Below are 85,133 nucleotides of genomic sequence, written 5' to 3' on the forward strand. Positions count from 1 at the left end.
CTTATCTTGAATGGAATCAAAATCAACCTTTATTGGATTTACCTTAAGATCCTGAAATGATAACTCAATGGAAAAGGCGTCTCCTAAACGCTCAGCTGCCCGAATTAATGTTGGTTGAACCTGTTGATCAATTTCCTTTTGGAGGGACCCTTCCATATCTTGTACCGACTGATTCACCAATCGTTGTAGTTCATTTGAGATATGGTTACAGTCCTCCTTAATAACGGCATATAATTGATCGAGGAATTTTTTCGCCTCGGACTTCTTGGAAAATTTATTTGGTCCATTTAGGTTAATCTTGAAATCTTGGTCATTTTGTTTATTACCAAGAAATGAGCCAACTATCGCTCCAATTCGCCGCTGTGGGCGATTTTGCAGAGCAGCCTCTCTTTGCTTTTCCTGCGCCTCTTTAATTTCAATTCTTTTTCCTTCTCTGAAAAGAGTTGTAATACTCTTTACTAGCGCATCGTTCCCCTGGTTAAAGGCAAAAGTGATTTTCCCACTCAATTGTTCCATAGCTCTCTTGGAAGAGGTGGTAGCAGATTGTGAAGATGTTTTAATTAATTGAATATCTCGTTCAATTGCCGTGATATGATGTTTTATATCTTCAATGTTTTTACTAATGCCGCCGCTTCGCATTTTCAAATAGGTGCTCATATCACTATCATAATTCTTCATTTTATTGACAGCCGATTCAATGCTGATCAATGCAGCTCGACTATGGGCTTTCCCTATCACCTTCTCTAACGGCTCATCAAAAAGACTATCCTCCCAAAGCACGTCTGCACTGGCCTTCACTTCATCAATATCATGGATTTTTCTTTCCCATCTTCGTCCTAGTGCCTCTTCAGCAAAATCTTCAACCCATTCACTTTCTTCGGGATTTGGAAGCTTGTTATGTAAAGAAATCTCACTAAGTGCGCGATTTGCCAAATAGCCATATTTACTAGAAACGGGAAAGACCCTATCGGAATCAATTTCACCTTTAAAAAGCTCTTTGGATACGAAGTGGCGCACTTCCTGCTCGCCCATTGAATTTTTATCCTTTTGATCGAATTTATTAACCAATAAAAATAAACGATCCCCGCTATGTTCTAAAATTTCCTCTATTGCCTCACGCACCTCAGCGTCAGCTTCAGAGTTTAACTGGGTATAGTCAAGGACAGCTAGCACAGCAGAAGCTTTTTCAAGCTGCTCTTCCAGGATTTTCTTCAAATAGGTTTGTCCTGCTTCATTTGGACCTGGTGTGTCAATTAATGCAAAGCTTCCTTTTGTTTCAGCAGATTGATTGCGGAGGTGGAAAAACTCAACTTCAATCACCGGAAATTCATCAATACTATTGTACTGTTCAAGAGGTGATGCTAGATTAATATTTTTGTAATCACATAAACGAGAAATATCATTAATTGATTTTAAAAATTCAAAGATTTGATCGGTTCCTTTATATACATTGTCAATGCTTGAAAACTTTCTGGAAATAATATCTTGAATAAGCTCCCTTCCATCTTCAGAGGCATAAACAGGGAGATTCTCTATTTCCTTTACTCCCATTTCTTCGAGTGCCAGACGGATCCTTTCAATTGTTTCATTAAATGGCTGTGGTTTTGGAAAATGTAACGTTGGTGTTTCAAAACCAGCCTTATGTCTGATTAGGGTCGGAAGTGTAGTCATAGGCCTGTTTCGGTTAGGCAGGACTTCTTTACCGACAATAGCATTAATTGTTGTGGATTTCCCTGCTTTTACAGTCCCTACAACAGCTAACGTCATTTCCAATCTTTCCACCTTGGAATTTTCATCGTACAATGTTTTAGCCCATAGTTCGGCTTCTTTCCTATCTACCGTACGATCATGGTTATCTTCCTGTTTATCCTTTAATAGATTCGGTGTTTCAATTAAATCCTTTACAAGACCTTGTTGTTTTTCTATTAATCTAAGAACTTCCTTTCGTATGTACTCTATGTTTTTTTCATGCATGCTGCTTCTCTCCTTCTATTTTTAGGATGTTTGGAAGTTAATGTATATAATTCTATTATAATGAAATATTTTTTCAAAACAATGCAAATATAGGTATTTGTTACTATTATCTCAAACAAAATACCTATACTCTATGAAACGTTTTAAAAATAGTCGGGCGGTGCCAGGCACCATAGCCAACTTTTGTATTTAAGACTAACATCCCTATATTCATTTCTTTAAAAATTTAATTAACAATCAAATGTAAACACATTGATTACCAATTTATAATAAGCTTTAATCATTTTTTGTTGCTATCGCTGTTAATAGGTTATAATATAATTAGTAATTTCATAAATTAAAAAAGACCGAACATGCAGCAACATGTCCGGTCCAGCAATAGACGGTATCCTCAAAGGGAAACGGCTATGGGACGAAATAATCCGCCAAGAGCCGGTTAACTCAAGGGCGGATTATTTTTTATGGTTATGAAATGACAGAATCGCAATAATTAGACTAGTAAAAGATATTGCGAGCATCAATGCTTGAAAAACTGTCATTCAGCATCACCCCCTTTCTGTTTGGGAGTGTGCCGACCACCCTTGAGAAATCCTATTCTATTGCCATTATATTATACCATTTACCTCACTATAAGAACATGCGTTCCTAAAATATGCATATAATTTTTTTCGCAAATTACCTAATCTCTTTTAAAAAAACCAAACGATTGCTCCAACAGCTTTATCAATAATCTTTTTGCTTAATCCTGGGATCCATTAATATAGCATAAAGATAGGATGGGGCTCTAAGATGTTGAATGACTGTAGTCTTTTGCAAAGGTACGTATTCTAAAGCCTTTTCAAACTGACTTTTTGGCACAATCTGATTGGTTGTCGTTAGCTCGATTGAATTTCCATTTACACCGTATGAAAATGGCTTGCCCTTTTTTTGAGTAAAAGTTTCTCCTTCATTAAGCAAAATTCTTTCCCATATTTTATTTATCATTCTTCCTCACCTTTGATTGAAAGTAGCGTTTAGTACATCCTTCAACTACCGTAATTCTTCATCCTACAAGGTTTTCAAATAATTAATAATAGCAATGAATTGGCCCATAAACGCGGGCAAATCTGATACAAAACCTTGGACTCTTCCTCTGCTTTCATTAATTAATAAACACTCATAGAGCAGCTTGCAGTTATCGAGGAGGAATCCATAATGCTTATTGCTCAAAAATTTCAGGTATCACTCCTGCAGGTTTAATTGTTTTAGCAGAATATTATCAATTTTAAAATCTCCACATTTAACCATATTATTATCCTTTATAATGAAAAATCTCTTTTTATTTGCTCAATACTCTTATTCGTTTGCACTGAAATAAAGCTAACTAAGTCTACATAATTCCCGCTATTTACCAGCTGTTTAAATTTCTTCACATGATTCTCGAACCCTCTAAAATAATCGCTTTGATAATTTGGGGAGTTATATATTTTTAATAATTCAAGATAGTCCTTTGAAATTTTTTTGTCCTGGATCTGGATAAGAATATCCTTCCAATTATTTATTCGATGTGAATGAATTGGTTTTTTTACTCTTAATTCCTTATTTTGCTCATCTTCTATTTGTTTAATAAATTGTTCAATCTCCAATATATATTGATAAAGTTCATTTCTATTTTTGTTATCCACTTCTCTTAATACTGTTGCCTTGTAATGATCAAACCGATCTTTTCTATGATGGATTTTCCCTTGTCTTTGTTTTGTATCTTTTTTCTTTTCAATAGATTCTTTTATTGCCTTACCCCCATTACCAAAAGCTCCGGCTACTCCCGCAACCTCTTTCCAGTTTTCTTTTAGGAACTTACCAGCTTTTGGTCCATGTTTTTTAACACCTTCTATTATTGGTCCAAATGGTATCCTCGCCATAGTTATGCTCCTTTTCTTCTGTATTAAAGAGAATGATAGGTTTTCTTTATATTTCTATAGTATAAAATATCCAATTATTACCTATCAGTTTTGCATACTTACCTTCTAACTATGCTTCCTCATTTTCTACCAAATCTGTAACTAAATCAATTTCTTTTGATGGGTTAGATTCCGCTAAGAAATTTAGCTTTGATTAATATGTAAAAAGTAATACCGAAGCTGTTAGTTTCCTAACTCATTTTAGATAAGGCATAACTTCCTTTATCTTTTCATTTGCTAATTCCTTTGCTTTTTCGATATCTTAAAACCGCCCATAATACCTACCCTATATCACAACTACCCAATCCTGATTCTTTTTATCCCATGATACCCCTCTTACCCCGCTTTTACTTCCTTTTCTTGCTCCTTTTCGGTTCTGCTGGTTTTCACTTTTAGTTGCATTGAATAAGTTTTGATTGCGGTTATCTAATGTATTATGGAACCTATGGTCTGTCACTATTTCTTCAGGTGTGTTCATAATAACCGATGCAAGTAAATTCTGCCTTCTGGTATATTGGCAATTGAAGAAGTGCCAAGCACCTTCCATTTTACTGAAAGGCCTGGCACTTCTTATTCCCCAATCGCATTAAAGCTTTGGAGGCCCGCTGGCAAAACCCATAGTATCCTTCGTACTGCTTCTTCAATATTTAGGATTATGTTAGCTTTAGGTATTTGCCACCTGATGTTTATTTACCGCTAAAAATCCCTCCAATAATTGTATCCCACCAGCTTTATCAAGCGGCTCATTGTTTTTCTCACAGATGGTCAAATGTGTACAGTTTGGACATCCGTTCGAACATGGACAAGCCTTCAGAATTCCCAATCCTTTTTTAAAAATATGAAGCAGTCGTTCTTCGATCGCTTCCATGATACCGGCACCGCCACCTCCTGTTTCGTAACAAACGATGGTAGGCTTGTTGTCAAATTCCTTTAAGTTTGTTGACGACATCAAGGAGAAATCACTGTGCGAGCATTTGACAACCGTTGGAATTGCTGAGGCAATCGCATGTTCAACGACATGCAGCGCACCTTCCGAGACTCCTCCCGGAAACTGCCCCCATAAACCTTCCGTTGTATACCGAACCGGATACACCGGATACATATTTCTCTCTTGAATGAGTTCCGAAGTTCCCCCGCCAAATAACTGAACTTTTTTATAACCAAACAAATGTCTGGTAATTTCCACTTGGCCTCGGCCAAGCTTGACCAAATCATGAATGGTGTTTTCCTTTACGACATCCAGCACATGAAAGGAATCAAAGATTTGCGATCTGGTGGTATAGTCAGCTTTAACGGGAAGTGCACAAATTTCATTTTTGCTGTGTAAAATTCTGGTCACCTTATACGTCTTCTGATTATAGAGGAATACCGCACCCAAATGATAATCCCGCAGCAACGACCGCTCATCGACCCCTTCATAAAGGGTTTCATTCGTTAGCCCTTGATTGTGAATCACATTATACAATTTGCTGCTGCTTAATAGGAAATTATACTTGATCTCCGGGTCCACTAATTTCCATGTACCTTTTGACACTTCCTTCATCTTTTCGAGAAAACCGTCCGCTTTTCGGGCAGCGGAAACTTTAAAAAAGTTATGCGGTGATGAGATGGTCCCGTTCAGTTCATGTGTGGCGTATTGCAAATGTTCTGCAACAATATTTGGGTTGGACACATCAATGGTGACATGTTCCGCTTCTCGTTCCATGAATTCCTTCGGATTGGATGGAGCAGCATTGTATACCCAGATACTGTATTTCCCTCATACCATGAACCACTTTATTTTGCCAGATAACTATTTCTATTAGTCTTACTTATTTATTACTACTTTTTCGAAGTAATTTGCGAAGCCAAATCAGCTAATTGTTTTAATATTTCAAGATTTCCATTATTGATTTCAGGATTGGGTTGTGGTGTATTTAGCTGAACAAGATCTACGTTCGCCTTTCCAAAAAACTGCTCTGACATTTTGGCAAGGATTTCCTGCCTTTTACCATCTTCAAGTTCTACAAGGTATGGACTTAAGGAAGTAAGTTCTAATTCCATTCTGCGATATACACGTTCAGCATCTAAATGCACTTTTGCTTGTCGGGACGCATAACCCGCTACAGTTGCGAAAGTAGCAGCGATTGATACTCTTTTTGCTATTTCCCCCCATACGGACGCATTATCTAACGGGAGTAAGAAACTCCAAATAGATGCCCCAATGAGTAACACCATTGCTATCATTGTTATTGTGCGCCAATTTTTACGCGCTTTTTGCTCCTGATCCGCTACTTGCTTATACCCACCTGCCATACTGGTATTTGATATGATATTTAATGTCTTTGCTGCCTTGTTTTTATATTCTTCAAGTTTATCAAGTATTTCCGAAGCACTTGTAGAAAAATTATCTTGTAAATCCTTTTCCTTTTGGTTTGAATCTGCTAAAAATTGGTCATATGCTTTTTCTGTATCTACAGCTAAAGAATTAAACTTTTCAATCCAATCAGCCTCACGCTTATCATACGTCCTTTTCCTTTCTTCTTCGGCACTAGAAAATCTTTCTCTTCTAGACTCTTCAGCTTGTGAAAACTGCTGTTGAAATTCAGCAATAGCTGAATCTAGTCGGCTTTTTTGAGCCTCAATAGTTGTTGCTACTTGATTAAATCCTTGGTCAATTTCATTTTTAGCCTCCAGCACTTTTTTTAAGTCTTCTTCTGCATGGCGCATATGCTGTGCTGTTGACCTGCGAATAGATACAATAGAATCCCTGATACCCTCCGCTTCAAAAGGAAAGTTTGGTATTATTAAACTAGCAATTGTGGGAAGGTAGTTATCAAATTGATTGTTTGCATTTTGTAAATATCCTACATTTCGATCATTTTTATAACTGTTCAAGTAAGATAGCACATTGTTAAGACAATTATTTTGAATTGTATCAAGATGTCCTATGTACACAAGATTAGGATCACAATTTTCTATTGCACCCCTTAATAGCATGCTCAATTGCTTGATTCGGTCCAATTCAATAACAGCATCGGATTTGATATTTTCAATATTTTGTAGCTCATCAATTACATTAATAATGTTTTCTAAATTTTTGTGAAGAGCGTGGTTTTCAAATCTTTGAATAAATCTCGTCATTTTTATCCTCCGGGTTTATATGAGACAAATTAAACGCCCAGGAAAAATCCCTGGAAAATACTTTTGTTTGTTTTACTTTGAAAACGACAATTTCTTGTAGTAAAACACCCTATTACCATTGATCATTTCTTTTGATCTTTTCCTTTGCTTTCTCAGTAAGAATATAATTATTATCTATTTGATTTTTCCCTTCCCCTTTATTTAGGTTTCCACTCCTTCAATAAATTTCTTTTGGCATTTTTAGACTTTTGCTTTACTTTCCATAAAAAGGCACCCTTCGCTATGACACTTGCTCCCTCACAAACAGCAATATATTTATTGTCAGTAGTATCAAATGCAATCAATTCAAACAAGAATTTTTCATCGGCTATACCATATTCATCTATACCAAGTCTTAAACAATCAGTAGAAGTGAATCCTAAACACAAATGACCATTAATTTCCCTTTTAGGAGGTATCTCTAGAGTAAAATCTGCACCTATAACCTTATCTAAACCATACATTATGTGCTGTGAGATAATATTACCTTCCTTTTTAATAAATAAGGCTCCCTTAAGGAGAGTAATTGGATTGTTGGACAAGTTTCTAAAAGAAACATGTAAGGTTCCCACACCTTCGCGATCATTAGTTGCATAAAAGCAATGATCTAATAATCTTATTTCTAATCTATTACCAGCTAAATAAAATCGGTCAAAATCACTTCTTTTGGCCACTGATTGTTGTGAGCCTTTCCTTACAATACAGTATCCTTCATTAAAAAGACCGTTTTTTTTGATCATATATGGTCTGTCTGGTGAATTTTGAATTTCAATAACCCCAATAATTTTATCTTGGTAGTTAAAATAGTTCACATTTAAATTAATGTCAGGTTCAATATTATTAAGGATGAATTCCTGATATGTAGAAGAATCCACTTGGTCATTTTTGCTTATCCCATCAATTCTTCTCCCTTCTCTAGGATTATCTTTAACTCCCATGATAATAAATCTACTTCCTTGATGTTCGGCATTTGCCATTGCCATGATATCTTTTAGTAAATCTGGTGTACCTTTAGAATGATAATGCTTTGCTTTAAAATCCAAATACTCACATTCATGTCCGTTTTCAATTAGTTGAATAATATTGTTTATATTTATCACCTTAAAATCTCCTAAACCTAATATTAGTATAATTTTACCAATACTTTTGTAATATTGTCGATTATATTTTTATTTTGGATTATTTAGCAAAGTTTTTCTAAAAATTGAAAACCGGCGCCAAATAAATGGCCGCCGGATCCCAATTATCTTAATAAGTATTTAATAGTACATCTCAACATAACTATATGCTTTATCAAACAACTCTTTATCTTTAATCTTCTATTTTACCCATATCACACTTCGCAATGCCTTTTTAACTTCTTGCTTACCGGTTGTTGTAATTTGCCAGTCTGGGAAGCGAACTATTTTCACTATATTGTCGATATCATTTACAATTCGTTCAACGATGATAGGAGTATTCTTATTTCTCACGCTATTAAATAGTTCTGTAAGAGCTGCTTTACCTTTATCAATTTCTTCCTCAGGCACTGTTTCCCTTTCAGCTTCAGCCGCATCCTTAGCAAGTTCAAGAAGTCTTTTTAAGAACACAACACTTGTAATCAGGTCTTGTTCATGCCTTCCTCTTAATTCTTCGAGTCTTTCCCCTAATTTTATGAATTTAGGGTCTTTATCATGTTCTGTATTCGTACAACAAGATTTATTTCAATTTTTTTCGCAGCTTTATTTGGATCTTTTCGTCCTTCAAGATAATCATCAATAATATCTACGTCAAGACGCAAAATGTCCAAATCATCGTGAACCTCATAAACACTTACATTTTCTTGGACCAATTCAATTGTTTTTGGTCCAAGAGCAGCCCAAATGAGTGCCCCTCTACCATCTGTAGGTCTTAACGACTCATAAACTTTTGTTAGCCACAGATAGTCAAATTCAGGTAAAAAGGGTCAGACCCCCTGTCGCAGGTAGACAGGACGGCTTGATAACCGAATTTGACGAACGGCTCTGGGTTACCCTCGTGGACTTCGCCACAGTCTACAGCGCAACCCCGATGTACGGTTCACTTTCAAGACCGGCAAAGAGATAATGGCTTAATCAAATAGTGAAAAATGCTTTGTCTGCATCCGTTTTGCGGTTTGTAGATTATACTTTTTAGAGAGCATCTTCCAACTCTTCTTCAGAGTAGCCGAAAGTGTAATCTTCATCTTTTCCATTTGAAGCCCAGATTTGAGCGGCATCATAAACGCTTAAAGATTCGCTGTCGTCTAAATAGTGGTCATCATCTAAACCATATCTACAATTTGAGCAGTACATGTCACTAAAAACGTTTTTCTTAGTTAGAGGTTCTCCGCATTGTGGACAAGGTGGAGTCTCACCAGTATATGCGTTTTCTTCTTCCCAACTTTTCCTTTTTGAAATATCTAATAATCCCAAGTGGATACCTTCCCTCTTAAATTAGCCTTAATCGGTTTCGCCATCGGATTCTTGCATTACCTCATTTTCAGTAGCTGCTTGGGTAGCATCGTAATTCTTTATGCTTTGTATAAGTTTCTTTTTGGCTGATTCAACTTCGGAGGTTGAGATGGCTTTTTTCTGAGCCAAGGAGTCAATTATTTTTCGCACACCGACTGTAAGGGCAATGCCTCCGGCAAAAGCAACACCAACCCAAGGAAGAATCTTTTTTTCTCCGGACTTAACCAGTAGTTCGACAAGTTTTTCGGGACCACCGCTATCCTTTGCCATTTTAGATAGTTCTGCGTAATTCCATGCCATAGTTTTCCGCTCCTTTGATAATTTTATAGTGGATGTTTATGTCCGCATTCGCTATAATCATTATAGACATTAATGTCCGCACCATCAATAAGACAGACTGCGGTATTTTTGGAAAAAATGTCCGCAAATCGGGAGGAGAAGGTAATGGGGAACAAAACGGCTCGGAAAGTACCCGTTAACAAAGAGCGTTTTATTGAAGTGCTAAAACATAGAAACTGTAGTATTAGGAAACTCGGCGAAGCCTATGAGGAAATCGAACGTACAGAAAAAACAATACGTCGATGTTTAGATGATGGGGAAATGCCGCCGGATTTACTGGATAGAATTGCGAAATATCTTGATGTTCATCCAGACTATCTGTCAGGTGCATATGATGAAAAAGCTGACAGAATTGAAAATGAGTATTTACTCGCTCTTACTCGTTCTTTCATAAAACCAGAAAAATATCCGTACCTCTTAAAAGCCAAAAGCGATATAGGTTATAAAACATATTTTGAGAATATTCTTACCATGAACGATATCACAATGGAGCTATTCCAAACGCTTCCACCGGGGGAGCGTATAGTGTTCCGTCAAGAAATGGTTGTAGCGATTTTACGAGTCATTGGTAAACATTTTTCACATGATTCGTTAGGCAATAATTTAGCGGAAGAACTATCTTATTGTGAATCTTTTGTTGGAGATTTCGACCCATGCTCATATTTTGCAGGGTTAGAAGGCATCAGATTATCAGAGGAAGAACTTGACGGATTAATTGATAATGAAAACTCCATGACTGATTCTGAGCGACGTTTGCATGGAAAATATACAAGATTAGAGCAAGGGTAAGATCAACAGGCGAACGAAAATCCCACGGTAGCGGTTTCAATCGCTCTCGTGGGACTTTTGCGTTTCCAGCGGTTTTCGGTATGCACACCCCTGACGGTTTTGCACCCCCCTTGACCGCTGAAAAAGGTAATCGTTAAATTGTATCAATCTCGACGTGATTATTTCAAAGACTTTTCCACTAATCGGCTCAAGCATGGCCACTAATAATTGAACAATACTGAATGAAAAATTCTCCACCTCTGTTCCCTTCCGATAAAGCTAAAGAGCCAATAGAATATTCATACGTTCTACCTAAAATATCAACACTTCTTTTATCCCTGGCACCCCTACAATCAGTATCAATTGTCACTTGAGCCATACGAATTTGGTGGTTCAGCCACCTTCGACAGATTGCTCTGTGTATCAATGTTATCCGTCACAGAGTCATGTTTTTTCTCCGTAAACGAACTTGAACCACCAATGCCGAAGTACTTCTCAAAGAATTCCTTTAGCTTATCAATGACACCCTGCTTTTTCTTAGCTCTGCCGCCACCACCAAATCGAGAAACAGGAGGCATTAGCTTATCAATATCGGTTCCTGCGGTCTTAATTTCACCATCACGAAACGCATTTTCAAGGTATTTCCGAGTATCCTCTGGTTTTAACTTTTCTTCCGTGATGATTGTTTTGAGTTCTTCTTCACGCTGTTTCACAACATAATCGTGCCATTCACTCATAACATCATCCGCATCGTTGACTCCTGCGATAAAGGATTCTATCAGCTGTTTCTTGCTGCGAAGTTCAGGACTGGCATCAATTGCCTTCTTAATAGTAATGAGCACTTCCTTATCTTCACAATGGGTATCGTGATACTTTTTCACAAGCATCAGAATATAATCAATATTAATTTCTATCTGTTTAATCAGCTCTACTTCAAACACAATATCATCGATAATATCTGTACTTTCTCCTGCCTCACGCTTGCGTTTCCATTCATCACGCAAATCCTGATACCTGCCTAGGTAATCCTGCAAATCCCTTTCAGTAATCAATTCGTTATCTTTGAATTCATCAAAGGAGGAAAGGAGATTTCTCATACGAAGGATTGCCCCAAACAGTGCAATAAAATCTTTCTGATTCTGCTCTCCAATAATCTGTGGATCAGTAAGTGGGAACTTCCCGGTCAGTTCCCCCATCATATCCATATATCCCGGCATAGGTTTTCCATCTACGGATTCATAGCCATAATAATAATCCTTAAAACTCTTCATCAGAACAATTCCGCCTGCATTCTTATCACCAAAAAGGGATATGGCACTGTCCACACGCTTTTGCAAGTTTCTGAAGCATACGATATTTCCAAAGGTCTTGATGGAATTTAGAATTCGGTTTGTTCTAGAAAATGCTTGAATCAATCCGTGCATTTTCAGATTCTTGTCTACCCATAAGGTATTTAGTGTGGTGGCATCAAAACCTGTGAGAAACATATTCACTACAATCAACAAATCCAGTTCCTTGTTTTTCATACGCAGGGAAACATCCTTGTAGTAATTCTGGAATTTGTCACTGGATGTATCATAATTGGTATGGAACATTTCATTGTAGTTTTTGATTGCTACCTCAAGGAAATCACGAGAGTTCTGGTCAAGAGCAGATGTGTCCTCTGAATTTTCCTCGTCTAAGATGCCATCCGTTTCTTCTTCATTTGCTCCATAACTGAAAATAGTAGCCACACGCAGTTTTCGTGATGGGTCAGCTTTCATCTGTTTTTGGAACTCTTCATAATACAGCTTCGCCATTGGCACAGATGCTACAGCAAAAATGGAATTAAACCCACTGACCCGCTGTTTCTGCTTGATTTCCTCCACTGCACCTCTTTGTGCAGAGGCAACTTCTGCAATATTCGTGAGGGAATTGAATATGTATGTCTTATCCCCACGGTAAGTTTTCTGGTCAAAATGCTCTAGAATATATTTGGTTACAAGAGCAATACGCTGTGGTGCCATCATTGCTTTTTCACGGTTGATGTCCCACACCATTTCATCGCTGATTTCTTCATTTGTACCCATCGTCTTGATGTAGTCCACACGGAACGGCAGGACATTCTTATCATTAATGGCATCTACAATGGTGTAGGTGTGAAGCTGGTCACCAAATGTCTGCCCTGTTGTAAGGTACTCCATATTCTTTCTTGTAGAACTGGAATTAGCAGGGAAAATAGGTGTCCCGGTAAATCCAAATAAATGATATTTCTTAAAGTTCCTTACGATTGCCTTATGCATATCTCCGAACTGACTACGGTGGCATTCATCAAAGATAATGACTACGTGCTTGCCAAACACTTGATGTCCCGCATATTTTTTGATAAAAGTTGCAAGTTTCTGAATGGTAGTAATAATGATATGGGCATTAGGGTCTTCTAACTGCTTCTTCAAAATAGATGTAGAAGTATTGCTATTGGCAGCACCTTTCTCAAATCGGTCATACTCCTTCATTGTCTGATAGTCTAAATCCTTACGGTCTACTACAAACATTACTTTATCAACATAAGGAAGCTGAGAAGCTAGTCTTGCAGTCTTAAAGGATGTCAAGGTTTTACCAGAACCAGTGGTATGCCAGATATATCCTCCTCCTGCAATACTGCCATATTTCTTATAATTGTTGGCTATTTCTATTCTGTTTAAGATTCTCTCAGTAGCAGTAATCTGATATGGTCGCATAACCATCAGCATATTTTCTGATGTAAAAATGCAGTACTTGGTCAGAATATTTAAGAGGGTATGCTTGGCAAAAAAGGTCTTAGTAAAGTCAATAAGGTCTGGAATCACACGATTATTGGCATCTGCCCAAAAGCTCGTGAACTCAAAGCTATTGCTCGTTTTTCCCTTCTTCGTCTTGCCGGAATTAGCATCCTTAATAGCATTGAAACGAGTACTGTTAGAATAATACTTGGTGTTTGTACCATTGGAGATAACGAACATCTGCACATATTCAAACAGACCACAGCCTGCCCAAAAGGAATCACGTTGGTAACGGTTAATCTGATTGAAAGCCTCCCTAATTGCAACTCCTCTACGTTTGAGTTCAATATGCACCAGGGGCAGACCATTCACAAGCACCGTCACATCATAGCGGTTGTCATACTTCGCACCGTCTGCTTTGCCTATGACATACTGGTTGATGACTTGCAGATAGTTGTTGTGTATGTTCTTTTTATCGATAAGGGCGATGTTCTTGGAAGTGCCATCATCCCGCTTTAGCACCTGAACAAAGTCTTCTTGTATCTTGCGTGTTTTCTCCACAATATGCTCATTGGGATTAGCCACAGCACTCTTAAAAAACTGATCCCACTCCGTATTAGAGAACTGATAGTGGTTCAGCTTTTCCAATTTGTTACGGAGATTTGCGATCAAATCTTTTTCTGTATGGATTTGCAAATATTCATACCCCTGCTCACAAAGCAAGCGAATAAATTCCTTTTCAAGTAGCGCCTCGTTCTGGTAGCTGTCTGAACGTGCCTTCACAGGCTCATATTCTGTGACTACTGTGTTTTCACTTGTGGCTGCAACGATATTAAAATATGACATAGTATCTGCCCCCCTTTCCTAAGAGATTTCTTTGAATGTCAATAATTTGTCACGATAGTATTCATATTGCTTTTTTCTTGCCACGATTTCTGCAGGAAGTCCATTTGAAATGTCATTTAATAGGTTATCAAATCTCTCTAGTATAGAAACAATTCTATTCTGTTCCTCTATTGAAGGGATTGGGATTAGTGCTTTTCCCAGACCGCTTGCTGATATAGAGCAAATTTTACCTTCAGATACATATTTCTTAATCTGATTATGGTAAATATTTGTTCTCAAATAGTATGAAATATATTTTGGATTTTGATTATGTGTGAATGTATAGCACGCATCATGTACAGCTATATCTTCATCACCAAACCACGCAACACCTACACCAATATCAATATTGTTCTCACCAGCACCTACTATTACAACATCACCTTTTGTTGCAAATCTAAGCTTAGTTGCCAATTCTGACTTAACAAATGATTTTGGTTTTTCAGCAGAAACGCCATAATAAGTGTAAAGTTCACCATAATGTAAACATGGAACACCAGACATTAAACCTTCCGAGTCCGCTTTTACAAATCTCTTTCCTCGTGTCAAAGTCCCGACTTCAGATAATGGTAATATTTTAACAGATTGATTATTTGCCATCTTTAGCATGCCTTCATAATTATGCCCATAAAACTCATCTAGATAATATTCATACTGTTTCTTTCTCGCTGTAAGCTCCGATGTTAGCTCCGATGTTAGCTCCGATGTTAGCTTCGTGAATTTATCCAGAATACGGACAATTTCACGTTGGACTTCGAGAGGGGGGATGGGGATTTGGAAATTGCTAATCACAGAATTACTTAAATTGTTTATTGTTGTTGTATTTAATGCCATACTTAAATAGTTATAGAACATTGTACTTGTTAAGATATGAAACAGATAACGACTATTAAGACTTTTACAGCATCGTATTACTGCCATAAATCCCCCAAATGTAAAATCTATGTCTTCAGTAATGTAAGCAACTTTTCCTATATGTTCTCTACTTCCACTACCAGCACAAATCAATATATCACCTTTTTTTAACATTTGTTCTGTTTTAACTCTTACTTCTTTGGAAATAAATTTAATCTCATCAAAATTCAAAGCATTTGCTGATACAGTTATATTATTTGCTCTTAAGACTTTCCATGCATCGGGTTCATCCGCTTCTGCCTCTTTACTTTTATTATAAGTAATTCCTCTAATGTAATTACACACTGCGTTAAAACTTTTATACTCAACCCCATCCGGGCAAAGTTCTGCAATCAATTCCTCCAACTTACTCATTTGCCCACCTCAATTTCTTCGATGATGTTACGAATGGCTTCACGCAGTTCATCCTCGCGTTTAACGATTTCTTCAATTTCTGCATTTAGCTTCACTATATCCACCTTTTCACGGGTGTCCTCTACCTCTACATAGGTAGAAACAGAAAGGTTATAATCATTTTCTGCGATTTCTTCATAGCTTGCCAGATGTGAGAAATGCTTTACTTCTTCACGGTTTGCAAAAATGTCTACTATGCGTTCAATATTCTTAGGTGTCAGCTTATTGTTATTGGTTACCTTGATGCACTCAGTAGAAGCATCGATAAATAGCGTCTTGTTGTCATTCTTGCTTTTCTTCATCACCATAATACAAGTTGCAATGCTTGTGCCAAAGAATAGGTTACTAGGAAGCTGAATAATACAATCCACATAGTTGTTATCTACTAAATATTTACGAATTTTTTTCTCTGCTCCTCCTCGGTACATGATACCCGGAAAGCATACAATTGCAGCTGTTCCATTAGATGCAAGCCATGAAAGGCTGTGCATAATAAAAGCAAGGTCAGCTTTGCTCTTTGGTGCAAGCACTCCCGCAGGAGCAAAACGTGGGTCATTGATGAGCAATGGGTTTTCATCACCTGCCCACTTGATAGAGTAAGGCGGATTAGAAACAATCAATTCAAATGGCTCATCATCCCAGTGCTGTGGTGCTGTTAGAGTATCCTCACAAGCAACATTAAATTTGTCAAAACCAATGTCATGCAAAAACATATTGATGCGGCAAAGGTTGTAGGTGGTGATATTGATTTCCTGTCCATAAAAACCGTTGCGAATAGCATCTTTTCCAAGAATTTTTTCAGCCTTTAGAAGTAGTGAACCAGAACCACAGGCAGGATCATACACTTTATTGATTTCTGTCTTTCCAACAGTGCCAAGGCGTGTCAACAGTTCTGAAACATCAGCAGGAGTGAAGAACTCACCGCCGGACTTTCCTGCATTAGAGGCATACATAGTCATAAGATATTCGTAGGCATCACCAAAAGCGTCAATGGAATGGTCTTTGACTTCACCAAGATTCATTTCCCCAACACCATTTATTAACTTCACCAGTTTTTCATTTCTTTTGGCAACCGTAGAACCAAGTTTATTGCTGTTTACATCGAAATCATCAAACAAGCCTGCAAAATCGTTCTCGGCTTCACTACCCTTGGCAGATTCCTCAATATGGCGGAATACCCTTTCCAGTGTTTCGTTCAGATTTTCATCAGTTGCAGCCTTTGCCCTGACATTGCAGAATAACTCGCTGGGCAGTATAAAGAATCCCTTTTCTTCCACCAAACTTTCTCTTGCCTCTTCAGCCTCTTCATCAGACATTTTTGCAAAATCAAAATCTATGTTTCCAGCTTCAATTTCACCGCTGTTAATATAGTTGCACAGGTTTTCTGAAATATATCTGTAAAACATTGTGCCAAGAACATAGTTTTTAAAGTCCCAGCCGTCTACTGCTCCTCTTAATTCATCTGCAATCGCCCATATGGCACGATGAAGCTCATCACGCTCTTGTTCTTTCTTTGTATCAATCATTCTCTTTTCCTCCGTCTTCTGGTATAAATTCCAAGATGTCATCCACACCGCAATCAAGAACACCACATATTTTCTCGATGCTTTCAAGGGAAACATAACTATCCCTTTTAAGGCGTGTGATAATATTTGCACTAAATCCTGATCTTTCAGCAAGATCAGCATTAGATATCTTCTTATCTATTAATAGCTTAAACAGCTTATTATAGCGCACTGCCATCTATGGCAACCCCCTATAGTGTCTATTTTAATTAAAATTATATCACGTTTTCGTGAATAGTCCTTCGTTTTAATGATTTATTTTTATAATAAAAACATTCATGAGCTTTCACTCCCAACCCTGGCATGAAAATTAATTTCTCTTATCCATAATGTTAGTGACACAAACAGTATTTAAGGATGTGGCTTTTTATGGTGGCATAGACCCTGTAATAAAAACTGTTTGAGTGAATTTGGTGTTCAACCCTTTGTTAGCTCCTTCCTTACGGAAGGATGACTACGGACAGAAAAATGCTTATTTTCAAATTCACTCACTGTTTGTGATCTTAATAGACAGGAGTATTTTTATGGAGGTATTTATTGAACGATGTGCTGGTTTAGACGTCCATGCGGAGACGATCGTAGCTTGTTTAATTTCCGGGAGTAGAGAGGACGACTTATTTAAAGTAACGGAAACTTTCCCTACTCTCACAAAAGATCTTTATCGTTTATTAAAGTGGCTTGAAGAGCATGGGGTAACTCATATCGCGATGGAAAGTACAGGCGTTTATTGGAAACCTGTATTTAATATCTTGGAAGATTACTTTGATATTACACTCGCTAATGCACAACGAATTAAAAATGTGCCTGGTCGGAAAACCGATGTTTCAGATGCAGAGTGGATTGCAAAATTATTACGACATGGGCTAATCGAAAAAAGCTTTGTTCCACCTGTTGATATTCGTGAACTTCGTGATTTAACACGACTTCGTAAGAAGTGGATAGGTCATTTAACATCTGAGAAGAATCGTATTCAAAAGGTATTGGAATGTTCGAATGTTAAGCTCAGTTCAGTTATTTCCGATGTTTTTGGTGTATCAGGGAGGAAACTTCTAAAAAAATTGATTGAACAAGGATATGTGGATGAATCTGATGTTGAAAATAGTATCCACGGGAAAATGGCAGGAAAGAAGCAGAAAATTACCGATTCTCTTTTTGGCACTTTAAATGAACACCAAATCTTTCTTATCAGGCAGTCATGGCAACATATTATATATTTGGAATCGCTCATTTCAGAAATAGAGGACCGAATAGATGGTTTATTAATTAACTATAAGGAAGAAATGGAATTACTTCTTACTATTCCTGGGATTAAAAAGGATACGGCAGCAATTATCATTGCAGAAATCGGGGTCGATATGGGGCAATTTCCTACTTCACAACATTTAGCTTCCTGGGCAGGTGTATCACCAGGTAATAATGAAAGTGCTGGAAAAAGAAAAAGTACAAAGACCACCAAAGGAAATCCTCATATAAAGTCAGCAATGTGTGAAGCAGCTTGGGCAGTTTCAAGATGTCGAAATCGTTGGTTAGCAGCAAAATATTGGTCGATAGCAGCAAGAAGAGGAAAGAAAAAAGCACTCGTTGCCATAGCACATCGAATGCTTCGAATTATTTACTCCATGCTTTTAAACAAGGAGCCGTTTAAAGAAATGCAAATTAGTTAGTATAACCAAAACCAAATAGATTTATACAAAGTTACCCTCCCACAGGTACCTCTGCTTTCTTTTTGGCTCTTTTAGGTTATTTACAGGATTTCCTACCTTGATCAATAGTATACAGGAGACTCGGGGGTTTTTTATTTTCACAGAAAAAAGGCAACTATGCTAAACCCCGACAATCCTTGATGTAGAGCCGTTTCGTTTAATATAGTTGCATATCGTATTATAAATTTAAACACCAAACAAACACAAATTTTCCTTACACTCCCCCCTAAACCCAGTGTTTTCGCCGTGCCATATTGATGTTTTTCTTCTCAATAAAAACGTGTAACACTCCGTCAAATTTAATATCGCAATTCAACCTTAGCATAACCACTATGATTATATAAGCAATTACTTTATGTAAGTAGGGGGTGGGGCACCGAACTACATTAGCCGAATAGCAGTTTACACTTACTACTCCTCAAAGCTGCAAAATGCATTTTTATCAATTCTATTAATAGGTGTACCAGTTAATCCAAAGAAAAATGCATATGGTAGAGCTACGCATTTTTTCACGAAGATCGCCCTCTTGCGTTCTATGGGCCTATACACCATTAAAATAATATTTTCTCGCTGGTCCAGCACACCATCAACTTCTTAAAATTTAAAAATTGTAGTGATGAGGATTTTTCTCATATCACCCTTAAAAAGTTCACAAGGTTGTCTTTACTGCTAGCACTAGCCAGATTAGGTATATCTGATACATTAAATGTTGCTGTATTCTGTGTTTCACGGTTTATGAAGAACCCTTTTTAAAAACTCAGTCACAAATGAAGGCTATTACCATAGAAAAAAGCCCTCTAAGTAGAGAGCTTTAATAGTAACCTTTGTGAACTTATTGCTTATACAAATCCAATAGCACCTTCAAAAGATTTTTTATCGTTTCACGACCTTTTAGAGCGACATTGGGTTCAATTACGTTCGGGTGTGCAGCTTTATTTCTTAATTCTCTTGTGATGGTAAAAATCTTTTCATAGTAATCCCTGTTAATAAATCTCTCGTCAAAGGAATTCAGCAAGAAGTTTTTAAAGTCTTGGAACAAAGGACTACTATCAGCACGACTTCCTGTTAATTTAATTAAAATTCCTCGATTTTTTTAAATTTGACTAAATTGAATTATGAACAAAGTTTACAAGTAGCACAAATGGCTAAAGAATTAACAAAAGAATTCGCAGGGAGATTAAAGCATACTAATACATCAACAAAACAGGCTATGAATGACGACCTTGCGGATTTTGTACTAATTATTATTCTACTGTTTACACTTCAATTATTAATAAAATTTAAGAAGTATAATTATTAAAGGCCGTCTTCCCCATACTTGGCCGGGCCCCGATAATCACCAAATCGGACGCTTGAAATCCACCGGTCAGCCTGTCCAAATCATGAAAACCGGAGGGGATTCCTGCCATTTCGCCCTGATCCTGCTCGCACTCTACAAATAACTCCACCAATGATGTGGTGATCTTACCCGTGTCATCGTCCGTCTGATCTTCTTCAATACTAATCAGTTCATCGATTCCGTCCCTTACTGTTGTGTCACTATCCTCACTGGCGGCCTGGACCATTATTTTTTTGCCTGCTGCGATCAGCTTTCATTTTTTGTCGTACTCCTTGACCAGTTTTTCATAGGTATGAAAATTGGCAATATTTGGCACACTACCTGTCAATTGGGCGATGTAGGTCATTCCACCCGCATTTTGAATGCCCTCGATCCCGAGTTCATTCAGTATTGTCACCAAATCTACCGGCATTCCTTTTACAACTAGGCTGCGAATGCTTGTATAGAGTAGTCGAATCTCTGGAAAGTATAGCTGTTCCGGGAGAATAGCACACTCTTTTACTAATTCACTGTCGAGGAAAAAGGACCCAACAAATGCTTCTTCCGCTTCTTGATTACAAGGTTCAAATGGTCTCATCCTGCTACTCCCTTTCGATGACCAATAGCTTTCTGATATTGGCCAGTTCTTTTTGCATGACATCGCTATTTGCAGGCACATAATGACGGGTAAGGATGACCATAGTTTCATCGGGATTCGGAACAATTCCAGGAACACTGGACTTTATGTAAAGCTCGGACACTTTGGGTGGAAAAGGCGATTGCCGCACGTACTTTAACAGATTCTCCTTCATGTCGACAAACGTAAGGTCCTTTATCGCGTCGTGCCAAAGGTTCACTTTCTCTTGATCCAAGCTAAACTGTTCATAAAACACTAAAATCATTTTCAATAGGGCGAACGTTTCCCGTTTATTCATCTAAATCAAAATCCTCCTCGGTTAGCTCTTTTTTCCATGACTTTTGGTTGCGATAGGCCTCAAATTTCGACCCAAATAATGTTTCCGGCCGGAGATATTTGCACATGACCGGGTCCTCCAGCCATTCCGCCGCTTTTAAATCGATCACTGCTTTAAAATCCTCCAGGGTAAACCCTTCTCTAGCCCTTGCTGAAATCAGTTCCTTTGTTTTCGGACTGCTTGGTTTGTAGGCTGCATTTGTTTTTTCATTCAGATAGTGGATGACTTCAGTAACCGGTATTTTCTCTGTTGCTGGTGTTGGCGTTGCTTGCTGTGGCATTAATTCTTCTACGTTGTCATCCAACAACTCATATAAGTCGACCTGCATGTGGTTTGGATCTGTTCCTGTTGCGGTGGTCTCATGATCGGCCGGTTGAGGTTCCTCAGTAGGGTTCATTGGCTCGCCTTCTGTCAGTTCCTCCAGCCTTTGGTAATCGATGGTATACCACTTGGACTTATCCATTTTCGACCGGTTCCAGTTCCCGGATAGCAGCATTCCTTGTTTTTCCAGCGAGTGAATGGTCCGTTTAATCGTGCTTTCAGACCAGAACGGAAGCTGTTCCTGCCAATCTTTATACGTGTTGAATATCCACTTCCGACCTTCAATGACATGTCTGCTGCCATGAACCCAATAATGGATTTGCTGCAGGATGACGGCTTCGTTCAAGCCAATTTTGACTGCCAGTGATGGGATAATCATCACCGGGTTTTCGTTGATCAATAATTTACTCACCCTATTCCCCTCCTCTTTTTCAATCGCCAATGGACTGGTTCGTCGTGGTTGAAGGGCTGACCCATGCATCGGCTCAACCGCTTCACCTTCTATATATCGATTAGAACTTAAAAAGGACAGGGTAGTTTAATAATTTTTTTGTGAGTTTTAATTTTTAATTGTGGATAGGATGTTTTTACTTGCGGATACGCGGGTTTTATTACGGGTTCGTATTTGCGGGACAAATATATATTTTTCTCTGTTGTATTCTCTGAAGTAATCTATGTGTTATTCTCTGGTATTGCTTGGTTCGGGATGATTCCACCTATGATGCAGACTGGGTTCATGTTGGGGTCATGTTAAGACAAACACGGCTCATTATATATCCTATCAATGGCCTAAAAATGGGGTCCCCCAGCACAAGCAAATATTTCTTTCTTGCTTTCTTAAGGATCATAAACAAAAACAAATGTTCAATCGGCATCAATACATTCTTATTGATTAACGTTATAGTAAACTGTCAAACTGAAACGATCAGTTTGAATCCCAAAGAACCCTATCTCAAGATTCGGTTCCCCGCAGATGACTTTTGTTAATTGAAAAGAGGTATAATTAATAAGATGAATGGAAATTGGAGGAGTTATCATGTTGGTCAAGGTTCAAATTGACGGAAGTACGCCCAACAAAAAGAAACTGAAGAAAAACACCCACGAGATATCAAAAATTACATATAAGAGTCTGGGACTTGTTGAAAGCGCCTTAGAAGAGTTTCTTCAGGAAAATATTGAAGTATTAACCCAAGAAGAAGATTACGAACTCAAGATTATCGGTAAACAGGTTCGCAATAATGCGAATAAGCGGACGGACTTGGTCGGCATCGATAGTAATGGGAACGTGGTCGTGATTGAAATCAAACGGGATGAAGATGATATGAGGACTCGAAGAGATAACTTCGAATCCCAAGCCATTCGCTATGCCGCCTCTTTTGCCAAAATCACCAGCGTCCAAGAAATTGTGGAAAAAGTGTATGCCGATTATTTGGTCCATTATGAAAACGTCAAGGAAGAAGAGGCCGTTGAAGTTGGCATTGAGAACATCGTTGGGTTTTTAAATGATCACGAAGCATTTGATAACTTTAATGCCGACCAACGCATCATATTAGTCGCCTCGAGTTTTGACCCGAGTGTCTTATCCGCCTCCGCCTGGTTATTAACAAAAGGACTCGATATCTCTTGCTTTGAAATTGCACCTCAATTGATTGAAGGGGAAAATGGTGATGATTACCTCCTTGAAATCAAGAAGCTGCTTCCGCTTGGATCCGATGACGATTATTTTTCAGAAATATTGACGAACGAAAACAAGCGGCCTACAGCCCGAAGACAATCCAGCTGGACACGAAAAAGTTTCCCAAAACTCACCCATATGCTGGAAGTGGGGCTTGTGTCGGAAGGCGATGAGATTTTCTTCAAAAACAAGGAGAGCGAGTCCCTCGGAAAGATTCAAAGTGGTAATAATGTCGAATTTAATGGAAAAATCATTTCTTTAAATGCCTGGGCGAAACAATTTGCACCAAGCGGTAAGGTCAATGGATATGATTATGCGGTTGTAAAAGAAAAGAACAAGACATTGTCGGAGATTCGGGCAGAGGGATATGACTTATTTGATGGCATGGGCTTCGATCCAATCTAAAAATGGGGTCAGTCCCCCATCACACTAAAGTTTTAACACACCGGGGGACTGACCCTTGAATTCAAAAAAAGTCAGTTGTCTACTTTATTTTTTGGCTCTGTTATAGCTGAATGTTGATTTCAAAGTGTTTGAAAATAAACGGTAAAATTCCGTTTAAATTGGGAAATACCCATATTTTCTTAAAAATAAAGGAAGTTTTTCTGTTTATATGATTCAAATCTTTGGATTTTGTCTTATTTAGAGCAGTTAATCGGAATTTCTTCGCTTATATCTGCTTTTTAAGCTTCCTTTTATACATTAGCCGGAAATTCTCCGCCTATGAATTCTCATACCTACACGAAAATCAACAATGAATAATAACAGAGCTATTTTTAAAAGAAATCCTATTTAAATTGAAGAAAACCTGCCCATCCATTTTCTTACGTTCAATTAACCAATTAAATTTTAAGCAGTTGCCCCTCTTATTATTTCTTTCATTTTTAATAATGAAAAATATTAATTTCTCACACTCAAATCAATCTGCAAATTCCGAAATACCCATGGTTTAATATTGGTTACATCTGGGTCAATCTCAAAAGTATCCCACTGCGGCGTGCCGCCGAGAATGAGATTAAACCACTTTTCCCGGTCTTTCACGGTCGTATAGATGCTTTCGTCGATTGTGTTTTTAATGTATGGATAATAGACATCAAGGGTCACATCCTGATCTTGCTCGCGCAGCTTCGAAATCAGGCTGCCAATTCGGTCTATTCTGCCGATACGCTGTTCCATTGATGCCGGGTTCCATTCCAGGTCATAATGGAAGATACGTTTGCACTCGTGGTGCAAGTCGATTCCCTCTTGCATGGTTGCCGTTGCAATTAAGACTTGTGGGTAAAACGGCGTATTGAAACCAGCCTTGATCTTTGCCCTTAATTCATGGCTGGTACCTCCGGTAATCGCAGCCACCACATCGGTATTAGCAAGTCCGAGCCTCATTTCTTCTCGGTTGGCCGCTGTTTCGGAACTGTATTTGTCAAGAAACCGCTGATAGGCACTCTTCCAATTCAGAAGGCTCCCGTGGCCAAACGTCCGTTGAATCAACTCACTGTCATCCTTATCAGGGTTCTCCTCTTTTACCTTTCTCAGTTTGATAAAGAACCGCTTATCGCGCCTTAAGAAATGAATCATGGACGTCACCAATTCATCTCTTTCCTCTGGCTGCAACTTGTTCAGATTATCATGATAGATATGCCAAATTCCCTTATAATCAATCACTTCACTGATGAGTTTGGTAGAGATTTGCCTCAGTTCACTGCCTTCACTGTCTGGCAGCTCGGCCTCATCCTCATCTTCCTTTAGATTCATACCGTATTGGATGTAATTCGGGTCGAGCAGATGATTCACTGTTTCCAGAAGCACTGGATGGTCTGCCAGCGTTTGTTTCCAACCCTCCACTCTTTCCAATGCTTTACGGAAAACAATTTGTTCTACAATTCGTTTGATATACATATAATTGGCTTTTACGGTGACATTATATTTTTTATAGGTGTCACTGACCTCATCGGAAATATCCTTTGCTGAAGGGATAATCCTTCTATTCTTTCCGCAAAGTTTAAGGACGGGATGCAGGATGGAATGAATATAACTTTCCTGTAGTAAGAACCAGGATATATCCTGTTTATTGTAAAAACGTTTGTAATAATTTTCAAAACCCTTCATTCCGTTTTCCGGAAATAGCTTGTGAATATCCCGGTTGTAGGAACGATCCAACCGTTTTTCCATACTTCTCTTTAATTCGTTGATGGTCTCAATCCGGTTGCAAAACAGCAGCGTCTTTTCCCCGTCCATTAATGACTGCACCACCTCATCGGCCACCGCACTCAGTTTTGGATGGGCGATTTTTTCGAGACCCAGCTTACTTAAGACTGTCAATGCTTCCAAGCCACGAGTATTAATACTAGCATTTTTCACCGCTTCAAACGAGGAAGTAAATGACTGTTTGACATTAGCGATAAAGGTTCTTTCCCCCTTGGCAAGTATCTCATAAATCGCTTTCTCCATGAATGCGAACGGAATATAAGATTCATTCGATAACGGGATGCCCAGTTTATCTTCATTCGTTAGGGAGCCAATGATTTCACTGCGATATTCATCCTTCTTTTTCACATTTCGAATCATCAGCTGCTTCATGACTTGTTCCAGCAGTTGTTTCTGTTCTAGGAGCTTTTGGTAGACATCATAGGTCTCACGTACGTCATAGACGAGATTTTCGGTCACACCCGTCTCGATAGCACTTTCGAGCTGGAGTCCTTCGTCTCGACTCATTGCGTGGACAAAGGTTTCAAAGTTCCACATGTTTTGCTGATAGATTCTCATTTGACTAAACATGTCCGCAATTAGAGTTTCAAACATGGCCATTTCGTCAGCGGGAATGTTGCCAGATTTGAACATATCGAGGACAGACCCTAACTCGCCCGCACCCAACTCAAAAGGAGTCGCGGTAAGAAAGATTCCTTTACGGAATTTTTGATATACAGCCGCCTTTAGGGCTGTTCGTTTCACTGTTCCCTCATTTTTCATTTTATGGGCTTCATCCAGAATAAGCAGGGAAGCCTCCGGCATGACTTTATTAATGGCTTTGTACCGCAAATCCTTTATTGCCGACCAGATGCAGGCTACACCGGTATTGGAAAGCCCCTCTTCGTAATAGATTCTGTCCAATTCCTCGTACCAGTCTGCGGGGATGTCATGATACGTAATCCCCATGTTTTCATATTCTTCCGGTGCAAAAACACTGGTGTCGCCACCCAGGGCCTCAAGGATTCGTTCTCGTGTTGTCCCCCAAAAGCGTCGATGCTTGAACCAGCAGGCCAGAAAGAAACTCTTTTCATGCTTCCAGCCCATCGAAGAAAACACATTAATGGGGATTAGAAGGACCTTTGCTTGTTTCGCAGCAGTGGCAATCTGGCTAATATACGTTTCGCCTCCCTGCCTGATTCTGGCGATGTCCGATTCCTCAAGCTCCAGATTGTCTGTTTTCAGATTTTTTTCAATAAAATTTCGGATATCGTTATGCCATTTATCATTCAACAGCCAGCTTGGCGTAATAATTACCACAGGTTGGTTCGGATAATGAGCCAGAAACCAAGTGGCCGCCCCAAAGGCAATATACGTCTTGCCCATGCCCACATCATCTCCGAGGATGATGCCGGGCACCCGCTGCAGCATATCGATGGTTTGTGAACATGTTTTTGCCTGTAAAGCGGCCGTTTTCATATCGATACTCGCGGAAAAATCAACTAGCTCTGTGACCTGTTTTTGTGTGGCAATCATCTATTTCACTTCCAATCCAAACGCTTGTAGTACCACATCGAACTGATTCCTAATTGGTTTCTTGGACTTCTTATAGATGTCCTTCCGGATCGAAACTGGCTTGGTCAGCAAATTCTCGAGCACTTGATTCCTATATTCCGGTTCCAGTCGATCCTCCTGATAATGCAAATGCTGGATGACATTCTCGATTTCAACCAAAAACATAAATGTTTCCTCGTTTCCTGCCTCGCCGTTTTGATAGTCTTCGATGATCATATGAAGTAAGTTTTTCAAGCCAATCGGGTTGGATAAATAGTGCTGAAACGCCATTTCTGAGTAAAAGGGCATCTCCAGTCCCTGTTTTAGTGAAGCCATTGCTTTGTAAAACCTCTGCAGGTTATGTCTGAAATAAACGGCTAGCCCGCCGGCAGGTTCTTTGCCATTAGCCATTTGAACCTTCTTCAATCGTTCAATTTCAGATAGACTGCGATATTTTCCGGCTAAATAATCGATGATATCCTTCATCTTCAACTCAAAAGTAAGCTTCACATCCTCCGATTCAAATTCTTCTTTATTACTAATTTGAATCGGTACATAAAAGTCGTACTCTAAACAGATGATTTGCAGATCTTGTGATCGTTTCAGCTTAAATGGGTCAATTATGATTGTTTCTTGTGGCTGTATGGCTTCGTAGATGATTTGGTCCTGGTAATTGATTTTGAAGGACTCAGCCGTTTCATTTAAGCTTATTATTAGTTTGCCATTTTCGTAGACCGCTTTCTCGACAAATATGGCCATGATTTTGTCTTCGATTGTCTTATCCTCATAGGATAGTTCATCTACCTTTACTCGGGTGCTCGGCGGAAATTCAAACTTCATCTTGCCATATTCCAAGATCCCCATCTCAATATTTCGTAACGAGCCGATTCTTGACCTCATGGCATTGTTGGTAAAGTTAACCGAACCGCTTTGAATCAGCTTTTTGCCGCTTTTGAATTCAGCCATAATCATTTTGGCATGCAGCGTCCTTGGTATAGGCTCATCATCTTCTCGGTCCCATTCCCGGTGAATGATATTTAGCTCGGTGTTGTTATAGTTGCTGCATAATTCGCTAAAAATATTCACTGGAGCCGTGACTTTATACTGCTTTTCCTCGTCACTTCTTGCTCCCGGAAAGTAGATTTTGATCTTTGCCTTTGGATACAGTTTTTTGAATTCATCAGCAAACTCCATCATTAATGACCTCTCCATTGCCCGGTCCCTGTCATTTTCAAAGAATGGCGACAAGATGGAGACGGCCTTGCAGTCTTCCTTCAAGCCTTTTAATTCGTCGAAAAAGGTATTGAAAACACTTGTATTATTTATCGTAGTTATTAGTTTGGGATATTCATTTAAGGATGGTATTTGTTGCAAAAATTTCCTGATTTCCTTGAACGAATGATTGTTCTGTAAGCTGTATTGTCTACCCATCCATGTTAAAATCCGAAGCAGATCCGCTGAGATTGTGGTTTCTTCGTCCACCTGTATATCTTCATACCAAATTGACTCAGCATTATAGCATATTCCAGCTTTCGTCAGATTACAAGAACCTACGATAACCCTTAAATAGGTTTCATAGAGCAGTAAATAACACTTCGGATGAAAGGTATGCTCTGAAATCGTCAGATGATCATATAAAAATGTCCGCCCTCCGTGATACTGCTTTGCATCGGAAAGCACAGTAACAGGGACTTCTTGTAGTTTTAGGGCAACCTGATTGCGGAATCTCAGTTCATTTTCATCTGCATTCCCAATAATTCCCAGAAAGCTTGGCAGGAGATGTTTTTCAAACAACTCTGCATCAAAGCCATAGGACATGAACAGTGCCGCGATTGGCGCTTCATCCTCTGTATGGATTAATTCAAAGAAATCAGTATACTTGATCACTTGGTGTCCACCCCGTATCTTCAATTAGCGTTAAGATATTGGTAATTTTATACCCATGAAGGAATTCGGCTGACTCTGTCTTTTTGGGATAATCATAGCCTGCTGTCACTATGATTTGGCTGCCATCGAGGAACATCCAAGGACCGCTGTTCCGTCTTTTCATGACACTCGTATGGTAGGTTAATAGTTCTATTAAAAAATTACCATATTGAGCTTCCATAAGATTCGTAAACCGGTCTAAAAATGCAGCAAACGAAGATCCGTGAAGACTCCCCGCGATTGCCAGATAGTCTTTTTGCCTTAGCAGATCAGGGATATATTGTCCATCAGACAATAGCTTAAGATACTCCCTGCAGCCATTTACAGCCTCTTCCACCGTTACTCTTCCCAAATGCTCCTCAGCCGTCCGAATCAAAGCACACCAAATCCGGTTCACGATAATGGCCAATTCTTCAAAGGCAAGAATGGTCTTAAATTCGTAGACAACTTTCTTACCTTCTTCCGTCTTTGGAGCCTGCTTCGTAATTTGCTCGACGATGTTCATCGCATTCCCTGCCAGTTGGTGGTTGTAGATATAGGAAATCGCTGCTCTGTTTTTCGGATGATCCAAAATGTATTCCTTTAATAAGGAGATTTCCTCCTGATGGTAGGGAAGAAAATAAGGTGCCGATGCCTCATTAATTGATCCATCGAGCGAGGCATGGAAACCAAAAGAAGCTAGTGAGCCTTTGCCCTCTTTCTTAATCATCTTTTCTTCATTCATGGCGCGAAGGACCAATTTGTCATAAATAGAATTGTTCACAAACTGAAGAGCAAGGTTCAACCCCTTATGTGTCAAACTTAAATCCTCTTTAATCAATTCCAAGTCTTCCAGGCTAGTCCGATAAGCCCCGAGACCGCCCAGTTCAAGCTGTCTGGTCAGAAAATGATAATGTAGTGAATCAGGATTGTCGTAATAGGCCTTAACAGCGCCGCGCTTTCCTCTAAAATCTCGCTCGTTTCCGTCTCTCTCTTGTAATTTGCCATTATATCGCTCAACCACAGCCCTTGCCCAGAATCGTTCATATAACTTAAACGCCTCTAGCACCTCCTTCTCGTAATAGGTTTTTCCTTTCTTTTTCAGATACTGATTGCTTATATAAATACCGTAGCAAACCATACTGTAATATCTGGCCCTTGATGTACGGGTTGTAAAGCTTGGCAGCACCACATTTCCCAGCAATTGAGCAAAATAATCAAAGGCCAACGGGTCAAGGATCGTTGTTTCATCCTCTAAAGGTGAATATTTTGTCCAGGATAAGGTTGATGGCATTTAAGTTCCTCCCATTTTAATACCGTTCATCTTTTCTTTAGCTACTACTATAGTACTAGCTTCATTGCAGCAGTTATATTGGTAATTGCTAGAACAATATCATAATTGCTCGACTTTACCCTTATTCCGCCTTTTTCTTTTAAGTATACAATTTTATACAAATTTTTAGGTGATAAAAAAATAAGGTTTACCATAAATGGTAAACCAGTCACTATCTTATATATTTCCCCTTAACTTCTACTGTAGGAAAATTCAGTTCACTTTAAGGATGCATCTTTAGCAGATAACTCAAATTCCTTTTCAAGAATTTTAAGGACAAACCTATATGCATCTGCTTGACCATTTAAATAGTCTCTTCTACCAATATTTATTTGCTTCGTAAAATTTTCGCACGTCTGGTCAAGGAGTATCTGAATTAAACTATGGTAACTCTCAATTTTAGCTTTTCTATAAGTTTCCGCCATTAGAGAGGCCTCCTTATTTTTTCAAGCCACATCACATTTGTATATAAAACTATAAATATATCTAGATTCTCCAAGCCCTTCTCTCAATCGTCCCGAGAAATGCATCTACTTGATGGCTTTTACTTAAGCCGGTTTTACACCAAATGGCAAAATGCTCACAATTATTAAAAGCTAAACTATATTTTGTTTCCCCTAATCGCGATTTGGCTCTTTTGACTGTTTCCTCCGGGGAGAAAACGGATTGCCGCTCAAAGAGTTGGTTATAGTCTGGTATTAAGAAGCCGGCTTTAATAGGTTTGGATTTAACAGCTTTGTTTTTATATGTACAATCCAGGATAAAGAACTCACCCGCGTCTCTCAGGAAGTGGTCCATTCCCGTTTCCATAATTTTATTATCTTGCATGCTGATGTCAGAATTCAGAGAAGTGTAATGGATGACACGGTTATTGCCGATGTAGACACCGTAATGTTCATATAATCCCCTTGATACACCAATGACAGCACCTTTCGTTAAAGCCTTCTCTTCTTGTAAATCTTTTAAGAAATTTGATAGTTTTTTGCTTATTTTAATTACATCTTCAATCGTTTCTTTGATGTCCTCTAGATCCATAGGGCCAGTTTTGATTCTGATATTACCGTTACTATCCGTTTTAATTTACGGATATGGCTTTTTTACTTGCGGATAAGCCGTTTTTATTTGTGTTCAATCGATGAAGCAGACTGACTAAGGACACGGGTTATTTTGAGACGCACGTGGTTCAACTTGCAGCTTACATCAGTCCCATTTGGTTCGTGAGCGGGTCAAGATGATGTAGGGACTCTTCCTACTCTACACCCACTCAGAAATTAAAAAAAGTGCCAGGCACATTCCAATTTACTGGTGTGCCTGGCACTTAGTTACATTTTTTAGGTTAAATCTCAACTCTTTTTTCAAGGCTGAATAATCTTTTGTCCATTTCTGTTACTCTTTTGTTAATATAATCCACTTCGAAATCAAGATTCTTTTTCTGTAACTTCAGAAGACCAATTACATCATCTTTTTGGGAGGCCTCGATTCTCTTAACCGTATCAAATACCTCGTCAAGTTTTTCTTCCATGTTATGTTGTCTATCATCAATCCCTTCTAGTTTTTCTTCCATGTTATGCTGTCTATCATCAATCCGTTCTAGTTTTTCTTCCATATTATGCTGTCTATCATCAATCCGTTCTAGTTTTTCTTCCATGTTATGCTGTCTATCATCAATCCGTTCTAGTTTTTCTTCCATATTATGTTGTCTATCATCAATCCGTTCTAGTTTTTCTTCCATTCTTTCCTGTCTATCATTCATTTTTTCTAACAAATCTAATATTTTGTTTTCCATTTCGTTCACCATCCATGAGTTCATTATAATGTTTTTTATCATTCCTTACTATTGTTTTAAGACGTTAATCCTTTCCTTCACCTGCCGCAATAATAGAGGTAAATACTGCAAAATAGAATAAGAGCTATCATAGGAAAAGTTATACTTAAGAATCGTGAGTATCAATAGTGAGTCTTTTGTTGAAGAAAACATACTTAAGTGGATTTTGGTCAGTGCTGTTTTATTGAACATAATAATTTTTTTGAAAAACACCTCCCAATAGGAATTTAAACCGTAGAAGAGAAGAACTTTTAAAGAAAATGCATGATATGAACGAAGATCAGAAGTGAATAAAAGTGCAAACAAGGTAGAATTATGGAGGTAATTGCAGATAATTGAAAAAGCTATAAATAGTATAGCAATGTGGAAGCATCGCTGAAATACCTTTTTAAAGATTTCAAGAAATTGTAATATATTATGAGTTGTTTAATGGAGTATGATCTGATTAAGAAAATTACTGCCAATAAAATACGGCAGTGTTAGCCTTTTTGAAGTTAACATAATAAAATTACGGAATATAACAAAAAGGACAGTTACCGATTTTTTATCGTAACTGTCCTTTTTCATATAATGAAGCATAGCAAGTTGACCTAGTTTTTCTTATTTGGTTCATGTGGGTTTTATTGAGTGATATCTTCTGGGTTTTAAAGGAAGAGCCCTTTCCCTAATTGTCTCTACTTTGCCATGAACGGTACCGATTTTCAGTGTGTTACCAACCACGTTCCTGCATACGATTTTTTGCATCCAGCGTTGAAATTTCAATACCTTTCATTGGTGTTCCCAGCTGTTTTGAAATTTCAGCAATCAGTTTATAGTCTTGATAGTGCGTTGTTGCTTCCACAATGGCACGAGCAAATTTTTCTGGGTTATCGGATTTAAAAATACCTGATCCTACAAATACTCCATCTGCTCCCAGTTCCATCATTAATGCTGCATCGGCAGGTGTCGCTACTCCGCCGGCTGCAAAGTTAACAACTGGTAAGCGCCCTAATTTTTTGATTTCGACTAATAATTCAAATGGCGCTCCCAAATTTTTGGCTTCCGTCATTAATTCATCTGTACTCATCCCGACAACGCGTCTTACTTGTGCATTCACTTTTCTTATGTGACGGACAGCTTCGACAATATTTCCGGTTCCCGGTTCCCCTTTTGTACGTAACATCGAGGCTCCTTCTCCAATACGACGAGCAGCTTCCCCTAAATCGCGGCACCCGCAAACAAATGGAACCGTGTAGTCGCTTTTTAATAAATGGTATTCTTCATCCGCAGGCGTTAATACTTCACTTTCATCTATGTAATCGACGCCCATTGCTTCTAATACACGGGCTTCGACAATGTGTCCAATTCGCGCTTTTGCCATGACTGGAATGGTTACCGCGTTCATTACTTCCTCAACGATACGGGGATCTGCCATACGGGCTACTCCCCCAGCAGCTCGAATATCTGATGGCACTCGCTCCAAAGCCATAACCGCAACGGCACCTGCTGCCTCGGCAATTTTCGCTTGTTCGGCGTTAACGACATCCATAATAACGCCGCCTTTTTGCATTTCAGCCATTCCGCGTTTTATACGTTCGGTTCCCAATTGTTTCATAAAAATAACCTCCAATGATTTGATAATTACAAGTATAATAGAAATTGACTTCATGAAAAGGTTCAGTTTTTTAAAAAACAATGTGGTCAGTTAGGAGTATGGCAGATGGATATGCTTATGTTTAAATTGGATAAAAGTGTGGCAAAACCTCTATATGAACAGCTTTATATCGGAATCAAAGACGCCATTATCCAAAAACAAATTGAAGTGGGAACTAAATTACCATCAAAGAAAAAATTAGCCGAATTTTTAAATATCAGTCAAACAACCATTGAAATTGCCTATGCCCAACTTGTTGCAGAAGGCTTTGTGGGCTCGAAACCTCGCATTGGTTTTTTCGTAGAAGAGATAGACGAATTGCCCTATATTGAAAAAGAGCTTCTAAAAGCAACTGTAGGGAAGCCCGAGCAGAAAATCGTTCCATTTGACTTCCATCCCGGAAAAATTGATACAGACTCATTCCCTTTTTCACTTTGGCGGAAATATGCAAAAAATTTATATGATAGCAGTTCAAAAGAGTTATTACAAATTGGAGACCCTCAAGGAGAATTTGCATTAAGAGCAGAAATTTCAGACTATCTTTATCAATCGAGAGGGATTGTATGCAACCCAGAACAGATCGTCATTGGTTCGGGAACGGAACAGCTGCTTCCTATGATTCTACGATTACTGGAAAGTGATGCAAAATTTGCCCTTGAAAATCCAGGCTATTCCGCCATCCCAAAAATCCAATTGCAAAATCGAGCCATCTCCATTCCGGTTGATGAAAATGGGGTAATGGTGGATGAACTTGAAAAAACAAATGCCAATGTAGTTTACATTACACCTTCCCACCAATTCCCTACGGGTGCTGTACTATCAGCAACAAGAAGAACGCAGCTAATAAACTGGGCAGCAAAGGATGAAAATCGCTACATCATTGAAGACGATTATGATAGTGAGTTTCGGTATATCGGAAAACCCATTCCTGCCTTACACGGTTTGGATCAAAACAATAAAGTCATTTATTTGAGCACGTTTACGAAATCATTAATGCCATCATTGCGTGTTGCTTATTGTGTATTACCTTCAACGCTGTTACAAAAATATAAAGGAACATTTAGTTTTTACTCCGCAACCGTACCTAGATTTGATCAACATATTTTAGCCAACTTTATAAGAGATGGATATTTTTCCAAACACTTAAACCGGATGCGGAAAATTTATCGTAAAAAACATGAAAAATTAACCAATCTATTTAAAACATGTTATCCTGATGTCACGATTACGGGAGATCAGGCAGGAATGCACATTTTAATTTCTGTCCCTGTGTCAAATACTGAAGATCAGCTGAAAGAGACGGCAGCCAAAAACGGTATTGCCATCTATCCAGTAAGTGATTATCTATTAAGTCCCATTGATTATAAGCATCCAACCTTTCTATTAGGCTTTGGCGGTATTCCATTAGACCAAATTGAAAAAGGCATTCGCCAACTTATGCTTTGTTGGGGAATTTCGAACCGTGCCTCTAGATCCTCACAGCAGATATGAGTCCGATTCAATATTGGAAAATTGGGGTCAGTCCCCCAGCACACTAAAGTTTTAACGCACCGGCGGACTGACCCTTGAATTGAGTTATTAAACAAACTAAATAAACCGAATCAGCAGCATCCCAAAAAGGTGCTGCTGATTCCGTTCATAATTCTTAGATTATTTTTTGCTACTATAAAAATAAGAATGCAATTGGTGTGGCAATGATTAAACTAAGGACGGTTCTTAGGAACCAAAGGATTACAAGTTGACGAATTGTAATTGGAATGTCTGTTGATAGTATACATGGGATACTTGCAGAGAAGAACATGATAGAAGATACACAAGTGACTGCAATAACAAACTTTGTTACGATGGCAGATTTAACGACTAATAGTGCTGGCAGGAACATTTCTGTAATTCCAATTGCTGAAGCTTTTCCAACTAGCAACGGATCTGGAAGCTGAAGTAAAGCTGTGATTGGATAAAAAATGTATCCTAAATAATCGAAAATTGGAGTGTATTCTGCAAGGAGTAAGCCAATTAAACCAACTGATAAGATCGATGGCAAAATGCCCATCGTCATTACCATTCCATCACGTAAGTTATCCCAAATATTTTTCCCAAAACTCGGTGCATTTTCTGCTGCATTCATTGCATTTTCCCAAGCTTTTTGTATATAATTTCCCTTTACAGTCTCTTCTGGATTGCCCTTTTGGCCATTATAATAATCATCACTCATCTTACTGATTGGTCTTATTCTTACAGATATTGCAGTAATAGCAAATGTAACCAGCAATGTTACCCAAAAATAAAAATTCCACATGCCCATAAGCCCCAGTGTCTTAGCAACCACAATCATAAACGAAACAGTGACAGTAGAAAATCCCGTAGCAATAATGGCAGCTTCTTTTTTGGTGTAGTTTCCTTTTTTATATTCCCGATTTGTAATTAATAATCCTACTGCAAAACTGGCAACGAATGATGCCATTGCATCTACGGCTGAACGACCCGGAGTTTTCCATATAGGTCTCATAATTTTTTGACAAATTACTCCCATAAAATCGAGAAGACCATACCCTACTAATAAAGCCAAAAATACCCCGCCTAAAGGAACCATGATCCCAACTGGAACAACTAACAAGTCAAAGAGAAAAGGGCCAATATTTGGATTCATCAGCCAGCTTGGACCTACTTTTAAGTAGATGATTAATCCAACGACAAATCCTAAAACTTTAAGAATTGAGAATACAATATTAAAAGTGTTTTTGTTCCATGTTTTTGTTACAAATGGATAGATTGCTCCCCCTAAAATGACAAGCAACGCGTAGATAGGTGTAACGGAAGGGAAAGTAGTATTTAGCCATGTAACAATATGATCAAGCGGGATAGATGAGGTACCATTTAAAGTAATTGGAATAAAAAATACAAAAATACCAATTGAACTAAAAAATAAGAACTTCAAAACATTTGAAATACTGTACACTTTTTGTCTCTGAATTTCAGAACTTGTTTCTACATTAGTAGATTGTGGATTCGGCATAATAGTATAATCTCCTCCATTAAGCATAAATAGTGTTTAAAAATAAATCGAAACCTATATGCTACTTGACAAAAGGTGAACATAGAGAGAAAAGACTAGGAAATGTCCGATTTAATCCGAGAGCCGAAATTAGCCTCATCATTCATTTGCAACCTTTCAAGAGTATTCTATGACTAACTAGTTAATTAATCTTCAAATAGCTTCCTTTGTGTCATTAAACATTTCGTCCCTCAAGGCCAGCCAACTCTTCTTTTGTAGCAGCTGGTGCCTTCATTTCAAATATATTGTTGATAACTGTATAATCATAATACCCGAGGCGGGCAATGGGTTTTATTTTTAATATATCAAGTTTCCCACTAGGAAGAATGATGTCATCAGCGATATGCACATGAGCTACTCGTCCGATAACAATATCAACTGTGGAAACCTCATTACCAGTTGGTATTCTAATTGTCTGAATATACTCACATTCGAATTGAACCGGTGACTCAGCAACACGTGATACAGGAGCCTCAATGCAGCTTTTCTTCGTTACACCCGCAGCCACAAATTCATCAACGTCTGCCGTAGACGCCTTTGCGGAAATATTTACTGCTTCGCGCAAATCCCAAGTAGCCATGTTCCATACAAACCAACCAGTTTCCTCAGCGTTTCGAACCGTATCCTTTCTTCCTCCTAATACTGATTGATTTGCTGCAAACATTACCATAGGTGGATCCCAGGTAAGATTTTGATATTGGCTGTAAGGCGCAAGGTTATCTACTCCATCTTTAGACCTGGTTGAAAGCCATCCGATAGGGCGTGGTATCGTACTACTTTTAAAGGGGTCATATGGTAAGCCATGATGCTGACCTTTCTTTGGTGAATAATGCAAGTGAATTCCTCCCAAATGTTTTTTTCTCAGCAACTGAGATTGTTAATTATTGCAACGACACTCAAGGAAAAGCGTTTTTCCATAGGCTTATTAGGTACTGCTTGTGAATTTCTGTTAGTGCTGCTGATGAGGTAATCACCCCCTAAATCGTTATTAAATTTAATTATTTTATTAGTTTTTATGGTAATGAAAAAAGAAAGGAATATCCATAGAGAATATTCCGAATTTTAGTGATATTTACTGTTTTCTTGAAATGTTTCGTATCCCTTTTTCGTAAAAACTGGATTATTTTAAGATATCTGTACAATTTTCCGTTTTCCATGTCCTCGGAGAAGCCCCGGTAACCGTTTTAAAAACACGGCTAAAATAATTGGGATCCACATAACCGACAGATTCCGCCACTTCAGAAACAGTCATGGCCGTTGATTTTAAATATGCTTTTGCCTTTTCAATCCTTTTTGCTTGAAGATATTCCGTAAAAGTACAGCCCATTTGTTGTTTAAATAAAGAACTGAAATATTGACCGCTTCTGCCTGCCCATCCAGATACCTCTTCTAATGAAAGGGGTTTATGGTAGTTTTGTTCGATGTATTGAATTGCTTTAGCCATTATTTGGGAGCTGTATAGGGATTCTTCTTTTTCAACTTGGTCAAATAGTAAAGAGCAAAGACGAATCATCTTTTGGATAATATCGAATAAAACCTCGCCGTATAAAATTTCCTGAAAGATTTCCTGATATTCTTGGTCATTCCTTAACAAATATGGTTTTTCTCTCATAAATCTGCGGATAGGGGCAACAGCGTTCGTCAATTTGGTCCGGACTAAATCGGAATGTGGATAACTGCCATTTTCATCGGGAAAACCGCCAAAAAGCTTATAAAACCATGTTTTGATCCCATCCCTGTTTTTTTCTATTAAGTAATTTAGTAATTCATCATTCTCCGTTGGCGTCAAAAAAGGTTCATATTGTTCATTCAAATTTTTCGTCATGGAGGGGAACACCTGGTTTCCGCCAAAATAAAAGCGGCGCAGCAAGGCTTGTCTTGCTTCAAAATAGGATTTATAAAGAAGTTTTGGAGTATCATATTGATTTCCAATTCCGGCCGAAATGGAAAGATTATTTCTTTGTTTCATCCGTTCACAAAATACCTTCAAAATCTGCCACAGGGAATGGATGGGATGGTTCCCTTTTGGAAGATATTCCTCACTCACCAGAAGGATGATCTGTTCATCGACTGACAATACAAAGGGCCGATACTCCTGCAGTTCGTCATGAATCAAATGAATCAATGTAATTGGTTCAAATTCCTTTTTATTTTGTTGGTCCAAAGCCAATACGGCCACTATGCTGGGCACTTGATCGTATCCCCAATTTTGAACCTGTTCGTTCATAAATGCTTCATTGATGACTCTTCCAAATAGAAGATCATAAGCCCAACCGTGATATAAAGAGGTTTCTCCTTCTTTTTTCGGAATATTTCTATGGTTTCGGATCATTTGTTTCAATGCCTTCAGCCATTCTTCCGCAACATATGGTTTCACAAATAATGCTTCTGCTTTCATTTTTACCGCTTGTTCAGCTGCTTGAAACGTTTTATGGCTTGTGTGCATGACCGTTTGAATCCTCAAATTCCTGACCATTCGGAATAAATGTTCCCGCTGATTTGGCTGAAACATCTCGAGTTCCATGACAAAAATATCTGGTTTCCATTCCATCAGCAATGCCATGCATTCCTCTTCATTGCTGGCTTCTTTTAATTCATCAATTGGCACTTGATTGGTTAAAAGCAGCCACTTCAATCCTTTTCTTTCAAGCTCATCCCGTTCCGCTATTAATATTTTCATATATAAACCACCTGTTATTACTTATTTCACCTTATTCTGTATTCAATTATTTTTAAATTAAAACCTGCCAAAAATTTCTCATCTCTTTCATCCATTTTTTTGTTGAAAAACGCCTCGTAACATCAATTTTTGGATATGTTCGCTTAATTTACTATAATTATATCAGAATGTTATGATAACTCTACGCCAAGAACATACGTTTTATTAACTTTCTCTTCCCTCAATACTTCAATAATGCTGAAAAAGGTGTACCATTTTTGGCACACCTTCAGGAACAGAGTTCGTACTTAAGTTTATTTAGTTAAGAAAATTATTAACATCATTAACTGTAAAAATTCTTTTACATCCTTCTTTAAACGCTGGGGCACCACCGTTTGCGGGATGCCTAATAGGAATATTTTCAATTTTACGTTGATTTAGGGTATTTGTAGAATGGTTTCCGATAGCTATTACTTTAATATTTTGGGGACATAGATTTAAAAGTCTTTTTAAATAATAAACCCCTAATTTTAGCTCATTAGGCTCTGGGGTACGATTACTTAATAATCCTACTGCCGGATCATAAGGATGGAAGGGAAAGATATTCCATAAAATAATCTCAAAGGGATCAACATTATTCTCTAGGATAGTTTTCCAAACAATTGTTGCTGTCGGTTCACTCGCACCCTTTTTTTTCCAAGTCATCTTAAATCGCGGGTACTGTGAATTGGGATTGCTAGTCCTTCTACCAACTTTACCATGAAAAACATGCTGATAATCTACTTCTGAATGGTTTCCTGTGATCATTATTTCTGAAGTCATTGGAATTCCTGAAAAATGACCACCTTGAAATCCTAATGCTTCAGCAACAAAAATATAGCGAGCGTTTGATAACCTTGGCTCAAGAAAGCGTTGAAGATGATTTATCCTTAACATTGGTGCATCAGGTCCAATGTCTAGTTGTGTAGAATAATCGTTCCATGGATTAAATACTGCTTGGTCTGAATAATATGACATTAGTTCATCAATAAATTTCAACATCACAATATCTCCTTTTGTTCTTACAATCATCTATCTTCTTTAGATAAAAATAAAAAGACACGTTTTGAAACAGTGGGATTTGGCTCTGTTGAAACACTTGATTGACACACGATGGAAAATCGGCAGCTGCCTCCCAACTATGGGCCAACTCGTATGCAGAATATCCTTTTTTCCATTGATTTTCTGGATTTGCTAATGACCCCTTCCAAGTATCTGGCCCTTTTGATTGGATATAATAATTACCCATTTGCTGTCCTCCCGATTCCAATCATTACTATGTTACTAGTTTTTCTACATAAATTTCCAAATCCCTTCACAACTCTTTTAAAAACTTGTTTAAATTATTGAATGCATCCGGCGATTGGCCCTGCCTCATTTTTTCCTCTATTATTCCTTGTATGACATTCTGCTTGATTGCTTGGAGTATCCTTTTATCTGATTCTGAGAGCGCCATTGCAGATCCCCCTGTGTAATAAAATATCAATACAATGTTTAAGTGTGTAATAAAAGAAAAGCTAGCATGAGGATAGCGTATTCTTCCTTCATGCTAGCTGTTAATTAAAAAAGTGATATCTTATACCAAAACTCGCTTTATAATTTCTTCTATCTCTTTATTTCTTTTAATTCAAGGATTCAAATCGCACAACATTTTAGTGTAAATGTTCATTTTCCCGATGATTTCTAGTGAACTTTGATAATACTCGTTTAAAATGGGTCGCCAGCTTTTTACGTTTTTTCTCACGGAAGGGGAACCCTACTTCATTCATCCATTTTAAATATATTCAAACCAGTTCCGGAACCTTGGTATTATCCGAGGAACTATCTTTGAAAGCAGTACCCATAATCAGTTCACTTGTCCTCAAAAGACTATCTATACCTTCCTTGATTTTATCAACAAGAAGGTCATTCACTTGACCTGGTGTCAGTTCTACCAAACACACTTTATGATCAGCATACTCGTGACTTCTCGATGCACCGAAGCGGTTCGGATAAACGGCCCATACTTCCTGGACCGGGCTGAACCTGCCGATAAGTGGGTTCCCGACGGCTCCAAACAGGAAGTTTGAATGAATATTGTCACTATAGCTGACCAGCTGCCGCATGACCTCATTCTGCCTTTGATTGTAAATTAGATTTTCGTCCCATATCGCTTTTCTTGGACGGTACTTAAAATCAACGATGATACTGCCAATATAGATATTCTCTTTATAGACATCCAACCTGGCATCTGGAGTGGTGTGCGTTCCCCTTGTATATAAGGGGTTTTTCGCTGTCGCAAGCCTGCTCTGTGTCGGCAGGTGTCCTTCATAGACCAACACGATTTCCAGGTTGCCCTTCTTCATCACTACCTCTGTATTGGAAGGAAGCGATGGAATGAACCCATCGTTTTTGCCGAAGTCCTCATTGAAGATCCATCCGCTCTTAGGAGAGAATGCTAATACATCTCCCGTAAGGGCCTTAATGAACTGGATATATCCCCAAATTTCATAGAGCTTATCTGAACGTTTCCACTGATAAACATAGGATGGATAAGTTCTTGCTTCGCTTTTCTCCTGATGGAGTTCTCGATATAACTGGTAAATCGCACGGTACCTGGGATCGCTGTTCATCACATGCGGGATGCCTGATTCCTGATAGCCCCCGACACTTTCATACCATGGCGCTGTCTTGATCCACTGGATGGCTCCCCGCATCTTACCGGCAACCCCGCTTAATTTTTGAAGCTCCAGCAAGGTGATATCCTTTTGTGGACCCATTTCGACGGGACTCGCAGCATGAAGATCCGTTAGGCTGCCTGCCGTCCTTTCGACGCCCTCGATAAAGCCGGTCAACGTCTTGGAAATGGACTCGATGATTTTTTTAACCAGACGGTTTTCCGGCAGGTCATAGGTCACCTCACTGACAGGCGCCTTGAAGGTCTGTTCATTATTTGGGCGGAAGGCGGCATGACGAATGGTTTTATCGTCTATGAATCTAGCTCTCTCCTTGGAAACAAAGGTATATCCTTTATTGATTCGAAAATTGACCTTTCGATACAGATCCGTCAACGCCGCCATTACCGAGGAAAATCGCTTGTTAATCACGAAAAATTGCTCCAGTAGCCCTAATGGGATACCATCCATCCTGGTATCCAGGTCTGTTTTTTTCAGCAGCAGTTCCCTCGCCAATCCTTTTAATTCCTGCTCCACTTCCTGCCTCATCAGCTCCCATTGCGATTCCTCGAGCTGTTTTGGAACAACCTTCACCCAGCTGTAATACCGTGCCCCATCATAAATCACCATCATCCGATAAAAGCCCGGAATCAGCGGATAATATTCATCATTGTGATCGAACAGGATGACAGGATTTTCAGAAGGCGAAAGGTATACTTCCCCTACTTGCGAATCGGTTTTCAGATTCGGCTCAGGCAAGGTTTCCAAACCATCCATGAAGAATTGGGAATCCGTCCTATTGGAATGAAAAGTGATGGATACGGCTAAATATTCCTTTATTTCGATGGAGGATTCGTCCCTTTTTTCAAAAAAATCATGTTCATTTGTAAAAAATGATCCTGCTGTGATGGGGTTGTCCTGATTCCCTAGTCTTTGGTTAAAAATGACTTCAACTCCATTAGAGGGTATAGCCATTGTGCTTCAACTCTTTCGCCTTTTGAACCAGCACATTCCGGGTGTCATAGAACTCGGACACCTCATCGTACTTGTCCAATAGGTCACCCAGGATGCTTCCTTCAATGTTCTCTGTTGCGGTATCGTACATCCCGATGAACCTTTTCAAGAGATCCTCCGGCCCCCTTACCTTGGTCAGGATTCTTTGCACCACTTGTTTATCGAATGCCTCTTCCCTCGTGAAGCAGCTGCTTTCAGGCAGGTTCTTGAGATATTGATCGATTTGCCGGACAATTCTTGGACCGACTCCCAGGTTTTTATTGATCTTCTGCAGCTCAGTATGGATTTCCCATAACAGGGCCAATTCACTTTCCTTCATATGAATATCCTTGGTTTTGTCACGGTAGCTGTCGAACAAATCCAAGGTAACGGTTCCGTTCCCTCCAGAAGGCTTTGTTGTTGTTTCCCTCATCTCTTTCGTTAACATCATAAGACTGTCAAACGAAAGAACATTAAGCGTAATCACGTTCGCACGATCCAGAACCTTATCGGAAAAATGGTAGGTGGATTCATCCAAGTTGACCGTTCCAACGAAGATAACGTTATCACCGATAGGGATGACAGGCGGATACAATGATGAATTTTTCAGCTGGCTTTTCAAATCGTCATTATAAAGCCTCAAGCCCCTGTTAGGTCCCGCCTCCATCTCCAGTACCGAAAGGAATTGGGAGAAATAATGCTCAACCCGCGCCAGGTTCATCTCGTCAAAACAGATAATATGAAGCTTGTTGCTATTGTCCTTGGCACTCAAGAGAGCGTTGATGACGCCGGAGTCTCCCGGCCGGTACTCTTTATTGAGTGTATCCGCATATCCAATGACATCCGCATCATCCGTCCAGGCAGGCCGGACAGGTACCAATGTCATCTGATAATCGTCCGTAAGCCCCAGTGCCCTTGCATAGACTTGGACCAGCTTCGATTTGCCCGTTCCGCTCATCCCGGCCAAGATCACCAGGTTGGAAGATTTCACTGCTGTATGAAAGTTATAGAGATCCTTTTTGTCATAAAGCAGTCCCTGTTCCATCGTGGTTCGAATGAATTCCTGCATCAATTCCGCTTCAGACATGCCGCTCCGGTCAACCGTTACGACAGGATCGGGTCTTTGTACTTGTACTTGTGCAGCCGCCAGACGCCTCTCCGTTTCCTCCATGAAAGGAGATTTTCGATAAGGAATCTCCAAAGGCTCCGCCGCTTCAATGGTTCCATCGATGTAAGTAAAGATTTCGTGCGGTACGAACATTGTATGATCAACCTCGTAACAATCATCGAGCCACTCTTCATCAAAAGGAGCCGATTTCAAAAGCTTATTCCTGGTAAAGGAAAATCCTTCCTCCCCGTAATGGTGACCGGAAAACTCACCATAAACGGTGTAAACTGAATCGCTGGTTTTCCACAAGATATATTCCGGTGTGTCCTTTTGCTCATGGGAAATGCCAGCAATTTTTCCCACCCATTCACCCGCTTGCAGCCGCAGCTCAAATTCTTCCTGCGTCATGCCCTGCTCCTCTTCCGAAAAGATCGGCATCGGTGTTAAACTTACCCCCTCATGATACCTTTCCGATTTTGGAATGAGGATCAGGTCTGTACCGTCAAAAACTTCCTGTCCATCGTAGAGAATTTTCTGCTGCGGTTTGAATACCAGCAGGTTATCCTCGAGAAAGCGATAGACCGCCCTCCTGCCTTCCGTTTCCTCTAGATGATTGCCTTCAAAGCCCCATTTTTCCAAATCTGTCCCGAAGAAAGTTATCAATTTGATAGAAGGGAAACTGTTTGGCGTTTTACTGATGATTCTTACATAAAACTGCAGGACATCTTGCACATTTTTGAAAATAGCTTTTTTACGCAGTGCGTATTGTACCGATTCCTCACTGGCAAGGACGCCTATCAAGTTGGTGTTCCATGTTTTGTTCATGTTAAATCATCCCCTTCAGCATATGGTCTTCCAAGTCGGCAAATGTCGAAAATTCCTTCGTTTGTTTGTTCTTCACGACGGATTTCACTCGTTTTTGAACGCTTCTTGGGATTTTGTAAGTCAAAAGCCAGACTTGATCGGCATGATCCAATGCTGTTTGCCCTTGTTCTTCCTGAAACTCTGAACCTTTTAAAATGGTCAGTTCAAATTTGTCATACTTCTGTAATCTGCTTGAATAAGGGTCACCGATCATCGCAACCTTTATCCTTTCTTTTCCTGATTGGTCCTGATTATTTTGATTCTCTAAATCTGTTTCTAATTTGACGACACGTGCATGAAGCCTATTAATCTCTTCATCCTTCAACTTCATTGTTTCTTTTTGCTTGGCTAACTTTTTATTTAATTCTTCCTTTTCTGCTGAAGCGGTCTTCGAATCATTACGCACCGTGCCCATCTCCGCTTTAAGGGAATGAATTTCCTGCAGGAATGCCTTTTTCTCGGTTTTCCATTCTTTCCTTTCATTTTTGAGGCTTGTTTGGCTGCTTGCCTCTTTTATCTTTAGCTCCTCGTTTTTTTGTTCCAGTTTCTTCAGTTTCTTTTCCAGCCTCTCGATTTCCTTGAGTGCCGTTTTTAGCCCCTTTTGTAGCTGTTCCAAGATTTCCTGCTCGTCCACTTCCTCTTCATTCGCAAGCTTTTCATCCACTTGCTTTTCCAGTAGATCGAGTTTTTCTTCCTCTTTAAGTTTTATATATATTTCCTGAGCCTTCCCATGATCTTCCTCGTCCTCACTGGACAGCAACACCCCAAGTAAGATGGATGGATACAGCCCCTCCTCTCCTAGCACCTGTAAAAGCTCCTCGATACTTTTCCCTCGTAACGACTCGATTTCGGGACGGTCTTCGATGAGAGAATCAAAGAAATAATATAGTTTTTTACTATTCTTTTGATTAAGCGCTTCCTTTATGATTCTGTTTCTCACCATTTTGAAATTTGCTTGCTGGGGATTTAACTGGCGAAAACCTTTTATTTTGATCATCAGATTGTCCGCAATATTGGCAATTCCATCATCCGGGAAAGTATCCAATATCCATTTCCATATTTCCTTCTCCATTTTTTAACCCTCCCAAAGGTATAAAAGTTCTAATATTTCTGAAAATAAGGTTTAAAAAAACTACTCCAAACAAAGAATGGAAGTAGTCAAATAGATACATGTATATTCATATTAGTATAGTAATACATATGATGTCGGCCAAGAAAACGAGCGAAATGACTATACCTGACTCTTTGTTGCGCTTCCTTATTTATACAATTGCATTACAAGTATAACATGGTTCCATAGGAAAAAGTTACTATACTCAGAAAATTATTTTTCTTTTTTTTCTATGATTTCGTTTACTTTTGCAAGTACATTTCCTGCCTTATCCTGAATAATGAGGCTAAAGTCTTAATTATTTCCGTTCATTTCCATGTTAATATAGGCCGTTCTGCCTTCTGTCATTTGCGGCAGTTGGCTGGCAGGGTAGACCTCCAGGCTTGTTCCGATCACAATCACAAGTTCTGATTTATGAATATGGGAAAGTGAAGCGCTCCAGCTTTCCTCCGGCAGCATTTCACCAAAAAGGACAACATTTGGCCTGAGCTTGCCACCGCATTGACTGCATCTCGCTTTGTTCAGGAATTGCTCTTTGCTTGCAATCCTAGAACAGTCCGCACAGCGGAACTTGCTGATGGAGCCGTGAAGTTCGTATACCTGCTGGCTGCCGGCTGCGCTATGAAAGCCATCGACGTTCTGTGTACAAATGGCTTGGATGAGGCCTTTCTGTTCCCATTCCGCCAATATATGATGCCCTTTATGCGGCTGGCAATTTTCAAGCAGATTAACTCTCATGCTGTAAAATTCATGGAATAAATCATAGTGATTCTCGAGAGCCTCGGTGGTTGCGACCGTTCTCGGATCAATGTTGTTCCACCAGCCATCCTTCGAGCGAAAGTCCGGGATGTTTGATTCTGTGGACATCCCTGCCCCTGTCAGGATTGTTGTGTGTTTAGAATTTTGAAGCCAATCTGCTAAGGTTACTATTTGTTCAGAATAATCTTGAAAACTTTTCATGTTTTTCTCTATCCTTTCAATCTATATTTGTTTAGATAAGGCTGAATTGCTTTTCTGCTTGCTCTTTCATCCAGTCCACTAATACGTCTACATTTTCTTCCCTTAGTAGTTTGCCGGCTGTTTCTTTCATATCCTTGCTACGTTTGAAAGAGGATTTTTTGAGTCCCCGAATCTCAGCAGCATATTTTTGGAGCACCTCGGCCATTTGCATCGTGTCCTGATAAATCAAACTCATGTCCCAGCGCCCTGTTTCCACGGCCCTGATACAGGAGCCTGACCTGTTATCGAAATGGACTTCCCATGTATAGTGAAGATTCAGCCCTTTTAAATATTTCTCCTGGATCACCTTAAACCATGCTCCCTGATAGGCACCTGAAAGCTGAACGTTTGGCGGGTAACGGTGATGTCCGCTGCAGCCAGCAAGGGCCGTAATACCTGCTAGATTCAGTGATTTGACAAACATGGCCATGTTCGCATCAAGGTCCAAGGCATTCACTTTGATGCCAAATCGCCGTTGAGCAAAGGCTCTCCATTTGAAATGATAGCCCTCCATATGGACTGGGAATTCCTTGCCTGGTACGTTGATAATCTTCTTCATCGCGGCAATCGGAAACCGGCTCACTAATAGCTGGAATCGGTTTTCTTGCCAAAACGTCGGTATTTCAAGGTCGTTGAGCAAGCTTTGTGTTTTCATGATATCTGCGCTGGTGTTTTCCCCTGTCAGAATGATGAAATCGTCTTTCGTTTCAACAAACAAGCCTCTCATTGTTAGTGCCTCTGCCATCCGTTCTGTTGCGGTCATCATTTCTAATTTTAGTAAGTTCATCCTGATCATCCTCCCTTATCTTTTGCACCTTAAATATACAAAAATCCGGTTACGATGGTCGTAACCGGATTTTTATCCCTTACGGAGGACTTTTGCCGGGATATCGGCATTCCAGACATATTCGCCGTTCTTGGTTGTAATTAATACACTCTCTTTAATATCGTTCCTGCCCATTGCCTGTGCTAATTTTTTTCGAATGGCCGTAATGTACCGTTTGACAACGGCTGGAGTTAATACTTGATCATTCCATACCGCCTTTTCAATTCTGCTTTTATCACAATAGATCCCTTTGTTGTCAATCAAATAACCGAGCAGTTCCGCCTGTTTCGGCTCCAGCCGTACAGTATCAGTGCTTCCATACACGAGCTTTTCAGAGTCTGCCAAGTTGAGAACCACGTATTTTCCGCTCATGGCATCGTCAAGTATTTGGTCCATATCACGATGGGTAATTCTCTTGCGTTTTTCGTCATTTTCCTTTAAAAGTATGGGTTCCATTTGTTTCTTTTTCAACTTATCCATATATAGTTCGATGAACCAAAGCTGTTCCTTTTTCACATCCAGGGTACCTGCTTCCCTAATCAGGTCTGCACCTTTTTGCGGGTATCCGATTCTTGTGTAGGCTAGAGCCAGGTTACATAGTAGCTTGATTCGTTTGCTGCCGTTTATTCCCATTTCCAACGCTTCTTTACCATAAAATAAGACGGCTTCCCACTTCCGATCCTCTTCAGCTAAGATAAAGGATAAGTGGTAAAAGGCATCGGGTTTGTCGGGGCTATGGAGGGTTGCCCTTCGTAAGATGTCATAGGCCCTCCGATAGTTGCCCCTGCGCATTTTTTCATCTCGTCCCAATTGAAGATATAGATTGGCGAGCATAATGGAATACCTAGGTTCTTTTCTATCGAGTTCCTGAAATCGGGTGTATAACCGGATGCCTTCCTCCAGCCATACGTTCCGTCCGTCACCTTCGTCCAGGCCTTCCCTGTCCAGCCAATTATCCTCGAAATCTAACAATTCCTCGATTTGTGATTGCATGGCACGCTCTCCTTAACGATTAGGATTCTGAAGCTTTTGTCTTTCTTTCCATTCGGCATACTTTTCTCGAAGGCAGGATGCACATGGCCTGAATCCTGCTGCAATCGCGGTCTCCTCGTCCGCAAAAAACACGCGATTCTGTACATAGCCCCCTTTGGCAATCGCCCGTAGTGCCGCTGGGCAATCCATACGTCCATAGACTTTTGTTTTCCTGTGGCCGCCGTATGTACCTGGAATTTTACTCTGATAAGGTTTCTTATCCGGACCTAGAAGTGTATATGTTTTGTCTTGCTGCTCGTTTTTTTGGATTTCCTCTTTGTGATCTAGCATTTGTGATTCCCCTCCAACTATACAAATACCAACTCTAGTTTAATTTGATTCGATTATATCTATTTAGTTTACATAATATAATTATCATCTTTATTTGTTTTATATTTTAACTTCCACAAACCTATATGAATAATTAATGTAAATAATCATTCAGAAGACTATTGATTGAGTGATTTATTTCATTTATGTTCGGATTTTCCACCACTTTCGTATCGTTAATGCCATATTTCCTTTTTAGTTGAATAATTCTTTCTATACTCTGATTTAATCTTTGTTCGGAAATTTCCCCATTTTCAACAGCCGTTTTTAAAGAGGAGATAATTTTTACAACATTATTATAATCATGTCCTACTAAAATAATATCGCTTCCTGCCTTTACTGATTCTACCGCTGCTTTACCAATATCAAAATGTTCTGTAATGGCCCCCATTGTCATATCGTCCGTTATGATTACTCCTGTAAAACCAAGTTGTTTTCTAAGAAGATCCGTCATGACAGCTTTTGACATGGTCCCTGGATTCGTTTTATCTAATTGAGGCAATAAGATATGAGCGACCATCACAACATCTGCACCTTGATTAATCGCACGTTCAAACGGTATTAACTCTAGTTCTTTAAGTTCCTTAAGGCTTTTATTTACAATTGGAAGGTCCAGATGGGAATCAACCGATGTATCTCCGTGACCAGGAAAATGTTTAATTGTCGTGATAACGTTCTGAGACTGTATCCCTTTCATCGTTTGAACTCCAAGTTTACTTACTATTTCCGCATTGTTCCCAAATGATCGATCCCCGATCACAGGGTTAGTTGGATTGCTGTTAATATCAAGAACAGGTGCAAAATCGAGATTTAAACCAAATTCTTTTAATTCTTGACCTAAAAGTGTTCCAACTTTATAAGAAAACTCAGGATCATTTACCTGTCCAATCTTACCATTTGATGGAAAGTTAGTTAGTCCACCCGGCAATCTGGTCACACGTCCCCCCTCTTGGTCAGCACTTAAAAAAAGCGGTAGATCCGAACTGTTTCCAGCCTTCAGTTGATTCACAAGTTGAACGGTTTGTTCAGGGGTTTCAAAATTATTTTGGTAAAATATAATTCCTCCGACATGGGCTTGGCTTATTAATTTTTTTGCGTTTGTATCCATTGTGGTGCCGGAAATCCCAGCAAGAATCATCTGCCCTATTTTTTCATCTAAACTCATGTTAGAAATTACTTTGGAAATGGTTTGATTTTCTTGTTGATTTGATGTTTCTTCAACCTGTGTAAAGAGTGAGATATGGTCAACTTTAGGATTTGGTTCCTGCTCTGTTGTTTTAGGCAAAACCCATAATAAATCAGTGGACGTGTTTGCATGATAAACAAGTATCATTTGGTCATGAGTTGAATCTTTATAATATCGAATATCATCGGGTTCTCCACCCGTTTTCTTAATTTCATTTAAGGTGATCCTTTGTAGTTCAGAGTCATAAGACCGTATATCATTCACTGTGTTGCCGGCATAGCCGATTGTAGAATGATGACTTTTGTATTCCTCATACCTGCCTTTAGCAGTTTCCGAAACATTGTCTGATTTTCCCCACTCTTTATTTACTTCCTTCCATCCTGTTTTACCGGAGACAAAAGGAATATTCGGAACCTTACCTTCCTTTGATAAGGAAAAGGTTTCTTCTACTAATTTCTCATTTGAATTCTGATCATCTTTTTTAGTATCGGATGGCTTCGTTATAATTGCGCCTTCTTTGCCTGGCGTCTGTTCGGTATCATTTACTTTGATTGCATAATAAACTCCAATGATTAAGGCAAACATTAAAAGTAGAATCGTAAAAATACTCAGCATATTTCGAGAAGCCCTTTTTCTTTTCATTTTCCAATTCCCCTTTCTACCATCCTTTTTTTCTATCCGTCACCACAAATATTCAGCAACACTGTCTTTCCAGCAATAATCTTCAGCGAAATGCCCCTGCTAACTATACTTATTTCATTAAAGGGCGCGATTATAGAAAAAAAGTAAGAGGTTGATATATATTAGTCATGACTAGTATATATCAACCTCTATTGTATACTACTCTTATGAATTAGGTCTTGAATCACCGTTTTGCCGAATTTTATTATAACATCTTTAACCTGAATTTACTGTTTGGAAATGTGTGCGTTAGCAATATGTTAGCATTTATTAAAAACGTTGAACAAAAAGGTGATGAATCCTAATTGATTCATCACCTTTTTTATAGTTCTTATATTGTCACAGATGCTTTTAACCAGTGGTTTTCTATTGGAATTCCTGCATCTTTAATGGTACGGAAGACTGGACAACGTAAATCTATTGCCTCTTTTAGCTCATCTATTCTGTCCTGAGACTCAGATGTTTCAACAGTGGCTTTAATGACCACCTTTTCAAAATATGGTTTTACCTCTAAATTCCCCATTAAACCGCTAATATCAAGATCACCTTCAACCTCAAATGAAATTCCTTGAAGGTCAAAGTTCATTTCTTTCGCAATGATTTGTGCCATTACGTTTTCACAGCCAATAAGTGAGGCTAGAAAAGTTGAAAGAGGGTCAATCGCAGAATCTTGTCCGCCCATTGTTACCGGTTCATCAATGGCAATTTTATGCTTGCCTGCAACGGAATCTGTCCTCATGCCATTTCCAATTCCTTGTACCTTTACTGACATTTGTTGTCTCATATTTTCATCCTTTCTTAAACACTTACCGTTTCTCGAAGTTTTTTAGCAGCAACTGCCATGACTTTTAATTTTTCAAAAGCAATTTCATCACTATTCATTGGTCGTTGTGCAAAGGTACCAAAACCACAATCTGGATTTAAAAAGATTTCAGCATCAGGCAGAATCGCCCTTACTTCTTCTACCCGTGCGACAATATCGTCAACAGATTCAAGCGTAACTGTTCTTGGATTTATTACACCAAATCCTAATGATTTTCTGCCAATGCTCTTAATCGCATCAAGTTCACCTGCTCTTGGTGTTGCAAATTCAAGAGCTAACTGGTCTACATTTGCCTGTTCAAGATAAGGTATTAATGGAAAATACGGACCACGAAGTAAAATTTCATCGTCAGTACTCCAATTCCCACGGCAAATATGAATGCCAATGGTGGTACCTCTTCCTAACATTCCATCGGTAACTTGATTAATTAAATCTAAAGCAAACGATAACTCCTCTTCTGCATCCGCTTTTGCAGTCAGCGCACCGCACATGAAGGTTCTGTTTGCATTCTTTTGCGTAAACACCACTTCTGTTAAGACAGGCTCATCAAATTGTACAAAATCTACTCCTGCAGCAATGAGGTCTTCCAACTCTTCACGCAGTACCTTGACAATATCAACAGCCAAATCCTCTTTTGTCGGGTATGCATCAACTGATAGTCCTTCCACCCACATCGACCTCGTTAACAGATAAGGACCGGGTAACGTCACTTTAATCGCTTTGTCAGTATGTTGTTTTAAAAATAAAAAGTCGTTTAATGCCAGCGGTTTCTTGCGGCTAATCTTGCCTATTGCAGCCGGATTAGACATTGAAAAAGCCGGAACATCTAATGTTCCTAGAATTTCTTCAAAACTCGATTTATCTTCTACATAATCTAGTAATTCAGAAACACTTAACATGCGAACATTATTCAAATGTTCAGCGACAAAGGAAATATAATTATCTCTCCGCTGCTCACCATCAGAAACAATATCAATGCCTGCTTCTTCCTGCCATTTCAAACATTGTAATACAGCTTGATTGGCAACGTTTTGAAATTCTTCTTCACACATTCGACCTGCCCGTAAATCTCTCATGGCCCGTAGTACTTCTTTCGAACGCGGCCAACTGCCAATGACGGTGGTAGGAAACTTCGGTAACATCATATTGACCTCCTCAATAGACAATCATAAATTCTATTCTAATCTTGACTGATTGTTTGATAGTTTGATAGATAGGAGATCTTTCGAGCGTATTTTCCCACAGTTTTTCTAAATCATCTTCTGAATGTGGTGAAGAGACGTAAAAACTCCCTTTTATCTCTTGAATTCTCGGACTGCCTTCATCTTCTATTTCCAGGTGGTATAAAACATTTTCTAACCCTGCTTTAATAGACACCTCTAATTGGTCGATTTCAATCTTTCTTCTTGAGGCCTGTGCCTTAAAGCCAACCGTTAAATCTGAGGCAAGCGCACCTAGCAGGTAATCGATTGCACTTGGTGCTTCTACTTTTGAACCAAAATCGGCAGGTTGACCGACCACAAACGTGTGGTTTCGTGAATGAACTTTTGCCTTTAATGCTTTTTCAGCCTTCACACGGACGTTCCATTTATATCCTTTTGCAGCTTCTAAGTCCGCCTCTAATTCTTCTTGTTTTCCGCCTTTTCGTATGAAATATCTCGTTGTCCCATCACCCGGCTCCGAATTTAGAAATTCATGATTAACCATCCGGCACCAAGCAGGTAAATCATCTGCAACCGTGCGCTCACGGCTGCGAACCTCGAGGATTTCTCCTGCTAATAAAGGATCCATTGCTTTTTTAATAATAAGCAATAGACCAGAACCGCAATCTAAATCTCCACCATCACAAACTCTTTTTGGGTTCTCCACAATAATCACCTAATTCCACAGCGAAATATCAAACTTGCTTTCATTATTAATAGGTTATAGACGCAGCGCCTTGCGTTAAGAATTCAACAACTTTTGCTCCGCCCACAATCGTAGCACCTTCAATTAAATCTTCTTCGGTTAAATTACGCTTTTTGTAACAAGGGCTGCATACCCAAACGCTACCACCAGCTTCTATGAATTGGTCCATAAGTTGTTTTAACGGTGCAAATCCTTCTTCATGAATATCATCAGCATAGCCTTTAGAGCCTAAGTAAGCGCCTTCAACATTTAAAAAGACAACCGTTTCTTGACCTGATGCAACAGCCGCATTGGCTACAACAAAACCCACGGTCGCTTTATCCTGATCGTTTTTTGCATTTGTTAAACTTACTAAGAATTTTGCAGACATTATAGTTCCTCCTAATAATCTATTAATATTTAAAAGGCTATTTCAGCCTTTTTTAATAAAGTAATGACTAATTTTCCCATTATCCTCCCGCTGCAATAAATGGTGCTTTTGCAATCGACACCATGCCGGAATATCCTCTCGTGCACCAGGGTCATAGGAGATGACTTCAATGATTTCTCCACTATTCATCTTTTTCATTGTTAGAAACAAATTCATAATTAACTCTCCGCAGCCTGTTGGACCCGCATCATATGTCAATAGTGGTATATATGGCTGTCCCATTTTTTTCTTTCCCTTCCAACTATATTAAACTATTTGCTTTTTTAACCTTCTAATTTATTATAGATTGGTTATTTTTCCTATATACACTTTTAATATCGATTATATAAATCAGATTCAATCTATTTTATCAATACAAATACCAAAAAGCTGATTACACCAGCAAAAAAAGGACTACTCCCTATTTATAGGAAGTAGCCCTTAATTGTGAACACTTTTTTACAATTACGAGGAAGCCTCCTTTTACTTTTTTACAGCATCCTTTTCTCGATTAATTCCCGCCCCCTAGAATCAAGTTTTCAGTATTCTTCTCCTTCCACGATTTTTGCAAAGTCATTCAGTGTAGTTGAATACTTCACATAAATCCGTGGCAAAAGGTAAAGCTCGTCCTTAACCCCCTTTTTAGAAGAGGCCTCAGTTTTTTTCTTTCTCTGGCCGTGCCCATAGATATTGTAATTCAGTATAATCTTCGCATAAATTAATTAAAGATATCCCGTTTACTAATCATAGATGTGGCAAATCGCCACATTACCTTTGGTTTGGTCAGCCATTGAATTTTTGCATCATTGGCTTTATTTTCGAGCACCTTCACAGCAAGGAATTTCGTCACGGGTTCAACCTTGTCGCCCAAGATGTTGAAGATTTTCCGGTTGTGTTCATCAAGCGATTTTCGTAGAAAATCTGTAGCGACCATTCCTGGACTTAACGTCCCCACTTTTATATTTGTCTGCTTGGCCTCAATCGCCAAAGAGCGGGTAAAATAGCTGACGGCACTTTTTGATGTCCCATAAAGGGTCATCTTTTCACGCATCATTCCATTGCTGCCGAAGCCCTCCATGTTAAAAATTTGGCCGGAACCTTGTTTTAGCATTTGATTAAAGGCAACATGGCAGCCATTCATAACACCTTTAAGATTCGTGCGGATCACTTTATCGTACTCCTCTTCGGCCATTTCCCAAAAATACTTTCGCTCCTGATCAACTCCTGCATTATTAATCCATATATCAACAGTTCCAAAATGTTTTTCAGCATAATTCCACAATTGTTCCAATTCGTCCCGTTTATCGGCTCTTGCCGCAAATCCTTCAACAGTATCAAGATTCATTTCTCTTAGGTTTTGCAATGCTCGCTCGACACTTTCCTGGGATTGTCCGTTTATCGTTACCTTGCATCCCGCCAGTAAAAATTCCCTTGCCAGTCCATAACCAATTCCTCTTGTACTTCCCGTGATGACAACATGCTTCATACTCATGCCAACTCCATTTCCATGAAAAAATCAATTATCTTCATTATAAAATTATTTTCATAGGAAATATGCTGGTGAAAGTGATAATTGTTTAGATTTTGTGAAAATTACTCTCAGTCATTTATTACCTATCTATGCGCTCCGAGACTTGATAATATTTGCATTTCCGGCTCATATAACCTTTCTATGCGCCCCATTGAATTATTAAATCTGTGGTCCGGGCTCATATAACCTTTAGATCAGAATGATATCATGTACCCATTTTTTATTTTCCGATAATAATTGGGCTTATATATCAGAATCAAAATGTTCTTTCCCTCGTCAGTATAAATGAGGTGAAAATAAAATGAAAAAATTCAAACGGTTCTTGCAGGCTGTCCTTTGTACATTGTTGATTGGGTCGGTATTTTATTTTGGTCAGGAGAACACATTCGCTAAGGACAATTATATTGTTATAAAGAAAGGAGATACCTTATATAGCATTTCGAAAAAATACCATATTTCCGTTGAAGATTTAAAGGAATACAACCAACTAACTAGCAACAAGATTATTGCTGGCCAAAAGTTATTGATTCCGGATTTTGAACAAACCAAACCATTATATGTTGTCATCGCTGGTTCATTTAGCAAGAAAACGAATGCGGATAAGCGAGTTGCTTTTTTGAAAAAGGAGGGAATTGACGCGATCGTCGTTAAAAGTTCCGTTAATGGTAAAAACCTCTATCGAGTTCAAGCTGGTGCTTTTTCCAAAAAATCCAATGCAGAGAAAATGAAAAAGAAGGTAAAGGATATCGGAATAAAAGATGCTTTTCTTATGAAAAAACCGACTCATTAGGAAGAAGAGATCGGGCCATTGTTATAAGAACAATGGAAGGATTCTATAAAAACCTATAAACCATCCTAATCCGGAGTTCATAGAAAACTCTTGAAGATTAATAAAGCACCTTCCGATTATTGCGGAAGGTGCCAATTTCTTTAGTCATTTAGTTTACTATCCGAGTCATGAAAAGCGAATAAAGAATCACCCATCCTTCTTCTCTTCTTTTACTTTAAGGATTTCTACCTTCGCCCCGTACTCGATTCGAATGGTCTTTCTTGCTTCCACTGGAGTTCTTGCACTAACAGACTTGATTTGCTTTTCTCCGTTTATTTGCATTTCAACAAGAAAGCATCTTGCTCCACATCTCAAAGCGATTCCTCCCTTGCACAGAAACAGAAACTTGTTTGTTCTCTAACATCACCAAACCGGTTAATCATTCCAAATTTCCGTATTACCTTTTATGTAATAACACAAGACCCTAATCTTACTAAGGTGTTTCTCTATAAATAGAAATACAAGAAAAAGCCAGGCATCTCCCATTTTCCGGAGATGCCTGGTACAACGATTATTGCCTTTGCAGTTTTTCAATTTCTGTTTCAATATTATAAACTCGTTTGTTTAATGCATTTGTTTTAATATCTGTATATTGAATCATTTTCTCGGTATAATCACCCAAACTTTGTATCAAATTCTTTTGCAATTTTTCTTGTCCGATTTTAATATCCCGTACATCTGACTGCAATTGGTTTAGAGTAACTTCTAAACCTTTTTGACCCTTTTCTAAATTCATTTGCCGCTCTTCTAAATTTTTCTGGCCTGCTTCTAAATTTTTCTGGCCTGCTTCTAAATTTTTCTGGCCTGCTTCTAAATTCCCAATTTTGCCGTTCATTTTTTGTAGCTCTTTGAGGATTAGTTTGATTTCCTGTTCCATTTCAACACCCCCAGTGATTTTTTAAATTGTGAAACCGCCTCGAAACCGAACATACTTTCTTATATCTAATTATATCAAATAGGCGTCCGCCTGTCATGTGGAAATATAGGCAATTAGCACGATACTTCAAACGATGCTGTATAACGTATACTCGCAATCAGATTTTTTTGAAAAACCGAAAAAAATGGGGACAGTCCCTCGGTACGTTAAAGCGTTAATCTACCGGGGACTGTTCGTAAGATTTAAATAATCTTTCGAAAAAATTACAACTTAAAACAAACGGGATAAGACATCTCCCCGCTTTAATGACACGACAATGTTTGATATCTATCCAATTCATCGGACATAAAATCATCGTCACTGCTGCATACTATTTTTAGTAAATATTATAATGAATTGAGGTTTTTGAAAATGGATGAAATGAGAACTACAAATCAAGTAGAAGAAGTAAACAAACATCTAAAAGAGATTCCCAAGGAAATCGAAGCCAGAAGTATTGAAAATCAGCCTCAAACCGGTAAAAACGAGAAAGCTATCGAGCCATTTTAAACCCATAATGCCTAAAGGAACTGATGTAGCTAGAATAATAATAAAAACAGAGTATGGGAATTTCCCCATACTCTGTTTTTCATTGAGGCTCTAATAATTGAATAATAAACTGCCAATCACTTCTATTATAAAAATAGTGGCACAGACCCTGGTATGGATTTGTGCTTTTAAAAGTTGTGGTGCAGAAGGAGTTGAAATACTATGTTATGCCTGTTCTGCCTCGTTTGCAGGGTTATATCTTGATGACTAGTGCATAGAAAAATTATTCAAAACTTCCCTAAAAAACTAAACTAAGAATGATTTGTCTAATATGTAAGAAACTAATGAAATGACAATTATTTATAAGGAGTTTGATACTGTATGGACCAATTTCAGAGATATGAGTTAAAGCCAATAAATCATCAAACCGACGAGTACGAAATAGTTATTCATTTAGCTGATCATTTATCTGAGTTTGCTAATGAGTTAGGCACGTTACCTAAAGAAAGAAAAGATGTAGTCGCTTTTGCAAAACAGATCGTCAGAGAACGTTACCCCAATATAAAGGTAACAATGGTAAAGGTCATCATTGGCGGAATGGCTGTTACGTCTCTACCGTTAATGGGTGGGAATGAGTCTTCTGCACAAGCAGCTACTTCATCAGCCTCCACTACTCAAGTGTCACAAGATGGCTCGATATACTACCATGTAGCTTCCGGCGATACCCTTTATAGTGTATCAAGGAAATTTAATACAACTGTCGATCAAATCAAACGAGCAAACAAGCTAACGTCCGATATCTTACAACTTAATCAGCGGCTTATTATCCCGAAAGCCTTTCATACCGTAGGAACCGGTGACTATTTAACGGTTCTTGCTAAAAAATACGATACGACGGTTATGGCTATTAAGGAGGCCAACGGCTTAACAAGTGATAGTACACGTCTTGGACAAGAGTTAATCATCCCCGTTCTTATGGGCGGACAAACGAGCCAGCTTGCTCCTGCACCTGTACCTGCTCCTGCCACTCAACCTCAACCCGCAACACAAACAAGCATTTATACTGTTGTTGCAGGAGATACGCTATATGGGACTGCAAAACGCTTTGGAACGACAGTAGGAGCATTACGAGCAGCAAATAATCTAACATCAGATATATTAAGAGTTGGGCAAACCTTAACCATCCCCGTGAGTAATCAAACAACAGCACCGACTTCTGTACCAGCCTCTCCCGCGCCTGCTGTAAATAATAAAACACATACAGTTGCATCAGGAGAGAATTTATGGCAGCTCGCGAATCGGTATGGAACCACGGTCGATGATCTAAAGAGAGCAAATCAATTAGCGTCTGATGTCTTACATATTGGACAAACATTAATCATTCCAACGGCAGGTACAGGAACAGTTCAGCCTGCTCCCGAGCAAGTGACACAGGAAGAAAGAAAGACGTTTGACTATGCTGTTAAGTCAGGCGACAGTTTATCATTAATTGCAAACCGTTTTAAGGTAACGGTGGATGCGATTCGGTCGGGGAGCCGTTTAACTTCTGACTTTTTGCAGGTTGGTCAAGTATTAACTATACCTAATGGGTTACACGCACCTGCTCAAACTGGAACGAATACCATCACCTACACCACTCATACAGTAGTATCGGGCGATAATATTTGGAATTTAAGTGTTAAATACGGTATTCCTCAAACAGAGCTTTTAAGAGTGAATAATCTAACGATGAATTCCATGCTTTCAATTGGTCAAAAGTTAACCATTCCTGTCCACAACATCGCTGTCAAAGAAGTTGCGGGGGAAAAATACGGGGAGTATTTAGATTGGTTTACTGAAGCACAGTATGTGTTTCCAATTGGGACCAAAGCAAAAGTGACCGATTTTGCAACAGGAAAAAGCTTTTATATTGAAAGAACGATTGGAGCGAATCATGCCGATTCCGAAACACTTACAATCGACGATACCAATATCGCAAAGTCCATATGGGGCGGCTTTTCCTGGATACCAAGAGCTGTGATCGTGGAGGTTGATGGCAGAAAACTTGCCGCTAGCATGACTTTTTATCCTCACGAACAAGACACGATTGCAAATAACGGCATCACTGGTCATTTCGACGTGTACTTTGGGGACAGCATCAGACATGTTGACGGTAAGAAAGACCCTGCACACCAAGCTCAAGTCGAAAGAGCAGCAGGCCTTCGTTAATGAAAAAGAGCTCCTTAACATTTGGAGCTCTACTTAAGTAACGTGCGTTTATTACAAAAGTCTTAATTGCTCAAATGCTTTACGAGGTTAAACGGATTACAAAAAAAAACTTAGCAGGAGGAAAATGTTTGATCAGGTTATCTAAATTACTATTTAAAAATCCTGGCTATTTTCGATATGGTTTTTTTATGATCTTAATCGTTAGTTCTATTTTGCATTACACAATCCTTAAAGATAATGGGGTTTATTTATTCTATTCGCTGGCAGCTATTTTTGGGGGCATTGGCTTTTATCATAAACCTTTTTGGTTTTTATTACTTCTTAACCTTGTTGTGGTTACCTGCAGGTATGTTCAGATTCCTGAACAGTCTCAGACCATTTTAGGATTTCTCATTCATTTTTGTAACTATGCTTTATCGGTTTTAATATCGGCTTTCCTTATGAAAAGTTTTATTAGGGTGGACAAACATAATTTAGAATTAACCAAAACTTTATCAAATGTACTTGACTATAGGGATACATATACCCAGCATCATTCCGAAAATGTAGCTAAGTATGCCATCGAAATCGCAAAAAAGATGAAATTACCGAAAGAGGTATGTGAAGATATTTATATCGGTGGGTTATTACATGACATTGGGAAGATTGGGATTCCCGAAGACATTTTAAAGAAACCAGGTAAATTAACTAATGAAGAATTTGAAGTAATCAAAACTCACCCTACAATCGGGTACGAAATGATTAAACACGTTGCAAACTTTAATCGCAATGGAGTCTTAGATATTGTTTTATACCATCATGAAAGATACGATGGGAAGGGGTATCCTCAAGGACTGAAAGGTGAAAATATCCCTTTAGTCGCCCGAATAGTAGGAATTGCGGATGCATTTGATGCCATGACTTCAAAACGTATTTATAGAGACCAAGTAAATGTAGACTATGCTTTGAATGAAATACGTTTTCATAAGGGCAAACAGTTTGACCCGGAATTAGTCGATATTTTTTTGACTTTATTTGAAACAGTGGAAACCGATAATAAAATGCAATTTCGTTTTGCCTCCTTAAAGTAAGAAATTTTTATCCAATCAAGTGTAGATCCTTGATAGCTAAAGTCACGTGGAGCAAGGGATTGCTGCCCTTTTTTTTACAGATTCTTAAGTACACTACTTGATGTAGACGAAAAAAGAAAGGCAGAGCGGACCACCTTTCCTAACACCACCTATTTTTTCAACTATACAAATAGCGTTTTACAAAAAACGAGTAACTAAGTTAACAATCACCGGGCCAATCAGAACGATAAATAATGTCGGAAAGATAAAAAGAACCATTGGAATCAGCATCTTTACCGGCGCTTTCATCGCTTTTTCTTTCGCGGAGAAGCGTTGTTTTTCTCTAATCCGCTGTGTTTGAGCTCTTAGCACCTTACTCATTCCAATTCCCATTTGGTCGGCCTGGATGATCGAGTTCATGACACTTTTGAAGAATTCTGATGGGACGCGGTCCCTTAATTCCACAAAGGCTTGTCTTCTTGATTTTCCGAGTTTCATATCCTCTAGAGCAGATAAAAACTCTTTTGATAACGGAGTATCCATTTGGCTGCAAACCTTTTTTAAAGCTCCGTCCAACCCCATCCCCGCTTCAATCGACACATTTAACAAATCAAAAAAATCCGGCATCGCTTTATCGATTTCCTTTGTCCGCAGCTTGCTCTTGGCAGCCAGATAATAATTGGTATAGCTATAAGAAAAAATAGCTGCGATACCGGCCAAAACAACAACTTTCCCCTTTTCTTCAGCGGATGGAAGAAATAAAACAATAAACAGTAAAAACAGCAGCACAGGCATAAGGATTTGCAGAAGAAGAAAATCCCCTGGAGATAAGCCGAATGGCTGACCCGCTGCTTGCAGTTTTTTTTCGACTTGAGCCATTTTATGCTTTGGCATCTTTCCTGCTGCAAATAAACGCAATTTCCCCATTATGGGTTGAACCATGCGAACATAAAGCGATTTACTAGTCAGGTCTTCTACCTGCCCCTGCCCACGCTGCTCAGATAAAGAGGAACGGTATGGAAGAATTCTTCGTTCCATCATCATTTTATTGGAAAACAATCTATTAAACAGAAGAAAACCTATACTAGTAAAAAATAAAAAAGCGAAAACACATAATAAAAGGATGGTCATGGTTACACCTCAATCGTTACAACCTTTTGAATAAAAATCCAGCCTAGTAAGCCTGATAAGACGCCCCCGCCTAAAAGAAACCAGCCTAACGGATGGGATAACATCGGACTAAAATAATCATGATTTAGCAAATTTAAGATAATTCCTAAAAAGACCGGTAATAACGTGATCACTAAGGCAGACATCCTCCCCTGAGAAGTAAGTGCCTTCAATTCATCCTTCATTCGGACTCTTTCAGAGATTGTCTCATGAATTGTTTCCAGAATTTGTGCAAGATTGCCTCCCGTTGTTCGCTGAATTAAAACAGCTGTTACGACAATTTCCAAATCCCGATTAGGCAGCCGCTGCAACAGATTTTCAAAAGCCGTTTCATGAGAGATACCTAAATTCATTTCCTTTAGCGTCCTTTGAAATTCAATACCGATCGGGTCGGGAATTTCTTTTGCTACCGTCTGCATGGCCTGCAAAAAACTGAAGCCGGATTTCATGGCGTTGGCCATGGTTTCCAGTGCCTGCGGCAGCTGTTCGGAACTAGCTGAAATTCGCTTTTCCCTTTTCCTTTTGAGGTAAAAAGAGGGTAATTTCCAGCCGATCAATCCAATCAAAACAGCAAAAAAGGTTTCGATACCTGAAAGTAAAGCGACCAAAATAACCGCGCCAAACAAGGCAATCCGAATCGTAATAAACTCCTCTACCTTTAACGGAATGCCGGCACTTTGCAGCTCCCTTTCAATCTTTTTTCGTTGATTTTCAGTTGGTTTGATGTATTTTGAAAGATTTTCAATGACATATTTTATCGTAACTTTATTAGTAGAGGCCGCTGGTTCTGCCTTTGCTGCCGCTTCTATTCGCCGTGCCTCTTTGGGAATAAATCTTTCCATTCTTTTTTTAAGCCTTTGTTTTTTGTTCACAAAAAACAATCCGCATAAGGCAAAGCTTATTGTAGATAGAAAAAAAACAATAATGGCCATGATCATCACACCTCAGCAAACCATTCTGCAGGCAATTCAATCCCGTATTGTTCCAATTTCTCAGAACAATATGGCCGAATGCCGGTTGAAACATGCTTGCCAATAATTTTTCCATCGGCTGTTGTCTCTGTTTGGTTAAAGGTAAAGAGATCCTGCAGGACGATGGTGTCACCCTCCATCCCAATTACCTCTGTAATATTGACTACTTTTCGGCTGCCATCCTTTAACCTAGATTGTTGAATAATAATATCAACGGCCCCTGCCATTTGTTCCCTGATAGCCCGGATCGGTAAATCCATACCTGCCATCAAGACCATTGTCTCTAAACGTGACAGCATTTCCCGTGGGGAATTGGAGTGCCCGGTTGCCAGGGAGCCATCATGTCCGGTATTCATCGCTTGAAGCATGTCTAGTGCCTCGCCGCTTCGGACCTCACCAATGACAATGCGATCGGGTCTCATACGGAGCGAGTTTTTGACCAGATCCCTAATCGTGATAGCCCCTTTTCCTTCAATATTCGGCGGACGAGTCTCGAGGGAGACAACATGGTCCTGCAATAATTGAAGCTCGGCTGCATCCTCTATCGTCACAATCCTTTCATCATGAGGAATAAACGACGATAATACATTCAGCAAACTAGTTTTACCGCTTCCTGTTCCCCCACTGATAAAAATATTCAGCCTTGCCTTTACACATCCATCAAGAAATTCCGCCATTTCTTTCGATAGAGAACCAAACCGAATCAGATCTTCGATTTGTAGGCGGTTTTGTGGGAATTTCCGGATCGTAATCGAAGGACCCACTAGGGATAATGGCGGGATAATCGCATTGACCCTCGACCCATCCGGAAGACGGGCATCGACCATGGGACTGCTTTCGTCGATTCTCCTGCCTAAAGGCGAGACAATTTTTTCAATGACCTGTAGGACGTGATGATCATCGCGGAAGCAGGAATCACTCAATATTAATTTTCCTCTTTTCTCCACATAAATCTGAAAGGCTCCATTTACCATAATCTCAGAAACGTCCGGATCATTTAATAAGGCGGTAATTGGACCATAGCCGACGAGTTCATCGGATACCGTTTTGATTAACTCTATTTTTCCTTCATAGGTTAACCGGTCACTTTTATCGTTTAAAAATTTCATCGATTCTTTTTCAATAAACTCCAGCTGCTTTTCATCTGAAAGCTCTGGTCTTTTTTTCAATTCCGTAATTAAATGTTGTTGTAGAGCTACTTTTAACTCAGATTCCTGCGGCCTGTTCCCCCCCTTTTTGGGGGTATTTGGAACAGCCCTCAATCCGGTTTGCGTTTGTTGGGAGAGATTTTTTTCATTCAGACGTTTTAATAATGACATGTAAAAATCCCCCTATTTTTTCATTTTTGTAAAGAAGAAGAATACTCCTTTTTTCTTCTTCTCCTTTGTTACCCGATCCTTTTCGAGAGGAGCCTCTTTAATTAGCTGCTCCGATATTTTCATAATCGCTTTCGCCACTGAAGTTCTAGGCGCCATGGTCACAAACGGGATTCCTTTATTGACGGAGGAAATGACCGTCGGATAATCGCTTGGAATGCTGCCTTTCATCTTCATGCCTAAAACATCCTCGATTACGGTCTTGTCAATGCCATCAATGTTTGTATCTCTGTTTATAATGACGTTGATTTTTTCCTTTAGCCCCAGTAAGCTTAATGTTTCGATGGCTAGCTTACCGTTTTTCAAGGCTGGCAAATCCATGGAGGCAATGAGCAGGATAAAATCTGAGCTTTCTAGCGCAACTAAGCTAGTGTCTACAAAAACAGGCGGTGTATCAATAATAATAATGTCATACTCTTTTTTCATTGCTTCAATGAGATAGGCCACATGTTCACCTGTAATCATTTCGGCAAATTCCGGGAGAGCAGGAGCAGCTACTATATCAATGCCTGATTTATGTTTGGATAAAAAGTTTTCGTACGATTTATCTCCATTTTCAAAGGACTGTTTCACCCAGTCATAGATTGTTTGAACAGGCTGCAAATCAAAAAGAAGCGCCACATCGCCAAATTGAAGATCCAAATCAAGGACCGCTACTTTTAAATTGTTTTTATTGAAGGCGACAGCCATATTCACACTGATGGTGGTTTTACCAACCCCACCCTTAGTGCTGCACACGGTAATCACTTTGGCCGTCTTTTGGTTTTCCTTATTCTCTTGGTCGCCTTCAAGCTTTAATTTCACAAGCTGTTCTGCTTTTTGAATCGATTCCAGTACTTCTTCTTCATCTGATTCGATATCGACAACATCGATAGCACCTGAAAACATAGCCTTTTTATAGTCAATATCCTCTTTGTTCAGCAATAACATCACGGCAGTCACTGGAAATAAAAGAGATATCTCCTGGCATATTTGATAAGGATCATGGCTGGCATGCGGTCCAATGATGACAACTGCCCCCTTTGAGTCATCAAGAGCTGCCTTTAAATCAGAGAAAGTATCAAAAATCTTATTGCTTAGATGCTGTTCATCCAATACCATTTTGACGGCAGTGGAATACATCCTTTTTTCTGAAAAAATATAATGACTAAGTCTCATTGAGGCATCTGTCCCTTTTTTAATTGGTCCAAAGTCATATTAACAGGCTGTGGCGATGCTTGTTCCTTTCCGCCGCTCAGCATAAGCGTGACAACGCCTGCTTCTTTTGCAAAAGCAAGAGCAGTACCCTCTACTGGAGTTACTTCAAGTGTGACCATTTGGTAGGGCTCTTGGTTTTCATTTTCTTTTTCCGTCACCGTTGACCCAGTCGCTAACACCTTTACATGTTGAAGAAGAATTTGGGCTGTTGAGCTTTCCCCTGCCGGCACCGGTGAAATAAAGATAACATCGACATAAGAGCCAGGTTTGACAAAGCCGGAAACACTTTGAACCTCCGTGACCGCAATCGATAAGGCTCTTTTTCCAGAAGCGATCCCTAATCCTGTATCATCTACAGCCTCTTCTATCGGTTTTGAATCGTTCTTTTCTTGTTTAGTCGTATTGGCTAGTTCCGCCTGTTTATTATTTCCTTGAGCAGATGTTGCCACATAGAAGAAAATGGACATCAGCAAGCCAAATACAATGGCTAACATCCATATTTTTTTTGTATTCATTTCCATCCCCTGTCTTTAGCGAATAAGTTTATAACTATAAGTTCCATACCCAGTCTGATTACCGGATGGTTCCCCAGTATAGGTTCGTTCAATAAACCTGCCTGTTACGACTGCTCCCTCACTTGTGGAAGACACACTTTCTAGAAAGAACGACCCAAAGCCAACAATCTTAACTTGTTTTATTTGATTTTGATCTGTTTGAACCGGCTGATAAATCGGAACAAGCACAACTCTCGTACAGCCTTTAGGATAATTCAGATAGGTGGCATTGGGACAAAGTGAAATGCGTTGATTAATAGCACGTGTGGTCGGACCAGCTAATTGTCCTGTTTGCGTGTTTAGAGTCGAGCCAACCTTCAGGTCAAATTGGTATCCGCTCTTTAAGTCCGTTTCATAGTCCTTTGCACCAGGACCCGTTAAGGCTATAGCACCGAAATTCCCATTCGCGGAATCGCTGACTTTTAACGTTTGAAGTGAGCCAAACATTAAATCGGTCGAAGGTTGCACCCCTAAAGGAATGGCACCTTTTCCTGATGCCAATGGCAGCAAGGCTACCTTTCCTTTGGCTTGGATGATTGGCTCTTCCAGGCCTAATGCCTTTGCAAAATAGAAGGTCCCTTTTTTACTGCCGGTTACTTCAATCACTGTGTTCGTTTCATTTGTATTAGTATAAAAATTGACCGGATTTTCATTGTTCAGTTGAATGGTCTTGGTAATCTCTTCTTTAGATTTGGAAATATAATTTGGAAGCTCCTGAGCACCCGCTAATGCCGATGCATCTACAATGTTTTGGAGCCTGCTCTTATCAAGATAAAGAGACCCGACATCAATTACCAAGGCCAGTAATGCGATAAACATCGTCATCGCTAATGCAACAATGACGCTGACAGAGCCCTTCTCATGTTTAAAAAAGTTCCTCATTATCATTCCACCCTCATCACGGTTTTAGCCTTTACCTTTAGAGGATCAGGCAAAAGCTCCTTCAAAATGGGAATGGAAAACGAAATGGGGTAGGACAAAGTCGCGGATACATACACTCCCCTAGTGCGATTAGAACTGGCTGGGGTAATCTCTACTAGAACTTGATTGGGATCAAGGGATGGAGCCGCATCTTTCGCCGTTTGAATGATCTTGGTATCCGTTTCACCTAAACTTGCGATTCTGGCCGCTTCACGGCTGGCATGATCAAGGGTAAGATAGGCATGAAAAATACGTCCGAAATCAATAATCGTAAACAAAATAATCATTAGTAAGGTTAAGGAAATGGCTAATTCAACGGTTGCCTGTCCCTTTTCAGATTTCATCACAGCAATTCCACTCCGTAAAAGCATACTGTTCCTAAAACAATCGCTACCCCATATGGGAACGCATGGTGGTATTCGTCTTTATTTAATCCGTCCAATGTTTTAAGCTGCGCTGAAAGAAAGATTCGTTTTAGGGAACTTATTAATTCTTTATTTTTGATTAGGATCAGAACGGAAATAATCCCGCCAATAATGGCCACATACAAAAATGACCCAAACACAAAACTGGCCCCTTTTAATGCGCCAATCGCCATTAAAAGCTTGACATCTCCAGCCGCCATTCCGCCTAATAAGTAAGGAATCACCAATAAAGCAAAGCCGGCTAATAAACCAAAGCCACTAAATTGGAATCCATTCCATCCATCTGAAACAGAATGAAAAATTAAGCCCAATATCATGGCAGGAAATGTGACCATGTTTAAGATTCTTCTGCTTTTAAGATCTGTAATAAATGAGATAACTAAGATGGAAAATAGGATAATACTCGTCAAAAGCTTCACCTCGAAAAAAATCCTACTTTCTAGGTTTGAAAAGAAAGTAGGATTTTAATATTGTTACACTCGGGAATTATTTATGATGGAAAGTAATTATTCAGCGGAAGTTGGTGTTGCGCCAAAAACATTATCTTTAACTGCTTTGATTTTAGCAACTAACGAGTCACCGAATGCTCCAAAAGCAGCAATTGCACCAATGGCAATGACTCCTAAAATTAGACCATATTCAGTCATACCTTGACCTTTTTCTTCTGTAATAAATTTCTTCATTTGGTTCATCATATTAATGAGACCACCCTTCTTCTTTTTTTATATTTTTGACATAAAACTTCCTATGCCCGAAGAATGGAGCTATGTACCCATTTTCGGCAACTGGCTGGCATATCGTCTACCGATGAAGCCCCTATAGTTTTGCGTCCCAGAGTTTCCTCTAGTTTGCCTTTTTCACAATAGAAGAACCAACGCCGACACTATAACCGTCATCTTGCTTGTGTCGAAATCTGTCGTGGTTTGTATGGTCATATTATCACGGTATTTTGGTCTACAACAACGATGAATTATTCCCTTATTTACATTTAATTGGAAATCTTGTAGCTATAATGTTCTATTTATTTAATATAAAATAAAACAGATATTCGAACGAACATGGGTAAGTTTAATTATTTTTTGAAATGGTCGTGTTTAGCATGAAATTAATGACAAAAAATGGGGTACGTGATGTACCCATTACAGTTATAAAATACACTACGTTTTGGAAAAGGTTTAAAGGTTTAATGTTTAAAATGAAGCCGATTGTAGATAAGGCCATTCTCCTTTCTCCGTGTAATTCCATTCATATGTTTTTCATGTTTTTCTCGATTGATGTTATCTTTATGGATGACCAAAATAAAATTCTTCATCTAAAAGAACATGTAAAACCTTGGACCGTTATTTTCCCTATTAAAAATGCAAAATCAACTTTAGAGTTACCAGCAGGGACTATTTCAAGGTATTCTATTAAAATTGGGGATCTGATTATACCCTAAAATGTCTACCCTATAATAAAAACAGAGTAAGGGAAATTTCCCATACTCTGTTTTTATTTAATGGATTGGCACAGACCCAGGTCTGGATCTGTGCTTTTAAAAGTATCCCTTACTATTGTTGCGGTGCAGAAGGAGTTGAAATACTTTGTAATGCCTCTTCTGCCTCGTTAGCATATTGATTTTGTACGGCTAAATCACCTAAAGCAACCATTCCTACGATTTGTCCATTTTCGACTACCGGCAGTCGGCGTATTTGCTGCTCTGCCATTAAATCTGCTGCCTGATGAACATCCATATCAGGTGTACCTTGTACAATTTGCTGTGCCGTCATGACTTCAGATACTGGTGTTTGTGCATCTTCACCTTGAGCTGTCGTACGAAGGGTAATATCTCGATCTGTTACAATTCCAACAATTTGTTTGCTGTTATTTACTACTGGGATCGCTCCGATATTATATTCGCTCATTAACGCTGCAGCTTCCTGTACGGTTTGTGTTTCCTTAACTGTAACAACATTTGATGTCATAATGTCTCTTAATTGTGCCATGAAACTTCCTCCAATCCTATTTACACCTTTATAGGATAGGGAACTTTGGCGATATTATTTATGGAAGTTTTTTCAAATAATAGTTGTACAGCTTTTTAAATGACCGAGGGCTGACATCAAGATTCTAAATCAGAAGGAATTGGGTTCATCTTTGACAGAATGATTACTTTTTTCCTCATTCTCATCATCCATTTCTTCAATATGAAGCTCTGAATTTAACATCTCTTGTTGAATCTTATCTAATGCCTGTCCATTTTGTTGTTGTTCCAATAAATCATAATGGAATATATCACTGATCGCATTCTCATCGATTGAGGCTATAATTTCGTGGATATCGTTATGATCACCGGTTATCGAGCCAAATCCTTGGGTTTGTTTTTTATAATTGACAAAACCGCTTGGAAGATTGTTTCCAAGATTAACACAGGATGCACCTTCTACCGTTCCGATTGAAATCGATCCAATAAAAAAAGCGGGGGAAAAACGTTTCAATATCAACATCCCTTCCCTAATTCATGGTATAAGACACTGGCTTTCCATTTATGTTTATTTGAATGTCATCCCTTTTATCTATTTGTCCTTTTTGCGGATTCTTATGGATAGCCGGATTTTTAGGGCGCTGCTTACGATTGACGTTGGGAGAGAAGGTATTCCCAAGATTCAACATGCCGCTCAACTCTTTAATATCCAACTTTTCAAGCTGGAATGCTAGTTCATCAATGTTTAATTCTTGTAGGTGAAGATCCTTCACGTCCATTTTAACAATGACGGATGGATTGTTTTTATCCTGGAGGGATTTCTCAAGTGTACTGATCTTTTGGAACAATTCATCAAGTTTTTTTAGTAGATTTTCTTGATCCATCAATCTCCATTCCCTTTTAAGAGTGTTTTTCTATTACTCCTGCATTTGATTTGACCTTATTACTATTTCCTTTAATGGTGCCAAAACCTTCGTTGATCACAACTTCGTTTTTTCTTCCCTTTATGATGTTTGTTCCCACCAATAATCCCGAAGAATTTTTTATATCATTAATTTTTAATGAACCGTATTTAATGGATGTCATAATCAAACTCCCTATCATTCTTTTTTTTAAAAAGGGATGGTTATTAATAAAATTCCTCTATCGAAGATGGCTTGAAGTTGTTCCAAATGACACTCTTCCGGAATCGTTATCTCCCTTCGAAAAAAACCGTAAAACCGTTCGCTGCTGATTATTTTCATATCATCATCTATATAATCTTTGTGTATGTTTCCTTCAATTGTTAAGGTACGATTCATACGTTTTACAGACAAGTCCTCTTTCCTGGCCCCGGCGAGATCAATGGAAATAATGAAGTTCTGTTTTAATTTATAGACATCGGTTCTTGGTTCCACAAATGGTGAGATTTCATGCAATAATTCGGAGAAGTCATCTCCTAACATCTGTTTGACATTAGAACGCATATGAGGCTTTAACACCCATTGAAAACCTCCCTACTACGGCTAGTCTTATATATAAGATTATGTACTGTTTATAAAGGTCATGCCTAAATGGCCAATAAAAATAGGCCAGGCACTTTAAAATGTAACCTTAAAGCGCCTGCACCTGAGCACCAGGTATAACATCTGGATCAATGATATTTCCATCACTTAAATCATTATCAATAATAATCGTGTAATTTAAGGTATTTGTAATGATACCACTTTGTTGAGCAAACCCATTGTTCGTCTTCCTGTGAGCTGACCATCCAGTTAATTGATTTTCTCCTACAGAAATGGTAGAGTTCGTATCTTGATGATTAACATTAATTGCTCCGATTGCTATAGGAATCGCCAAAAAAATCACCCCAATTTCTGTGGATTATTCATATTGAAGATTATCGTTCATGAAACCGTCCATTAGATCATTGTCAATCACGATATTTGTATTGGAAGTTTGCTGCGTAATGCCTGAAGTTTTGCCTGTTCCTTCATTCGTTTTCCTGTGCGAACTCCATCCGTTTAGTAAATTTTCTCCAACTGAAATGGCTGAATTTGTAAATAAGCTATTTGCATTTATTTCCTTAACATCAACTTTTTGTATGCCTTGCCTACCATCGATGTATGTCACTTCATTATTTTCTATAGGAGATTCAATTTTCTTTAAATCCTGCCTGCCATCCGTGTAAATCACTGAATTATTTTCTATAGGGGTGTCAATTACATCGTTGTCAATAACCATACTAAAGTTTTCCGTGACTTGTGAATTAGACACAGAGCCAAAGCCTTGATTATGTTTTTGATGTGATGACCAATTATTTACATTATTTATTCCAACAAAGATTCCAGATGTTGTATCTAGGGAATTTACAGTTATTCCATTGATGATCAGATTGTTTATGATTTTTTTTTGCATCATTAGCCTCCAACTCACCGTTAGTTATTGATCAGGCAAATGTCCCAAGTGCAGATTTAAGGAAAGGGTAAAAATTCTTTTCTAAATAAAGTATGATTACATAAATGTCTTTGTTCTTCGCCATTAATAGTGCATCCCCCTGGTTATTTTTAGGTAGTACCACATTTTCATTTCATTTTAGCTACCTTTACTTACCCACTTGCATAAGATGTTACAAGCTTATTAACTAAACGGTTCTGCGAAATCGCAAGTGTAATAAATGGTTTTAAAATTAGATTTAGCATATCTGAATTTAGCTGATCTTTACATTAAGACTAAAATGGTTAAATAAGGGGATAGTTTTATGGCAATTTCTTTTACATTTGGGGCAATTAACGTAAATCAACAAACTACAAATGCTGGCGTTAGTGTTGGAGAAAATCAACAATTTGGTTGGTCTGCTCACAGGAAAACAAACAATGGTGTGGGTGGACAAAATGGGGTTTTTTGGAACATAACAAATGTGACCATTATAAATGACAATGATGTAATTGATGGGCAAATTAATGACCCGGACTTACTACCTGGGGTGCAAGGTCAAGCCGTTTAAAGATTTCTAATTTTTTTGTATTTATATCTATTCGCTTGGGGTTTAAAGCCTTTAAAAAAGGATGGTTCGATCAACATCGAAGCATCCTTTTTAATTATTCTTTTTCAATGATTGCGATTTTGACATCACGATCATCCATGATTCCATCTACATAATCTTGATCTTCATTTAAATTGATATTTCCCACTATCCGGGTATTATTTCCATTTACATTGCCGAGTGTTCTATTTTGTTTTTGATTGCCATCAATCCCATTAACATGACCTTTGCCAACGAATACCGTGCTGCTTGGCAACATGGAATTGACGTTTACACTGTTCAGATTAAGATTAGTGGCACTGTTATCATCGCTTGAATTTTGAATGGCAATATGAATGTCCCGGTCATCAATTGGTGTATCTACGATGTCAGGGTCAATCAGAATTGAAGTATTGCAAAATAGAAGATTAGATTGTCCGCCAATACTTCCGATCACACTGTTTTGCTTGCCATGAGCACTCCAACCGATCGCTGTATTCTGCTCCCCAATAAAAATACCACATTGTCTCTCCATGGTTCGGACATGAATGTTACCCGTAAAATTAAAATTTGTAGTATTACCCATTTATGGTTCACCACTTTAGTTCATTTTGAATGAGGTTTAATTCTTTAATTTATGTTCATGAATCTTGGGTTGTGTACTCCCCTAAAAAGCCGTGTCCTACTGTCTGCTTATGCATTCACTGGAATGCTCGGCTTAAAGTCCTGATCAAAGATAACCCCATCTACGATTTCAAAGCTATCCGCGACATTATTTATATTTCCGAGATTAATGGTGTTAATACCGTAAATTCCCCCTGTGTTTAAGTTGTATTTCCTGTTAGCGTCCATCCCATTTACAATACCTTCACCAACAAAAATGGCGGAACTAGGTTGAGGAGAATTTATGTTCAACATTCCTACGTTAACAATTGAAGCCACCCAAATTTCCTCCTATTCTCCCGTTACTGCTTATTATTTTATGTTCAAACCATAAACTGTGGAACATAAAATCGACATCTCAAAAATGCACCAGAAAAATGCTGCCATTTTTGTGCTTTGGAAAAGCAATTCAGCAATCTATAATATAAGGTGATATTAATAAAGTATATTTGCAGGTACTATTTACATTAATGACAGGTGGTCTGTATGCATATCCTATTTTTTGCTCCTTATTTTAATCAGCCAAGAGGAAATTCTACAACCATAAAGCGTCTTGTTCACTTTTTGCAGCAGGGAAATATTCATACTTCCGTTATCCCATATTTGGAGGAAGATGATTGGCATCGTTCAGATGCAGATATTTATCATATTTTACATGCTACCCGATTTATTCAATGGCAAACAGAAACCAATTTTATTTTAAATCGCCCCTATCTGGTCACGATGGGCGGAACCGATATTAATATTGATTTACAGGCAAGCATGAATGATGAAATATTTTCATTCTTAAATAATGCTGCTTTTATTACTGTTTTTACAGATGATGCAAGAGAAAAGGTATCACGGTTATTCCCTGGATGGACCGATAAGACCATCGTTATTCCCCAAGGGATCTGGCTGCCTTGGAACATATCAACAATAAAAGAAGAGATCCATCCACGTATTCTTCTTCCTGCCGGATTACGTCCAGTAAAGGATGTTTTGCATGTTGTTCCGGCACTTGATGAGTTAATTCACGAATACCCCAATATGGAATTCACGATTCTAGGGGCAAAGTTAGATTCTAACGTCTTTAAAGAGGTACAAAAAGAAGCAGAGCATCGCCATTGGATGAAGTATGCTGGCGTTGTTCCTTATGAGGTGATGAAGTTTTGGTACGAACAAGCCCAGATCGTCATCAATACTTCCCTATCCGAAGGTCAGTCGCTTGCCCTTATGGAAGCAATGGCATTAGGGCGACCTGTCATCGCGCGAAAAAATGAGGCTAATATCCAATTGATTCGCCACGAACAAACAGGCTGGCTTTATGAAACGATGGATGAATTTAAAAAGGCAGTTCAATCCATTGTATGTGATGTTGCCTTGCGGGAGAAAGTGATCAAGCAAGCACAAGAATGGATCCGTGACTACAGTTCACCTGAACAAGAAACCGTTGCCTACATTAATTTGTATAAAGATTTATTAAATTAAAGGCTGCTCATTTGTATTACTTTATTTTTGTATAAATATAAAGGGCTTGGCAAATTTAATAAAAGGTAACTAACTCAGGGGAAATTAGAAATATTTCTATAATTCGGGGTTTCACGTTTAGAGGAGATGTTAGCTTGACAGTTAAACAATATTGGAAAGAAATAAACGATAAGAGTGAGCGGGTTTCATCTTTAATGCATTCTTTTTGGAATGAGCATTCTGACTGGGGAAACTGGCAGTTCTGGGTCATCCTACTTTTCTTGCTTGTTCCACTGATTGTGCTTCTTATTAAGCTTAACCGAAATAGAAGTCTTGAAATTCTTTTCTTTGGGTACACAGTACATATGTTATGGACATACACAGACCTCATACTTATAAGACAGGGTTATGTAGACCATCAATATTTCCTAACGCCATTCTTGCCACAAGCTCTAGGAATTACAGCATCCCTAATCCCTGTTTCCTTTATGCTGGTTTATCAATATTGCTTGAATAGTGGAAAACCCTTTATTATATGGATTACTGGACTAAGTGCCATCCTTGCTTTTGTTTTTGCACCTATTGAGAAGTGGATGGGTCTAATTTCCGTCTATAAGGGGTTTACGATTGTACATATATTTTTCATAGATATTGTTATTACCATGATTGCTTATGGCCTGACGAAGTTTTTTGTAAGGTTTTATGCGACAAGACAGTCGAATTTGGACCACTAAATCTTTTTTCTTTTAAAAAAATGGGTCAGTCCCCCACATTAAGGCTCGACCTAATTACTCTTCAATTACATAAATTTTTTCGAATATATAAATCCTAACAAAGAGATGAAAAGTGCATAAGGAATATCATTTGGAGGAGTAAAAATGTCTAATATACCATTGTCATCATCGGAGCTGGGAAACTTATGGCAGGCTTATCAAGAAAAATCTATGATGCTTAGGGTTATGGAATATTTTATCGAAAAGGCTAATGAGGATGAAATAAAGCAAATGTTGCAAAACATTTACATGATTGAAAGCAAAAACGAAGAAAAGATTAAAACCATTTTTAAGAATGAAGGCGCTGTTCTTCCGATTGCTTTTAACGAAAGTGACGTAAACAAAAATGCACCACAGCTATTTGATGATAACTATGTAATTATGTATATCAGAATGATGTCCAAAGTTTTATCAGGTCTTTACACTTTACATGAAGGAATGTCGTACAGACAAGATATTCGTGAATTATATATGGATTTCACAGCGGATACACAACGTATTTATTCCATAACAACGGAGCACCTTTTGGATAAAGGTGTTTTAACGTGTCCACCTATCGTACCAATGCCTATAGAAGCAGAAATCATAGATGATACAAGTTACACGAATGGTTTAAATCCATTTCGAAAAAAAAGGGCACTAAACACCGTAGAAGTTGGTTTGGTCTACCAATCCCTGGAGACTAATATTACAGGGATGCAATTAATGAAAGGATTTGAACAAGTAGCCAAGGAGCCAGATGTGAAAAACTACTTTATGAGAGGGAAAGAATTAGCAAAAAAAGTAATATCCAAGATGAGTGAACTTTTATTAGAAAGTGATATTCCTGCTCCTTCAACGTGGGCTGGAATGGTAACTGATTCAACCATTTCTCCTTTTTCTGACAAACTTATGATGTATAATACCAGTTTGTTATCCATCTTCGGTCTAGGGAGCAATTCGGTTGGAGCAGGTTTCAGTTTTAGAACTGACTTACTTTTAAATATAGGCCATATCATGTCAAACACGTTTGATTTCGCCAAAGATGGAGGAACGATTTTAATAAAACATGGTTGGATGGAGGAACCACCATCAACCGGTAAACATGGTAATAGTAACTCTTAACTATTTTGTTGTGCCCATGGGCACAACAAAAGTAGCATATTGGTAAAAACAAGGATTGTATTCTTCCCATGAGTGTAAGAAAAGTAGCAATCCGGTAAATATAAGCCTTCTATTCTTCCCGTGAGCACAAGAAAAGTAGCCTACCGGTAAATATAAGCCTTCTATTCTTCCCGTGAGCACAAGAAAAGCATCCTACCGGTAAAAATAAGCCTTCTATTCTTCCCAGGAGCACAGGAAAAGCATCGATCTGGTAAAAATAAGCCGTCTATTCTTCCCGTGAGCACAAGAAAAGCATCCTACCGGTAAAAATAAGCCGTCTATTCTTCCCACAAGCACAGGAAAAGTATCAATCTGGTAAAAATAAACCGTCCATTCTTCCCGTGAAAACAAGAAAAGTGTCACACGGGTAAAATAAGCCATTTATTTTGCACGTGCAGCCCTAGGAAATTAGTGCTTCAGCTTCTTAGGCTTTATTTCTCAGTGGTCCCGAACGGTTCTCGTGTCCTAAAACAGAAAAAATGGTAAGTCCTCCCGTACATTAAGGCATTAGTGCACTAGGGGGACTCGTCCTTGAATTTCAGATTCAACTCTCCTTCTTATCTTCTTTAACTTTCAGGATTTTTGCCATCTCTCCGTATTCGTTTCGAATGGTCTTCCTTGCTTCTACAGGTGTTCTTGAAATGACAGACTTGATTCTCTTTTCTCCGTTTATCTCCATTTCAACAAGAAAGCATTTTGCTCCACATCTCAAAGCTTTTCCTCCATTGTGTTCTGATTTCGGTTTTGCGGAAACCTATTCTTTCTTGATCTACCATTCTTGCTAAGGGATGCTATAGATTATAAGTTATTTTCGATTTTCCATATTTTATACTTTTCGCGCTGACACGCTGCACAGGGTCTGAAACCAGCTGTAAGAGCTGTTTGCTCATCGGCAAAAAACACTCTGTCATTGATGTAACCATACTTCGCTAGGGCACGCAGTGCAGCTGGACAATCCATTGTTCCATACACTTTGGTTTTGCGATTGCCGCCATATGTACCTGGGGTCTTGCTCTGATAAAGTTTCTTATCCGCCCCCATAAGTGTGGAGGTTTTACTGCTCTGTGCCTTTTCAGAAATTACTTCATCCTTAACATCCATTCATTATCTCCTCCTTTAAGATAGCTTCAATTTTGTTTACATAATAAAATTATGGTTTATATTTAATTAACCAAAGAATAAATCCAATATATTTGACCCTTTTGAAGATTGCTTATTATAGAACTCGGAGTAACCACATTTTTTACAATACACCACGATAAAGGTATTGTGCTGAATATCTAAGATTTTCGATAAACCTGTACCCGTCATCGCTACTTCCTTTGTTCCTGCATCTTTGCTTCCACATTTAATACAGCCTTTTTCAGACATCTTCATTCTCCTCCCACAAATATCCAATTTCGTTTCCCTATAATACGAAGGCTGCACAAAAAGGTTTCAGTGGATTTATAGAGTATTGTCCTGCAGCCACTGCATACTCTATATGGAACAATAAAGAAACCGCTGAAGGCTTTGCTTTTCACCCATTTACTTAGTATGTTTAATCCCCCTATATTTCGTGAAGAATGATAAGCGAGGTGATCCTGATGAAGCTCCTTTTAATAATCGGAAGTATTGTACTCCCTATATTAATGGTTGTACTACAAAGAAAATGGTCCAAAATAAGGGTCATTTTTGATTTAATGGCGATTCTGTCGGCACTTATTTTTGGAAATATTTCTTCAATCGCTATCTTTGAGATTATCAGAGATGATAAAGTCTTTATGACCAATATTCATGCAGTATTTCTAAATCCCATTTTCCTGATGACAGGTGCTTATATGGGACTGTATTTTCTTTATGTTCTTGTATTACGAGTAATAAATGATAAAAACTAAGCAAGAAGGTTTGACCTCTTTTTAGTTTAGGTTCCACGGACATTCCCAATTTTCTCGTTGGTTGCTTGGCAATCTTTACCTGTCATAGATATTACTATTTTAAATAATTCCATCCTATAAAGGGAAAAGCAGCCTTATGGCTGCCAAATCAAATATAGCAATATCCTCTAACTAAGCTATTCTTATAATATTAGCAGATAATGAGGAAGCACTATTTTTAAATTTGTTTGTGACAAAATCTTTGTCTAAAGTGACAAAGTATGTTTCAGGGTTAATTTTTGTAAAAAACTCGGCACTTGATAAGTGAAAAGCATCGTTTGTTTCAAGAAGTAAAGATTGTATAAATTGTAAAGCATTACTGTATATTTCTTGGTTTATATCAACAATATGTATGTTTCTAAGCCCTAAAGTTTCCCAACCACTTAAATGAGTTAAGAACGTCTTTACCGCTTGTTGATAATAAAATTCTAATGAATTAAGTTCTTCGTCTGAACAATTGCTTTTTACTTGTTTAAGCAAATTAGTAATGTTAATATAGCTATTTTCTGGTGATTGTATCATTTGCTTCAAAGCGTTTTTGTCCGTATAACTATAAAGCATGGAAGTTGCAGGAAATGTATTATAAACAGCCTTCTCAAGGGGATGCATTTCGATCTTTTGATCTTTTTTATACTCTAATTCTATCGCTCTATAAATCCAGTTTTTTAGAATTGCATGAATAACTTCAGATGCTGTGTATGGACTTAATAAAATTTGAATATCCTCGGATTTCCCCCATTTTTCAAGCAAAGAATTAACCTTACTCCTTAACGAGGAAGGGTTCGATTCTAGAGACTTAATAATAAAACAAGCATCTAAATAAATAGATGCCTTTGAAAAATCATGCTCCAATATATCTTTGAAACGTGTTTTGATATTCTGCATCATTTACCTTCCTCAAAAATTTCCGAGAGTGATTTTCCAAAAGCGGGGGGCAGGCCGTGTTGTGTACTCAATTCTTCGAAAGAAGTAACGTTTGGCTGTTGAACTTCTAATTTTTCTTTCTTTGCATCATCAAGGATTCCCTGAACTGGTGGTGTCATTTTGGTCACCTCAATATTAGATTTTTGTTTCTTTTTTCCATTATACTTGTTATCTTTAGAAAATTTCAATATTATTCACCCTCTTATTTCCAATTTACACTGAAAATATGCTTCTTAAACCTTTTCCTTTTAATATATGCAATGATTAATCTTAACTTCCGAATTTAGTTGATAAAAATCTATAGATTTTTGGGAAACGGGGACAATACCCCGGTGCGTTAAAGCGTTAATCAACCGGCGGACTGGTCCAAAGATTAGCAGATTATATTAAAAAGGTCCTACTTAATACAATGACTCTAGATAACGATTAAGATTATGAATTTAACAAATTTCTATCCCTTACAAACAGAAATAGCGCAGGAATTCTTCCTACGCCACTTCTATTTTCTATATATGGTTTTAAATTTCTACCAAACTATTAGCGGAAAGATATTTCCCCACTGGTCGACCAACGATTCCTGCTTCAAGATCAAATACAAGCTGTCCTCTCACAAATGTTTTTGTGACACGACAATCAATGGTTCGGCCAATATAAGGGCTGTGCTGATGACGGTAATATAAGTCTTCCTTCCTTACCTGATAGGATTGATTCGGGTCAATCAGGATGATATCCGCATCTTTATCCAATTCAATACTGCCCTTTTGTTTCAAGTTAAATCTCTTAGCCGGATTTGTGGCAATCAGTTGAGCAAAACGCTGTACAGATAAGCCGCGCTTCTTGACCGCTTCGTCAAACATTAAATCAACATTATTTTGACAGCCCGAGATCCCTCCGAAGATTTCAAAAATATTGTTGGTGTCACTTTGCTTCATTTCTGGCGGACATGGGGAGTGATCGGATGTAAGGAAATCAATTTTCCCCTCCAAAAGTGCTTCCCATAATTGCTCCTGCTCTTCTTTTTCGCGTAATGGCGGCGCACATTTTGCAGCAGGGCCGATTTTTTCAAAGGCTTCCAAATCCATCGTGAAATAGTGGGGACAGGATTCCAACGTGACATCCTGGCCTTCCTCGCGGGCTTTTATTATCTCCTCTACCGCTTGCCTGCTGCTGATATGAACAAAGTGAAGTTTGCATCCCGTTTCTTTACCTAAAAATAACGCCTGTCTGACTGCATCAACTTCCGCTATAACAGGTCTTGACTCCACATAATCCCTTATCGTTACCTTGCCTTGCTTGATTTTATCTAAGGCATATTGATCTGTGAATTCAGCATTTTCTGCATGTATCGATAAAAAATGGCCCAATTCGGCTAATTTCTTCATGCCTTGATAAAGGGTGTAAACATCCACGTTTTTAAAGTCCCCTACTACATCACTGCCCGTTGTCGCCATGAAGCATTTATATGCGGCAACTCCCTCGTTGGAAAGATCCTCTAAGTCCTCGATGTTCCCGGGTACTAGTCCCCCGTATAGAGCGTAATCCACATAGGCTTTATTTTCCGCACTTTTTAATTTACCTCTAAGTGCTTCTTTATTTGTTGTAGCTGGAAGTCCATTTAAAGGCATATCAACAATCGAAGTGGTTCCGCCGGCGGCCAAGGCTTTTGTTCCTGTTTCAAACCCCTCCCAATCTCTCCCCGGCTCAGAAAGATGAACATGGGCATCCACCATCCCTGGCATGACATACTGACCAGTTGCATCGACATATTCTTTGGCAGAATCGTTAATATGTTGGGAAATCTCAATAATTTTGCCATTTTTAATACCGATATCCACTTTTTCAACAGAGTCCTTTAACACGACACTTCCATTTTGGATCACCAAATCAAACTTCATTTCCCCTCATCCTTTCTATTATATTTCTGGTGAAAGTTAATTTTCTATTTTTCAAAAATGGTTCCTTTTTTAAATACAGATTGTTTAAATCCATATTTATTCAGCAAGTAGTAGGAGATGCCGCCAACTACTAATCCAATCGGCCAGCCAAGATCGACGACAGTAAAGGCACTGGCCGCGCCAATGATCATGGCGATAATTGCAGCCATATTTAAGCCGCTGAATTGACCATTCGGATTGTACAATTCATTAATATCAACCTTTCTCTTCCGCAATAGTATATAGTCAACGACTAATATTGCCGTGATTGGTGCTAAGAAGGCAGAATAGGTGAGGATAAAAATTCGGAGTCCATCTGATGAACCCGGCTGAATCAATTTCCAAGGGAATGATACCATTGCAAGCAAGCCTGCAATGACGACTGAAACTTTATATTTTACTTTTGTAAACAATTGAATGATGTAGGCTGCCGGAACAATGTTTGCAATCAGGTTAACAGCAACAGCTCCAAGAACAACAAAAACGGAAACGATGAAGGTAATATAATCATTGTTAACAATTTTTGCGAACGCTTGAACAGGGTTCGCAAGACCTGTTGCGGCAGCAAGCATGACGCCAAGACTCATGACCGTAAAATAAGTTACCGTAACCGGAGTAAAGTACATAAGAAACCGTTTAGGCGCTGATACTCCTACTTTCAATTCACGAGAGTAATCAGATGCACTTAGGAAAAGCGCAGCGTAGTTGCCAAGGAAGGCCATCGTGAAAGACCAGAATGGGAGCCCCCATGTTCCTTTTGCTTCTACCCAGGTGGAATGAATGACGGCACTATGGTCTTTTAAAACTACTACAGCTGCATAAACAAATGAGGACATAAGGACGATGGCAATTACAGAGTTCAACCACTTAATGGTGTGGAAACCTTTTAAAGATAAAACAATTTGGATGAGTAGAAGTATAACAAAACTAATCGGAATACTATTAATTTTTCCTCCGGTTGAAATTCTGATGATTTCACTTAATCCAGTTGCTCCAATCCACGACTGAAACCCATACCACACGATTGCAGGAACACCTCTCAGGATGGACGAAAGAATCGCACCCTTCATCCCAAAAGCCATTCTTAAATGAATGACATATGGGACACCATTGCGATAGCCAAAACTGTCATTCATTAGAAAAGCAGCACCGATAATAGTTGTTGCAATAAGTAACGAAACCATTGTTTGCATGAAATTCATGGTTGCAGTTCCCGCCACAACCAATCCCGTTCCAATCGCCATATTGCCTAGGCTTACTCCATCCCCTGTGAACGCCAGTCCAAAACTTAGTGGACTCATGATTCTTTTTTCAGGGTCATTTGGCCGTAAACTTTCTTCTACACCTGTAATGTCATATCCTTGTGTTATCTGACTTTCTTGATTTGGCTGAATTACTGGACTTGTCATCATAGCTCCCCCTTTATTTTAAAAAGTGATCCTAATTGCCAGATTTAAGTTGAGAATTTCATTACCACCTGAAGTTCCCGCAAAATATGGGTTCTAGCTAGTCCATCCACACCAGTTTCTTATGGCAACTAAATGATTCTTGTATGTGTTCATCCATCCTTATAAAGCGTTTTCAATTCTTACTGCACCATCAGCATGTATGGCCCTTCCACCACCTGCCAAGAGAGGTTTCGATTTATTGGTTTACGGTTGCCCTTGAAAACAATGCTCCCCACCCTTTTACTTTGGCAGGATCTATATCTACCATTTTTAAACATTCCCAAATAAGCACATTAATCGTGTCGTACATTGGCATTTTGTACTTTTCTTCATAATAGTTAACCTTAGCAACTGGAGGAAAATTCGTACAAACGATACTTAAAGCTTCAGCTGGAGATACAGTTACTTCCTTAATCTGTTCTTCAATTCTTTCCTGAGGCACCAAACTAAACGAACGATTGTGTGTAATATTAAGTCCGGAACTATTTACCGTTTCTATTCCACACTCATTTTTGTATTGTTCAGCAATTAATCTATTAATTTCAGAAATATACGGAGTGACAAGGTGGACGGATTTAATATCATGCTCTTTGAATGCTCTTATTTGCGATAACATGGAAGTGGTTGCCGGGATTCCTGTTCTTTTCGTAATCTCTTCGCAAAGCTTTCGGTCTACATCAAAGCCGATCCATCCGCCCGATGTTCCGTTCCATGCAATTACATCAACTTCGGCATGCGCCAGTAATTCTGCCGCCCGAAGCATGGGTTCCATATTGAATTGACTTAAGGAATCCTGCTCCAGTGAGATTTTCGTCACTTCGAACCGGCTATAATGACAAGTTACCTCCGGAACTTCATGCAGCATTCTCGAGCAAATCGGCTCCAAAGCTGTGTTCGAAGATGGTGTCAGCATTCCGATTTTTTTAGGTTCGTTCATATTGATTTACCTCCTGTAATTTTGGTTTATTTTTTTAAAAATAAAGCGCTCTCAACATTGCCAATTTTCCTACCTAAATATCTAGCCCCAATTGGAGTGATGTTCCCAGCCCAATCAGTGTAATACCCTTCCTCTTCCAGTTCAGTTAGTACAAACGGAATCCATTGGCCCCAGGTGTTTTTATTTTCACCAAAGATAGCAGAATCGACGTGATCCTCTTCACCATCTGGCCAGCCGTATGTATACCAGAATGTAAGGTTTTGTGGATCATAAATCTCGGTACTGACGGTACCGCTTTGAAGACCGTGATTGGAGATCGACTTTTCGTGCGGTGTTCCTGGGTCAGGAGTTCGATCACTAATTAGTTTTTTCATCGTTTCTACATCAATTTGAGATGCGTTTTCTTTTAAGAGATTCATCGCTCGATGATAACGGAATTCAGAGGAATCAAAATGAATCGTATTTCCTCTTTTGCTATCATCGAGTGGTACCATCGGATCCGTTTCCCACCTATTGGCCCTTGCTGCAATTCCATTGTCTTTACTTGTGAAGGTTTCGGCCACCGTAACCGTCTTATAACCAACTTCTACCACAGCCATGTTCCCATTCCGATCCGCAAAAAGGTAATTCCCCTGAGTGCCGAATCCCTTTGGATTCTCTTTCACAAATGTGATGGCCTCATCGACCGTCGAAACCGTTGCTCCCATTTTTAAAAACCAATCAACTGCATCTAATTTTTCAGGATCTTCCCCTTCTTTCGGAACCACCCATGCTCTCGTCCAGGAAAAACCCGTTTCATTCATTCCCCTATCTGAACCGATATCAACCAGTTCCCCGGAAGAATCTTTTATCAGGCAAGGGGTATGCACAAATTTATATCCCCCGTCTTTTGGGATGGTGACAACGACAGGTTTTCTCGGACCTTCGAGGTAAGGATTATCACTGGTAGATGCCAAAAATACACGCCTGCCAAGAGTCGCTGTTCCAGTTGCTCCCATTATCGTACAAGCGGCTAATACCGAGTGATCGGAGCCAAAAATAAGAAAAATGGCCCCTACTATTACTAGGTTTAAGATGATTTTCACTTTTCT

Annotated in this window: 90 protein-coding genes, 1 pseudogene and 1 riboswitch (1 of these 92 only partly in view); of the genes and pseudogenes, 14 read left to right on the forward strand and 77 right to left on the reverse strand. The window is 38.8% G+C overall.

The window, feature by feature from the left end; translation table 11 throughout:
* The 11 genes from ACNQGS_RS08220 to ACNQGS_RS08270 all read right to left on the reverse strand — a co-directional run.
* Positions 1-1,974, reverse strand: partial view of a dynamin family protein gene (locus ACNQGS_RS08220; protein ID WP_491486906.1) — the 5' portion only. 441 nt of this gene lie to the left of the window's left edge; the window shows 1,974 of its 2,415 coding nt (coding positions 1-1,974); its start codon is at positions 1,972-1,974; the stop codon falls past the left edge of the window.
* Positions 1,975-2,426: 452 nt separating this feature from the next.
* The gene (locus tag ACNQGS_RS08225) at positions 2,427-2,513 is read right to left on the reverse strand and encodes a putative holin-like toxin (protein ID WP_491486995.1); all 87 of its coding nucleotides are present in this window, start codon (positions 2,511-2,513) and stop codon (positions 2,427-2,429) included.
* A 184-nt stretch (positions 2,514-2,697) separates the two neighbouring features.
* Positions 2,698-2,958 carry a hypothetical protein gene (locus ACNQGS_RS08230; protein WP_491486907.1) on the reverse strand — a complete coding sequence of 87 codons (261 nt, stop codon included), beginning with the start codon at positions 2,956-2,958 and terminating at the stop codon, positions 2,698-2,700.
* Between the two features lie 314 nt (positions 2,959-3,272).
* On the reverse strand, positions 3,273-3,875 hold the full coding sequence (locus tag ACNQGS_RS08235; RefSeq protein WP_491486908.1) for a hypothetical protein: 603 nt from the start codon (positions 3,873-3,875) through the stop codon (positions 3,273-3,275).
* Between the two features lie 325 nt (positions 3,876-4,200).
* A complete protein-coding gene (locus ACNQGS_RS08240) occupies positions 4,201-4,461 on the reverse strand; it encodes a hypothetical protein (protein ID WP_491486909.1) in 261 nt (86 codons plus the stop codon).
* Positions 4,462-4,578: 117 nt separating this feature from the next.
* Positions 4,579-5,619, reverse strand: a complete 1,041-nt coding sequence (locus ACNQGS_RS08245; protein WP_491486910.1) for a Zn-binding domain-containing protein — start codon at positions 5,617-5,619, stop codon at positions 4,579-4,581.
* 116 nt (positions 5,620-5,735) lie between these two features.
* The gene (locus tag ACNQGS_RS08250) at positions 5,736-7,037 is read right to left on the reverse strand and encodes a hypothetical protein (protein ID WP_491486911.1); all 1,302 of its coding nucleotides are present in this window, start codon (positions 7,035-7,037) and stop codon (positions 5,736-5,738) included.
* Positions 7,038-7,234: 197 nt separating this feature from the next.
* The gene (locus tag ACNQGS_RS08255; RefSeq protein ID WP_491486912.1) at positions 7,235-8,176 is read right to left on the reverse strand and encodes an AlbA family DNA-binding domain-containing protein; all 942 of its coding nucleotides are present in this window, start codon (positions 8,174-8,176) and stop codon (positions 7,235-7,237) included.
* A 219-nt stretch (positions 8,177-8,395) separates the two neighbouring features.
* Positions 8,396-8,665 carry a hypothetical protein gene (locus ACNQGS_RS08260; RefSeq protein WP_491486913.1) on the reverse strand — a complete coding sequence of 90 codons (270 nt, stop codon included), beginning with the start codon at positions 8,663-8,665 and terminating at the stop codon, positions 8,396-8,398.
* Between the two features lie 561 nt (positions 8,666-9,226).
* Positions 9,227-9,508, reverse strand: a complete 282-nt coding sequence (locus ACNQGS_RS08265; RefSeq protein ID WP_491486914.1) for a hypothetical protein — start codon at positions 9,506-9,508, stop codon at positions 9,227-9,229.
* Positions 9,509-9,535: 27 nt separating this feature from the next.
* Positions 9,536-9,847 carry a hypothetical protein gene (locus tag ACNQGS_RS08270; RefSeq protein WP_491486915.1) on the reverse strand — a complete coding sequence of 104 codons (312 nt, stop codon included), beginning with the start codon at positions 9,845-9,847 and terminating at the stop codon, positions 9,536-9,538.
* Between the two features lie 144 nt (positions 9,848-9,991).
* On the opposite strand from ACNQGS_RS08270, the gene ACNQGS_RS08275 reads away from it, so the two are divergent.
* The gene (locus tag ACNQGS_RS08275; protein WP_491486916.1) at positions 9,992-10,675 is read left to right on the forward strand and encodes a hypothetical protein; all 684 of its coding nucleotides are present in this window, start codon (positions 9,992-9,994) and stop codon (positions 10,673-10,675) included.
* A 162-nt stretch (positions 10,676-10,837) separates the two neighbouring features.
* On the opposite strand, the pseudogene ACNQGS_RS08280 reads toward ACNQGS_RS08275, so the two are convergent.
* From ACNQGS_RS08280 to ACNQGS_RS08300, 5 genes and pseudogenes are all read right to left on the reverse strand, one after another.
* A pseudogene (locus ACNQGS_RS08280) lies at positions 10,838-10,988 on the reverse strand (N-6 DNA methylase); the annotation flags it as partial.
* A 25-nt stretch (positions 10,989-11,013) separates the two neighbouring features.
* Positions 11,014-14,241, reverse strand: a complete 3,228-nt coding sequence (locus ACNQGS_RS08285) for a type I restriction endonuclease subunit R (protein WP_491486917.1) — start codon at positions 14,239-14,241, stop codon at positions 11,014-11,016.
* An 18-nt stretch (positions 14,242-14,259) separates the two neighbouring features.
* Positions 14,260-15,549: a restriction endonuclease subunit S gene (locus ACNQGS_RS08290; RefSeq protein WP_491486918.1), complete on the reverse strand. Its 1,290-nt coding sequence runs from the start codon at positions 15,547-15,549 to the stop codon at positions 14,260-14,262.
* Positions 15,546-17,114: a type I restriction-modification system subunit M gene (locus tag ACNQGS_RS08295; protein WP_491486919.1), complete on the reverse strand. Its 1,569-nt coding sequence runs from the start codon at positions 17,112-17,114 to the stop codon at positions 15,546-15,548. The genes ACNQGS_RS08290 and ACNQGS_RS08295 overlap by 4 nt, the downstream gene beginning before the upstream one ends.
* Entirely contained in the window at positions 17,107-17,331 is a 225-nt protein-coding gene (locus tag ACNQGS_RS08300) for a helix-turn-helix domain-containing protein (protein WP_491486920.1), read from the reverse strand. Before ACNQGS_RS08300 ends, ACNQGS_RS08295 begins: the two co-directional genes overlap by 8 nt.
* Before the next feature lie 346 nt (positions 17,332-17,677).
* Here ACNQGS_RS08300 and ACNQGS_RS08305 point away from each other — a divergent pair, with 346 nt between their 5' ends.
* On the forward strand, positions 17,678-18,817 hold the full coding sequence (locus tag ACNQGS_RS08305; protein ID WP_491486921.1) for an IS110 family RNA-guided transposase: 1,140 nt from the start codon (positions 17,678-17,680) through the stop codon (positions 18,815-18,817).
* An 871-nt stretch (positions 18,818-19,688) separates the two neighbouring features.
* Here the strand turns inward: ACNQGS_RS08305 and ACNQGS_RS08310 are convergent.
* From ACNQGS_RS08310 to ACNQGS_RS08330, 5 genes are all read right to left on the reverse strand, one after another.
* Positions 19,689-19,895: a hypothetical protein gene (locus tag ACNQGS_RS08310; protein WP_491486922.1), complete on the reverse strand. Its 207-nt coding sequence runs from the start codon at positions 19,893-19,895 to the stop codon at positions 19,689-19,691.
* Positions 19,896-20,136: 241 nt separating this feature from the next.
* On the reverse strand, positions 20,137-20,421 hold the full coding sequence (locus tag ACNQGS_RS08315; RefSeq protein WP_491486923.1) for a DnaB-like helicase C-terminal domain-containing protein: 285 nt from the start codon (positions 20,419-20,421) through the stop codon (positions 20,137-20,139).
* 27 nt (positions 20,422-20,448) lie between these two features.
* Positions 20,449-20,772 carry a DnaB-like helicase N-terminal domain-containing protein gene (locus tag ACNQGS_RS08320; protein ID WP_491486924.1) on the reverse strand — a complete coding sequence of 108 codons (324 nt, stop codon included), beginning with the start codon at positions 20,770-20,772 and terminating at the stop codon, positions 20,449-20,451.
* Positions 20,773-20,776: 4 nt separating this feature from the next.
* Complete coding sequence (locus ACNQGS_RS08325) at positions 20,777-21,109, reverse strand: replicative helicase loader/inhibitor (RefSeq protein ID WP_491486925.1); 333 nt, start codon at positions 21,107-21,109, stop codon at positions 20,777-20,779.
* Complete coding sequence (locus ACNQGS_RS08330) at positions 21,102-21,881, reverse strand: conserved phage C-terminal domain-containing protein (RefSeq protein WP_491486926.1); 780 nt, start codon at positions 21,879-21,881, stop codon at positions 21,102-21,104. Before ACNQGS_RS08330 ends, ACNQGS_RS08325 begins: the two co-directional genes overlap by 8 nt.
* A 624-nt stretch (positions 21,882-22,505) precedes the next feature.
* Between ACNQGS_RS08330 and ACNQGS_RS08335 the strand changes: the two genes are divergently transcribed.
* Positions 22,506-23,549, forward strand: coding sequence for a hypothetical protein (locus ACNQGS_RS08335; RefSeq protein ID WP_491486927.1), 1,044 nt, complete (start codon positions 22,506-22,508; stop codon positions 23,547-23,549).
* A 495-nt stretch (positions 23,550-24,044) separates the two neighbouring features.
* Here ACNQGS_RS08335 and ACNQGS_RS08340 read toward each other — a convergent pair whose 3' ends face one another.
* From ACNQGS_RS08340 to pdxS, 7 genes are all read right to left on the reverse strand, one after another.
* Positions 24,045-26,864, reverse strand: coding sequence for a DEAD/DEAH box helicase family protein (locus ACNQGS_RS08340; RefSeq protein ID WP_491486928.1), 2,820 nt, complete (start codon positions 26,862-26,864; stop codon positions 24,045-24,047).
* Complete coding sequence (locus tag ACNQGS_RS08345; protein ID WP_491486929.1) at positions 26,865-28,769, reverse strand: phospholipase D-like domain-containing protein; 1,905 nt, start codon at positions 28,767-28,769, stop codon at positions 26,865-26,867.
* A complete protein-coding gene (locus ACNQGS_RS08350; protein ID WP_491486930.1) occupies positions 28,753-30,081 on the reverse strand; it encodes a hypothetical protein in 1,329 nt (442 codons plus the stop codon). The genes ACNQGS_RS08345 and ACNQGS_RS08350 overlap by 17 nt, the downstream gene beginning before the upstream one ends.
* A gap of 257 nt (positions 30,082-30,338) precedes the next feature.
* On the reverse strand, positions 30,339-30,545 hold the full coding sequence (locus ACNQGS_RS08355; RefSeq protein ID WP_491486931.1) for a hypothetical protein: 207 nt from the start codon (positions 30,543-30,545) through the stop codon (positions 30,339-30,341).
* 61 nt (positions 30,546-30,606) lie between these two features.
* Complete coding sequence (locus ACNQGS_RS08360) at positions 30,607-31,155, reverse strand: lecithin retinol acyltransferase family protein (protein ID WP_491486932.1); 549 nt, start codon at positions 31,153-31,155, stop codon at positions 30,607-30,609.
* Between the two features lie 301 nt (positions 31,156-31,456).
* Positions 31,457-31,873, reverse strand: coding sequence for a hypothetical protein (locus ACNQGS_RS08365; RefSeq protein ID WP_491486933.1), 417 nt, complete (start codon positions 31,871-31,873; stop codon positions 31,457-31,459).
* 781 nt (positions 31,874-32,654) lie between these two features.
* Positions 32,655-33,539 carry a pyridoxal 5'-phosphate synthase lyase subunit PdxS gene (gene pdxS / locus ACNQGS_RS08370; protein WP_491486934.1) on the reverse strand — a complete coding sequence of 295 codons (885 nt, stop codon included), beginning with the start codon at positions 33,537-33,539 and terminating at the stop codon, positions 32,655-32,657.
* A 105-nt stretch (positions 33,540-33,644) separates the two neighbouring features.
* Between pdxS and pdxR the strand changes: the two genes are divergently transcribed.
* Complete coding sequence (gene pdxR / locus ACNQGS_RS08375) at positions 33,645-35,069, forward strand: MocR-like pyridoxine biosynthesis transcription factor PdxR (protein ID WP_491486935.1); 1,425 nt, start codon at positions 33,645-33,647, stop codon at positions 35,067-35,069.
* 172 nt (positions 35,070-35,241) lie between these two features.
* Here pdxR and ACNQGS_RS08380 read toward each other — a convergent pair whose 3' ends face one another.
* From ACNQGS_RS08380 to ACNQGS_RS08475, 20 genes are all read right to left on the reverse strand, one after another.
* Positions 35,242-36,591: a YjiH family protein gene (locus tag ACNQGS_RS08380; protein WP_491486936.1), complete on the reverse strand. Its 1,350-nt coding sequence runs from the start codon at positions 36,589-36,591 to the stop codon at positions 35,242-35,244.
* A 214-nt stretch (positions 36,592-36,805) separates the two neighbouring features.
* Positions 36,806-37,465 (reverse strand): flavin reductase family protein, encoded by a 660-nt coding sequence (locus tag ACNQGS_RS08385; RefSeq protein ID WP_378582135.1) that lies wholly within the window; start codon positions 37,463-37,465, stop codon positions 36,806-36,808.
* Positions 37,466-37,750: 285 nt separating this feature from the next.
* Positions 37,751-39,310: a helix-turn-helix domain-containing protein gene (locus tag ACNQGS_RS08390; protein WP_491486937.1), complete on the reverse strand. Its 1,560-nt coding sequence runs from the start codon at positions 39,308-39,310 to the stop codon at positions 37,751-37,753.
* Between the two features lie 297 nt (positions 39,311-39,607).
* Positions 39,608-40,330, reverse strand: coding sequence for a uracil-DNA glycosylase (locus ACNQGS_RS08395; RefSeq protein WP_491486938.1), 723 nt, complete (start codon positions 40,328-40,330; stop codon positions 39,608-39,610).
* Positions 40,314-40,577, reverse strand: coding sequence for a DUF6946 family protein (locus ACNQGS_RS08400; protein ID WP_491486939.1), 264 nt, complete (start codon positions 40,575-40,577; stop codon positions 40,314-40,316). The genes ACNQGS_RS08395 and ACNQGS_RS08400 overlap by 17 nt, the downstream gene beginning before the upstream one ends.
* A gap of 66 nt (positions 40,578-40,643) precedes the next feature.
* On the reverse strand, positions 40,644-40,784 hold the full coding sequence (locus ACNQGS_RS08405; RefSeq protein ID WP_491486940.1) for a hypothetical protein: 141 nt from the start codon (positions 40,782-40,784) through the stop codon (positions 40,644-40,646).
* 328 nt (positions 40,785-41,112) lie between these two features.
* Entirely contained in the window at positions 41,113-42,957 is a 1,845-nt protein-coding gene (locus ACNQGS_RS08410) for a DUF2357 domain-containing protein (protein ID WP_491486941.1), read from the reverse strand.
* Positions 42,941-44,908, reverse strand: a complete 1,968-nt coding sequence (locus ACNQGS_RS08415) for an McrB family protein (protein WP_491486942.1) — start codon at positions 44,906-44,908, stop codon at positions 42,941-42,943. Before ACNQGS_RS08415 ends, ACNQGS_RS08410 begins: the two co-directional genes overlap by 17 nt.
* Position 44,909: 1 nt before the next feature.
* Positions 44,910-46,019, reverse strand: a complete 1,110-nt coding sequence (locus ACNQGS_RS08420) for a hypothetical protein (RefSeq protein ID WP_491486943.1) — start codon at positions 46,017-46,019, stop codon at positions 44,910-44,912.
* Positions 46,020-46,352: 333 nt separating this feature from the next.
* Positions 46,353-47,018 (reverse strand): SIR2 family NAD-dependent protein deacylase, encoded by a 666-nt coding sequence (locus ACNQGS_RS08425; protein WP_491486944.1) that lies wholly within the window; start codon positions 47,016-47,018, stop codon positions 46,353-46,355.
* 31 nt (positions 47,019-47,049) lie between these two features.
* Positions 47,050-47,844 carry a hypothetical protein gene (locus tag ACNQGS_RS08430; RefSeq protein WP_491486945.1) on the reverse strand — a complete coding sequence of 265 codons (795 nt, stop codon included), beginning with the start codon at positions 47,842-47,844 and terminating at the stop codon, positions 47,050-47,052.
* A 72-nt stretch (positions 47,845-47,916) separates the two neighbouring features.
* Positions 47,917-48,876 carry a winged helix-turn-helix domain-containing protein gene (locus ACNQGS_RS08435; protein WP_491486946.1) on the reverse strand — a complete coding sequence of 320 codons (960 nt, stop codon included), beginning with the start codon at positions 48,874-48,876 and terminating at the stop codon, positions 47,917-47,919.
* Between the two features lie 12 nt (positions 48,877-48,888).
* Entirely contained in the window at positions 48,889-49,206 is a 318-nt protein-coding gene (locus ACNQGS_RS08440) for an Ada metal-binding domain-containing protein (RefSeq protein WP_491486947.1), read from the reverse strand.
* Between the two features lie 133 nt (positions 49,207-49,339).
* The gene (gene nagZ, locus ACNQGS_RS08445) at positions 49,340-51,073 is read right to left on the reverse strand and encodes a beta-N-acetylhexosaminidase (RefSeq protein ID WP_491486948.1); all 1,734 of its coding nucleotides are present in this window, start codon (positions 51,071-51,073) and stop codon (positions 49,340-49,342) included.
* 370 nt (positions 51,074-51,443) lie between these two features.
* Complete coding sequence (locus ACNQGS_RS08450) at positions 51,444-51,896, reverse strand: OsmC family protein (protein WP_491486949.1); 453 nt, start codon at positions 51,894-51,896, stop codon at positions 51,444-51,446.
* Between the two features lie 14 nt (positions 51,897-51,910).
* Positions 51,911-53,077 carry a vitamin-B12 independent methionine synthase gene (locus ACNQGS_RS08455; RefSeq protein ID WP_491486950.1) on the reverse strand — a complete coding sequence of 389 codons (1,167 nt, stop codon included), beginning with the start codon at positions 53,075-53,077 and terminating at the stop codon, positions 51,911-51,913.
* A 13-nt stretch (positions 53,078-53,090) separates the two neighbouring features.
* Complete coding sequence (locus ACNQGS_RS08460) at positions 53,091-53,804, reverse strand: sulfurtransferase TusA family protein (protein ID WP_491486951.1); 714 nt, start codon at positions 53,802-53,804, stop codon at positions 53,091-53,093.
* 46 nt (positions 53,805-53,850) lie between these two features.
* Positions 53,851-54,213: a DsrE family protein gene (locus tag ACNQGS_RS08465; RefSeq protein ID WP_491486952.1), complete on the reverse strand. Its 363-nt coding sequence runs from the start codon at positions 54,211-54,213 to the stop codon at positions 53,851-53,853.
* A gap of 42 nt (positions 54,214-54,255) precedes the next feature.
* The gene (locus ACNQGS_RS08470) at positions 54,256-54,495 is read right to left on the reverse strand and encodes a sulfurtransferase TusA family protein (RefSeq protein WP_213145749.1); all 240 of its coding nucleotides are present in this window, start codon (positions 54,493-54,495) and stop codon (positions 54,256-54,258) included.
* A gap of 475 nt (positions 54,496-54,970) precedes the next feature.
* A complete protein-coding gene (locus ACNQGS_RS08475) occupies positions 54,971-55,744 on the reverse strand; it encodes an SDR family oxidoreductase (protein ID WP_491486953.1) in 774 nt (257 codons plus the stop codon).
* Between the two features lie 340 nt (positions 55,745-56,084).
* On the opposite strand from ACNQGS_RS08475, the gene ACNQGS_RS08480 reads away from it, so the two are divergent.
* Positions 56,085-56,573 (forward strand): LysM peptidoglycan-binding domain-containing protein, encoded by a 489-nt coding sequence (locus tag ACNQGS_RS08480; RefSeq protein WP_491486954.1) that lies wholly within the window; start codon positions 56,085-56,087, stop codon positions 56,571-56,573.
* 186 nt (positions 56,574-56,759) lie between these two features.
* On the opposite strand, the gene ACNQGS_RS08485 is transcribed toward ACNQGS_RS08480, so the two are convergent.
* Together ACNQGS_RS08485 and ACNQGS_RS08490 are read right to left on the reverse strand one after the other, a co-directional pair.
* The gene (locus ACNQGS_RS08485) at positions 56,760-56,927 is read right to left on the reverse strand and encodes a hypothetical protein (RefSeq protein WP_491486955.1); all 168 of its coding nucleotides are present in this window, start codon (positions 56,925-56,927) and stop codon (positions 56,760-56,762) included.
* Positions 56,928-57,123: 196 nt separating this feature from the next.
* Positions 57,124-57,489 (reverse strand): hypothetical protein, encoded by a 366-nt coding sequence (locus tag ACNQGS_RS08490; RefSeq protein WP_491486956.1) that lies wholly within the window; start codon positions 57,487-57,489, stop codon positions 57,124-57,126.
* Positions 57,490-57,900: 411 nt separating this feature from the next.
* Between ACNQGS_RS08490 and ACNQGS_RS08495 the strand changes: the two genes are divergently transcribed.
* From ACNQGS_RS08495 to ACNQGS_RS08505, 3 genes are all read left to right on the forward strand, one after another.
* Positions 57,901-58,038 carry a hypothetical protein gene (locus ACNQGS_RS08495; protein WP_491486957.1) on the forward strand — a complete coding sequence of 46 codons (138 nt, stop codon included), beginning with the start codon at positions 57,901-57,903 and terminating at the stop codon, positions 58,036-58,038.
* A 360-nt stretch (positions 58,039-58,398) separates the two neighbouring features.
* Positions 58,399-60,225, forward strand: a complete 1,827-nt coding sequence (locus ACNQGS_RS08500; protein ID WP_491486958.1) for a muramidase family protein — start codon at positions 58,399-58,401, stop codon at positions 60,223-60,225.
* 128 nt (positions 60,226-60,353) lie between these two features.
* Complete coding sequence (locus ACNQGS_RS08505; RefSeq protein ID WP_491486959.1) at positions 60,354-61,295, forward strand: HD-GYP domain-containing protein; 942 nt, start codon at positions 60,354-60,356, stop codon at positions 61,293-61,295.
* A gap of 177 nt (positions 61,296-61,472) precedes the next feature.
* Here ACNQGS_RS08505 and ACNQGS_RS08510 read toward each other — a convergent pair whose 3' ends face one another.
* From ACNQGS_RS08510 to ACNQGS_RS08550, 9 genes are all read right to left on the reverse strand, one after another.
* Positions 61,473-62,333 carry a type II secretion system F family protein gene (locus ACNQGS_RS08510; RefSeq protein ID WP_491486960.1) on the reverse strand — a complete coding sequence of 287 codons (861 nt, stop codon included), beginning with the start codon at positions 62,331-62,333 and terminating at the stop codon, positions 61,473-61,475.
* Positions 62,334-62,407: 74 nt separating this feature from the next.
* Positions 62,408-63,376 carry a type II secretion system F family protein gene (locus tag ACNQGS_RS08515; RefSeq protein WP_491486961.1) on the reverse strand — a complete coding sequence of 323 codons (969 nt, stop codon included), beginning with the start codon at positions 63,374-63,376 and terminating at the stop codon, positions 62,408-62,410.
* A gap of 5 nt (positions 63,377-63,381) precedes the next feature.
* On the reverse strand, positions 63,382-64,734 hold the full coding sequence (locus ACNQGS_RS08520; protein WP_491486962.1) for a TadA family conjugal transfer-associated ATPase: 1,353 nt from the start codon (positions 64,732-64,734) through the stop codon (positions 63,382-63,384).
* Positions 64,735-64,746: 12 nt separating this feature from the next.
* Positions 64,747-65,949 (reverse strand): CpaE/TadZ family protein, encoded by a 1,203-nt coding sequence (locus ACNQGS_RS08525; RefSeq protein ID WP_491486963.1) that lies wholly within the window; start codon positions 65,947-65,949, stop codon positions 64,747-64,749.
* Positions 65,946-66,503 (reverse strand): Flp pilus assembly protein CpaB, encoded by a 558-nt coding sequence (cpaB, locus tag ACNQGS_RS08530; RefSeq protein ID WP_491486964.1) that lies wholly within the window; start codon positions 66,501-66,503, stop codon positions 65,946-65,948. The genes ACNQGS_RS08525 and cpaB overlap by 4 nt, the downstream gene beginning before the upstream one ends.
* A 15-nt stretch (positions 66,504-66,518) precedes the next feature.
* Positions 66,519-67,424, reverse strand: coding sequence for a pilus assembly protein TadG-related protein (locus ACNQGS_RS08535; RefSeq protein WP_491486965.1), 906 nt, complete (start codon positions 67,422-67,424; stop codon positions 66,519-66,521).
* A gap of 2 nt (positions 67,425-67,426) precedes the next feature.
* Positions 67,427-67,807 (reverse strand): TadE/TadG family type IV pilus assembly protein, encoded by a 381-nt coding sequence (locus ACNQGS_RS08540; RefSeq protein ID WP_491486966.1) that lies wholly within the window; start codon positions 67,805-67,807, stop codon positions 67,427-67,429.
* Positions 67,807-68,307, reverse strand: a complete 501-nt coding sequence (locus tag ACNQGS_RS08545) for an A24 family peptidase (protein ID WP_491486967.1) — start codon at positions 68,305-68,307, stop codon at positions 67,807-67,809. The genes ACNQGS_RS08540 and ACNQGS_RS08545 overlap by 1 nt, the downstream gene beginning before the upstream one ends.
* Before the next feature lie 87 nt (positions 68,308-68,394).
* A complete protein-coding gene (locus ACNQGS_RS08550; RefSeq protein WP_491486968.1) occupies positions 68,395-68,583 on the reverse strand; it encodes a Flp family type IVb pilin in 189 nt (62 codons plus the stop codon).
* 82 nt (positions 68,584-68,665) lie between these two features.
* Positions 68,666-68,751: riboswitch (cyclic di-GMP riboswitch) on the reverse strand.
* A gap of 236 nt (positions 68,752-68,987) precedes the next feature.
* Between ACNQGS_RS08550 and ACNQGS_RS08555 the strand changes: the two genes are divergently transcribed.
* A complete protein-coding gene (locus ACNQGS_RS08555) occupies positions 68,988-69,326 on the forward strand; it encodes a DUF192 domain-containing protein (RefSeq protein ID WP_491486969.1) in 339 nt (112 codons plus the stop codon).
* A gap of 112 nt (positions 69,327-69,438) precedes the next feature.
* On the opposite strand, the gene ACNQGS_RS08560 is transcribed toward ACNQGS_RS08555, so the two are convergent.
* The 7 genes from ACNQGS_RS08560 to ACNQGS_RS08590 form a co-directional block, all read right to left on the reverse strand.
* Complete coding sequence (locus ACNQGS_RS08560; RefSeq protein WP_491486970.1) at positions 69,439-69,873, reverse strand: CBS domain-containing protein; 435 nt, start codon at positions 69,871-69,873, stop codon at positions 69,439-69,441.
* A 129-nt stretch (positions 69,874-70,002) separates the two neighbouring features.
* On the reverse strand, positions 70,003-70,365 hold the full coding sequence (locus ACNQGS_RS08565; RefSeq protein WP_491486971.1) for a hypothetical protein: 363 nt from the start codon (positions 70,363-70,365) through the stop codon (positions 70,003-70,005).
* 16 nt (positions 70,366-70,381) lie between these two features.
* The gene (locus ACNQGS_RS08570; RefSeq protein ID WP_491486973.1) at positions 70,382-70,735 is read right to left on the reverse strand and encodes a hypothetical protein; all 354 of its coding nucleotides are present in this window, start codon (positions 70,733-70,735) and stop codon (positions 70,382-70,384) included.
* A gap of 16 nt (positions 70,736-70,751) precedes the next feature.
* A complete protein-coding gene (locus ACNQGS_RS08575; RefSeq protein WP_491486974.1) occupies positions 70,752-70,937 on the reverse strand; it encodes a hypothetical protein in 186 nt (61 codons plus the stop codon).
* A 26-nt stretch (positions 70,938-70,963) separates the two neighbouring features.
* The gene (locus tag ACNQGS_RS08580; protein ID WP_491486975.1) at positions 70,964-71,332 is read right to left on the reverse strand and encodes an Hsp20/alpha crystallin family protein; all 369 of its coding nucleotides are present in this window, start codon (positions 71,330-71,332) and stop codon (positions 70,964-70,966) included.
* 112 nt (positions 71,333-71,444) lie between these two features.
* On the reverse strand, positions 71,445-71,690 hold the full coding sequence (locus tag ACNQGS_RS08585; RefSeq protein WP_491486976.1) for a hypothetical protein: 246 nt from the start codon (positions 71,688-71,690) through the stop codon (positions 71,445-71,447).
* Positions 71,691-71,714: 24 nt separating this feature from the next.
* Entirely contained in the window at positions 71,715-72,248 is a 534-nt protein-coding gene (locus tag ACNQGS_RS08590) for a hypothetical protein (protein ID WP_491486977.1), read from the reverse strand.
* A 343-nt stretch (positions 72,249-72,591) separates the two neighbouring features.
* Between ACNQGS_RS08590 and ACNQGS_RS08595 the strand changes: the two genes are divergently transcribed.
* Positions 72,592-72,837, forward strand: coding sequence for a hypothetical protein (locus ACNQGS_RS08595; protein ID WP_491486978.1), 246 nt, complete (start codon positions 72,592-72,594; stop codon positions 72,835-72,837).
* Positions 72,838-72,931: 94 nt separating this feature from the next.
* Here the strand turns inward: ACNQGS_RS08595 and ACNQGS_RS08600 are convergent, their stop codons facing one another.
* Together ACNQGS_RS08600 and ACNQGS_RS08605 are read right to left on the reverse strand one after the other, a co-directional pair.
* A complete protein-coding gene (locus ACNQGS_RS08600) occupies positions 72,932-73,441 on the reverse strand; it encodes a hypothetical protein (protein ID WP_491486979.1) in 510 nt (169 codons plus the stop codon).
* A 107-nt stretch (positions 73,442-73,548) separates the two neighbouring features.
* The gene (locus ACNQGS_RS08605; RefSeq protein WP_491486980.1) at positions 73,549-73,797 is read right to left on the reverse strand and encodes a hypothetical protein; all 249 of its coding nucleotides are present in this window, start codon (positions 73,795-73,797) and stop codon (positions 73,549-73,551) included.
* A 207-nt stretch (positions 73,798-74,004) separates the two neighbouring features.
* Here ACNQGS_RS08605 and ACNQGS_RS08610 point away from each other — a divergent pair, with 207 nt between their 5' ends.
* The 3 genes from ACNQGS_RS08610 to ACNQGS_RS08620 all read left to right on the forward strand — a co-directional run bounded on the left by ACNQGS_RS08610 (position 74,005) and on the right by ACNQGS_RS08620 (position 76,844).
* On the forward strand, positions 74,005-74,988 hold the full coding sequence (locus ACNQGS_RS08610; protein ID WP_491486981.1) for a glycosyltransferase: 984 nt from the start codon (positions 74,005-74,007) through the stop codon (positions 74,986-74,988).
* A gap of 134 nt (positions 74,989-75,122) precedes the next feature.
* Positions 75,123-75,701 carry a hypothetical protein gene (locus tag ACNQGS_RS08615; RefSeq protein ID WP_491486982.1) on the forward strand — a complete coding sequence of 193 codons (579 nt, stop codon included), beginning with the start codon at positions 75,123-75,125 and terminating at the stop codon, positions 75,699-75,701.
* Positions 75,702-75,845: 144 nt separating this feature from the next.
* Positions 75,846-76,844 carry a DUF3231 family protein gene (locus ACNQGS_RS08620; protein WP_491486983.1) on the forward strand — a complete coding sequence of 333 codons (999 nt, stop codon included), beginning with the start codon at positions 75,846-75,848 and terminating at the stop codon, positions 76,842-76,844.
* 583 nt (positions 76,845-77,427) lie between these two features.
* On the opposite strand, the gene ACNQGS_RS08625 is transcribed toward ACNQGS_RS08620, so the two are convergent.
* The 3 genes from ACNQGS_RS08625 to ACNQGS_RS08635 all read right to left on the reverse strand — a co-directional run bounded on the left by ACNQGS_RS08625 (position 77,428) and on the right by ACNQGS_RS08635 (position 78,254).
* Positions 77,428-77,595 carry a hypothetical protein gene (locus ACNQGS_RS08625; RefSeq protein ID WP_491486984.1) on the reverse strand — a complete coding sequence of 56 codons (168 nt, stop codon included), beginning with the start codon at positions 77,593-77,595 and terminating at the stop codon, positions 77,428-77,430.
* A gap of 86 nt (positions 77,596-77,681) precedes the next feature.
* Positions 77,682-77,984 carry an Ada metal-binding domain-containing protein gene (locus tag ACNQGS_RS08630; RefSeq protein ID WP_491486985.1) on the reverse strand — a complete coding sequence of 101 codons (303 nt, stop codon included), beginning with the start codon at positions 77,982-77,984 and terminating at the stop codon, positions 77,682-77,684.
* Between the two features lie 66 nt (positions 77,985-78,050).
* Positions 78,051-78,254 carry a zinc ribbon domain-containing protein gene (locus ACNQGS_RS08635; protein ID WP_378582208.1) on the reverse strand — a complete coding sequence of 68 codons (204 nt, stop codon included), beginning with the start codon at positions 78,252-78,254 and terminating at the stop codon, positions 78,051-78,053.
* Between the two features lie 260 nt (positions 78,255-78,514).
* Here ACNQGS_RS08635 and ACNQGS_RS08640 point away from each other — a divergent pair, with 260 nt between their 5' ends.
* A complete protein-coding gene (locus ACNQGS_RS08640; protein ID WP_491486986.1) occupies positions 78,515-78,760 on the forward strand; it encodes a transposase in 246 nt (81 codons plus the stop codon).
* Positions 78,761-78,931: 171 nt separating this feature from the next.
* Here ACNQGS_RS08640 and ACNQGS_RS08645 read toward each other — a convergent pair whose 3' ends face one another.
* From ACNQGS_RS08645 to ACNQGS_RS08670, 6 genes are all read right to left on the reverse strand, one after another.
* The gene (locus ACNQGS_RS08645) at positions 78,932-79,684 is read right to left on the reverse strand and encodes a hypothetical protein (RefSeq protein ID WP_491486987.1); all 753 of its coding nucleotides are present in this window, start codon (positions 79,682-79,684) and stop codon (positions 78,932-78,934) included.
* A complete protein-coding gene (locus tag ACNQGS_RS08650; RefSeq protein ID WP_491486988.1) occupies positions 79,684-79,911 on the reverse strand; it encodes a hypothetical protein in 228 nt (75 codons plus the stop codon). Before ACNQGS_RS08650 ends, ACNQGS_RS08645 begins: the two co-directional genes overlap by 1 nt.
* Positions 79,912-80,241: 330 nt before the next feature.
* A complete protein-coding gene (gene allB, locus ACNQGS_RS08655; RefSeq protein WP_491486989.1) occupies positions 80,242-81,618 on the reverse strand; it encodes an allantoinase AllB in 1,377 nt (458 codons plus the stop codon).
* A gap of 44 nt (positions 81,619-81,662) precedes the next feature.
* Positions 81,663-83,066 carry an NCS1 family transporter gene (locus tag ACNQGS_RS08660; protein ID WP_491486990.1) on the reverse strand — a complete coding sequence of 468 codons (1,404 nt, stop codon included), beginning with the start codon at positions 83,064-83,066 and terminating at the stop codon, positions 81,663-81,665.
* A 235-nt stretch (positions 83,067-83,301) separates the two neighbouring features.
* Positions 83,302-84,042, reverse strand: a complete 741-nt coding sequence (locus tag ACNQGS_RS08665; protein WP_491486991.1) for a maleate cis-trans isomerase family protein — start codon at positions 84,040-84,042, stop codon at positions 83,302-83,304.
* A 26-nt stretch (positions 84,043-84,068) separates the two neighbouring features.
* The coding region (locus ACNQGS_RS08670; protein ID WP_491486992.1) for a carcinine hydrolase/isopenicillin-N N-acyltransferase family protein at positions 84,069-85,133 on the reverse strand (1,065 nt) is incomplete at its 5' end.

This window comes from Neobacillus sp. PVCKKU3, assembly GCF_058323225.1.

Excerpts from the sequence above, each read along its gene's own strand:
- ACNQGS_RS08225 (WP_491486995.1), bottom strand. The coding sequence starts at position 2,513 with ATGACAGTTTTTCAAGCATTGATGCTCGCAATATCTTTTACTAGTCTA.
- ACNQGS_RS08230 (WP_491486907.1), bottom strand. The coding sequence starts at position 2,958 with ATGATAAATAAAATATGGGAAAGAATTTTGCTTAATGAAGGAGAAACT.
- ACNQGS_RS08235 (WP_491486908.1), bottom strand. The coding sequence starts at position 3,875 with ATGGCGAGGATACCATTTGGACCAATAATAGAAGGTGTTAAAAAACAT.
- ACNQGS_RS08240 (WP_491486909.1), bottom strand. The coding sequence starts at position 4,461 with ATGGAAGGTGCTTGGCACTTCTTCAATTGCCAATATACCAGAAGGCAG.
- ACNQGS_RS08245 (WP_491486910.1), bottom strand. The coding sequence starts at position 5,619 with ATGGAACGAGAAGCGGAACATGTCACCATTGATGTGTCCAACCCAAAT.
- ACNQGS_RS08250 (WP_491486911.1), bottom strand. The coding sequence starts at position 7,037 with ATGACGAGATTTATTCAAAGATTTGAAAACCACGCTCTTCACAAAAAT.
- ACNQGS_RS08270 (WP_491486915.1), bottom strand. The coding sequence starts at position 9,847 with ATGGCATGGAATTACGCAGAACTATCTAAAATGGCAAAGGATAGCGGT.
- ACNQGS_RS08275 (WP_491486916.1), top strand. The coding sequence starts at position 9,992 with ATGGGGAACAAAACGGCTCGGAAAGTACCCGTTAACAAAGAGCGTTTT.
- ACNQGS_RS08285 (WP_491486917.1), bottom strand. The coding sequence starts at position 14,241 with ATGTCATATTTTAATATCGTTGCAGCCACAAGTGAAAACACAGTAGTC.
- ACNQGS_RS08290 (WP_491486918.1), bottom strand. The coding sequence starts at position 15,549 with ATGAGTAAGTTGGAGGAATTGATTGCAGAACTTTGCCCGGATGGGGTT.
- ACNQGS_RS08295 (WP_491486919.1), bottom strand. The coding sequence starts at position 17,114 with ATGATTGATACAAAGAAAGAACAAGAGCGTGATGAGCTTCATCGTGCC.
- ACNQGS_RS08300 (WP_491486920.1), bottom strand. The coding sequence starts at position 17,331 with ATGGCAGTGCGCTATAATAAGCTGTTTAAGCTATTAATAGATAAGAAG.
- ACNQGS_RS08305 (WP_491486921.1), top strand. The coding sequence starts at position 17,678 with ATGGAGGTATTTATTGAACGATGTGCTGGTTTAGACGTCCATGCGGAG.
- ACNQGS_RS08315 (WP_491486923.1), bottom strand. The coding sequence starts at position 20,421 with ATGGTCCAGGCCGCCAGTGAGGATAGTGACACAACAGTAAGGGACGGA.
- ACNQGS_RS08320 (WP_491486924.1), bottom strand. The coding sequence starts at position 20,772 with ATGAGACCATTTGAACCTTGTAATCAAGAAGCGGAAGAAGCATTTGTT.
- ACNQGS_RS08325 (WP_491486925.1), bottom strand. The coding sequence starts at position 21,109 with ATGAATAAACGGGAAACGTTCGCCCTATTGAAAATGATTTTAGTGTTT.
- ACNQGS_RS08335 (WP_491486927.1), top strand. The coding sequence starts at position 22,506 with ATGTTGGTCAAGGTTCAAATTGACGGAAGTACGCCCAACAAAAAGAAA.
- ACNQGS_RS08340 (WP_491486928.1), bottom strand. The coding sequence starts at position 26,864 with ATGATTGCCACACAAAAACAGGTCACAGAGCTAGTTGATTTTTCCGCG.
- ACNQGS_RS08350 (WP_491486930.1), bottom strand. The coding sequence starts at position 30,081 with ATGCCATCAACCTTATCCTGGACAAAATATTCACCTTTAGAGGATGAA.
- ACNQGS_RS08355 (WP_491486931.1), bottom strand. The coding sequence starts at position 30,545 with ATGGCGGAAACTTATAGAAAAGCTAAAATTGAGAGTTACCATAGTTTA.
- ACNQGS_RS08360 (WP_491486932.1), bottom strand. The coding sequence starts at position 31,155 with ATGGATCTAGAGGACATCAAAGAAACGATTGAAGATGTAATTAAAATA.
- ACNQGS_RS08365 (WP_491486933.1), bottom strand. The coding sequence starts at position 31,873 with ATGAATGATAGACAGGAAAGAATGGAAGAAAAACTAGAACGGATTGAT.
- pdxS (WP_491486934.1), bottom strand. The coding sequence starts at position 33,539 with ATGAAACAATTGGGAACCGAACGTATAAAACGCGGAATGGCTGAAATG.
- pdxR (WP_491486935.1), top strand. The coding sequence starts at position 33,645 with ATGGATATGCTTATGTTTAAATTGGATAAAAGTGTGGCAAAACCTCTA.
- ACNQGS_RS08380 (WP_491486936.1), bottom strand. The coding sequence starts at position 36,591 with ATGCCGAATCCACAATCTACTAATGTAGAAACAAGTTCTGAAATTCAG.
- ACNQGS_RS08390 (WP_491486937.1), bottom strand. The coding sequence starts at position 39,310 with ATGAAAATATTAATAGCGGAACGGGATGAGCTTGAAAGAAAAGGATTG.
- ACNQGS_RS08395 (WP_491486938.1), bottom strand. The coding sequence starts at position 40,330 with ATGTTGAAATTTATTGATGAACTAATGTCATATTATTCAGACCAAGCA.
- ACNQGS_RS08400 (WP_491486939.1), bottom strand. The coding sequence starts at position 40,577 with ATGGGTAATTATTATATCCAATCAAAAGGGCCAGATACTTGGAAGGGG.
- ACNQGS_RS08405 (WP_491486940.1), bottom strand. The coding sequence starts at position 40,784 with ATGGCGCTCTCAGAATCAGATAAAAGGATACTCCAAGCAATCAAGCAG.
- ACNQGS_RS08410 (WP_491486941.1), bottom strand. The coding sequence starts at position 42,957 with ATGGCTATACCCTCTAATGGAGTTGAAGTCATTTTTAACCAAAGACTA.
- ACNQGS_RS08415 (WP_491486942.1), bottom strand. The coding sequence starts at position 44,908 with ATGAACAAAACATGGAACACCAACTTGATAGGCGTCCTTGCCAGTGAG.
- ACNQGS_RS08420 (WP_491486943.1), bottom strand. The coding sequence starts at position 46,019 with ATGGAGAAGGAAATATGGAAATGGATATTGGATACTTTCCCGGATGAT.
- ACNQGS_RS08425 (WP_491486944.1), bottom strand. The coding sequence starts at position 47,018 with ATGAAAAGTTTTCAAGATTATTCTGAACAAATAGTAACCTTAGCAGAT.
- ACNQGS_RS08430 (WP_491486945.1), bottom strand. The coding sequence starts at position 47,844 with ATGAACTTACTAAAATTAGAAATGATGACCGCAACAGAACGGATGGCA.
- ACNQGS_RS08435 (WP_491486946.1), bottom strand. The coding sequence starts at position 48,876 with ATGCAATCACAAATCGAGGAATTGTTAGATTTCGAGGATAATTGGCTG.
- ACNQGS_RS08440 (WP_491486947.1), bottom strand. The coding sequence starts at position 49,206 with ATGCTAGATCACAAAGAGGAAATCCAAAAAAACGAGCAGCAAGACAAA.
- nagZ (WP_491486948.1), bottom strand. The coding sequence starts at position 51,073 with ATGAAAAGAAAAAGGGCTTCTCGAAATATGCTGAGTATTTTTACGATT.
- ACNQGS_RS08450 (WP_491486949.1), bottom strand. The coding sequence starts at position 51,896 with ATGAGACAACAAATGTCAGTAAAGGTACAAGGAATTGGAAATGGCATG.
- ACNQGS_RS08455 (WP_491486950.1), bottom strand. The coding sequence starts at position 53,077 with ATGTTACCGAAGTTTCCTACCACCGTCATTGGCAGTTGGCCGCGTTCG.
- ACNQGS_RS08465 (WP_491486952.1), bottom strand. The coding sequence starts at position 54,213 with ATGTCTGCAAAATTCTTAGTAAGTTTAACAAATGCAAAAAACGATCAG.
- ACNQGS_RS08470 (WP_213145749.1), bottom strand. The coding sequence starts at position 54,495 with ATGGGACAGCCATATATACCACTATTGACATATGATGCGGGTCCAACA.
- ACNQGS_RS08475 (WP_491486953.1), bottom strand. The coding sequence starts at position 55,744 with ATGAGTATGAAGCATGTTGTCATCACGGGAAGTACAAGAGGAATTGGT.
- ACNQGS_RS08480 (WP_491486954.1), top strand. The coding sequence starts at position 56,085 with ATGAAAAAATTCAAACGGTTCTTGCAGGCTGTCCTTTGTACATTGTTG.
- ACNQGS_RS08490 (WP_491486956.1), bottom strand. The coding sequence starts at position 57,489 with ATGGAACAGGAAATCAAACTAATCCTCAAAGAGCTACAAAAAATGAAC.
- ACNQGS_RS08495 (WP_491486957.1), top strand. The coding sequence starts at position 57,901 with ATGGATGAAATGAGAACTACAAATCAAGTAGAAGAAGTAAACAAACAT.
- ACNQGS_RS08500 (WP_491486958.1), top strand. The coding sequence starts at position 58,399 with ATGGACCAATTTCAGAGATATGAGTTAAAGCCAATAAATCATCAAACC.
- ACNQGS_RS08515 (WP_491486961.1), bottom strand. The coding sequence starts at position 63,376 with ATGGCCATTATTGTTTTTTTTCTATCTACAATAAGCTTTGCCTTATGC.
- ACNQGS_RS08520 (WP_491486962.1), bottom strand. The coding sequence starts at position 64,734 with ATGTCATTATTAAAACGTCTGAATGAAAAAAATCTCTCCCAACAAACG.
- ACNQGS_RS08525 (WP_491486963.1), bottom strand. The coding sequence starts at position 65,949 with ATGAGACTTAGTCATTATATTTTTTCAGAAAAAAGGATGTATTCCACT.
- cpaB (WP_491486964.1), bottom strand. The coding sequence starts at position 66,503 with ATGAATACAAAAAAAATATGGATGTTAGCCATTGTATTTGGCTTGCTG.
- ACNQGS_RS08535 (WP_491486965.1), bottom strand. The coding sequence starts at position 67,424 with ATGAGGAACTTTTTTAAACATGAGAAGGGCTCTGTCAGCGTCATTGTT.
- ACNQGS_RS08540 (WP_491486966.1), bottom strand. The coding sequence starts at position 67,807 with ATGAAATCTGAAAAGGGACAGGCAACCGTTGAATTAGCCATTTCCTTA.
- ACNQGS_RS08550 (WP_491486968.1), bottom strand. The coding sequence starts at position 68,583 with ATGATGAACCAAATGAAGAAATTTATTACAGAAGAAAAAGGTCAAGGT.
- ACNQGS_RS08555 (WP_491486969.1), top strand. The coding sequence starts at position 68,988 with ATGAAATTAATGACAAAAAATGGGGTACGTGATGTACCCATTACAGTT.
- ACNQGS_RS08560 (WP_491486970.1), bottom strand. The coding sequence starts at position 69,873 with ATGGCACAATTAAGAGACATTATGACATCAAATGTTGTTACAGTTAAG.
- ACNQGS_RS08570 (WP_491486973.1), bottom strand. The coding sequence starts at position 70,735 with ATGGATCAAGAAAATCTACTAAAAAAACTTGATGAATTGTTCCAAAAG.
- ACNQGS_RS08575 (WP_491486974.1), bottom strand. The coding sequence starts at position 70,937 with ATGACATCCATTAAATACGGTTCATTAAAAATTAATGATATAAAAAAT.
- ACNQGS_RS08590 (WP_491486977.1), bottom strand. The coding sequence starts at position 72,248 with ATGCAAAAAAAAATCATAAACAATCTGATCATCAATGGAATAACTGTA.
- ACNQGS_RS08595 (WP_491486978.1), top strand. The coding sequence starts at position 72,592 with ATGGCAATTTCTTTTACATTTGGGGCAATTAACGTAAATCAACAAACT.
- ACNQGS_RS08600 (WP_491486979.1), bottom strand. The coding sequence starts at position 73,441 with ATGGGTAATACTACAAATTTTAATTTTACGGGTAACATTCATGTCCGA.
- ACNQGS_RS08610 (WP_491486981.1), top strand. The coding sequence starts at position 74,005 with ATGCATATCCTATTTTTTGCTCCTTATTTTAATCAGCCAAGAGGAAAT.
- ACNQGS_RS08620 (WP_491486983.1), top strand. The coding sequence starts at position 75,846 with ATGTCTAATATACCATTGTCATCATCGGAGCTGGGAAACTTATGGCAG.
- ACNQGS_RS08630 (WP_491486985.1), bottom strand. The coding sequence starts at position 77,984 with ATGGATGTTAAGGATGAAGTAATTTCTGAAAAGGCACAGAGCAGTAAA.
- ACNQGS_RS08635 (WP_378582208.1), bottom strand. The coding sequence starts at position 78,254 with ATGTCTGAAAAAGGCTGTATTAAATGTGGAAGCAAAGATGCAGGAACA.
- ACNQGS_RS08640 (WP_491486986.1), top strand. The coding sequence starts at position 78,515 with ATGGTTGTACTACAAAGAAAATGGTCCAAAATAAGGGTCATTTTTGAT.
- ACNQGS_RS08645 (WP_491486987.1), bottom strand. The coding sequence starts at position 79,684 with ATGCAGAATATCAAAACACGTTTCAAAGATATATTGGAGCATGATTTT.
- allB (WP_491486989.1), bottom strand. The coding sequence starts at position 81,618 with ATGAAGTTTGATTTGGTGATCCAAAATGGAAGTGTCGTGTTAAAGGAC.
- ACNQGS_RS08660 (WP_491486990.1), bottom strand. The coding sequence starts at position 83,066 with ATGACAAGTCCAGTAATTCAGCCAAATCAAGAAAGTCAGATAACACAA.
- ACNQGS_RS08665 (WP_491486991.1), bottom strand. The coding sequence starts at position 84,042 with ATGAACGAACCTAAAAAAATCGGAATGCTGACACCATCTTCGAACACA.